Source organism: Zestomonas ipomoeae (assembly GCF_057128665.1).
Genome location: NZ_JBSKHQ010000010.1, coordinates 55778 through 167586 on the forward strand (window position 1 = coordinate 55778; position 111809 = coordinate 167586).

A 111809-nucleotide genomic window follows, 5' to 3' on the forward strand; every position below is an offset into this window, starting at 1 on the left:
GGCGTTCCGGGTGTCTCGCACAATATCCAGGTGCGTTCGATCATCGGCCGCTTCCTCGAGCACAGCCGCATCTACTACTTCCTCAATGGCGGCGACGAGAAGCTCTACCTGTCCAGCGCCGACTGGATGGAGCGCAACCTCGACAAGCGCGTCGAGACCTGCTTCCCGGTGGAAGGCAAGAAACTGGTGCTGCGGGTGAAGAAGGAGCTGGAGGCCTATCTCACCGACAACACCCAGAGCTGGGTGCTGCAGCCAGACGGTCGCTACGTGCGCATCAGCCCCACCGGCAACCAGAACTCACGCAACGTGCAGGCGACCCTGCTGGAAAAACTGGCCAGCCCGCTGCCGCGCTGACGCCCAACGGGAGGTGCGTCTACCATCCCTGGCGACAGATACGTGACTTGTTGGGCTTCGCTTCGCTCAACCACAACCTGCACGCTGGGCAGGCGACTTTCGTAGGTTGCGGTTGAGGCGCGCAGCGCCGAAGCCCAGCGGTGGGGCGATGGTCATCGCGCCGTGAGGCTGAAGCCGATGCGCTTCAGCCATTCCGCTTCCTGGGCGAAATCGGCCTGGGTCAGCGGATTGGCCTCCAGCCAGCCCTTGGGGAACTCCAGGTCCAGACTCTGCTCGCCGGCACTCAGGCGCACCTGGGGCATTTCCTGGGTGCCGCGGATATGGTGGAACAGGATGGCAAAGCGCAGCAGCACGCACAGGCGGATCAGCTTGGCGCCGTCGTCGCCGAAGTCGGCGAACTTGTCCTGGGGAATGTTGCGTCGATGGCCACGCACCAGAAGGGCGAGCATCTGCTGGTCCTGGCGCGAGAAGCCAGGCAGGTCGGAATGTTCGATCAGGTAGGCGCCGTGCTTGTGATAGTGGTAGTGGGCGATGTCCAGGCCGATCTCATGCACCCGCGCGGCCCAGCTCAGCAACTCGCGGTGCCAGTTGTCCTCCAGGTCCCAGGCGGCCGCCACCTTGTCCAGTGCCGCCAGCGCCTTGGCTTCGACACGCGCGGCCTGTTCCTGGTCGACATGGTAGCGCTCCATCAGTGCACCGAGGGTGCGTTCGCGCACGTCCTCATGGTGATGGCGGCCGAGCAGGTCATAGAGCACGCCTTCGCGCAGTGCGCCCTCGGAATGGTTCATGCGCTGGAGCTCCAGCGCGTCGAAGATCGCCTCGAGAATTGCCAGGCCGGCGGGAAAAATCGCCCGGCGGTCCGGCTTTACCCCGTCGAGGTCGAGTTTGTCCACGTCGCCCAGCTTGAGCACCTTGCGCTTGAGCCAGGCCAGGCCCTCCGCGGTGACCTCGCCATTGCCGTGGCCGCCACCCTTGATCGCCAGGCCGACCGCGCGAATGGTGCCGGAGGCGCCGACCGCTTCCTGCCAGCCGAGCCGGCGCAGGCTCTGCTCGATGCTCATCAGCTCCAGGCGGGCGGCGGTGTAGGCCTGGGCGTAGCGCGCGGCGGTGATCTTGCCGTCGCGGAAGAACCGCCGGGTGTAGCTGACGCAGCCCATCTGCAGGCTTTCCCGCAGTTGCGACTCGAAGCGCTGGCCGATGATGAATTCGGTGCTGCCGCCGCCGATATCCGCCACCAGGCGCCGGCCGGGAGTATCGGCAAGGGTATGGGAGACACCCAGGTAGATCAGCCGAGCTTCCTCGCGCCCGGAAATGACCTCCACCGGATGGCCGAGGATGGCCTCGGCACGGCGGATGAACTCGGCGCTGTTGTAGGCCTCGCGCAGTGCGTTGGTGCCGACGATGCGCACCGCTCCCTGGGGCAGGCCGCCGATCAGCTGGGCGAAGCGCCGCAGGCAGTCGAGGCCGCGCAGAATCGCGTCTTCGCTGAGCAACCGCTCGTCATTGATGCCGGCGGCGAGCTGGACCTTCTCGCCCAGGCGCTCGAGGATGCGGATCTCGCCCTGGTCGAGTTTGGCCAGGACCATATGGAAACTGTTCGAGCCGAGGTCGATGGCGGCGATCAGGGAAAAGCTCTCGGCGGCTGGTGTCGGCATGGTCCAACGTCTCGGTACTGAACCGCGCCATCCTGCCACGATAAGGCGGCATCGCCAATGTGAATGCTGGTACTAGCGTGCCAAGTGACGCCTGCAAGCTTGTGGCATAATAGAGCGCCGCAATCAGACTAGAGGATGACGATATGTCTGCTCAATTGGAGCAACCCATCTGGCGGCGCTTGGGCCTATCCATCAACGCGCCGGTGTTTTTCGGTTCGGTGATGCTGATAGGCGCGTTCGTCCTGATCACCCTGTTCAACCTGGAGGCCAGCGATGCGGCCTTCGCCACCATCAAGAACTGGATCACTCACAATTTCGGCTGGTTCTTCATTCTCAGCGTGCAAGTGTTCCTGCTGTTCGCCCTGTACCTGGCCCTGAGCCGTTTCGCCCATGTACGTCTGGGCGGTGCCGAGGCCAGGCCGGACTACAAGTTCCCCACCTGGTTCGCCATGCTGTTCGCCGCCGGCATGGGCATCGGCCTGGTGTTCTGGAGCGTTGCCGAGCCGATCTATCACTTCGCTTCGCCGCCGATGATCGAGGGACACTCGGTGCAGGCGGCGCAGCGCGCCATGGAACTCACCTTCCTGCACTGGGGCCTGCATGCCTGGGGCGTGTACGCGTTGGTGGGGCTGTCGCTGGCCTACTTCTCATTCAATCGCGGCTTGCCGCTGACCATTCGCTCGGCGTTCCAGCCGCTGCTGGGCGAGCGCATCAACGGCCCCCTCGGACATCTGATCGACATCGTCGCGGTGGTCGCCACCCTGTTCGGCATCGCCACCTCCCTGGGCCTCGGCGTCAGCCAGGTAGCCGCCGGCCTGGAGCGGGTGTTCGGCGTGGTCGGCGATACCACGCTGAAGCTCTGGCTGATCGCTGGCATCACCGGCCTGGCCACGTTGTCCGTGACGCTGGGCCTGGACAAGGGCATCAAGTGGCTCTCCGAAATCAACCTGTGGGCGGCGCTCGGCATGCTGCTGTTCATCATCCTGCTGGGGCCGACGCTGTTCATTCTCTCCGGGCTGGTGCAGCACACCGGTCAGTACCTGCAGGACCTGCTGAGCCTGAGTTCCTGGACGGCGGCCTATCGCCCGGAGTCCGGCTGGCAGTCGTCGTGGACGGTGTTCTACTGGGCCTGGTGGATTTCCTGGTCGCCGTTCGTGGGCCTGTTCATCGCGCGCATCTCCCGGGGCCGCACATTGCGCGAGTTCGTACTCGGCGTGTTGCTGGTGCCGACACTGCTGACCTTCATCTGGCTTACCAGCTTCGGTGGCGCGGCGCTGTATGAAGAGCTGTTCGGCGGCGGCGGCATCGAGGCGGCGGTGAATGCCAATGTGGCCACGGCGTTCTTCGCCCTGCTGGAGAAGTACCCGTTGGCGGACGTCACCAGCGTGCTGGCGATCCTGCTGGTGGTGGTGTTCTTCGTCACCAGTTCCGACTCCGGCTCGCTGGTGATCGACACCATCACCGCCGGCGGTCGCCTCGATGCGCCGGTCGGCCAGCGCATCTTCTGGGCGGCCAGCGAAGGCGTGGTGGCTGCCGTGCTGCTGCTCGGCGGCGGCCTGGGAGCGCTGCAGACCGCCGCCATCAGCAGCGGTCTGCCGTTCGCGCTGATCCTCTGGCTGATGATGTTCAGCCTGCACAAGGCGCTGCGCGAGGATTTGCCGGCGCCGAAGTTGAACAGCACATTGCACCGGCCGGTCTAGAGTAAGGTGATCGGTGCCGGCGGGCGTTTGGCGGCCGGCACGCGATCATTGCCTTTTTCGACGGGTAGCCATAGCCAGGCTCAATCGTCCGCGGCTTCCGGTGGCGGACAAGCCGGGCTATGATGGCGGCCACTTTTTGCTTCCGACCACGGAGACTATCCATGAGCGAGTTCATCACCAACGTCACCGACGCCAGTTTCGAGCAGGACGTGCTCCAGGCCGAGGGTGCGGTACTGGTCGACTACTGGGCCGAATGGTGCGGCCCGTGCAAGATGATCGCCCCGGTGCTCGATGAGATCGCTAAGGACTATCAGGGCAAGCTGAAGGTCTGCAAGCTGAACATCGACGAGAACCAGGACACCCCGCCGAAGTACGGCGTGCGCGGTATCCCGACCCTGATGCTGTTCAAGAACGGCAACATCGAAGCGACCAAGGTCGGCGCGCTGTCCAAGTCGCAACTGGCTGCCTTCCTCGACAGCAATATCTGATTGCTGCGATGCGCCAAAGCCCCGCAAATTGCGGGGCTTTTTTTCGGCCATCGCACTAGACGCTCCGCTACACCGGTGTTACATTCGGCCTCGCGACGATTCCTTCGTTGCCCTCTGCATGCCGTCGCCGACGCATTCCTACTCGAATAAGTACAGCGATCCAGTCGCCATTCTCTGCGGCGCGGCCTCCCAAGCTCAATGCTTGCTCCAACCCCCTCGTACTTACGTCAATCTATGAATCTGACCGAACTCAAGCAAAAGCCGATTACCGAACTGCTGGAAATGGCCGAACAGATGGGCCTGGAGAACATGGCCCGTTCGCGCAAGCAGGACGTGATTTTCTCCCTGCTCAAGAAGCACGCGAAAAGCGGCGAGGAAATCTCCGGTGACGGCGTGCTGGAGATTCTCCAGGACGGCTTCGGCTTCCTGCGCTCCGCGGACTCCTCCTACCTGGCCGGTCCGGATGACATCTACGTCTCGCCGAGCCAGATCCGCCGCTTCAACCTGCGTACCGGCGATACCATCGTCGGCAAGATCCGCCCGCCGAAGGAAGGCGAGCGCTACTTCGCGCTGCTCAAGGTCGATACCATCAATTTCGACCGTCCGGAAAACGCGAAGAACAAGATCCTGTTCGAGAACCTGACCCCGCTGTTCCCCAACAAGCGCCTGGTCATGGAAGCCGGCAACGGCTCCACCGAAGACCTCACCGGTCGGGTTATCGACCTCTGCGCGCCGATCGGCAAGGGCCAGCGCGGCCTGATCGTCGCCCCGCCGAAAGCGGGCAAGACCATCATGCTGCAGAACATCGCGGCCAACATCACCCGCAACAACCCCGAGTGCCACCTGATCGTCCTGCTGATCGATGAGCGCCCGGAAGAAGTGACCGAGATGCAGCGCACCGTGCGCGGCGAAGTGGTCGCCTCCACCTTCGACGAGCCGCCGACCCGCCACGTGCAGGTCGCCGAGATGGTGATCGAGAAGGCCAAGCGCCTGGTCGAGCACAAGAAGGACGTGGTCATCCTGCTCGATTCCATCACCCGCCTGGCGCGTGCCTACAACACCGTGATCCCTAGCTCCGGCAAGGTGCTCACCGGTGGTGTCGACGCCCATGCCCTGGAGAAGCCCAAGCGCTTCTTCGGTGCTGCCCGTAACATCGAGGAAGGCGGCTCGCTGACCATCATCGCCACCGCGCTGGTCGAGACCGGCTCGAAGATGGACGAGGTGATCTACGAGGAATTCAAGGGCACCGGCAACATGGAACTGCCGCTGGACCGCCGCATCGCCGAGAAGCGCGTATTCCCGGCCATCAACATCAACCGTGCCGGTACCCGCCGCGAAGAGTTGCTGACCGCCGAGGACGAGCTGCAGCGCATGTGGATCCTGCGCAAGTTGCTGCACCCGATGGACGAGATCGCCGCCATCGAATTCCTCATCGACAAGCTCAAGGCGACCAAGACCAACGACGAGTTCTTCCAGTCGATGCGTCGCAAGTAAACGTGCCGAGCATGCCAACCAAGGCCGGGGAAACCCGGCCTTTGTTTGTCCGGCATGTTTTGGAATAACCGAGTTCGGCGCTAAACTTTGCGCCCCGACCTGCACGCCTAGACGAGGCCCCCGCATGCAGTATCGCGATCTGCGCGACTTTATCCGTGGCTTGGAACAGCGCGGCGAGCTCAAGCGCATCGCCGCACCGGTTTCGCCGGTGCTGGAAATGACCGAGATCTGCGACCGCACCCTGCGCAAGGGCGGCCCGGCGCTGCTGTTCGAAAAACCTACCGGCTTCGATATCCCGGTCCTCGGCAATCTGTTCGGCACTCCCGGGCGGGTGGCACTGGGCATGGGCGCCGAGGACGTCGGCGAGCTGCGTGAAATCGGCAAGCTGCTGGCTTTCCTCAAGGAGCCCGAGCCGCCCAAGGGCCTGAAGGACGCTTGGTCGAAGCTGCCGATCTTCAAGAAGGTCCTGTCGATGGCGCCCAAGGTCCTCAAGGACGCGCCCTGCCAGGAAGTGATCGAGGAGGGCGACGACGTCGACCTGGGCAAGCTGCCGGTACAGACCTGCTGGCCCGGCGATGTCGGCCCGCTGATCACCTGGGGCCTGACCATCACCAAGGGCCCGAACAAGGAACGGCAGAACCTCGGCATCTACCGCCAGCAGGTGATCGGTCGCAACAAGGTGATCATGCGCTGGCTGAGCCATCGCGGCGGTGCGCTGGATTTCCGCGACTGGTGCGAGAAGTTCCCCGGCCAGCCCTATCCGGTCTGCGTGGCGCTGGGCGCCGATCCGGCGACCATTCTCGGCGCCGTGACGCCGGTGCCCGACAGCCTCTCCGAGTACGCCTTCGCCGGCCTGCTGCGCGGGAACAAGACCGAACTGGTCAAGGCCCGCGGCAGCGACCTGCAGGTGCCGGCCAGCGCCGAGATCGTGCTGGAAGGCGTGATCCATCCGGGCGAGATGGCCGATGAAGGTCCCTACGGCGACCATACCGGCTATTACAACGAGGTGGATCGCTTCCCGGTGTTCACCGTCGAGCGCATCACCCGGCGTCGCGACCCGATCTACCACAGCACCTACACCGGCCGGCCGCCGGATGAGCCGGCGATACTCGGTGTGGCGCTCAACGAAGTGTTCGTGCCGATCCTGCAGAAGCAGTTTCCCGAGATCACCGACTTCTACCTGCCGCCGGAGGGCTGTTCCTACCGCATGGCGGTGGTGACCATGAAGAAGCAGTATCCCGGCCATGCCAAGCGCGTCATGCTGGGGGTGTGGTCGTTCCTGCGACAGTTCATGTACACCAAGTTCGTTATCGTCACCGACGACGACATCGATGCGCGGGACTGGAACGACGTGATCTGGGCGATTACCACGCGCATGGACCCCAAGCGCGATACGGTGATGATCGACAACACGCCGATCGACTACCTGGATTTCGCTTCGCCGGTGTCAGGGCTGGGCTCCAAGATGGGCCTGGATGCCACCCACAAGTGGCCGGGCGAGACCACCCGCGAATGGGGCCGCGCCATCGTCCAGGACGAGGCGGTCAAGCGTCGGGTGGACGCGCTTTGGGCCGATCTGGGGATCGACTGATGAAAGTGACCCTGCAACCTTCCGGCGCGGTGCTCGAAGTCGAAAGCGGCGAGCGCATCCTCGATGCGGCGCGCCGCCTCGGCTACGAGTGCCCGCAGAGTTGCCGCAACGGCAACTGCGAGATCTGCGCCGCGTTGCTGGTCAACGGCCGGGTTCGCCAGGCCGGCGAAACCCGCGACCATGGCGAGGTCTTCGCCTGCCTGGCCGAGCCGGAGCAGGACTGCGTGCTGCACTGGGACGGCGTGCTCGCCCCCGGCGAGCTGCCGGTTCGCGAACTGAGCTGCCAGCTGATCGAGTGCCTCGATGCCGGCGGCGACGTGTTTCGCGTGCGCCTGCGTGCGCCCGCCGGCAAGGCGGCGCGCTATTACGCCGGACAGTACCTGCTGTTGCAGCGCGAGGATGGCGACTACTCGGCGTTCTCCCTGGCCAGCTCGCCCCACGCCGGGCGGGAACTGGAGCTGCACATCCTGGCCCGGGACGACTCTACCCGCGCGCTGATCGATTTCCTGCGCCGCCAAGGCGTCGTCCGGGTGCAGATGCCCTTCGGCGACACGCACTTGGGCGAACTGCCGCCCGGCCCGCTGGTGCTCATTGCCGCCGGTACCGGCATGGCGCAGATGCACAGTCTGATCGAGTACTGCCGGGCCGCCGGCTTCGCCCATCCCGTGCATCTCTACTGGGGGGTGCGCAGGCCGGAGGATTTCTATCGGCTGCCGCATTGGGAGGAATGGCGCGGGCTGGCCAACCTGTCTCTGCACCAGGTGGTCAGCGATGCCGACGACTGGCCGGGGCGTCGTGGCTTGCTGCATGAAGCGGTGCGCGAGGATTTTGCCGATCTGAAAACGCTGCATGTCTACGCCAGCGGCTCGCCGGCGATGGTCTATGCCACGCTGGATGCGCTGGTGGCGTCCGGAATGGATGCGCAGCAGATGCGCGCGGACGTGTTCGCCTACGCGCCCAGGGACTGAGGCCAGCGGCTCAGGGTGATCGCCACGACGGCGAGCAGGGCGTCCCGGGAAGCGCCATCCTGGGCCTGGATCGACAGGCCTTGCAGCAGCGTCGAATAGAAGCGCGCGAGCACCGCGCAGTCGATCGTCTCCGGCAGTTCGCCCGCCTGTTGCCCCTCGCTCAGCCGCTGCTCGATGACCGCCAGGGTTTCCAGGCGCATGTCCTTGATGGTGGCTGCCAGGTTGCAGAGTGCCGCCGGGCAGGTGAGCAGGGTGCTGGCGATCAGGCAGCCGGCCGGGTGCCTGGGGTCGGTGAACTCCACGGCGGCGTCGGTCAGCATGCGGGTGACGAAGGCATGGGCGCTGTCGGCATGGTCCAGCGCGCGCTGGAGGAAACTGCCCGGTCCCTGCAGATAGCACTCGATCGCTTCCAGGAACAGCGCTTCCTTGGAGCCGAAGGCGGCATACAGGCTGGGCGGATTGATACCCATGACGGCGACCAGGTCGGCGATGCTGGTGCCTTCGTAACCCTGCGTCCAGAACAGCTCGAGGGCATGTTGCAGGGCTGCTTGCCGGTCGAAGGTGCGAGGCCTGCCGCGGGGTTTCTTTTCCATGACTTCTTTCATAGCGATCACTATACAAAAAGCTTGACCGGAAATAGTCGACTGCTTATTTATGTATTTGCCATTACATAAATAGGGATATTTCATGTCTTCTGCAACTGTTCTGCCGATCTTCAGCCGCTGCATGCGATTGGCTGCCGATGGCAACGGCTTTCAACCGATTCTCTCACGAACGCCGGTCCCGCCTCTGGCGAAGGATGAAGTACTGGTCCGCGTCAGGGCGGTGAGCCTCAACTATCGTGACCTGCTGATCCGGCGTGGCCTGTACATGGGCATTCGAGAGGGGCTGGTGCCGCTTTCCGATGCGGCCGGAGAGGTGATGAAAGTCGGGGCGGAGGTGAGTCGCTGGGCGGAAGGCGACCGGGTCATGCCCAGCTTCTTCCAGGACTGGTTGCATGGCGCCTACCGCGGCGCCTATGCCCGCTCCGCGCTGGGCGGCGAACGGCCTGGGGTGCTGGCGGAGACGATCGTGGTGCCTTCGCGCTCCCTGGTCGCCATTCCCGAGCACCTGGCCTACGAGGAAGCGGCGACCTTGCCCTGCGCCGGTGTCACGGCATGGCAGGCCCTGTTTGGCTGCGAGCGGCGGCTGCAGGCGAACGACACCCTGTTGCTGCAGGGCACCGACGGGGTCGCCACCTTCGGTCTGCAATTCGCGCTGGCGGCCGGTGCGCGACCCATCGTGATTTCGTCGGCGGACGACAAGCTGGAACGCGCCCGCGCCCTCGGTGCCTGGCAAACCATCAACTCGCTCAAGCAGCCGGATTGGGACCAGGCGATCAAGGCGCTGACCGGAGGGCAAGGCGTGCAGCATGTGCTCGAACTGGGCGGGCCGGAAACCCTCGAGCGTTCGCTCAACAGCCTGGCGCAGGGCGGCCAGGTGGCGCAGATAGGCGTCCTTACCGGCTTCGAGACCAGGCCCGACCTGGCCCAGCTCAAGCGCCTGAACGCCTCGCTGAGGGGCATCCTGGTCGGCTCGGTCGAGCACTTCGAACAGATGTGCTCGTTCATCGCCCGGCACCAGCTGCGCCCGCTGGTAGATCGCATCTTCGATTTTTCCGCCATCGCCGAGGCCTACGACTACCTGCAGGGTGGCCGGCAATTCGGCAAGGTGGTGATGCGCGTCTAGGACGAAGGGCGGTCGCCCCTCCCGGTTCAGCGTACCTGCACGACCACCTTGCCGACGGCCTTGCGCTGGCCGAGGGCGTCGATTGCCCGGGCGGTTTCTTCCAGCGGGAAGACCTGGGAAACCAGGGGCTTGAGCTTGCCCTCGGCGTGCCAGGCGAATAGCTGCTGGAAATTGGCCAGGTTGTCCTGCGGCTGGCGCTGGGCGAACGAGCCCCAGAACACCCCGACCACCGCCGCGCCCTTGAGCAGCGCGAGGTTGACCGGCAGTTCGGGAATGCGGCCGCTGGCGAAACCGACCACCAGCAGGCGGCCGTTCCAGGCGATGGAGCGAATGGCTTCGTCGAACAGATCGCCGCCCACCGGATCGTAGATCACGTCGGCGCCCTGACCACCGGTGAGGCGCTTGACCTCTTCCTTCAGGCTGTTGCGGGAATAGTCGATCAACTCGTCGGCGCCGGCCTGCCGGGCCACTTCCAGCTTCTCGGCGCTGCTCGCCGCGGCGATCACGCGGGCGCCCATGGCCTTGCCGATCTCCACCGCGGCCAGGCCGACGCCGCCGGAAGCACCGAGCACCAGCAGGGTTTCTCCGGGCTGGAGGTTGGCGCGTTGCTTGAGCGCGTGCATCGAGGTGCCGTAGGTCATGCTGAAGGCCGCCGCGGTGACGAAATCCATGCTCGGCGGGATCGGCAGCACGTTATAGGCAGGCACCGCGACCTGCTCGGCGAAACTGCCCCAGCCGGTCAGGGCCATCACACGGTCGCCCGGTTTGACATGGCTGATCTTCTCGCCGACGGCGGCCACCACGCCAGCCGCTTCGCCGCCCGGGGAGAACGGGAAGGGCGGCTTGAACTGATACTTGCCCTCGATGATCAGGGTGTCCGGGAAGTTGACGCCAGCGGCGTGCACGTCGAGCAGGACCTCGTTCTTCTTCGCTTCGGGGCTGGCGGTTTCCTCCAGCACCAGGCTGTCGGCGGGGCCGAAGGCTTTGCAGAGCACGGCTTTCATCGGGTTTCCTCTGTGCGGTTCTGTATGCGTCCAGCAGTGTAGGCGCGGGGCGGGGTCGGTCAATCAGCATGGCCCTTCCTGATGGACGGACATAAGGCGTGCGCTTGGGCGCCGGCGGCACTCTGGCTATGCTAGTGTCCATTCCGTTCGCCAGACGCCTTGCTGCGCAGGCTGGGCATATCCACGAAGAGGTCCGTCCGTGAAATCTCGCATCGCATTGTTGCTGGTTCTGCTGCTGTCGCTCCCCGCCCTGGCCAGCGAGAAGGAAGAGGCGGCCGAGGGCGCCGTGCCGCAGGTCAGCTACATCAGTCTGTTTCCTGCATTGGTGGGCAACTATGGCAGCGGGCCGAAGCTGAAATACTTCAAGGCCGAGATTTCCCTGCGGGTCAACGACGCGGCGGCGGCCGAGCGGGTCGAGCACCATACGCCGTTGATCCGCAACCAATTGGTCATGCTGTTTTCCGAGCAGACCGACGAGACCCTGGGCAGCGTCGAGGCCAAGGAGCAGTTGCGCCAGGAGGCGCTGAAGCAGGTGCAACAGGTGCTCGAGCAGGAAGAGGGCAAGCCGCTGGTGGACGACCTGCTGTTCAACAATCTCATCATCCAATAGCCGGTACCGGCTACTCCGCGACTTCCCACGGCCCGGTGCGCTGCACGTCGAGCGGGCTCCACACGCAGGTGCGGTTGCGCCCTTCGCGCTTGGCCCGGTACAGCGCCTGGTCGCTGTGGGCGACCAGCGCATCCGAGTGGCTGTCCTGGCTGGGATCGGAGGTGGCCAGGCCGATGCTCAGGCTGAGGCGCCCGAGCGGGCTGGCCGGGTGCGGCAGGTTGAGGTCGGCGATCAGCTCGTGCACCCGCGCCGCGACATGCTCGCCACCCTGCAGCGCGGTGTTGACCAGGATGATGGCGAACTCCTCGCCGCCATAGCGGCAGGCCACGTCGCCTTCCCGCTGCAGGCAGCCCTGCAGGGTCGTGGCGACCCGGCGCAGGGCATCGTCGCCGGCCAGGTGGCCGAGGCGGTCGTTGTAGGCCTTGAAGTGGTCGATATCCAGCATTAACAGGGTCAGCGGTGCGCCGATGCGGCGAAGCCGGCGCCATTCCGCCTGCAGTTGCTGGTCGAAAAAGCGCCGGTTGTACAGCCCGGTGAGGCCGTCCAGCTGCGTCAGGCGCTGCAGGCGCGCCTCCAGTTGCAGGCGTTCGCTGTTGTCGCGGGAAACGCCGATCAGATACTCGTGGCCGTTCAGCGTCGCCAGTTGCGCGCTGATCTCCGCCGCCTGGCTGCTGCCGTCGCGGCGGCGCATCTCCCGCTGGAAGATCTTCGACAGGTTGTGCCGATGGGCCTGGCGGACCAGTTCCAGCCAGGCGTGGAAATCCGGCAGCAGGCGTTCGGGGTCGTCCTTGAGCAGCTTGGCGAATTCCTCGGCCGAATAGCCCAGGCTGCCGTAGGTGGCGGGGTTCATGTGCAGGATGTCGCGGGTCTGCGGATCGATGATGAACAAGCCGTCGCGGCTCGATCCGGTGAGGTCGAGCACCAGTTGCAGGCGTTCCCGGCTGTCGCGCAGGGTGTGTTCGATGCGCTCGCGCTGGGCCACTTCCTCGTTCAGGCGCCGGTTGCTGGCCTGCAAGGCCGTGGCGCGGCGAGCGTTCTCCAGGGCCAGGGCCAGGGCGGCGACCAGCAGCAGGCTGATGGCCAGGCTGGCGCCGAGCACGATCTCCGGCAGCGGTGTGCTCAATTGCTGCAGCAGCTTCTCGGTGGGCATCAGCTCCAGGGAGAAATTGCTGTTGTTCTGTAGCTGCAACGGCACCTGTTGCAGCAACCGCGGCAGGGCGCCCTCGTGCGGGTGGCTGTAGATCGGCCGACCGAACTCCAGCAGGCGCACGCTGAAGCTTTCCCGGTCCTCGGGAGGAAGCAGCTCGGCCATCAGGCGCTCGACGCGGAAGACCCCTTGCAGGAAGCCGTCGAACACCGGTTCGCCGTGTTCGTCGGGAATGTACAGCGGGGTATAGAGGATGAACCCGCGCCCGCCCTGGACAAGATCGAAGCTATTGGAAAACTGCTGGGTGCCGTCGGCCTTGGCGCGCATCGCCAGGTCGAAGTTGGGGTGTGCCGGACTGAGGCGAAAGGTCTGCGCGGCCTCGTTGCCCTGGAGCGGCAGCAGCCAGCGCATGTTGAGGTCGGCTCCCAGCCACTGGATCGACTGATAGCCCGCGAAGTGCTGCAGGGCGTAGCCGACGTCCAGCTCCCATTGGTCGCGTGGAATGCGTCCGCGATGCCCCCACATCTGGGCGATGCGACGCAGTTCGATCGCCTGGTCGGCCAGGCTGCCTTCCAGCCCCTGGGCGAGGCTGCGTGCCTGGTAGGCCACGCGCTCACCCACGCGCTCCTGCTGGCTGATGTCCAGTTGGCGCCAGAGCAGGGCGCTGGCCGAGCACAGCGCGAGAAACAACAGCGCAATGCTGAGCCTGGCTGGCCAGGCAGAGCGTGCACGTGGCATAGGGGCTGTCCAGGAGGTTTCATACCCTCATAGCACAGTGCCGGTGCCAGCTCAATGTGCGGCGCGCGTGCCTGCGGTTCAGCGACGCCGGCGCGCCAGCGCTTGCGCGACCTGCCATTCGGCATCGCCCACCGGCATCACCGAGAGCCGGCTGCCCTTCTGCACCAGCGGCAGCGCGGCCAGCGCCGCCTCGGCCTTCAGTGCCGCGAGGGGCAGGACCTCGGCGAAGGCCTCGACGAATTCCACGTCGCGGGCGGTCCAGGGATTCTTCGCTGCGTCGGCCTTGGCATCGTGGTAGGGGCTGGCCGGGTCCAGCGCGGTGGGGTCGGAATAGGCTTCGCCGACGATGCGCCCGACACCGGCGATCCCCGGCTCCGGACAGCTGGAGTGGTAGAAGAAAAACAGGTCGCCCTCGCCCATGGCGCGGAGAAAATTGCGTGCCTGGTAGTTGCGCACGCCGTCCCAGCGAGCGCGCCCCTTGCGCTGCAGGTCGAGGATGGAAAACTCGTCGGGTTCGGACTTCATCAGCCAATACGGCATGGATCTTGCTCCTCGGTTGCCGCCAACGACGCGGGCGCTGGCGGAGTTTCACCGATAACCGGTTGCGCAAGAAATTGCGCAAGGCTTCACGTTGTCGGAGAATGCCGGCGACTAAGCTTGGTGCCGCCGTACGACCTATAACAATAACCGCCACCGGTCATCATGCGCAGTGTGCCTGGAAGGGGGGCAACCTTTAGATGAAACGCAAGCCAGATCTATTGTGGGTATTGGTGATTCTTTTCGGCCTGGGTGTAGTTACCACCGGTTACACCCAGAGCCTGTGGGAACGCCAGGGCGAAATACCCGCCAGCCAGTCGCTGCAGCAGCCTTAAGCTGAAGCGACCGGCGTAGCGAGCACCGCAGGGAGCGCGGTCTCGCTGCGTGCCCCTGGGTAGCATGCCCTGTCCGTGACCGTCGCCTGCAACGACACGTCCCAGCTGGCCATCGCCAGCCGATCCACCTTCTGACATTCGTGGGCCAGCCCCAGCAGCATTGGCTGCAGCCAGCACTTGCGTCGTGCCCGATAGGCCAGGCTGCGGTCGTAGAAGCCGCCGCCCATGCCAAGGCGGCCGCCTTGTTCATCGAAGCCCACCAGCGGCAGCAATACCAGATCCAGTGCCCAGACCTTGCGCTGTCGCCCTGCGCGAATGCGTGGCTCGGGAATGCCGAAGCGGTTCGGCCGCAGTGGCTCGCCGGCATCGACGCGCTGAAACACCATGCGCGTGCGCGGCCAGGGATTCAGCACGGGCAGGTAGGTGGTCTTGCCCCGGCGTCGGGCCTCGGCGAGCAGCGGACGCGGGTCGATCTCGCCATCGTTGGGCAAATACAGGGCGATATGCCGGGCGCGGCGGAACAGCGGGTGTTGCGCCAGTTGGCGATACAGCCCCTGGGCGGCGCGACGCTGAGCGGCTGGGTCGAGGGCGCGACGGGTCTGGCGTAACAAACGACGCAACTGGGCGCGGCTGAGCGAGTCGGCGACGATCATGGAGGGGTGACGCTCCTGGTCATATCTTGACCAGTTTGGTGCGAATCGCTGGCATCGCCGGGCAGGACGCCGGGTGCTGCGCGAGGAAGGATGACTCCCCGAAGTGCCGCTGTCGGGTTAGCCCTTGAACCCGAAAGTTCAAGGTGGAGGTTGCAGGAAGCATTAAGGCTTTCCGTCAGGCGGACATGCACACCTGCCTCAACTTGCAACCCCCGTGGTTGTGCGTATCGGCTCAGGGACATAGCCGACTGGCGCACACACCAGGGAGTGGCGGCCAGTATACCGCAAACCGCCGCCGGGCAATCAGCTTTGCTCGGCATCCGGATCGACGGCCAGCGCATGATCGACACGACCGAGCAGATGGCGCACCTGGTCGCGGGTGGCGCTGGCTTCGCGATCCAGGCGCTGTTGCTTGTCCAGCAGGTCGTGGGTGATGTTCAGCGCGGCCATCACGGCAATGCGATCGGCACCGACCACTTTGCCGCTGCCACGAATCTCGCGCATCTTGCCGTCGAGGTAGCGGGCCGCGCTTTCCAGATTGGCGCGCTCGTCGGGCGGGCAGGCGATGCAGTATTCCTTGTCGAGGATGTGCACGGTAACGGTGGTCGCTTGGGTCATGAATCCTGCTCCAGGGCCTTCAGGCGCGAAATCATCGATTCGACCTTTTGCCGGGCCATTTCGTTCTTTTCGATCAGATGGGCACGTTCCTCGCGCCAGGCCTGTTCACTGGCGAGAAGGAGCCGATTATGGGCCTTGAGCTGCTCGACCCGCTGGATCAACAACTCCAGCTTGGTCGTAAGGTCATGCAGTTCGGCGTCTTCCATGGGCTCTCGCTTGGCAGTGGAATGAGCGGGACTATATAGAGTGCCCCGGCGAGGGGGCAAACCCGTGGCGACCGTCGATGGTTTTGGCAGGCCGCGCGGTGCTAGGATACGAGGCCATCATTCTAGTCATTGAGCCCTGCGTCGCATAGCCGCCCATGCCCAGCGAAAACTCCCCCTATAGTGCCTTTGCCGCGCTGCTTGCCAGCAGTGGCCAACCCGCCTCTCCCGCCGAACTGCACGGACTGTTGCTTGGCCGCAGCTGCGCCGGCGCCGGCTTCGAAGTCGACCCCTGGCTGACCGATGCCGCCGAGCTGCTCGGCGGCGCCGTGCAGGACAGCCTGCGCCAGGCGTTGATCGGCCTGCAGGAAATGGTCAAGGGCGAGCTGGCCGGCGAGGACATCGCCCTGGTGCTGCTGCTGCCCAGCGACGATGCCCCGCTCGCCGAGCGTGCCGTCGCCCTCGGCCAGTGGTGCCAGGGTTTCCTCTCCGGTTTCGGCATTACCGCCCGTGATCGCGCGCTGTCCGCCGAGGCCATGGAAGTGCTGCAGGATCTCGGCGCCATCGCCCAGGTGCAAGACACCCTGGAAGAATCCGAGGATGGCGAAAGCGACTACATGGAAGTCATGGAATACCTGCGCGTCGCGCCGCTGCTGCTGTTCAGCGAGTGCGCCAAGCCGCTGGCGGCCCAGCCCAAGCCTTCCCTGCATTGATGCAGCGGGCCGTGGGCTGTTGAGCATTGGCCATGCGGCGCCTGTCTAGTTGCAAAGACGCGCCGCCCGGCGGCGCTTCCTTCACCGCTCTTCCCATGGACCCGTTCTGCCTATGACCCATATCCCCAAGTCGGAATACGCCCGTCGACGCAAGGCGCTGATGGAGCAGATGGAACCCAACAGCATCGCCATCCTGCCGGCGGCGCCGGTGTATATCCGCAATCGCGATGTCGAGCATATCTATCGCCAGGACAGCGACTTTCAGTACCTCTCCGGCTTCCCTGAACCGGAGGCGGTGATCGCGCTGATCCCTGGGCGCGAGCATGGCGAATACGTGCTGTTCTGCCGTGAGCGCGATCCGGAGCGCGAAATGTGGGACGGTCTGCGCGCCGGCCAGGATGGCGCCATCGCCAACTACGGTGCGGACGACGCTTTCCCCATCGGCGATATCGACGACATCCTGCCTGGCCTGATCGAGGGTCGCGAGCGGGTCTACTACGCCATGGGCACCAATGCCGAATTCGACCGGCATCTGATGGAGTGGGTCAACGTGATTCGCTCCAAGGCGCGCCAGGGCGCCCAGCCGCCGAACGAATTCGTCGCCCTCGACCATCTGCTGCATGACATGCGCCTGTACAAGTCGGCCGCCGAAGCCAAGGCCATGCGCGCCGCCGCGGAGATTTCCTGCCGCGCCCACGTGCGAGCGATGCAGGCCTGCCGTGCCGGTCTGTCCGAATATCACCTGGAAGCCGAGCTGGACTACGAGTTCCGCAAGGGCGGGGCGAAGATGCCGGCCTACGGGTCCATCGTCGCCGCCGGCAAGAACGCCTGCATCCTGCACTACCGCGAGAACGACGCACCGCTCAAGGACGGTGACCTGGTGCTGATCGACGCCGGCTGCGAGATCGACTGCTACGCCAGCGACATCACCCGCACCTTCCCGGTCAGCGGCACCTTCTCGCCGGAGCAGCGGGCCATCTACGAGCTGGTGCTGAGATCGCAGGAAGCGGCGTTCGCCGAGATCGCCCCCGGCAAGCACTGGAACGAGGCCCACGAAGCCACCGTGCGGGTGATCACCGCCGGGCTGGTGGAGCTGGGACTGCTGGAGGGCGCGGTGGACGAACTGATCGCCAGCGAGGCCTACAAGGCGTTCTACATGCACCGCGCCGGCCACTGGCTGGGCATGGATGTTCACGACGTCGGCGACTACAAGGTCGGTGGCGAGTGGCGCGTGCTCGAACCGGGCATGGCGATGACCGTCGAGCCGGGCATCTATATCGGCGCCGACAACGAGAAGGTCGCGAAGAAATGGCGGGGCATCGGCGTGCGCATCGAGGACGACGTGCTGGTGACCAAGACCGGCTGCGAGATCCTGACCGGCGCGGCGCCGAAAACTGTCGAGGCAATCGAGGCGTTGATGGCCGCCGCTCGTAGCGAGGCCGCCTGATGGCCAAGGTCCAGCTGGCGATCATCGGCGGCGGCCTGGTCGGCGCCAGCCTGGCCCTGGCACTGCAGGCCGGCGCCAAGGCGCGCGGCTGGTCGATCGTGCTGATCGAGCCTTTCGCACCGGGGGATAGCTTCCAGCCGAGCTACGATGCGCGCTCCTCGGCGCTGTCCTTCGGCAGCCGGCAGATCTATGAGCGGCTCGGCCTCTGGCAGGACATCGCCCGCCGCGCCGAGCCGATCCTGCAGATCCACGTCTCCGACCGTGGCCGTTTCGGTGCCGCGCGCCTGCAGGCGATGGAGGAGGGCGTGCCAGCCCTCGGCTACGTGGTGGAGAACGCCTGGCTCGGCCAGTGCCTGTGGCAGGCACTGGACCCGGAGGTGGTGAGCTGGCGCTGCCCGGCGCAGGTCACTGGCATGCAGGCCCTCGATCAGGGCTATCGCCTGGCGCTCGACGACGAGACCCAACTCGACTGCGAACTGGCCGTGCTGGCCGACGGCGGCCGTTCCGGCTTGCGCGAGCAACTGGGCATCGGCATCAGCCGGCGGCCCTATCGGCAGAGCGCGCTGATCGCCAACGTCAGCCCCGCCGAGGCCCATCGCGGGCAGGCGTTCGAGCGTTTCACCGACGACGGGCCGATGGCCCTGTTGCCACTGCCGGAGAATCGCTGCGCGCTGATCTGGACCCGCCCCGGCGCGGAAGCGGAGCGCCTGGCGCAGCTGGAGGAGCGTGCCTTTCTCGACGAGCTGCAGCAGTGCTTCGGCTATCGTCTCGGTGCGTTGCGCCAGGTCGGCGCCCGTCACCTTTATCCCCTGGAACTGGTCGAGGCCCAGGAGCAGGTACGCCCCCATCTGGTGGTGCTCGGCAATGCCGCCCACAGCCTGCATCCGATCGCCGGGCAGGGCTTCAACCTGGCCCTGCGCGACACCCTGGCGCTGACCGAGGCGCTGCTGGAGAGTCGCGCCCCGATGGGCGACTTTGCCACCCTGCGCGGCTATTGCGAGCGGCAACGGCTGGACCAGGAACTGACCGTGGGTTTCTCCGACCAGGTCACCCGGCTGTTCAGCAATGGCGAGCCGCTGCTCGCCGCCGGGCGCAACCTCGGCCTGCTCGGCCTCGACCTGCTGCCACCGGCCAAGCGCTGGTTCGCCCGCCAGGCCATGGGCCTGGGCGTGCGGCCGAGCTGAACGGCGCGCAGCGAAAGATAACCGCGGAGCGCACGGCGCTCCCCCTGGAATAGCGGCGCGCGGCTGCGCCACTGGCGAGTTGAGGGAAACATGCAGGCGGATCTGATCATCGTCGGTGCCGGAATGGTCGGCAGTGCCTTGGCATTGGCCCTGCGGAGCAGCGGTCGCAAGATCCTGCTGGTGGACGGCGGCTCTCTCAGCCTGCGTCCCTTCGATGCCATGGCACCCTTCGAGCCGCGAGTCAGCGCGCTGTCCGCCGCCAGCCAGCGCATTCTCGAGCGGCTCGGCGCCTGGTCGGGTATCGCCAACCGTCGCAGCGCGCCCTACGGCGACATGGAAGTCTGGGATGGCTCCGGCACCGGCAGCATTCACTTTGCCGCCGCCAGCGTGCATGCCGATACCCTCGGCCATATCGTCGAGAACCGCGTGGTGCAGGATGCCCTGCTCGAATGCCTGTACGACAGCGATATCGACATGCTGCCCAATGCGCGCCTGGAACAGCTGCGTCGCTCCGGCGACGACTGGCTGCTGACCCTGGCCGACGGCCGCCAGTTGCGCGCGCCGCTGCTGATCGCCGCCGACGGCGCCAATTCGGCCATTCGCCGCCTGGCCGGCTGCGCCACCCGCGAATGGGATTATCTGCACCACGCCATCGTCACCAGCGTGCGCTGTGCCGAGCCGCACGCGGGTACTGCGCGCCAGCGTTTCACCGACGACGGCCCGCTGGCCTTTCTGCCGCTGCAGCGAGCGGACGCTGCCGAGCACTGGTGCTCGATCGTCTGGTCGGTGACGCCGGTCGAGGCCGAGCGGCTGATGGCGCTGGACGACGGCGGCTTCTGCCGAGAATTGGGCAAGGCCTTCGAGTGGCGCCTCGGCGAGGTGCTGGCGACCGACCCGCGGCTGCGCATCCCGCTGCGCCAGCGGCATGCCAAGCGCTATGTCGAGCCGGGGCTGGCGCTGATCGGCGATGCAGCGCATACCATTCATCCCTTGGCGGGGCAGGGGGTCAACCTCGGCTTCCTCGATGCGGCGGTACTCGCCGAGGTGCTGCTGCATGCCGATGGGCGCGGCGAGAACCTTGCCGATGTGCGCGTGCTGAGTCGCTACGAACGGCGGCGCATGCCGCACAACCTGGCGATGATGGCGGCGATGGAGGGCTTCGAGCGGCTGTTCCAGGCCGATCCGCTGCCGCTGCGCTGGCTGCGCAACTCCGGACTCAACCTGGTGGACGGCCTGCCCGAGGCCAAGGCGCTGTTCGTTCGCCAGGCCCTCGGTCTGTCCGGCGACCTGCCGGAACTGGCACGCCCGCTGGTGCCGGAGCTTTCCCTCTAGGCCATCCGCGCGGAATGGCCCCGGCGCGAAAATCCTGTGACCCATCGCCGCAGTCGCTGTGGAATCAGCGGGTTGCCGGCAGGCGCTCAGCCGTTCGGTGGCGGTTTTGGTTGAGAAGCTAAATAAGAGTGACTAGTATTTGCCTCTAAATTCCTAGCACGAGGCATATTGCCATGCAGGCAAGCAAGCGTCTTCTCGCAGTTCTGGCGCTCTCCACCCTGTCCGCTGCCGTCCAGGCGGCCGACGACGAAGTGGTGGTCTACACCTCCCGCATCGACGAGCTGATCAAGCCGGTTTTCGACCGCTACACCGCCAAGACCGGAGTCAAGGTCTCCTTCATCACCGACAAGGAAGCGCCGCTGCTGGAGCGCCTGAAGGCCGAGGGCGAGAACACGCCGGCCGACATGTTGATCACCGTGGATGCCGGCAACCTCTGGCAGGCCGAACAGGAGGGTGTGTTGCGGCCGGTGGAGTCGCCGATCATCGCCAGGAACATTCCGTCGCAATACCGCTCCAGCACCAACAGCTGGACCGGCCTGTCGCTGCGCGCGCGCACTATCGTTTACTCCACCGAGCGGGTAAAGCCGGAAGAGCTGAGCACCTACGAGGCGCTGGCCGACGATAACTGGGAAGGCCGCCTGTGCCTGCGTACCGGCAAGAAGGTCTACAACCAGTCGCTGACTGCCACCCTGATCGAGACCCATGGCGAGGCCAAGGCCGAGCAGATCGTCCAGGGCTGGGTCGACAACCTGGCCACCGACGTGTTCGCCGACGACACTGCGCTGATCCAGGCGGTGGATGCCGGGCTGTGCGACGTCGGCCTGGTCAACACCTACTATTTTGGCCGCCTGCATCGCGACAATCCGCAGCTCAAGGCCAAGCTGTTCTGGCCGAACCAGGGCGACCGTGGCGTGCACGTCAACCTGTCCGGCGCCGGCCTGACCAAGCACTCGCCGCACCCCGAACAGGCGCAGAAGCTGCTGGAGTGGATGACCAGCGACGAGGCCCAGGGGCTGTTCGCCGGCCTCAACCAGGAGTTCCCGGCCAACCCGACGGTCCCGCCGTCCGAGGAAGTGGCCGCCTGGGGCAGCTTCAAGGCCGACAGCATCCCGGTGGAGGTAGCCGGCAGGCGCCAGGCCCAGGCCATCAAGCTGATGGATCGCGTCGGCTGGAACTGATCGCATTGCTGCGGCTTGCGGCGCCAAGCGCCTAGCTGTTTTACTTCGACGCCCCGGTCCGCTCCGGGGCGTCGTCTTTTCCGCTATCGAGGAACACGTGGCTCATCCCGTCCAGCGCCGTTGGTATCCCATCGCCTTTGCCATCGCCGCCCTGGTGTTGCTGCCGCTGAGCGTGCTGGCGCTGTCCTGGCACAGCGTCGATAGCGAGATCTGGTCGCACCTGTGGGCGACCCAGATGCCCCGGCTGCTCGGTAACACGCTGGTGCTGGTCAGCGGTGTCGGCGTCGGCGTGACCCTGCTCGGCGTGAGCCTGGCGTGGCTGACCAGCCTCTGCGAATTTCCCGGCCGGCGCTGGCTGGACTGGGCGCTGATGCTGCCCTTCGCGATTCCTGCCTATGTGCTGGCGTTCGTCTTCGTCGGCCTGCTGGACTTCGCCGGGCCGGTGCAAAGCCTGCTGCGCGAGTGGTTCGGCAGTGGCTTGCGGCTGCCGCGGGTGCGTTCCACCGGCGGGGTGATCGTCGTCCTGGTGCTGGTGTTCTATCCCTACGTCTACCTGCTGGCGCGCACGGCATTCCTGGCCCAGGGCAAGGGCTTGATGGAGGCCGCGCGGGTGCTCGGCCAGTCGCCCTGGCAGGCGTTCTGGCGCGTCGCCCTGCCAATGGCGCGGCCGGCCATCGGCGCCGGCCTGGCGCTGGCGATCATGGAGACCCTGGCCGATTTCGGCGCGGTGTCGGTATTCAACTACGACACCTTCACCACCGCCATCTACAAGACCTGGTACGGCTTCTACAGCCTGTCCAGCGCCACCCAGTTGGCCAGCCTGCTACTGCTGGCGGTGATGCTGGTGCTGTATGGCGAGCGTCGCGCCCGCGGCGCGGTGCGCCCTGCCAGCGAACGGCCGCGCGGGCGCGCGCTGTACCGCTTGCGCGGGGCCAGGGCGCTGGCCGCCAGTGCCTGGTGCGGGCTGGTGTTCCTCTGTGCCTTCGTGGTGCCGGTGCTGCAGTTGCTGGTGTGGTTCTGGCAGCGCGGGCGCTTCGATCTGGATGAGCGCTACGCCGGTCTGATCCTGCACACCCTCTACCTGGGCGGGCTGGCGGCGCTGCTCACCGTGGCCACAGCCCTGCTGCTGGCCTTCGCCCGGCGCCTGGCGCCGACCCGCGCGGTCGGTGCCGCCGTTGGCCTGGCCAACCTCGGCTACGCGCTGCCGGGCTCGGTGCTGGCGGTGGCGATCATGTGGGCCTTCAGCTACCTCGACCGCGAACTGGTGATCCCGCTGTCCGCCTGGCTCGGCGGCGCCGGCAAGCCGCTGCTGCTGGGCAGTCTGGCGGCGCTGCTGCTGGCCTATCTGATCCGCTTCATCGCGGTGGCCTACGGGCCGCTGGAGAGCAGCCTGGCGCGCATTCGCCCCTCCCTGCCGGAGGCCTCGCGCAGCCTCGGCGTCGGCGGGCTCGGGCTGTTCCTGCGGGTCTACCTGCCGCTGCTGACCCCCGGTGTGCTCAGCGCCGCGCTGCTGGTGTTCGTCGACGTGCTCAAGGAAATGCCGGCGACCCTGCTGATGCGGCCGTTCGGATGGGAGACGCTGTCGGTACGGGTCTTCGAGATGACCAGCGAGGGCGAATGGGCACGCGCCGCGCTACCCGCGCTGAGCCTGGTGCTGGTCGGCCTGCTGCCGGTGGTGCTGCTGATCCGCCGTTCGGCCCGCACCTTCGGCTAGCCCGACCCTACGTCCGGCGGTCGCGCCGCCAAGGTGACCGCCTCCCGGTGAGCGGCTACAATGCGCGCCATTCGATGCGGCCGGTCACCCCGACCGGGCGCGTGGAGCCCGTCGCCAGTGCCCTGTTCCCGTGAGGCTCAGCCGGCTCCAGCGTCCGCCCGCGTCATCGCCACGCCCGGAAGGAGAAACCCATGGGTCAGCGCACGCCCCTCTATGACCAGCATCTGGCCTTCGGCGCCAAGATGGTCGATTTCGGCGGCTGGGATATGCCGCTGCACTACGGCTCGCAGGTCGAGGAGCACCATCAGGTGCGGCGCGACTGTGGCGTCTTCGATGTCTCCCACATGACCGTGGTCGACGTCAGCGGCAACCAGGCCAAGGCCTACCTGCAGCACCTGCTGGCCAACGACATCGAACGGCTGAAAACCCCGGGGAAAGCCCTCTACAGTGCCATGCTCAACGAGCACGGCGGAGTAATCGACGACCTGATCGTCTACCTCACCGACTGGGGATACCGCGTGGTGGTCAATGCCGGCACCCGCGACAAGGACCTGGCCTGGATGCGCCGGCAAGCTGCCGGTTTCGACGTGCAGATCAACGAGCGCGCCGACCTGGCGATGCTCGCCATCCAGGGGCCGCGCGCCCGCGCCCGGACCAGCGAACTGGTGAGCGCCGCCCGCGCCGCGCTGATCAGCGACCTCAAGCCGTTCCAGGGCCTGCCGGAGGGCGACTGGTTCATCGCCCGCACCGGCTACACCGGCGAGGACGGCCTGGAAATCATCCTGCCGGCCGCACAGGCCACCGCGTTCTTCAACGAATTGGTCGGTGCCGGTATCTCGCCCATCGGCCTGGGCGCCCGCGACACCCTGCGCCTGGAGGCCGGTATGAACCTCTACGGCCAGGACATGGACGAAGACGTATCGCCACTGGCTGCCAACATGGACTGGACGGTCGCCTGGGAGCCGGCGTCGCGCCAGTTCGTCGGCCGCCAGGCCCTGGAAGCCCAGCGCCTCGCCGGCGACCTGCCGAAACTGGTCGGCCTGGTCCTGGAGGAACGCGGCGTGCTGCGTGCCCACCAGGTGGTGCGGGTGGATGGCGTCGGTGCCGGCGAGATCACCAGCGGCAGCTTCTCGCCGACGCTGAACAAATCGATCGCCCTGGCCCGCGTGCCGGCGGCGACCGGCGAGCGTGCCGAGGTTGAGATCCGCGGCAAGTGGTACCCGGTGCGCGTGGTACAGGCGAATTTCGTCCGCCACGGCAAGGCCCAGATCTAACGGCCCGCCGAGGGCCTGCTAAATTTTCCTGGCAGTGACTGCCCCCTTCTTTTCGAGGAACAAGCAATGAGTGATATCCGCGCCGACCTGCGTTATGCCGCCAGCCACGAGTGGGCCCGCCTGGAGATGGACGGCACGGTGACCGTCGGCATTTCCGATCACGCCCAGGAAGCCCTCGGCGACGTGGTGTTCGTCGAGCTGCCGGCCGTCGGCCAACAACTGGCCGCCGGCCAGGAGGCGGGCGTGGTGGAGTCGGTGAAGGCCGCTTCCGACATCTATGCGCCGGTGGGCGGCGAGGTGATCGCGGTCAACGATGCGCTGACCGACACGCCCGAGAACGTCAACAGCGACCCCTATGGCAGCTGGTTCTTCAAGCTCAAGCCGGCTGACGAAGCCGAGCTGGACAAGCTGCTCGACGCCGACGCCTACAAGGCCGCCTGCGAAGCCGACGCCTGATTCCCCGCTAGCCCCGCAAAGCCTCGATTCGTCGAGGCTTTGTTTTTCCGAGAAGCCGACCATGTCCCAGACGCCCAGCCTCGCCCAACTCCAGCAACCCGACGCTTTCCTGCGTCGCCACCTCGGCCCGGACGAGGCCGAGCAGCAGGCCATGCTCGATACCCTCGGCCTGGCCAGCCGCGCCCAACTGATCGAGCAGACGGTACCGCCGGCGATCCGCCTGAACGCGGCGCTGGAGTTGCCGGCGGCGCTCGACGAACAGGGCGCGCTGGCCAAGCTGCGCGGCTACGCCGAGCAGAACCAGGTATGGACCAGCCTGATCGGCATGGGCTACCACGGTACCCTGACCCCCACGGTGATCCTGCGCAATGTGCTGGAGAACCCAGGCTGGTACACCGCCTACACCCCCTATCAGCCAGAGATCGCCCAGGGCCGCCTGGAAGCGTTGCTGAACTTCCAGCAACTGACCATCGACCTTACCGGCCTCGACCTGGCCAGCGCCTCGCTGCTCGACGAAGCCACCGCCGCCGCTGAAGCCATGGCCATGGCCAAGCGCGTGGCGAAGAGCAAGAGCAATGTCTTCTTCGTCGATGAAAATTGCCATCCGCAGACCATTTCCGTCGTGCAGACCCGTGCCGAGGCGTTCGGCTTCGAACTGGTGGTCGCCAGCGTCGACACGCTCGGCGAGCACCAGGTGTTCGGCGCCCTGTTGCAATACCCGGATACCCATGGCGAGATCCGCGATATCAAGCCGCTGATCGACCAGCTGCACGCCCAGCAGGCGCTGGCCTGCGTCGCCGCCGACCTGCTCGGTCTGCTGCTGCTGACGCCGCCCGGCGAACTCGGCGCCGACGTGGTGTTCGGTTCGGCCCAGCGCTTCGGCGTGCCGATGGGCTACGGCGGCCCGCATGCGGCGTTCTTCGCCTGCCGCGACGAATACAAGCGGGCGATGCCGGGGCGCATCATCGGCGTGTCCAAGGACGCCCGCGGCAACACCGCGCTGCGCATGGCCCTGCAGACGCGCGAGCAGCACATCCGCCGCGAAAAGGCCAACTCGAACATCTGCACCGCCCAGGTGCTGCTGGCCAACATTGCCAGCTTCTACGCCGTCTACCACGGCCCACAGGGGCTCAAGCGCATCGCCCAGCGGGTGCACCGGCTGACCGCCATTCTCGCCGCCGGCCTGGCGCAGAAGGGGCTCAAGCGCGAGAACCAGCACTTCTTCGACACCCTGACCCTGGATGTCGGCGGCAGCCAGACCGCGATCCTCGAAAGCGCCCAGGCGGCCCGCATCAACCTGCGCATCCTCGGCCGCGGCAAGTTGGGCGTCAGCCTTGACGAGACCTGCACCGCCGACACCGTCGAGCGACTGTTCGCCATCTTCCTCGGCGCCGACCACGGTCTGGACATCGCCGCGCTCGATGCCGGTGTGCTGCCCGGCGGAATTCCGGCCGGGCTTGAGCGCACCAGCGGCTACCTGGGCCACCCGGTATTCAACAGCCACCACAGCGAAACCGAGATGCTGCGCTACCTCAAGCAGCTGGAGAACAAGGACCTGGCGCTGAACCAGGCGATGATCCCGCTCGGCTCCTGCACCATGAAACTCAACGCCACCAGCGAGATGATCCCGATCACCTGGCCGGAATTCGCCAACCTGCATCCCTTCGCCCCGACGGAGCAGGCCCAGGGCTACAAGGCGATGATCGACGAGCTGGACGCCTGGCTGCGCGCCATCACCGGCTTCGATGCCATCTGCATGCAGCCCAACTCCGGCGCCCAGGGCGAATACGCCGGCCTGCTGGCGATCCGCAAGTACCACGAAAGCCGCGGCGACGCACATCGCAACATCTGCCTGATCCCGTCCTCGGCCCACGGCACCAACCCGGCCTCGGCGCAGATGGCCAGCATGCGCGTGGTCATCGTCGAGTGCGACGACCACGGCAACGTCGACCTGGACGACCTGAAGAAGAAGGCCGCCGAAGCCGGCGAGCAGCTGTCCTGCCTGATGGCCACCTACCCCTCGACCCATGGGGTCTACGAGGAGGGCATCCGCGAAATCTGCGAGGTGGTGCACCAGCACGGCGGCCAGGTGTACATGGACGGCGCCAACCTCAACGCCCAGGTCGGCCTGGCGCGGCCGGGCGACATCGGCGCCGACGTTTCCCACATGAACCTGCACAAGACCTTCTGCATTCCCCACGGCGGCGGCGGCCCCGGCATGGGGCCGATCGGCGTGAAGGCGCACCTGGCGCCCTTCGTCGCCAACCACCCGGTGGTCCCGCTGGACGGGCCGAACCCGGAGAACGGCGCAGTCAGCGCGGCGCCCTGGGGCAGTGCGAGCATCCTGCCGATCAGCTGGATGTACATTGCCATGATGGGCCCGCAATTGAAGGACGCCACCGAGGTGGCGATGCTCAATGCCAACTATCTGGCCCACCAGCTGGGCGGTGCCTTCCCGGTGCTGTACAGCGGGCGCAACGGCCGAGTGGCCCACGAGTGCATCCTCGACCTGCGCCCGCTCAAGGCGGAAACCGGCATCAGCGAGGAAGACGTGGCCAAGCGCCTGATGGACTACGGCTTCCACGCGCCGACCATGTCTTTCCCGGTGCCTGGCACCTTGATGATCGAGCCTACCGAGAGCGAGTCCAAGCATGAGCTGGACCGTTTCATCGAGGCGATGCTGAGCATTCGCGCGGAGATCGCCAAGGTCCAGGCCGGCGAGTGGCCGGCCGAAGACAACCCGCTCAAGCATGCGCCGCACACTCTGGCCGACGTGACCGGCACCTGGGAGCGGGCATATGCCGTCGCCGAGGCGGTGACGCCGACCGCCCACACCCGTGCGCACAAGTACTGGCCGACGGTGAATCGGGTGGACAACGTCTACGGCGACCGCAACCTGTTCTGCGCCTGCGTGCCGGTGGATGCTTATCGGGACTAGGCCCGAAGCAATGACAAAGCCGCCCTCGGGCGGCTTTGTCGTTTTCGCGGCTTGCGGAGCGGGCCATGCCTGCGAAGAACAATCACCGCAAGGCCACGGCGTTGCGCGAGGCGCTGGAGGGGGCGGAACTCAGCCCGGAGGAAGTCTGGCTGGTTCGACGTGGAGCCTGGGTGCGACCCGCCAAACCGACAACGACGGGTTTCGCCCGGCCAACATCTGGAGCGGGGCCAGCGCAGGCGCTTCGCGGACGGGAGCCGGCGCGCTCGGCGTCAATCGGCGGCCAGGATGGCGCTGGCCAACTCCATGTCGCTGGCGTGCAGCTCGGGTTGCTCGGCGCGCAGCCGTTGCAGCGCGGCCTCCAGGTAGGGGCCACGAATCTCGCCATCGCTGGCCACGAAGCTGCTGGCATCGTCGCGCACGGCGACCAGCAGCTTGTCATCCTTGAAGGTCATGTAGGTGGAGCCGGTGGTGATGCCCGAGGAAAGGATATCGCGCACCAGACTGTCGGCCAGGGCCGGGGTGGCTGGAATGGCGAGGGCTACGGCGAAACAGGCGGCTAGGCGGCGCATGGCAGGACTCCTGTGGGTGGGTCTGCCTATTCAGAGTCGGCGCCGGCCTGTGCGGTTCCCCGGCCGGGCTGGCGCAGCAGCAGGTACTGGTGCAGGCCATCCAACTGCAGGCGCTGGCGCAGTTCGAAGGAGAATCGCGCATAGAGCGGCAGGTTGCCGGGCTCGCCGGTTTCCAGGGCGATGCCGGCCAGGCCCGGCAGGCTGTCCAGCTCGCCAAGTGTGGCGCCGAGCAGCGCGCTGCCGATACCTTGCCCGTGAAAGCCAGGCGCGACGCCGATGAATTCGATGCGCGCGCAGTCGGCGAAAAGACCATCGAAGGCTTCCAGCAGGCGATCGAGGCGGGCCAGGCAACCCGCGCCGCAGCGCTGCTCGATGGCAGTGCCGAGCCAGGCCAGGCTGTCGTCGCTGGGGGCGCCGGTCGCCGTGAACAGGCAGACGCCCAGCAGGCGCTCATGCTGCCAGGCGCCAAGGGCAGGAAAGGCATTGCGCCGATGAAATGCCAGATACAGCGCCAGGTAGTCGCGACGTCTGGCTGCATAGTCCGGCCGCTCGGCCTGGAGATACCAGGCCAGGGTCGGGTCGCCCGTAAACGCGCGGTCCAGCAGCTCCAGGGCGGCGGCATCGGCCGCTGCGGCCAGCGGCGCGATGCGCAGCGAAGTCATCCGACGGCTTCGACTTTCAGCAGCACGCCATCCTGGCCGGTGACCCTGACCGGGCTACCGGCCGGCAGGTCCGGGCCGGTCACCAGCCAGAGCGTGTCGCCGGCCTTGATCTTGCCGCGCCCGCCGGTGATGGCTTCATGCAGGCTGAAGGTGCGTCCGATGAACTCCTGGCCGCGCTGGTTCAGCCCCGGTTGATCCGTCAGTTGCACGGAACCGCGCTGACGCCGCCACCAGAGCACGGCGGTGAGGATCGACAGGGTGCCGAACAGCAGGTACTGCCAGGCCCAGGGCAGCTCCGGGAAGATGAAGGTCAGCACGCCGACGCAGGCGGCGGCCAGGCCGATCCACAGCAGATAGCCGCCGACGCCGAACACTTCGAGGATCAGCAGCAGGGTACCGAGGGCCAGCCAGTTCCAGTAGCTGAGGTGCTGCAGCATATCCAGCATGGTGCGTCAGCCCCGCTTGCCGTCGAAGGTCGACTTGATGATCTCACCGATGCCGCCGACCGCGCCGATCACCTGGCTGGCCTCCAGCGGCATCAGCACCACCTTGCTGTTGTTGGCGGAAGCCAGCTGGCCGAGGGCGTCGATGTACTTCTGCGCGACGAAGTAGTTCACTGCCTGCACGTTACCGGCGGCGATCGCCTCGGACACCATGCGGGTGGCCTCGGCTTCCGCCTGGGCCGCGCGCTCGCGGGCCTCGGCTTCGAGGAACGCGGCGGCGCGCTCGCCCTCCGCACGCAGGATCTCGGCCTGCTTGTGGCCTTCGGCGGTGAGAATGGCCGCCGAGCGCGAACCTTCGGCTTCGAGAATCTGCGCGCGCTTCAGGCGTTCGGCCTTCATCTGGCTGGCCATGGCTTCCACCAGGTCGGTGGGCGGGGTGATGTCCTTGATCTCGATGCGGGTGATCTTGATGCCCCAGGGCGCGGTGGCTTCGTCGACGGTCTTGAGCAGGCGTTCGTTGATCGCGTCGCGCTGGCTGAGCATGGCATCCAGCTCCATAGAGCCGAGCACGGTGCGGATATTGGTCATCACCAGATTGCGGATGGCGTGTTCGAGGTTGTTCACCTCGTAGGCGGCCTGGGCGGCGTTGATCACCTGGAAGAAGCACACCGCGTCGATCTGCACGATGGCGTTGTCGGAGCTGATGACTTCCTGCGGCGGGATATCCAGCACGCTTTCCATCACGTTGAGCTTGCGGCCGATGCGGTCCATCACCGGCACGATGATGTTCAGGCCCGGACGCAGCGTGGTGGTGTAGCGACCGAAGCGCTCCACCGTCCATTGGTAGCCCTGCGGCACCACCTTGAAACCCATGAAGACGATGGCAAAGGCCAGCGCGACGAACAGCAGGATCACAACGCCGATTTCCATTACTGACTACTCCTGAGGGGGATTGCGAAGATTGATTGTAAGTCGCGCCAGCGGTTATCGCCGCTGATTTGAGCCGGCGGTGGCGGTCTGCCCGTCAGCCGCCCGGGGCGCAGGCGACCCGATTGCGCCCGGCCTCCTTGGCCGTGTATAGCCAGCGGTCGGTGTCGCAGATCAGCGCATGCAGCGAAGCCTGCTCCGTCAACTCGGTGACCCCGAGGCTGGCCGCCAGCCAGGTGGTGCGCCCATCGACCTCGATCTTGATCCCTGCGATGCGCTGGCGTATCTGCTCGGCCAGGGCCCTGGCCTGGCGGGTGCGGGTTTCCGGTAGCAACAGAATGAATTCCTCGCCGCCCCAGCGCGCCAGCAGGTCGCTGGAGCGGCGGTGGCGCTGCAGCAGCTGTGCGGTCGCCACCAGCGCCTGGTCGCCGGCATCGTGGCCAAGGTTGTCGTTGATCGCCTTGAAATGGTCGAGGTCGATGAGCACCGCCGTCAGCGGGCGTCCGTAGCGGTGGGCGTTCTGCCACAGCACTTCGCCCTGCTCCAGAAACGCGCGGCGATTGAGCAGGCCGGTGAGCGGATCGATCCGGGCGAGTTGCTCGGCCAGGAGCCGCGCCTGCTGCTGTTGTCCTACTTCGTAGGCCAGCGCGCGGGCCAGCAGCGAGGCCTCGACCAGCAGGCCGATCTCGACCGCGTGGTAGGCCCATGGCGAATAGGGCAGCCAGCCCCAGACCGTCACGGTTGAGACGGCGGTGGCGCACATGCCGATGGTGGCTGCGGCGAGAAAGTAGCGCGCATTGCTACCGCCATGGCGCACCCGCAACAATCCCAGGCCGACCATGCACAGGGTGAACAGCAGGACGAAGGCGAAGGCCAGCAAGGCCGCCTCGTGCTGGCGTCGCAGCAGGATCGCCAGCAACATCAGACCGAGGCCGGCCCGTATCACGTAGCGCACCAGGCGTGCCGCGGCGGGAGCCTGGGTGGGCAATTCGAGGAAATACAGGGCGAATCGCAACCCGCTGCAACAGTACAGAACCATCAGCGCCAGGATGACGTACTGCTGCAAGGCGGGGGCATCCGGCCACAGCCAGGCATAGCCGTGCCCGGTGTAGGCCAGGTTGAGCAGGACGAAGGTGCCGATATACAGCGCGTAGTCGAGGTGCCGGCGCAGGCGCAGCCCGGAATAGAGCATCAGGTTGTAGAGCGCCAGCGCGACCAGCAGACCATAGAGCAGCCCGTAGCCGTACTGCAGCAGACGGCGGTGTGCCTGGCCCTGCGCTGGCGTGAGCAGGCGAACCGGCAGCAGTAGTGGATCGGACGTCTCGGCGCGAACCAGAAGCTGGATGGCGCCGGGAGGAAACGGGTACTCGAAGACGAAGCCGATACCGGGAATCGGTGGCAGCCGTCCTGCCCCGAGGTCGCCCGCCGCCTGCTCGAACAACAATTGGCCGTCCTGCAGCAGATACAGGTCCAGACGGTCGATCCACGGTACCCCGGCCTGCACCCTGAGGGGGATGGGCTGGTCACCGGGGTTTTCCACGTCCAGGTAGTACCAGACGGGCGCTGTGCCCATGCCGAACCCCGGAACGGTGCGTCGGGCGTCGCTGAAGCGGCCATCGCGATGGGCGGCCAGGGCGTCGTCGACGGTCAGCGGCCGGCCATCTTCCACCAGTATCTGGGCCCAGGCGCCGAGCGGGGAATCGGGCAGGGCATCCAGGCGCAAAGCGCCGGCCTGTGCGGGCTGCAGGATGACACCGAGCAGGCCGAGAACGGCCCAGGCAGTGTGTAACAGGATGACGAGGGCGCGAATGGCAGGCATGAGGGCTGCTGACGGTTAGCATGGGCCGGGCGGATCATGGCTGATTGCCCATGCATAGTTTAGACCGTCGTGCCGGTCCGACATGTCAGTGGTCGGTTGGTGTCGAGCCGCCCTATTTCTGCTCGCTTTGCGGCGTGACCCGCAGCACTTCCTCGATGGTGGTCTGGCCGGCGGCGATCTTCTGCGCGCCGGACAGGCGCAGGCTGCGCATGCCGTCCTTGAACGCCTGGCGGCGCAGCGGCACGAGGTCGGTGTCGGCATTGATCAGCGGCCGGATGGTGTCGTTGAGCAGCATGATCTCGTAGACCCCGGCGCGGCCCCGGTAGCCGGTGTCGCGGCATTCCAGGCAGCCGACGGCGCGGTGCGCGCCGGTGGGCAGCGGGGCGCTCCAGGGCTTGGTCAGGTTCTGCCAGTCGCTCTCGTCCAGTTGCACCGGTGCCTTGCAGTGGGGGCAGAGCGTGCGCACCAGGCGCTGGGCCATGACCCCGAGCAGGGTCGCGCGCAGCAGGTAATAGGGCACGCCCAGTTCCAGCAGGCGGGTGATGGCCGAGGGCGCATCGTTGGTGTGCAGGGTGGACAGCACCAGGTGGCCGGTGAGCGCCGCCTGGATGGCCATCTCGGCGGTCTCCAGGTCGCGGATCTCGCCGATCATGATGATGTCCGGGTCCTGGCGCATCAGCGCGCGCACGCCGCTGGCGAAGGTCAGGTCGATGTTGTGCTGCACCTGCATCTGGTTGAAGGCGCCCTCGATCATCTCGATAGGGTCTTCGATGGTGCAGACGTTCACCTCTTCGGTGGCCAACTGCTTGAGCGTAGTGTAGAGCGTGGTGGTCTTGCCCGAGCCGGTCGGGCCGGTGACCAGGATGATGCCGTTGGGCTGGTTGGTCATGCTCTGCCAGCGGCGCAGGTCGTCGGCGGAGAAGCCCAGTTGGTCGAAGCCCTTGAGCAGCACCTCGGGGTCGAAGATACGCATCACCATCTTCTCGCCGAAGGCGGTGGGCAGGGTCGACAGGCGCAGCTCCACTTCGCCGCCGTCCGGGGTCTTGGTCTTGACCCGGCCGTCCTGCGGTTTGCGCTTCTCGGCCACGTTCATCCGCCCGAGGGTCTTCAGGCGACTGACGATGGCCATGGTCACCTGCGGCGGGAATTGGTAGACGTTGTGCAGCACGCCGTCGATGCGAAAACGCACGGTGCCCTGCTCGCGGCGCGGCTCGATGTGAATGTCGCTGGCGCGCTGCTGATAGGCGTACTGGAACAGCCAGTCGACGATGTTGACGATATGCGCGTCGTTGGCATCCGGCTCCTGGTCGCTGGCGCCGAGGCTGAGCAGTTGCTCGAAGTTGCCGACGCCGCTGATCTTCTGGTCGCTCGCCGAGGCGCCGGTGACCGAGCGGGCCAGGCGGTAGAACTCGTTGGTGAAGCGATGCAGGTCGGCCGGGTTGGCCACCACGCGCTTGATCGGCCGCTTCAGCACGTGGGTCAGGTTGGCTTCCCAGCTGTGCACGAAGGGCTGGGCGCTGGCGATGGTCACCGCCTCGGGGCTGACCGCCACGGCGAGAATCTTGTGGCGCTGGGCGAAGGCGTGGGACATCAGCGGGGTGACTGCGGCGACATCGATCTTCAGCGGGTCGATGCGCAGGTAGGGCTGCCCGGCCTGTTCGGCCAGCCAGACGGTCAGGGTTTCCAGGTCGAGCTTCTTGCCCGGACGCTTGAGGTCATCCACTTGCTGGGCAGCGAGAAATTCCAGCGGATGTTGCTGGTTGTTCACGGCGCTGCGCCGGATCGCCAGGCACTGCTCGGCGATTTCCTGGTCGATGCGGCGCTGGGCGATCAGTTCGCGCAGCACATCGTTCAGGTCGAGCCAGCGGTCGGCGGTGGATGAGGCAGAAGCTAAGGCGTTCATGGGGCTCCCTGATGAAAAGGCCGCTGGAGGCCGGGCGGCGTGCTGGCCGCTCCAGGCGCTGAGGTGCCGTTCAGCCTAGCGCACCGCCCTTTGCCAAGCGTTGCCGGTGTGCACAGTATGGACACGGGCCGAACCGCCGGCCAAGGCCCGTGCCCGGCGGCGCCCCGGCCGGCGGCCGTGTGCCGGGCCTATTTCGACAGGGCCTTCCAGCCCTTGAGCGTCTGCACGGTATGGGCCTGGGCCGTACGCGCAGCCAGGGTCTCGGCGTCCGCCTCGCGGTGGGCCAGGTCGCCGAGCTTGCTCAGCTCGCCATACAGGCGGTCGACCTCCGGCACCTCCAGCACGCCACGGGCCAGGCGCAGCCAGACGTGCAGGCGTTCGAGGCGCGGCAACTGGTCGACCAGGTCTTCCGGATACTGGCGATAGCGCGCCAGCGGCAGCGCCTGGACCTCGTCGGCGAGCAGGCGCGGCAGCCAGTTGCCCAGGGCGGCCTGGCCCTGGCGCTCGCCACGGTTGTTGCGCCCGGCCCGCCAGCCTTCGGCGAGCAGCCAGCGCGAGGCGGCCAGGGAGAAGCCCCCCCAGCGGGTGCCGGCCAGTTCGTCGGCGAATTGGGCCGGCGCGTTGTGACGCACGGCTTCGTCCGCCTGGCCGGCGCGCAGGCGCGGGCGCCAGTCCTGCAGCAGGGCATCGAGGGCCTCGCGCAGTTCGCGGCTGCTGGCCCGCGGCGCGGCCTGGCCGAGGCTGCCGAGCAGGGCGCGCAGCTCGATCAGTTGCTCGATCCAGTCGGCCAGCAGGCGCCAGTGGCCGTTGAAGCGATACTGCTCGGCCAGCCGCTGGCTGTTGCCGAGCAGGTGCCAGGCGATGGCGGCGAAGGCGCTGTCCAGCGATTGCAGCGGATCGAGCGCCGGTGCCGGCAGGGCCACGCTGTAGCTGCCTTCGTCGAACAGCCGGTAGCCGCGTTCGGCCTTGCTGATATCGCAGGGCATCAATGGCAGGTCGGCGGCCAGTTCGGCGGCCAGCTCCAGCAAGGCGGCGGGTTCGCCCTGGCGCAGTTCCAGTTCCAGCTCGCAGATGTCTTCCTCGCGTTCGCCGGCGATTACCTTGCCCAGGTCCAGCGCCGCTTCGATCACCACTTTGGCCTTGCCGCGGCCCCAGGCGATTTCGGCGCGCTCGCGCACGAAGTCGGTGGTGAAAATCGGTTGCAGCGTGGTCTTGTCCAGGCCGGCCAGCTCGGCCGGCCAGCAACTGTCATCCAGGCGGGCAAGATCCAGAGCCGGCTGTTCGAGGTACCAGTCCCATTCGTTGCGCTCGGACAGGCCGGCGACGCTCTGGCCGCGGCTCTTGAGGGTCTGGATGTACTGCTCGCCGTCGCGGCGCAGGCGCAGCGCGACCTTGGCCCGCGCCAGGTCGCGCGCCGGGGTGTCGTAGTACTGGTTGAGCAGCTCGCCGCGCTGCCAGCCGCTCTTGTTGCGCTTCTTCAGCAGGGGGTGTTCGCGCAGGGCGAGCAGGGTGTCGCGGCTGGCGCGCAGTTTGATTTCGGTTTCTTTGACCATGGGGACGAATTCGAGCGCCTATCATGAAAGTGTGACGATCCGGCGGCGAAACTGGCGGGCATCCGGGTCGCTCCGTATACTTGCCGCCTCTTTGCTACCAGGGGTCTTACCCTATGCCAACCAATCCCTTCGTCAGCCTGTTCGGGCGTTCGCCCATCGGCCCCATGCAGCAGCACATCGCCAAGGCCCACGAGTGCGCGGCGCATCTGCTGCCGTTCTTCGAGGCGGTGATGGCCGAGGACTGGGCCAAGGTCGAGCAGGTGCAACAGGAAATGGTGCGTCTGGAGAAGGATGCCGACAAGCTCAAGAAGAGCGTGCGCCTGCACTTGCCCAAGAGCCTGTTCCTGCCGGTGCCGCGTTCGGATCTGCTGGAACTGCTCAGTGTACAGGACAAAATTGCCAACCGCGCCAAGGACATCGCCGGCCTGATGCTGGGCCGCTGCATGACCGTGCCGGTCCCGCTGCAACCGCTGATGCTCAACTACGTGCAGCGCGCGGTGGATGCCAGCGCCCAGGCGCTGAAGGCGATGAACGAGCTGGATGAACTGCTGGAAACCGGTTTCGGTGGCCGTGAAGCGACCCTGGTGGAAACCATGATCGAAGAGCTGGATGCCATCGAGCAGGACAACGATCGGCTGCAGATCGAAGTACGCCGCCAACTGTTCAAGGTGGAAAAGGATCTTCCTCCGATCGATGTGATGTTCCTCTACCAGATCATCGATTGGATCGGCGATGTCGCCGACCGGGCCCAACGAGTGGGCAACCGACTGGAACAACTGCTGGCGCGCTGAGCGCCAGCGTCCTTTCTGGGCTTCGACGAGAATAATTCATATGTCTTTGATTACGGACTACGGTTTCGTACTCCTGCTGCTTGCCTGCCTCTTCGGCTTCTTCATGGCCTGGGGCGTGGGCGCCAATGACGTGGCCAACGCCATGGGCACTTCGGTGGGCTCGCGGGCACTGACCATCAAGCAGGCGATCCTGATCGCCATGGTCTTCGAGTTCGCCGGCGCCTACCTGGCCGGGGGCGAGGTCACCGAGACCATCAAGGGTGGCATCGTCGATGCCAGCCAGATCTCCCCGGAGCTGATGGTACTGGGCATGATGTCGGCGCTGCTGGCCGCCGGTACCTGGCTGCTGATCGCCTCGATGAAGGGCTGGCCGGTCTCCACCACCCACTCCATCGTCGGCGCGGTGATCGGCTTCGGCGCCGTGGGCGTTTCCATGGATGCGGTGAAGTGGAGCGGCGTCGGCCCGATCGTCGCCAGCTGGGTGGTATCGCCGGTGCTGTCCGGGCTGGTCGCCTTCGGCCTGTTCGTCAGCGTGCAGAAGCTGATCATCGATACCGACCACCCGTTCCAGAACGCCAAGCGCTTCGTGCCGGTGTACATGTTCCTCACCGGTTTCATGGTCGCGGTAATGACCGTCACCAAGGGTCTCAAGCACGTTGGCCTGCACATCTCCACCGGCCAGGGCCTGCTGCTGGCGCTGGCCATCGGCGTGCTGGTGATGCTGCTCGGCGTGGTGCTGCTCAGTCGCATCAAGGTCGATGAGGTAGCCGACAAGGCCTTCCACTACGCCAGCGTGGAGCGGGTGTTCGCCGTGCTGATGATCTTCACCGCCTGCTCCATGGCCTTCGCCCACGGCTCCAACGACGTGGCCAACGCCGTCGGCCCGCTGGCCGCCATCGTCGGCGTGATCCAGTCCGGCGGCGAAGCGGTGGGTCTCAAAGCAGCCCTGCCGGGCTGGGTGCTGCTGCTCGGCGCGGTCGGCATCGTGGTCGGCCTGGCCACCTACGGCTACAAGGTGATCGCCACCATCGGCAAGGAAATCACCGAGCTGACCCCCAGCCGTGGCTTCGCCGCCGAACTGGCCACCGCCACCACCGTGGTCGGTGCCTCGGCCATCGGCCTGCCGGTGTCCACCACCCACACGCTGGTCGGTGCGGTGCTCGGCATCGGCATCGCCCGCGGCATCGGCGCGCTGAACCTCGGCGTGATCGGCAAGATCTTCATGTCCTGGCTGATCACCCTGCCGGTCGGCGCCGCGCTGTCCATCGTGTTCTTCTTCATCCTCAGCGGCATCTTCGCCTGACGAGCGCAGCGGCGCGCGGCCCAGACGGCCGCGCGCCGGATTGGCGGTTTCTTCTGTCGGCAGGATGGTCCTATCATGGGGCCTGACATGGAGAACCGCCGATGCCGCTTCCTTCCTTCAAAGAACAGTTCGCCGCGCTCATCGCCGCCCCGTCGATCAGCAGCACCCAGGCACGGGTGGACCAGTCCAACCGTGAGGTGATCGAGCTGCTCGCCGACTGGCTGACGGAGCTGGGCTTCAGTTGCGATATCCAACCGGTCACGCCCGGCAAGTTCAACCTGCTGGCCAGCTACGGCAGCGGCCCCGGCGGCCTGGTACTGGCCGGCCACAGCGACACCGTGCCCTGCGATCCGGGCCTGTGGAAATCCGATCCCTTCAGCCTCAGCGAGCGCGACGACCGCTGGTACGGCCTCGGCAGTTGCGACATGAAGGGCTTCTTCCCGCTGATCATCGAGGCGGTCAAGCCGCTGCTGGACCAGCCGTTCAGGCAGCCGCTGCTGATCCTCGCCACCTGCGACGAGGAAAGCTCCATGTCCGGCGCCCGCGCCCTGGCCGATGCCGGGCGGCCGCTGGGACGCGCCGCGGTGATCGGCGAGCCGACCGGGCTGAAGCCGATCCGCATGCACAAAGGCATCATGATGGAGCGCATCGAGATCCTCGGGCAGAGCGGCCACTCCTCCGACCCCAGCCTCGGCCGCAGCGCCATGGACGCCATGCATGCGGTCATGGGCGAGCTGATCGCCCTGCGCGGCCAATGGCAGCGGGAATACCGCAATCCGCTGTTCAACGTGCCGCAGCCGACGCTGAACCTCGGCTGCATCCACGGCGGCGACAATCCCAACCGTATCTGCGGCCAGTGCGCCCTGGAATTCGACCTGCGCCCGCTGCCGGGCATGGACCCGGAGCAACTACGCGGGATCATTCGCGGCAAGCTGCAGCCGCTCGCCGAACAGCACCGGGTGCGCATCGACTTCGCCCCCCTGTTCCCCTGCGTGGCGCCCTTCGAGCAGGCCGCCGACAGTGAACTGGTGCGCACCGCCGAACGCCTGACCGGGCATGCCGCCGAGGCGGTGGCATTCGGCACCGAAGCGCCTTATCTTCAGCAGCTTGGCTGCGAGACCCTGGTGCTCGGCCCTGGCGACATCGCCTGTGCCCACCAGCCGGACGAGTACCTGGAGCTGGCGCGCATCGACCCGACCCTGCGCCTGCTGCGCGAATTGATCGAGCATTATTGCCTGCGTCCGGCCGCCTGAGCCGGCTACCCGCCCACGACCTGCAAGGAGACCAGCGTGCTGTTGCCCCAGTTTCGACGATAAAAGCGGTGCCTGCTTCACCGCCCTGCCGCACACCGGCGGGCTTGCTGCTTTTCCTTCAGAACTCAAAGGCCCACGCTAAATGCCCGACTACGTCACCTGGCTTCGCCACGCATCGCCCTATATCAATTCCCACCGGGAGCGCACCTTCGTGGTCATGCTGCCCGGCGAAGGCATCGCCCACCCGAACTTCGGCAATATCGTGCATGACCTGGTGCTGTTGCACAGCCTCGGCGTGCGCCTGGTGCTGGTGCACGGCTCGCGCCCGCAGATCGAGGCGCGCCTGGCGGCGCGCGGCATCACCCCGCACTTCCATCACAACCTGCGCATCACCGACGGCGCCACCCTGGAATGCGTGATCGACGCCGTCGGCCAGCTACGCATCGCCATTGAAGCGCGGCTGTCGATGGACATGGCCGCTTCGCCGATGCAGGGGGCGCGGTTGCGGGTGACCGGCGGCAACTTCGTCACCGCGCGGCCGATCGGCGTGGTCGAAGGGGTCGACTACCACCACACCGGCGAAGTGCGGCGCATCGACCGCAAGGGCATCGGTCGCCTGCTCGACGAGCGCGCCATCGTGCTGCTGTCGCCGCTCGGCTATTCGCCCACCGGGGAAATCTTCAACCTGGCCTGCGAAGACGTCGCCACGCGCGCCGCCATCGAACTGGGCGCCGACAAGCTGCTGCTGTTCGGCGACGAACTCGGCCTGCTCGACGAGGCCGGCAACCTGGTGCGCGAGCTGCGCCCGCAGCAGGTTCCGGCGCACCTGACGCGGCTCGCCGACAACTACCAGGGCGAGCTGCTCGATGCTGCTGCCCAGGCCTGCCGCGGCGGCGTGCGGCGCAGCCATATCGTCAGCTATACCGCCGACGGTGCGCTGCTCACCGAGCTGTTCACCCGCGACGGCGGCGGCACCATGGTGTCCCAGGAGCAGTTCGAGCAGTTGCGCGAGGCGACCATCGAGGATGTCGGCGGGTTGATCGACCTGATCAGTCCGCTGGAAGCCCAGGGCATCCTGGTGAGGCGCTCGCGGGAAGTGCTGGAGCGGGAGGTTGGCCAGTTCAGCATTGTCGAGCGCGACGGGCTGATCATCGCCTGCGCCGCGCTCTATCCGATCGCCGACTCCGAGGCCGGCGAGCTGGCCTGCCTGGCGGTGAATCCCGACTATCGCCACGGCGGTCGCGGCGACGCGTTGCTGGAGCATATCGAGAAGCGCGCCCGCGGGCTGGGGTTGAAGACGCTGTTCGTGCTCACCACGCGGACCGCCCACTGGTTCCGCGAGCGTGGCTTCGAGCCCAGCGGGGTGGAGCGGCTGCCGGCGGCGCGGGCGTCGCTGTACAACTACCAGCGCAATTCGAAAATCTTCGAGAAACAGTTGTAGGTCGAGCGAGAGCGAATCGGTCGTAGGGAGGGGCAGCGCCTCGTTGGCGGTTTGCACCCGTCCTACGGACTCAGGCGCGTTTGCTTTGCGGTTTGCGGCCGGACAGCAGCAGTTGTTCCTCGCCATCGTCCCAACCCGCCTCCCAGGCGGCAGCCAGCACGTCCACTGGATAGGGTTGCTGGTCGCGCTGCTGGCCGGTGAGGCCGGCCATGTAGCCTTGCTGATAGGCCTTGTTCAGGCTTTCCAGACTCCAGGGTTGCTCGGAATCTGTGTGCGCGTCGTGGTGCGCCATGTGCGAAAACTCGCTTTCCATGTTTTCGCCTATGCTAGCCGCCGTTTTTCCGTCGCGCTGGACCGCTGGTAGGTACTTTTTCCCCTGCTTGTCGGTTTTGTGACGCAGCGCGCGTCGAGACCAGATCGCGCGCGGGCAATCCGGTCACCGGCAGCACCGGAGGGCCCTGGCGCGGTCCAAGGCGCCCCGGGGCAGGCTTGGTGTCAGGCGGGGCTGTCCACCGGTGGAACCCCGGCGTGGTAGCTGGCGACGAAGGCATCGAAGTCGCCGACCTGGGTGCGCTCCAGCTCCGCCTGGGCGGCCAGGGACTCGGTGGCCAGCCGCTCAAAGAGGGCCAGTTGCTCGGCACTCAGGGGCTGGCTGCGGAAGTACTCGGCGTGTTCCCGGCTCTGCCGCAGGGCGAACTGGGTAAAGCTCTCCTGGTTCGCCTTCAGACTGGCCAGCACCTGGGCCGAGGGCGTCAGTGCCGGATCATCGACCTTCGCGCGCTGTGCTGCCAGGGCTTCCATGTGGGCACTGCCGCCCTGGCTGCGGTCGAGCAGCTCGGCCACCGGTCGCATGTCGTCGAACAGCTGCCGGGTCCAGTCCGGCAACTCGACGGCGTGACCGTTGCGCAGCAGCCGCAGGCCGGGCCGCCGCCCTTCCTTGACCACCTTGAGGAAGTTGTCGGTGCAGGCGCGGCATTCCTCGCCGGACAGCGGCGGGCTGTCCTGCAGGGCGCAGTAAAGCAGGAAGACGTCGAGGAAGCGCGCTTCGAGCAGGTCGATGCCCAGCGGCAGGAACGGGTTGATGTCCAGGCAGCGCACTTCGATGTATTGCACGCCGCGGGCGCGCAGGGCCTGGATCGGCCGCTCGCCGCTGTCGGTCACCCGCTTCGGGCGGATGCTCGAGTAGTACTCGTTCTCGATCTGGATGACGTTGGTGTTCAGCTGCAGCCACTGGCCATCGCGCTTGGTGCCGATCTCGGCATAGGCCGGGTAGGGCGTGGAGACCGCCTGGCACAGGCTCGCCAGGTAGCTGTCGAGGCTGTTGTAGCAGGGTGTCAGGCTCGACTGGGCATGGTTCTGGTAGCCCAGGTCGCTCATGCGCAGGCTGGTGGCGTAGGGCAGGTAGAGGGTCTGCTCGTCGAGCTGTTCGAGGCTGTGGGAGCGGCCGCGCAGGAAGCTGACGTCGAGTGCCGGCGAGGCGCCGAACAGGTACATCAGCAGCCAGCTGTAGCGGCGGAAGTTGCGGATCAGCGCGATATAGCGCGCGGAGCGGTAGTCGCGGTCGCTCTGCGGGTCGCCTTCGGCGGCCTTCAGCAGCGGCCAGAGCGCGTCCGGCAGGCTGAAGTTGTAGTGGATGCCGGCGATGCACTGCATGGTCTTGCCGTAGCGCAGCGCCAGGCCCTGGCGGTAGACGTACTTGAGCTGGCCGATGTGCGAGCTGCCGTAGCGGGCGATGGGGATGTCCTCTTCGCCCGGCAGCGGGCAGGGCATCGACGGGCTCCACAGGTATTCGCCATCGAGTTTGGCGTAGACGAAGCGATGAATCTGCTCCAGCTCGTCGAGGGTCTGCGCCGGGTCACGCTCGGCCGGGGTGATGAACTCCAGCAGCGCCTCGGAATAATCGGTGGTGATCTGCGAGTGGGTCAGTGCCGAGCCCAGCGCCGCCGGATGGGCGGTCAGCGCCAGCTGGCCGTCGGCATCGACGCGCAGGCATTCGCGCTCGATACCGTGCAGGCACTGGCTGAGCAGAGGAAGGTTGGCGCGCTCGCCGAGCAGGGCCAGGCGACGGGATAGGCGTTCGCTCAAGATGACATTCCTAAAGGCGGTATCGCGCCAATATGAGGGTGGACCGGGCACTCTACAAGGGCGGAACGATTTCCGGGTTTCTCGCCCCGCCAGATTAGAGCCTTGCCCGTCCCCGATATTACAGCTGCGCGAAGGTGCCTTGTCCCTTGGCGACGAGCTGGCCGTCCTGGCGTGCTTCCGCCTCGACCACCAGGGTGGTGCGGCCGGCGTGCAGCACCCGGGCCAGGCAGTGCACCTCGCCGCTTTCCACCGGGCGCATGTAGTTGATCTTGCACTCGAGGGTGACGCTCTGCCGGTCGAAGCCGTGGGCGCTGGAGCAGGCCAGGCCCATGGCGATATCCATCAGGCTGAACAACGCGCCGCCGTGCAGCCGGCCGCCGCGGTTGCGCAGGTGCTCGGCCATTTCCAGGGCGACCTCCGCCTCGCCGTCGCCGAGTCGCAGCGGCCGGCAGCCGAGCAGGCTGCTGAAGGCGCTGGCTTGCAGATCCGGGATATCCATGGGCAGGCTCCAGAAGGCTGGGCGCCGGCGCCCAGCCGGCACCGGCGCGAGGGCGGCGCGGTTACTTCTTCTTCAGCTGCTTGGCGTTGGCGAATAGCGAGGCCATGGCGTTGTTGGCCGGCGCCGGCTTGGTTTCCGCGCGGGGTGCGCTGCGGTCGCCGCGTCCCTGGCCGCCCCGCTGCTGGCCGCCGCCGCGCGGTCCCTCGACCTTCTCGCCGGGCGTGTCGGACATGCGCATGGACAGGCCGACGCGGTTGCGCGGGATGTCCACCTCCATCACCTTGACCTTGACGATGTCGCCGGCCTTGACCACCTCGTAGGGATCTTTCACGAACTTCTCCGACAGCGCGGAGATATGCACCAGGCCGTCCTGGTGCACGCCGATATCGATGAAGGCGCCGAAGTTGGTGACGTTGGTCACCACGCCTTCCAGCACCATGCCCAGCTTGAGGTCCTTGAGGGTTTCGACGCCTTCCTGGAACTCGGCGGTCTTGAACTCCGGGCGCGGGTCGCGGCCGGGCTTGTCCAGCTCGCTGAGAATGTCGGTGACGGTCGGCAGGCCGAAGCTCTCGTCGGTGAACTGCTTCGGATCGAGGCGCTTGAGGAAGCCCGAGTCGCCGATCAGCGAGCGAATGTCGCGGCCGGTGTCCTGGGCGATGCGCTGCACCAGCGGGTAGGTCTCCGGGTGCACGGCGGAGGCGTCCAGCGGGTTCTCGCCGTTCATCACGCGCAGGAAGCCGGCGGCCTGTTCGAAGGTCTTGTCGCCCAGGCGCGGCACCTTCTTCAGCTCGTCGCGGGACTTGAAGGCGCCGTTGGCGTCGCGGAACTGCACGATGTTCTGCGCCAGGGTCGCGTTGAGGCCGGAGATGCGTGCCAGCAGCGCGGCGGAGGCGGTGTTCACATCCACGCCGACGGCGTTCACGCAGTCTTCCACCACCGCGTCCAGCGAGCGCGCCAGCTTGAGCTGGGACACGTCGTGCTGGTATTGGCCGACGCCAATGGATTTCGGGTCGATCTTCACCAGTTCGGCCAGCGGGTCCTGCAGGCGGCGGGCGATGGACACGGCACCGCGCAGCGACACGTCGAGGTCGGGGAACTCCTTGGCCGCCAGTTCCGAGGCCGAGTACACCGAGGCGCCGGCTTCGCTGACCATGATCTTGGTCAGCTTCAGGCCCGGCACCTTCTTGATCAGATCGCCGGCCAGCTTGTCGGTCTCCCGGCTGGCGGTGCCGTTGCCGATGGCGATCAGGTCGACGCCGTGCTTGGCGCAGAGCTTGGCCAGCACGGCGAGGGTGCCGTCCCAGTCGTTGCGCGGTGCATGGGGGTAGACGGTGGCGGTGTCGAGCAGCTTGCCGGTGGCGTCGACCACCGCCACCTTGCAGCCGGTGCGCAGACCGGGGTCGAGGCCGAGGGTGGCGCGCGGGCCGGCCGGGGCGGCCAGCAGCAGGTCGTGCAGGTTGCGGGCGAACACGCCGATGGCGTCGTCCTCGGCCTTGTCGCGCAGCTCGCCGAACAGGTCGGTTTCCAGGGAGTTGTACAGCTTGACCTTCCAGGTCCAGCGCACCACCTCGCCGAGCCACTTGTCGGCCGGGCGGCCCTGGTCGCGAATGCCGAAGCGCTCGCCGATCATGCCCTCGCAGGGATGCATGGTGCCGGGCTGCTCTTCGCCGACCTTCAGCGAGGCGCTGAGAATGCCTTCGTTGCGGCCGCGGAAGATCGCCAGGGCGCGGTGCGAGGGGGCGTTCTTGAACACTTCGTCGTGCTCGAAGTAGTCGCGGAACTTGGCGCCTTCCTCTTCCTTGCCGGCCACCACGCGGGCGCTCAGGGTGGCGTTGTCCTTGAGGAAGCCGCGCAGGCGGGCGAGCAGGTCGGCGTCCTCGGCGAAGCGCTCCATGAGGATGTACTTGGCGCCTTCGAGCACCGCCTTGACATCGGCGAAGCCCTTTTCGGCGTCGACGAAGCGTGCGGCTTCGGTTTCCGGGGCCAGCGTCGGATCGTTGAACAGGCCGTCGGCCAACGGGCCGAGGCCGGCTTCCAGGGCGATCTGGCCCTTGGTGCGGCGCTTCTGCTTATAAGGCAGGTAGAGGTCTTCGAGGCGAGTCTTGGTGTCGGCCAGGTTGATCTCGCGCGCCAGTTCCGGGGTCAGCTTGCCCTGCTCCTCGATGCTGGAAAGGATGGCCGCGCGGCGGTCGTTCAGCTCGCGCAGGTAGCGCAGGCGCTCTTCCAGGTTGCGCAACTGGGTGTCGTCGAGGCTGCCGGTGACTTCCTTGCGGTAGCGCGCGATGAAGGGCACGGTGGAACCTTCGTCGAGCAGCGCCACGGCGGCGGCCACCTGTTGCGGACGGACACCGAGTTCCTCGGCGATACGGGCGTTGATATCCATAAAACACTACCTGGCACGGGAATGAAGACGGCCGCCGAAGCGAGCCGGTGCGAAAGCGCCGCATTATAAACACCGGCTCCTGCCGCGCAGGGCACCGTTCGGGGAAAAATCTGCTAACAATGGCTACCGTGTCGCGCCGGTCGACTGCGCCATAATGCCGCCCATGTCCAGCCCTGGAGTCGCTATGAACACCGTTCCCGCCGAAGGCGAAAAAATTCTGATCGTCGACGATGATGCGGGCCTGCGCCGCCTGCTCGAGCGCTTCCTCGCCGAACAGGGCTATCGGGCGCGAGCGGTGGAGAATGTCGAGCAGATGGACCGCCTGCTGGCCCGCGAACTGTTCAACCTGGTGGTGCTCGACCTCATGCTGCCCGGCGAGGACGGCCTGTCCGCCTGCCGCCGGCTGCGGGAGAACAACAACCAGGTGCCGATCATCATGCTCACCGCCAAGGGGGACGAGTCCAGCCGCATCCATGGCCTGGAGCAGGGTGCCGACGATTACCTGGCCAAGCCGTTCAACCCGCGCGAGCTGCTGGCGCGCATCAAGGCCGTGCTGCGCCGCCAGGCGCCGGTGGTGCCCGGCGCGCCGGCCAGTGCCGACGAGACGGTGAGCTTCGGCGATTACCAGCTGTCCCTGGCTACCCGCGAGCTGAAGAAGGGCGACGAGGTGCACATGCTCACCACCGGCGAGTTCGCCGTGCTCAAGGCCCTGGTGCAGCACGCCCGCGAGCCGCTGACCCGCGACAAGCTGATGAACCTCGCCCGCGGCCGCGAGTGGGATGCCCTGGAGCGCTCCATCGACGTGCAGATTTCCCGCCTGCGCCGGCTGATCGAACCGGACCCGTCCAAGCCGCGCTACATCCAGACGGTGTGGGGCGTGGGCTACGTGTTCGTGCCGGACGGCAACAAGTGACCATACCTGTAGGTTGGGTCGAGGAGCGCAGCGATGAAGCCCGACACAGCGGCGGTTCGCCTGTGCCGAGCGCGTGTCTCTCCTGGGCAATGTCTCGTTGGGCGTCGGTCCTTCGTCCCTCAACCCAACCTACCCGAGGCGTTCGATGAGGACGCCGCTGTGGTTCCCGCAAAGCTTCTTCGCCCGCACCCTGTGGCTGGTGCTGATCGTGGTGCTGTTCTCCAAGGCGCTGACCCTGGTTTATCTGATGATGAACGAGGACGTGCTGGTGGACCGCCAGTACAGCCACGGGGCGGCACTGACCCTGCGCGCCTACTGGGCGGCGGACGAGGAAGACCGCGCGGACATCGCCGCCGCCGCCGGGCTCAAGCGCGTGCTGCGCGAGGCGGTGCCGCCGGGCGAGCAGCATTGGCCGTACAGCGAAATCTTCCAGCGCCAGATGCAGACCGAGCTGGGCCCGGATACCGAAGTGCGGGTTCGCGTACAGAGCCCGCCGGCATTGTGGGTACACGCGCCGACCCTGGGTCCCGACTGGCTCAAGGTACCGCTCTACCCGCACCCGCTGCGTGGCCAGCGCATCTGGAGCGTGCTCGGCTGGTTCTTCGGCATCGGCCTGCTGTCCACCGCCGCCGCCTGGATCTTCGTGCGCCAGCTCAACGCACCGCTCAAGCGCCTGGTGTTCGCCGCCCGCCAGCTCGGCCAGGGGCGCAGCGTGCGGCTGCCGGTAAGCGACACACCGAGCGAGATGACCGAGGTCTACCGCGCCTTCAACCAGATGGCCGAGGGCGTTGAACAGGCTGCCCGCGAGCGCGAGCTGATGCTCGCCGGGGTGTCCCACGACCTGCGCACGCCGCTGACCCGCCTGCGCCTGTCCCTCGAGCTGCTCGGCGGCGACAACGAGTTCGCCGAAGACATGGTGCGCGACATCGAGGACATGGACGCGATCCTCGACCAGTTCCTCGCCTTCATCCGCGACGGCCGCGACGAGCCGCTGGAGGAAGCCGACCTTGGCGAGCTGGTGCGCGAGGTGGTGGCGCCGTTCAACCAGCCCGAGCAGCGGGTGCGTCTGTGCCTGGAACGCATTCCGCCGTTCCCGCTGCGGCGGGTATCGATGAAGCGGCTGCTGGCCAACCTGATCGAGAACGCCCTGCGCCACGGCGGCAACGGCGTGGAGGTGGCCGGCTACGTTTCCGGCGATTGCAGCGCCCCCTACGTGGTGCTCAGCGTGCTCGACCGCGGGGCCGGCATCGATCCGAACGAACTGGGCGAGATCTTCAACCCCTTCACCCGTGGCGACCGTGCCCGGGGCGGCAAGGGCACCGGCCTGGGCCTGGCCATCGTCAAGCGCATTGCCGCCCAGCACGGCGGCAGCGTCGAGCTGCGCAACCGCTCCGGCGGCGGCCTGGAGGCGCGGGTCTGCCTGCCGCTGGGGCTGTTGCTGCCGAGGGATGCGGTCTAGGCCCGGGGTGCGAGGGGGCCTGCGCTGCTCGCCAGCGGCGCCTGGGATCAAGCGCTTCCGGTTGCTTCTTCGTTGGCATGCCCGCGCCTGACTGGCGGGCTGCGGCCCCTCGTGGTGGAACCTTTCGGTATCCCATGGCCACTCAAGCACTGGCGCCCCAACCACCGAGGAGACCCCTGATGGCGACGATGCTGTTCTACAAGGACATCAAGCGCTTGAACCGCGAGCAGCATCAGGCGCTGCGGCTGCAGCGCGCGCAGAGCAGCGAGTTCGCCGCCGACGCCCACATGGTGCCGCTGGCGGGTGTCGAGTTCCTGCATGCCGCGCGCTACTACCCGATTGTCTTCATCGGCGACGAGCAGGCCATGCCCGTTGCGTTGCTCGGCCTGCAGGAAGACCACAACAGCTTCGTCGACAGCGACTTCCAGTGGCGCCTCAACACCTACATCCCGGCATTCGTGCGGCGCTATCCGTTCGTGCTGGCGCAGGAGCAGCCGGACGACTTCGCGGTCTGCTTCGATGCGGCCTATAGCGGCTGGAGCCAGCGCGAAGGGCAGCGGCTGTTCAGCGAGGATGGCCGCAACAGCGAATTCCTCGACGAGATGCTCGGCTTCCTCCAGCAGTTCGCCGTCGAGATGGCACGCACCCGGGCCTTCGTCGGCAAGCTGCGCCAATTCGATCTGTTGATGCCGCAGGCGCTGGAGCTCAGCCACAGCAGCGGCGAGCGCCTGAGCGTGGGCGGCTTCCAGATGATCGACGAGGAGAAGTTCCAGCGCCTCAGCGACGCCCAGGTGCTCGACCTGCATCACGACGGCTTTCTCGGCTGGTTCTACGCCCACCTGATGTCGCTGGGCAACCTCGACCGCCTGTTCGAGGACTTCGTGGCGCAGAAGGCGCGGTCGGCGTCCCGGCACTGACCCGATAAGGCGGAGGGAGCGGCGAACCGATTGCCGCCTGGAGCCCGACTGCTCGGCTGGGCTGTGGGCGACGTTCAGGCGCAGCTGGCGGCAGCGAGCGGAGCCTGATCGGCAGCGGGCGGCGCTTCGCGCTGTTCCAGCGGGGTCAGCGGCAGGCCGTAGAGCTTGACGTCGCAGCGCTCCTGGCCGAAGCGGGCGATCTTGGGCATGTGCCCCCACAACTCGCCGCCGAAGCCCTGGGCCATGTGTTTGCTGGCTTCGTTGCGGTCGATGATCCAGGCCACCAGGGTTTCGAAACCGTAGCGCTCGGCTAGGACCACCGAGGCCTGGCCGAGGCGGATGCCCATGCCCTGGCCGATGTAGTCGCTGCGCACGTAGATCGACACCTCGCCGGTCAACCGGCAGGCCTGGGCACCCCAGCAGAAGCGGTTGACGGTCACCCAGCCAATCACCTCCCCGCCCCGTTCCAGCACATACACGGGGTCGCCTTCCTTCACGTAGAAGTCGATGAAGAAGGTCATCTCCTTGACTGTCAGCGGGCGCAGTACCGGCGAGTTGGCGCCGGTGGCGGCGGTCTCGTTGAAGATATCGGTCATCGCTTGCAGGTCGGCCTCGGTGTAGCGACGAATGCCTCTGGGCAGGTTCTTGCGGGCGGCGATGCGGTTCATGCCGGGACCTCCTGATAGACGTTGCGCTTGAGCTGTTCGCGGGCCCGCGACAGCCGCGAGCGCACGGTGCCGATGGGCACGCCGAGCATCTCGGCGGTGTCGCGGTAGCTGCCTTCGGTCTCGATGGCCACCCGCAGGGTGTCGCGCATTTCCCGCGGCAGCAGCGACATGGCGGCGAAAGTGCGCTCGAGCAGGCGATGGCATTCGGTCTGCGCGCTGGGGTCGAGACTGCCGTCGTGCTCCTGCCACTCCTGCTCGTCGAACAGGCTGTGTTGCGGCTGCGCGTAGTAGCGGCGGAAGTGGTTGCGGATCAGGTTCAGCGCAATACCGCAGAGCCAGGTCTCGGTACGCGCGTGGCCGTTGAACTTGTCCTGGTTGCGCCAGGCTTCCAGGTAGGTCAGCTGCAGCAGGTCTTCGGCATCCTCTGCGTTCATCACACGCTTCTGGATGAAACTGCGCAGTTTGCGCTCATGGCCCAGGGAAAAGGGCGCAACGGCGATGGGCGCCGCCGAAGGGTCGCAGGGGGCGGCAAGAGGCGAGCTATTCATGGCGTGGTAGTCCTCGAAAATCGACAACGGCCGACCGAATGGCCGACGGAAAACCGTCAGCAGGACTTATGCCATTTTAAAAGGTGCTTATAACCTTTTGAATAAGCGAAGAAATAGCACTGCGCCAGCACGGCGCTGCGTGCAATTTCTTGCAAAACGCAGCGGCGAGCCGTGCAAGTTCTTGCGCCGAATGGAGCCTGTGGTCGGGCTGTGCCTGCCGGTTTGCGCTGTCGGTAGAGAGGCTACAGAGTGCGGCGGCCGGCGGATCGCCTATGGATTCGGGCGTTTCCGCTACGGTTTGGAACGGTTGTGCATGATTTGGCACAAGGGGGAAATGAGGTGCATCGCGTTGGCCAGCCCTTCCGGGGCGCTGGCGCCCTTGTTGGGCTTCGCTGCGCTACGCGGGGTACCGGCATTCCTTAGGTTGCCGGCGATGGAACCGTTCCGTTGGGGCGTGCCACTCAGGGGTGCCCAGCAACTTTTCCGCCATCGCCCCCATGAAGATCGACGCCTCCAACAATGCCCAGATGCTCCAGACCCTGAGTCAGGCCGCTAGCGCGCTCGGCGCGGGCAAGAGTGCGCCGCAGGCGGCCCAGGCCAACTCCATGGAAGAGGTGGCGATGGTGTTCAGCAAGAACGTCGAGCGCAGCAGCAAGGCGCTGGACAAGCGCCAGCTGGACCTGACCCGCGCAGACCTGAAGGTGTCCCGCGTCGAGAAGCTCGGCGAGATGCTCGAGTGGTACAACCAGCTCGGCCACCCCGGCCAGGTGGGGTTGATCGCCCTGGCCCGGCGCACCGCCGCGCAACTGCAGCAGCAGCCGACCCTGCTGCAGTTGCTGAACACCACCGGCGGCGATCCGGCGCGGGCCGACGTAGTGCTGCAATGCGTGACCGCCCAGGCCGAGGCCGAAGGTCGCAAGCAGGAGGCGGCGCTGGCGCGCGATTACCTGGAGCGCTTGCGCAAGGCCTATTCGGCGCAGATCAAGGCCGGCATGAACATCGCCGCCGCGCTGCTCGCCGCCGGTGGCGACCCCAAGCTGCGCCAGGCAGTGCGCCAGCTCTACTACGACACCGTGGTGCTCAAGCAGTCGCTGCCGGGCATGCTGCAGGCGCTGCTCGGGCTGTTCGGCGAGCAGGAATTCGAGCCTGGCCTGGACATGCTGCGCCGCGCCCTGGCCGACGACATCGCCGCCGAAACCCCGTCGCGCCCGTCGGCCAAGTTGCGCACCCTGCTGCTCGGGCTGAACGCCTCCAGCCACCTGGGCGGTGTGCTACAGAGCTGCCGCGGCCTGCTCGAACGGCTGGCGTCGAATCGTCCGGACCAGCGTCTCAGCGCCGTGACCCTGTTGCAGCGGCTGGTCGGCTACGCCCACGGCGGGCTGACTCCCAACGAGGCGCAGCGCCTCGGCCGCGAGCTGGGCGGCGAGCAGCCGCAGGCGCAGCTGATCTCGCTGAACGCGCTCTATCCGCTGGTCCAGCGCCTGCCGTTGCCGCTCTGGCGCGACGGCAAGAGCCGCCAGACCGCTCTCAAAAATCTTCTCCTGCTGATGGACGAGCGCGCCCGCAACGAGCCGCGCGCCCAGGCAGCGGTACCGGTGATCGGCCCATGATCCAGCTACTCAATCGTCTCGCCCTGGCCGCCGTGCGCCGGACCGAAGTGGTCGGCGCGTTCATCGTGCTGGCCATCGTGTTCATGATGATCATGCCGCTGCCAACTGCCCTGGTGGACGTGCTGATCGCGGTGAACATCTGCGTGTCCTGCCTGCTGATCGTGCTGGCGTTGTACCTGCCACGACCGCTGTCGTTCTCCTCGTTCCCGGCGGTGCTGCTGCTGACCACCATGTTCCGCCTGGCGCTGTCGATAGCCACCACCCGGCTGATCCTGCTGCACCAGGACGCCGGCCACATCGTCGAGGCGTTCGGCAACTTCGTGGTCGGCGGCAACCTGGCGGTCGGCCTGGTGATCTTCCTGATCCTCACGGTGGTCAACTTCCTGGTCATCACCAAGGGCTCGGAGCGGGTCGCCGAAGTGGCCGCGCGCTTCACCCTGGACGCACTGCCGGGCAAGCAGATGTCCATCGACAGCGACCTGCGCGCCGGGCTGATCGACGTCACCGAGGCCCGCCGCCGGCGCGAGCAACTGTCCAAGGAAAGCCAGCTGTTCGGCGCCATGGACGGGGCGATGAAGTTCGTCAAGGGCGACGCCATCGCCGGCCTGATCATCGTCTTCATCAACCTGATCGGCGGCTTCTCGGTGGGCATGCTGCAGCACGACATGAGCGCCGGCGACTCGATGAGCCTGTACTCGGTGCTGACCATCGGCGACGGGTTGATCGCGCAGATCCCGGCGCTGCTGATCTCGCTCACCGCCGGCATGATCATCACCCGCGTATCGCCGGAGAACCAGGCGGCCGGCAGCAACATCGGCCGCGAGATCGCAGACCAATTGATGAGCGAGCCCAAGGCCTGGGTCATCGCCTCGATCGGCATGCTCGGCTTCGCCGCGCTACCGGGCATGCCCACTGCGGTGTTCATCGTCATCGCGCTGATCACCGGCAGTACCGGCGGCTACCAGCTATGGAAGCGCGCGCGGGCCGAGGCAGCGGCGCAGCAACCGGCGACCCAGGTGGCGGCGGAGGACAACGGCCAGGAAGACCTGCGCAGCTTCGACCCCTCCCGCGCCTACCTGCTGCAACTGCCGCGCGCGCAACAGGGCAGCGCCGCCGCCGATGCCCTGCTGGTGGCCCTGCGGCAGAAGCGCAACGGCCTGGTCACCGGCTTCGGGCTGACCCTGCCGCCGTTCGAGATCGAATACAACGCCGCGCTGGCCGACGACGAATTCCGCTTCTGCGTGCACGAGGTGCCGATGCTCAAGGCCACCTTCGGCGAGCGTCTGGCCATCGCCCGCGGGCCGCTGCCGGTCGAGCCCATCGACGGCCAGGTGGGCAGCGCCGAGCGCGACGAACAGCAGTGGCTGTGGCTGCGGGCGGATGACCCGCTGCTGGCCGACGAGCGCATCGAGGCGATCAGCGCCCAGGAGCTGATCGTCGAGCGCATGGGCCGGGCGATGATGGCCACCGGGCCGCAGTTCCTCGGGCTGCAGGAGAGCAAGTCGATCCTCAGCTGGCTGGAAGCTGGCCAGCCGGAGCTGGTACAGGAACTGCAGCGCACCATGCCGCTGGCGCGCTTTGCCGCCGTGTTGCAACGCCTGGCCGGGGAGGGCGTGCCCCTGCGCGCGGTACGGCTGATCGCCGAGTCGCTGATCGAGCATGGCCAGCACGAACGCGATGTCGCCGCGCTCACCGACTACGCGCGCATCTCGCTGAAGGCGCAGATCTACCACCAGTACTGCGAGGACGACGGCCTGCACGCCTGGCTGTTCACCCCGGAAACCGAGGCGCTGTTCCGCGATGCCCTGCGCCAGACCCAGACCGAGGCCTTCTTCGCTCTGGAAAGCGAGCACACCCAGGCGCTGGTGGCGCAACTGCGCCAGGCCTTTCCGCTGCGGGCGAAGAAGGTCTCGGTGCTGCTGGTGGCCCAGGACCTGCGCAGCCCCCTGCGGGAGCTGCTGCGCGACGAATTCAACCATGTGCCGGTGCTGTCTTTCGCCGAGTTGCAAAGCAGCGCCCAGGTGCGCGTGCTGGGGCGCTTCGACCTCAGCCGGAACAGCCTGCTGCACGAGGCGGTGGCGTGACGCCGCGCAGGGCAACGAATGAGCGGGCACGCGTCCGCACGGAACGAGGGACCTGACCATGTACGAACTCCGCGTGATGAGCGGTCTGCACCGCGGCGCCGCGCTGCCCCTGGTGGGCGAGCACTGGATCGTCGGTGCCGCGGCGGACGCCGACCTGGCGTTGTACGACCCCGGCATCTGTGCTCGGCACCTCGGCTTGCGTTGCGTCGATGGCCACTGGTCGGTGGAAGCCGAGGAAGGCCCGTTGAGCGACGAGCAGGGCCAGCGCCAGGCGCTGATCGCCAATCTGCAGCCCGGCGTGCCCTTCGCCGTCGGCGCCATCTGGCTGTGCGTGGTGCCGGCCGACGCGCCCTGGCCGGAGGACGCTGCCGAGGCCGAGCCGATCGCCGCCGGCGAGCCGATCGTACCGCGCCAGGCGGCGCCACGGCCGTCGCTGCCCAAGCGCCTGGCCATCGCCGCGGCGGTGGTGACCCTGGCTGGCAGCGCCTGGGCCTTGAGCACACCCACCGCGGCGCCGGAGCGCCTGCCACGGGCGACCCAGAGCGAGCAGCGGCAGGTGCTGGAAAGCGGCTTCGAGGTACGCCAGGAACTGCTGCGCATGTTGCGCGAGCGCGAGCTGTCGTCGCTGGTGGAACTGCGTGAGCGCGACGGCCGCATCGAGCTGACCGGCGCGCTGCCGAAGGACCGCCTGCCGGTGGTGGCGCGCATGCTCGAGCGCTTCGTCGAGCGTTTCGATACACCCATCGCCATCACCGATGCCCTGCAGGAGCAGCGCAACGAGCTGCCGTTCAAGATCGTGCAGATCATCGGCGGCAAGCAGGGCCACGTGGTCACCGCCGATGGCCGGCGGCTGTTCCTCGGCGACGAATTCGAAGGCCTGCGGCTGACCGCCATCGACAACAACAAGGTGCGCTTCGAGGGCGACCAGCGCTACGAGGTGACCTGGTGAGCGACGCGGCGCTGCGTCTGGAGCGGTGGCGCGCGCGTCAGGTCGCCCACCTGGATGACTTCGCGCCGGTGGCGGTGCGCGGGCGCGTGCAGCGGGTCAACGGCATCCTCCTGCAATGCCGGCTGCCGGGCGCGCAGATCGGCGACCTGTGCCGGGTGAGCAAGGCCGGCAATGACGACCTGCTGGCCGAGATCGTCGGCTTCGACCGCCAGGACGCCTTGCTCAGTGCCCTCGGTGGGCTGGAGGGGGTGCGTGTCGGCGCCGCCGTCGAGCCGCTGGGCGTGCCGCACCGGGTGCGGGTCGGCGACGACCTGCTCGGCCAGGTGCTCGACGGCTTCGGTCGGCCGCTGGAGGGCGACGGCCCCGGCGCCTTCGCCGAACCGGCTGCCCGCGATGCCTGCCCGGTGATCGGCGAAGCGCCGCCACCCACCGCGCGGCCGCGCATCGAACGGGCACTGGCGACCGGCGTGCGTGCCATCGACGGCCCGCTGACCCTCGGCGAGGGCCAGCGCGTCGGCCTGTTCGCCGGCGCCGGTTGCGGCAAGACCACCCTGCTGGCGGAAATCGCGCGCAATGTCGATTGCGACGTGATCGTCTTCGGCCTGATCGGCGAGCGTGGCCGCGAGCTGCGCGAATTCCTCGACCATGAACTGGATGCCGAACTGCGCGCCCGCGCCGTGCTGGTCTGCGCCACCTCCGACCGCTCGAGCATGGAGCGCGCCCGCGCCGCCTTCACCGCCACTGCGCTGGCCGAGGGCTTTCGCCGCCAGGGCCGGCGCGTGCTGCTACTGATCGACTCACTGACCCGCTTCGCCCGCGCCCAGCGCGAGATCGGCCTGGCCGCCGGCGAGCCGATGGGTCGCGGCGGCCTGCCGCCCTCGGTCTACGGCCTGCTGCCGCGCCTGGTGGAGCGCGCCGGGCTGTCCAACGACGGCGCCATCACTGCGCTGTACACCGTGCTGATCGAGCAGGACTCGATGAACGACCCGGTGGCCGATGAGGTGCGCTCGCTGCTCGACGGCCACATCGTGCTGTCGCGCAAGCTCGCCGAGCGCGGCCACTACCCGGCCATCGACGTGCTCGCCAGCCTCTCGCGCACCCTCGCCAACGTCGCCGATCCGGACCACCTGCGCGCCGGCATCGGCCTGCGCCGGCTGCTCTCCGGCTACCAGCAGATCGAACTGATGCTGCGCCTGGGTGAATACCAGAGCGGCGCCGACCCGCTCACCGACCTGGCCGTCGACTCCCGCGAGGCGGTCGATGGCTTCCTGCGCCAGGACCTGCGTGAGCCGGTGCCGTTCCTCGAAACCCTCGACCACCTTGCCGAGCTGACTGCCCATGTCCCCGCGTGAAATTGCCGCTCTGCAACCGATCCGCCGTCACCGCGAAGCCCAGGCCGAGCGCATCTGGCAGGACGCCCGCCAGCGCCTGGAAACCCTGCTGCAACGGGTGGCGAACGCCGAGTCGCAGCTGGAACAGGCGCGCCGCGAGCAGCAGGCGCAGCGCCAGCGGCTGGCCGATGAGCATCAGGACCAGCTCCTCACGCCGATGGCCCTGGCCGCCTGGGGCGAGCAAGAGAAACGCCTGCTCGGCGACCTGGCCAGCGACGAATCGGCACTGTTGGAACTGCGCGAACAGCGCCTGCGCCAACAGCAGCAGGCCGACAGCGCCCGTCTGCGCCTGCGCGAGCGCCAGCGGCAACTGGAAAAGCTCCGCGAGCTGACCGCGCTGATCGAGCGGGAGGAGGGCGAGCATGAGGGCTGCTGAATCCACCGCCGCCAAGGCCCCGGCCGCCGAGCCACGCCGCCACGACGAGCGCGAGGCCGACCCCGGCGCGGCGCAGAACCTTGCCGCCCGCGGCGATAGCCGCTGGTTCGCCCAATTGCTCGGCGGCGCGGGCGGCCATGCCGGCGGCGACTCCGGGGCGGCGGCCCTGGCCGGGCTGGCCGGGCTCGACCCGAGCACCCTCGATGCCCTGGTCGACCAATTGGCGCCACGCCTGAACGAGGCCCTCGACGTGCCCTTGCAGGCGCTGCTGCACCTGCCGCAACTGGGCCGGATCAGCGTCTCGGCACGGCGCCTGCGCGGCGAAGGCTGGGACATCGACCTGCAGGCCGAGGACGACGACAGCCACGCCCGCCTGGCCGCCTGCCAGGCGCTATGCGAAGAACGCCTGGGCAGCGCGCTTGGCCAACCGGTGGCACTGCGGGTTAGCCAGGACGGGAGCCCAGTATGAGTGCGTTGCGCCTGCGCCTCTTCAACGACGCCGAAGCCCTGGCGCGCCAGCGCCTGGGGCGCGGCCTGCGGCTGCCGTTCGCGCTGGCCGGCGAGGCCGGTGAACTGCTGCTGGAACCCGGCCAGGGCCCGAGTGGCGGTACTCCGGTGGTCCTGGAATGCGCCCACGGCCTGCTCGGCCTGAGCGAGCCCAGCGCGGTGCTCAGCCTGCTCGGCGATTGCCCGGTGGTGCTGCCGGCCGAGGCAGGCGCCGATGACGAGTGGTTCTGGGCGCTGTTCCACGAATCCCTCAGTCCGGCGTTGCGTGCGCTGTTCGGCTATCTCAAGCCGAGCGCAGAGCCGCTCCCCGAGGCCATCGAATGCCGCCTGAGCGTGCAGCTTGGCGAGTCGCGAGCGCTCAGCCGCCTGAGCCTGCCGGCCGAGGTGCTGCTGGCGCTGTGTAGCCATGCCGCCTGGCAACGACTGCCGGCGAGCGTGCCGGACACCTGGCCGCTGCACCTGCCGCTGATCCTCGGTTACCTGCAACTGAGCGCCGGCCAGTTGCGCCGGCTGCGCCCCGGCGACGTGCTGCTGCCGCAGCAGCCGCTATTCGAACCCACCGGCCACGGCGAACTGCGCCTGGGCCGGCATCGCCTGGCAGTGCATCTGGATAGCCAGGCCACGCCCTCCAGCCTCAACGTATTTGCTATCGAGGAACACGACATGCAGGACGAATTCACCGACACCTGGCACGACCCGGCGCTGGCCGATTCACCGGCCGCGACCGACGCCAGCGATGGGCCCGCCAGCCACCCGGTCGGCACCTTCGACGACCTGAGCCTGCCGCTGACCCTGCGCTGTGGCCAACTGCGGCTGAGCCTCGCCGAGCTGCAGGAGCTGGCGCCCGGCGCACTGCTGCGGGTGGCCGGCGTACGTCCGGGCATGGCCAGCCTCTACTACGGCGAGCGCCCGGTGGCCGAGGGCGAGCTGGTGGAAATCGATGGCCGCCTGGGCCTGCAGGTCACCCGCGTGGACTTCAGCGGATGAGTTTCCAGGGTGTCGATCCCTTTCTGCTGGCGCTGTTCATCGGCGCGTTGTCGCTGGTGCCGCTGCTGCTGATCATCTGCAGCGCCTTCCTGAAGATCGTCATCGTGCTGATGATCACCCGCAACGCCATCGGCGTGCAGCAGGTGCCGCCGAACATGGCGCTGTACGGCATCGCCCTGGCCGCGACGCTGTTCGTCATGGCCCCGGTCGGCCATGAGATCAGCCAGGTGGTGGAGAAGACCCCGCTGGACTTCAGCAGCCCCGACGCTCTGCAGGAAACCGCCCTCGGCGCGGTCGAGCCGCTGCAGCGCTTCATGGCCAAGAACACCGACCCGGACACCCTGACCCACCTGCTCGACAACACCGCGCGCATGTGGCCGAAGGAACAGGCCGAGGCCGCCAGCCGCAACGACCTGATGCTGCTGATCCCGGCGTTCATGCTCTCCGAGCTGCAGGCGGGCTTCCAGATCGGCTTCCTGATCTACATCCCGTTCATCGTCATCGACCTGATCGTTTCCAACCTGCTGCTCGCCCTGGGCATGCAGATGGTCGCGCCGATGACCATTTCCCTGCCGCTCAAGCTGCTGCTGTTCGTCCTGGTGCAGGGTTGGTCGCGGCTGCTCGACGGCCTGTTCTACTCCTATATGTGAGGTGGCGATGGACGCCCTGGGGCTGTTCAAGCAAGGCATGCTGCTGGTGGTGATCCTCTCGGCGCCGCCGCTGATCGTGGCGGTCATCGCCGGCGTGCTCACCTCGCTGGTGCAGGCGCTGATGCAGGTGCAGGACCAGACCCTGCCGTTCGGCATCAAGCTGGTGGCGGTGGGCATCACCCTGATCCTCACCGGCCGCTGGATCGGCGGCGAGTTGATCCAGCTGATCAATATGGCCTTCGACATGATGGCCCAGACATAGGGTCTGCAAACGGTTCGCCACGGCCGCGACGCACCTTTTTTTGCGCGTAGCTGGATGTGAGGAGAAAACTCGATGATTTCCAACGAAACATTGGTGGCTGCCCGCCGCGCAAAAACAGGCACGTCCCTGCGGGTGGGGCCGCCTAGGCTGCGCGACATATCACCAGCTGTCGTTGCAGGACTTGGCAAGGGAGCGACCATTCCCTGCGTCCTGCGCCTAACCTGGCACCATTTGGCGCAGCAACGCGACTCGCGCCGAAACGTTAGCAGACCCTAGTGGAACACTCGATCTTCTCGCCGCTGTTCGAGCTGCTGCTGGCGGTGGCCCTGGGCATGGCACGCATCTACCCCTGCGCCTACCTCATTCCGGCGTTCTGCTTCGAGCACGTGCGCGGCTTGCCGCGCCACGCGGTGGTATTCGCCCTGGCATTGCTGCCGGCGCCGGGCATTCGCGCCGGGCTGGTGATGGCCGACGCCAACTGGCTGACCGTCGGCGGGCTGATGTTCAAGGAGGTCGCCCTCGGCATGCTGCTCGGCGTGCTGCTGGCGATGCCGTTCTGGCTGTTCGAATCGGTCGGCGCGCTGCTCGACAACCAGCGCGGCGCACTGATCGGCGGCCAGCTCAACCCGGCCCTCGGCCAGGACGCCACGCCCATCGGCCACCTGTTCAAGCAGATGACCATCCTCCTGCTGATCGCCACCCTCGGCCTCGGCACCCTGACCCAGGTGCTCTGGGACAGCTACCTGATCTGGCCACCGACCGCCTGGTTCCCGCAGCCGGCGGCGGAGGGCTTCCCGGTGTTCCTCGGCCTGCTGGCCGACACCCTGACCCACCTGATCCTCTACGCCGCGCCCTTCGTCGGCCTGCTGCTGCTGGTGGAGTTCGGCATGGCCCTGCTCAGCCTGTACAGCCCGCAACTGCAGGTGTTCATCCTCGCCATGCCGGCCAAGAGCCTGATCGGCCTGGCCTTCCTGCTGTTCTACCTGCCAACGCTGTGGGACCTGGCGGTGGACCGCCTGAGCCTGCTCAAGGACCTGCGCCACAGCCTCGGCCTATTGTTCCAGGTACCCGGATGAGCGAAAGCAGCGGCGAAAAGAACCAGAAGGCCACGCCGAAGAAGGTCCGCGATGCGCGCAAGAAAGGCCAGGTCGGGCAGAGCCAGGACATCACCAAGCTGCTGATCCTGGCGGCGGTGGCCGAGGTGGCGCTGCTCATGTCCGCCCGCAGCATGCAGGCGCTGGAACGCATGGTGGCGTTCCCCATCGCGCGCATGCAGCAGCCGTTCGAACGCGCCCTGGAAGAGGTACTGGCCCAGGCCGGCGGCGTGCTGATCGGCTTCGCCTTGACCACCGTCGGCCTGGCCATGGTGCTGCGCCTGGCCGGCAGCTGGATGCAGTTCGGCTTCCTGTTCGCCCCCGAGGCGCTGAAGCCCGACTTCAACCGCCTCAACCCGGCCAACCAGGCCAAGCAGATGTTCTCCGGTCAGTCGCTGATGAACCTGTTCATGGGCCTGGTCAAGGCCATCTTCATCGGCTCGGTGATCTATCTGGTGACCCTGCCGGCCCTGGGCGCGCTGATCGGCCTGGTGCATGGCGACCTGCCGGGCTACTGGCAGGGACTGGTGGCGCTGTTTCGCCGCGTGCTGCACATGAGCCTCGGCGTGCTGCTGGTGCTCGCCGCCGTCGACTTCGCCTTGCAAAAATACTTCTTCGCCAAGCGCCTGCGCATGAGCCACGAAGAAGTGCGCAAGGAATTCAAGGAACTGGAAGGCGACCCCCACGTGAAAATGCACCGCCGCAGCCTCGCCCGACAGCTACTGGAACAACCGGCAGCCAAGCCCAAACCGGTGGAAGAAGCGGACATGCTGGTGATCAACCCCACTCACTTCGCCGTCGCCCTCTACTACCGCCCCGAACAGACCCCGCTGCCGCAACTGATCGACAAAGGCGCCGACGCCGACGCCCGCGCCCTCATCGCCCGCGCCCAGGCCGCCGGCGTGCCGGTCATCCAATGCGTCTGGCTGGCCCGTACCCTCTACCGCGAAGACCTCGGCCGCTTCATCCCCCGTGACACCCTGCAGGCCGTGGCACAGATCTACCGCGTCCTGCGCGAACTGGATGACGAGGCCCGGCGCAACGTCATCGAAATGCCTGATCTCGGCCAACGCTGAACCGAAAAGCGGCGCCCAACCCCGTGTCTTGTCGGTTGTGGTTGAGCGCAGCGAAGCCCAACAAGGGCACGTAGTGCCCTCGAGGGAGCCCTGTTGGGCTTCGTCGCTTCGCTCCTCAACCGCAACCTACGGAAGATCGCAGCCCAAAACGCAGGACCCAAGTTAGGTTGAGGGGCGCTCTTCCCCGAAGCCCAACGGGGGCATCTCGCTATCTTCAAGCGCTTGCCCAGCCTCACCATCAGCGCTAGAGTCACGCCCGCCACGGTCAATCCCGTGGCCGGGCGTAGGAACCCGGATATTGTTCGAGGCGCGACAGCGCCATAGCCGCAACCGCAGCAGGCGCTTTTTTCATGCCTGTTGTTCGCTTGCGCGCATCTATGGCGGGCCGTGTGAGGCAGGCTTCGGCCTGGCCGGTTCCCTCGGACGCCGGTTCCTACCCTTGCACGGTCCGCCACCCATACCCGTAGGAAGGTCGGATGGCGGTTCCATAAACCGTTCCGAGGAGCATAAGGAAAATGCACTATCCCCCTTTTACCCACGCGATACCCCAGGCTGCCCGTTCCACCTCCCGTCAGGAGGTGCGCCATGCCTGACCTCCAACCGCTACCCCCCAGGCTGAGCCACCTCGCCTACGCCAGCCCCACCCAACTCTGCGAAGTCGCCTCCCTGCGCCTGGCCGCCGTGCAGGCATTGTTCGAAGTCCTGCTCCGAGAAAGCCGCCCGGACGGCGCACGCATATCCCGCCATACCCTGTCATCGGCGCGTGCGTTGTTGGGGGATGCCGAGGCGTTGTATGGGAGGGCGTTGGGCAAGGGCTGAGCTAATCCCAAGTGGTCCCACGCAGAGCACTGATCGTTCCCATGCTCTGCGTGGGGGACGCACCCCTGGACGCTCTGCGACCCCTTGGCCCTGCCTGTTCAGATTCGGCGCCTGCCGGCTGGGCGCATGCGAGGGACGGCCTGGGGTGTGATGATTGTCACAAAACAAACTCCGCTCAACGAGCAACGCTGCCGCAGATTGCCCCGTAGTCATTACCATTCGCCGCCCCACCTCAAAGGGATTTGAAAAATGCACGCTTCAGTTCTCGACAGATTTATGTTCTCGCTTCCTTGCTTACCCATGCCCCATGGGGTGGGTAGCTGTACCGTAGGTTACTCAGTAAATAATAAGTTCTCTTACAGAAGGAAAAGTATTTAATGCCTTCTTTCGTCTCTCGTCTCTCTGCTTGTATTAGTCAGTTCGTTGGCCATGCAAGCCATGCTTTTAATGGCTCGACTTTATGTGGGCGTTCGTTTGTTAGGCGCCAGATATTTGCCTTGGTTGCTCTAGCTATGCTTCCCTGCAAAGTTTTTTTCGGTGGAACAATACTACTGGATCATTAATCGCCCTGGGGCCGAAAGACATTCGTCTCCGGAAGCCGCTTGTTTTGCTGACCTTGATAGGCAGGAGACTGATTATGCCGCCCGGGGGCCAGGAACTATTAGGTTTATAGAGAGAGTTGGTGCTTACGCATATAACAGTTCTAGTCGAGCTTATATTTACAAGTGCGGTGGTGCTTTGATCCGGTCGTGGGTTCCCAATGTCCGTGTTTTTGCCGATGACTGGGCGGCGCTTGCTCGATATGGCGATTATTGTGAGAGCGGTATTAACCATAACCCCACCACAGGAGCATGCAGGGAAGATGAGCAGAAAGGCCCATCCAATCTATGCCCTAGCTCCACTGCCGGCAACCCCATCAACTTCGCCATCGGCAACAAGTTTCAAATCGAAACCGACTACCACGCCGGTGGCAATTCGGCACTGAACTTCACCCGCAGCTACAACAGCCTCGACGGCCTCTGGCGCCATCGCTATTCCACTTATCTGCGCTTCGCTGGCACGCAGTACGTGTCGGTGGTCATGCACCACGGCCGCGAGTCGTTCTTCACCGTCAGCGGCAGTACGGTCACGCCCACCTCCGCCGACCTGGGTGTGTTGAGCAAGACCACCAACGGCTGGCAGTTCGTTTCCACCGACAACGAGCGCTTCAGCTTCGACAGCGCCGGTAAGCTCACCCAGTGGAGCAATGCCCAGGGTGCGGTGCATCAGCTCAGCTATGCCGGCGGCCAGGTCACCGTCACCGACAACCTCGGCAATAGCCTGAGCTTCACCGAGGACGCCAACCGTCAGCCGCTAACCCTGACCGCCCCTGGCGTGCAGATCGCCTACAGCTACGACGCCAATAAGCGTCTGACTTCGGTCAGCCGCACCGTCGGCGGCCAGACCACCCAGCGCCAGTACCATTACGAGGACAGCCGCAACAACGCCCTGCTCACCGGCATCACCGACGAGCGCGGCGTGCGCTATGCCACCTGGAGCTACGACGACAAAGGCCGGGCCATCTCCAGCGAACACGCCGACGGCGCCGAGCGGGTGACTGTGGCCTATAACAGCGACGGCACTGTTTCCGTGACCAACGAACTGGGCAAGGTGACCAAGTACCGCTTCCAGTACATCAAGGGCGTGCAGCGCATCACCGCCATCGAAGGCGAACCCTCGGCCAACTGCCCGAACAGCAACTCCACCTTCGCCTACGACGCCCGCGGCCTGCTGACCCGCAAGACCGACAACAAAGGCCACATCACCACCTACACCTACAACGCCCGCGGCCTGGAAGAGTCCCGCACCGAGGCCTACGGCACCCCGCAGGCACGCACCATCACCACCGAATGGCACCCGACGCTGTTCCTGCCGCTGACGGTGACCGAGCCCGGCCGGGTGATCCGCTACCAGTACGACGACCAGGGCCGTTCGCTCGGCCAGACCACCGAATCCCTATGAAGGTGCGCAAGAATTAAATGCAAATATCCAATATTGAAGAAACAATTGTTCGTTCCCGCGCTCCGCGTATCGACGGTTTAGCCAGTCGGCCAATGATTCTGTTCAGGTGGCGCACGCTTAGTGTGTTTTCCTGCTTTTTGCTTTTTTCGCTACTCGCACTGCCAAGGCCCTCCTATGCTGTTGAGTATTATTGGCTTTCCTATACCTCCAGTATCCATACGGCAAATGCTGGAAACATTGAACTAATGTATACGCCTTATCCGGATGCCATATCCTATTGTTCTGCATATGCTGGTGCGTATGCTTACAACACTAAAGAGGTGATGTGGCGTGTCACCGGGTTTGCTGTGATCTTTAAAAGCGATATTCGTGCCGAATGTCGAGTGAGCCTTCATTCCGTTAATGCTCCCCATCCTTCCACTACCTCCGTTACTTACTTATTCGGACGCTATGGCGATTCATGTCCTACCGATAAGATTCTTAATCCAACGACAGGAGGTTGTTCGGTTGACCCGGATAAAGGTCCGCCTCCTTCGGCCTGCGATGTCAGCAACACGCCGCCCAGGATGTTCGCCCTGAACCCCGTCAACTTCGCGATTGGCAATAAGTTCCAGGCGGAAGTGGATTATCAGGCCACTGGGGCTTCCCCACTGGAGTTTGTCCGCAGCTACAACAGTCTCGACGGTCTCTGGCGACACAATCACTCCAGTCACCTGCGCTTCGCCGGTAGTCACATTGCCGTGGTTTTGCACCATGGTCGCGAGGCGTTCTTCACGTTCGACGGCAGCACGGTCAAGGCGACCTCGGCTACCGAACTGGGTCGTTTGAGCAAGCGCAGCGATGGCTGGCAGTATCTGGCTACGAACAATGAACGCTTCGTCTTCGATACCACTGGCCGCCTGAGCCGCTGGAGCGATAGCAACGGCATCACTCAGTCTCTGACCTATGCCAATGGCACGATCACCGTCACGGATCATTTGGGCAACCGCCTTTCCTTCACCGAGGATGCCCAGCGTCAACCGCTGAGCCTGAACGCCGGTGACTTGAGCATCAGCTACGCCTATAACGCCAACAAACGCCTGGCCTCGCTTACCCGCACCCGCAACAACCACAGCGAAACGCGCCAGTTCCACTACGAGGACAGTCGCAACAACGCCCTGCTCACCGGCATCACCGACGAGAGCGGTGTGCGCTATGCCACCTGGGCCTATGACGACCGGGGCCGGGCCATCTCCAGCGAACACGCCAACGGTGCCGAGCGAGGCACGGTGAGCTACAACGCCGATGGCTCCTCCAGCGTGATCAACGCCCTGGGCAAAAAGACCACCTACCGCTTCCAGACCATCGGCGGCATCAAGCGCATCACCGCCATCGAAGGCGAACCCTCGGCCAACTGCCCGAACAGCAATTCGACGTTCGCCTACGACAGCCGCGGCCTGCTGACCCGCAAGACCGACAACAAGGGCCACGTCACCACCTACGCCTACAACGCCCGCGGCCTGGAAGAGTCCCGCACCGAGGCCTACGGCACCCCGCAGGCGCGCACCATCACCACCGAATGGCACCCGACGCTGTTCCTGCCGCTGACGGTGACCGAGCCCGGCCGGGTGATCCGCTACCAGTACGACGACCAGGGCCGCTCCCTCGGCCAGACCATCGAATCCCTTTAAAACACCGACAGAAGGAACTGCGCCGATGCGCCTGACCCTTTCCCGCTCCCTGCTGGCCGTAGCGCTGGCCGGAGCCCTCTGCCTGCCGGCCCAGGCCGCGACCCGCAGCTGGAGCTACACCTACACCGCCCAGGGCCTGATCGAAACCGCCGACGGCCCGCGCACCGACGTGCAGGACGTTACCCGCTACGCCTACGACGAGCGCGGCCGACTGACCCAGGTGACCAATGCCCTCGGCCACGTCACCCGCCTGGCCGACTTCGACAGCTACGGCAACCCGCAGACCGTCACCGACGCCAATGGCGTGGTCAGCACCCTCACCTACACCCCCCAGGGCTGGCTGGCCTCGGTCACCACCGCCAGCAGCACCACCGCCTTCGAGCACGACGCGGTGGGCCAGATCGTCCAGCTCACCCGCGGCGACGGCAGCTGGCTGCGCTACAGCTACGACGGCGCCCGCCGCCTCACCGCCATCCAGAACAACCTCGGCGAAACCCTGGAATTCGACCTCGACGCCATGGGCAACCGCACCGCCCAACGCATCAAGGACGCCAGCGGCAGCCTCACCCAGCAACAGCGCTGGGTCTACGACGAACTCGGCCGCCTGCTGCGCAGCATCGGCGCCGCCGAACAGACCAGCCAGTACCGCTACGACCTCAACGACAACCCCGAGCAGACCACCAACCCGCGCCACTACAGCCACACCCAGGCGTTCGATGCGCTGGACCGGCTGGTCACCGTCACCGACCCGCTGAACGGCGTCACCCAGCTCGACTACGACGCCCAGGACCGCGTCACCCAGGTCAAGGACCCGCGCGGCGTCACCACCCGCTACGTCTACGACGGCCTCGGCGACCTCAAGCAACTGATCAGCCCGGACAGCGGCACCACCACCTACGTGCATGACGCCGCCGGCAACGTGGTCAAAAAAACCGACGCCCGCGGCGTGGTCACCGAATACCAGTACGACGCCCTCAACCGCCTCGTCGCCAAACGCTACCCGGCCAACCCGGCGCTCAACGTCCAGTACCACTACGACATGACCGCCAACGGCAACCGCGGCATCGGCCGGCTCACCGCCGTGCAGGACGCCAGCGGCGTGCTCGGCTACAGCTACGACGAGCAGGGCAACCTGACCGAACAACTGCGCTCGGTGGTCATCAACGGCAACGATCAGTACGACCGCCTCGGCTACGCCTACGATGCCGCCAACCAACTGACCCGCATCGACTACCCGGCCGGCTTCAGCGTGCACTACCGGCGCAACGCCGCAGGCCAGGTCAGCGCCGTGGAGCTCACCGTCGGCAACGGCCCGGCGATGCCAGTGGCCAGCGGCATCGCCTACCTGCCGTTCGGCCCGCTGAAAAGCCTCACCTGGGGCAACGGCGTCAGCCTCAGCCGCCAGTACGACCAGGACTACCAGCTACGCCAGCAAAGCGTCGGCCCCTGGCAGAGCCAGTACCAATACGACCCCAACAGCAACATCAGCCAACTGAACAGCACGTTGTTCGGCAACCTCAGCTATAGCTACGACGCCCTCGACCGCCTCACCGAAGAAAAACGCGCCGACCTGCAGCAGCGCTACAGCTACGATGCGGCGGGCAACCGTACCGGCAAGCAGCGCACACCAGTGGTCAACGGCCAGGCCCAGCCCGGCACCAGCACTCCCTCCCAGTATGGCGCCACCCACAACCGCCTGACCGAGCACAACGGCCAGGCCGTCAGCAGCGATGCCGCCGGCAACCTCACCCAGGACCGCGCCAACCGCCAGCTCGCCTACGACCAACAGGGCCGGCTGAGCAGCGTCACCGTCAACGGCCAAGTCGTCGCCAGCTTCCGCTACAACGCCCTCGGCCAGCGCACCCACAAACAAAGCGCCCAAGGCCTGACCACCTTCCTCTACGGCCCGGACGGCCAACTGCTGGGAGAGACCCTGTACAACGCCCAGGGCCAGAAGCAGAAGGCCCAGTTCTACCTCTGGCTGGACAGCCTGCCCCTGGGCGGCCTGACCCTGACCTACAACGCCCAGGGCGCCATCGCCAGCAGCACCCCGTTCTACCTGCACAGCGACCACCTCAACACCCCTCGCGTGGCCACCAGCCAAAACCATCAAATCATCTGGCAATGGCAATCGGATGCGTTCGGGGTGGGGCAGGCCACCGGCACCCTGGCCATGAACCTGCGCTTTCCGGGGCAGTATTTCGATCAGGAGACTGGGCTGCACTACAACTACTTCAGGGATTACGATCCGGAGACTGGGCGGTATGTGGAAAGTGATCCGATTGGGTTGAAAGGCGGCCCAAATACCTACGGGTATGTGGAGGGAAACCCAATTACACGAATAGATATTTGGGGGTTGATGGGCAGTACTGGGGTTAAGCCGAAACCACCTGCTCCCCCGGAACCAGAGCCCGAAGAGAAATGTGATTGCGAAGAGACGCTAAATACTTGCTTAATCTTAGTTGACTGGTATCCAGCAGCTTCTCGTATTGCAGGAGGGTTACTTGGCGCCGCAGGAGGGCGTGCTGCTGCTACAGGCGGAGCTATTCCCGCGGCAGGAGCGACCTCAGTGGCTGGCGCCGGGCCCCAGATAATTGAGGCGACGACTGGGATGACCCATAGTGGCCTCATACGTGGGTGCTTCGCTGGATACGAACGTTGTAAAGCGAGATGTGACTGCGAACCAGAGGGGGCGAAATGAGACTTGGTGTTTTAGCTGGGTACGTCTTTTCAGTTATAGCAGTATTTACTTGGGCGGAAATGGGTAGTTCTGAAGTTTCAGAAAAACTTTCCCGGATTTATCAAATAGTTCCAATAGTTTTTTGTGTGACATTTGCAATATTTTCTTCTTATATTTTGAGGGTGGAAAGAGAGCTTAATAAACTTAGGGGGTTGCAACAAAAACCAACCTTGTCCCAGGATGTAAATAACCAAAGCAATTAGCCTGGAATTTTGGTGGAAACCGCTTTGCGAGTTTCCACCCTGATTCAGTCATCGGTAGGGTGGACAACGCGAAGCGTGTCCACCACTGCTGAGAATGGGCGTCTGCAAGCTCCATCCTGCCCCTGCCTTTCCTCCGGAATTCCTGCAAACAAACGCGCAGGTCTGAACCCCATCGCCACATCATCGCTATGCCTGACCTCGACTCCGCCAAACGGTGGAACCGGGACGTGAACGCGCACCACTCAGGGTGCAACTTCCCGTCCGTATCGTCAGAGGAACGGCGTCCATGCGAGGCATTTCCAACCCTTCGGTTCATCAGCAGCAGGCCGTGCAGCAGGCGCAGAATTTGCCGGCGAATCAGGGGCTGCACCAAGGGCCGGCGCGCCGGACCCTGGGGCAGCGTTTCTTGGGGTTGTTTCGGCGGGGGCAGCAGGCGCAGCCGCCGCAGGTGCAGCAGGGGGCGACGCGGTCGGCGTTTCATGCACGGCTCAGCCCGCAGGTGGAGGGTGGTCGGTTGCGGCTGGCCAATTCCTTCGCAGGGGAGGCTATCGAGCGGCAGTTGAATCAGCCGCACAAGCTGTATTCCCATGCCACGGCGGACACCAGCGGGACGCGCATCCAGGTGCGCCAGGTCAATGGCCCGCAGGATCAGCGCGAGGCGGTGCATATCCAGCAGACGCCGGCGGCGGTGGCGGTGCTGAAGACCAGCCGGCCGGCGCAGCTGGCCAATGCGCAGCAGAATCCCGATGGCGAGGCGGCTTTTCCGGCCAGCCCTGGGCGTGCCCATCTCGGCCTGGTCAGCGGCATCCACAGCGATGGCGAGGGCAAGCAGTTCCGCCTGCATGACGGGCGGCTGCATCAGTTCGACCGTGCCACCCATAGCTGGCAGCCCAGCGATGACCGGCGTTCGTACAGCCGCATCATCCGTCTGGGCGATGGCCAGTTGTATTCGCTGCCGCAAGGGATGGACGACTTCACCGGCGTGCATGAGCTGCAAGCCGAGTTGCGCACGCAAAATGGCGTCTCCCGCGTGTTCATTGGCGACGGGCAGAGCGATGAGCGCCATGAGTTGCGCCTGAAGGGCGCGGATGGCCAGCAGGATTTCCAAGCCAAGAAAATTGGCTTCTCCGGGGATGGACAGACGCTCTATGCCAGCGACGAGCACGGCGCGCTGTATCGCGACGACCCCGAGCATTCGGTGATGGTCAGCCCGCAGGGCGGCCGCCTGGCCATGCGCGCGGTGCCGCAGCCGGAGCTGGAGCGTGCGCTCGGCGGGCGGGTCAGTGTCGAGGGCTTCATGCACGGCGACAACGGCGAACTCAATGCGCTGGTGCGCGACCGCCATGGCCAGGTGCACGCCTGTAGCGTCGACGATCAGGGCCGACTGACCCCGCAGTGGAACCTCAGCGATGCGTTGGTGATGTGCAAGGACGAAGGCCTGCCGGCACCGCGCGATCCGCAGGGCAGCGCCAGGCTGGACCTCGGCCCGCGGGGTAAGGTGGCCCTGCACGAAGGCCGCCTGCACGGCTGGAACGAGCAGACCCAGAGCTGGACCGCCAGTGCCCATCGCGTCGAGCGCCTGGATCGCGGCCTGGACGGCAAGGGCTATGCCTTGCAGAACGGCGAGCTGAAGTCGGTGGATGCCAGCAGCAGCGGCGAAACGCTGCGCCGCGGCGCCAGCCATGAGCTGCGCCCGACCGGCAAACGCACTCAGGTCGATCTCGGCACCAGCCTGGCCGGCAGCGCAGACCGCCCGCTGGCGGGTTTCGCCGTGGCCGACGACAAGCACTTCGCTACGCTCGATCAGGACCATGTACTGCGCGTGCATGTCGAGGGACGCGAGACCGCTCTGGCGTTCCCCGCCAACGCCGGCCGGGTGCAGTCGCTGGCGTTGGATCATCAGCAGAACCTCTATGCGCAGAGCGAGAGTGGAGCCATTCACAAACTGGCCAAGCAGGATTGGCAGAAGGTATTTCCCGAATCCCATTGGGTCGAACAGCCACGGCCCGGTGACCAGCCGGCGCAGCCGGGCTCGCTGCGCACCGGGCCGGACAAGCAGCCGGTCGCCCGCTTCGACGGCCACGATCACCGGCTGGCGGAGTCGCGCAATGGCCCGGCCACCTGGCAGCCGCTGGCGCCCGAGAGCGCTGACTCGGGTGCGACGCTGCAGCAACGACTGGAAGGGCACCATCGTCCGCGCAAGCTGGGTCGGGCCAATGTGACGGCGACCAGCCATGTGCTCGGCCAGACCACCGAAGGCGCCAAGGTCAAGGAGCGCGGCATCTTCCGCGGGCTGCGTGCGCACTTCCACCCGATCGATTCGGTGAAGCAGACCGGCCTGGACATCCAGCATCACTTCAAGGGCCGCCAGGGCTTGCGCGATGTCTACGCCGACGAGACCGCGCTGCTGCAGCGCCTGCCGCAACTGGCCGGCGGCCAGGAGCGCGCGGTGGACCTGGAGCAGCGGCTCAACGACCTTAACCTGCCGCCCGAGGCGCGGCCGTTGCAGCAGGCGATGCAGGGCCTGCGCGAGGCGGTGGAGACGAGCAGCCAGCACAATGCGGTACGCCTCGGCCAGTTGCACGGCATCGTGAATGACCAGGGGCTGGTCAAGGAGCAGTTCCGCCCGTCGCTGAAGTCACGCATCCAGAGCGGGCTGAATCGCGGAGGCCGGCACCGGGTCACCGAGCAGTTGCACGATGCCTTTCACAACGTCGCGCCGTCCGCCAGCAACCCGACCCGCACGCTGCTGCGCACCTACCGTGACAATGGCCTGCACCTGTCCCACCGCAGCCTGGACAAGGTGCGCGACAAGGGCGACCGCTCGGCGCTGGTCAAGGATCAGCTGATCTTCGATGCCCATACCCTCGGCGAGCTGCACGCACTGACCGACGCGCTGGAGCAGGCCCAGCAGAACGGGCAGGTCGATCCGGACCGCCTGCGTGAACTCGGTGAGCGCTTCGATGCGCTGAAGAGCAGCTACCAGGACAGCGATATCCGGGTGTTCAGCGATGCCAACATTACCAGCCATGGCCAGCTGGAGCGGCTCTACGACTCGCGCAAGCGCTTCGCCCATTCCCTTGGCAGCAGCAACCAGGCGCTGAATCTCAATACGCGGCGGGCGTTGAAGACCAGCGCCAACGACGTCGATGGCGCGCTGGTGGACAGCATTCGCAAGATGGACGCCGGCGAGTCCGTGGCCCTGGCGCGAAGCAAGGGCACGAACCTGACTACCCCCTATTTTTCCACCGGTGCCATTCCCCATGTCTGGTTCGCCGGCGGCTTGGCGATGGAGAAGAGCCAGGGGGTATCCATCGCCCGCACCGACAAGGGGGCCGATCTGAAGCTCAGCGGCGGCCAGAGTCGCACCGTCAATGCGTTGATAGGCGCCGGTCATTTCGAGGGCCTCAGGGGCGGGGCCGGATTGGAAGTGGGTGTATTCGCCGGTGCCGAGCTGACCGGCAGCCTCGGCCACAAGCGCGAGTTCGACTTGGCGATGTCGGTCAAGGAGGGGGATCTTGCGCGGGTGCTCGCCAACCTCACCGACAAGGACGCCTCCCTGGCGGAGCTGGTCAAGATGGGCAGCGAGCACAAGGCCACCGAAACCAGCAAGCTTACGGCCGATATCGACCTGTGGGGGGGCGCCGAGGTCCGGGCCAATGTCGGCAACCTGCCGTCGGCCACCGCCTTCATGCGTTCGTCGCTCGGCCCTGCGTTCAACCTCAATCTGTTCCATGGCGAGCGGCGCGAGGCCACCAGCCACGGCCCCGACGGCGAGCGCTCGCACAATGTGAACAAGGACCGGCAGTTCCTGCGCAAGGGCGATATCGGCGCCAACCTGCGCCCGGTACAGGGGGCGGTGACGGTCAACGTCGACAAGGACGCGGGCATGTTCAGTCGGGTGCCGATGGAGCTGTCTGCGAAGATCAACCTCGATCGTAGTCGGCAGCAGTCGTTTACCGTCGGCTTCAAGCTGGCGCAGCCGGTGACCGAACAAGCGGTCGACGACCTGCGCGCCACGCTGCGTCGCGAGTTTCCCGCCGAGCGTGGCCAGCCGGCGCTGGCCGGTGCGGCCAACGGCGCCGATGTGTCCGCGCAGTTGCAGAGCCTGCAGGACTGGCAGGCGCAGTTACCGGCGCAAACCCGCGCCAATCTCAGCGACGAGCAGCACCAGGCGCTGTACGAGCTGGGCCAGTTGCACAACCAGCAGACCGCCGCCAGCGAGAACCGCCGGCAGTTCAGCTCGGCGGAGCGCAGCATCACCTCCACCAGCCTGAGTAACCGCAAGCTGTTCGCCAAGTACCGTAAGCCCGACGAAACGCATACCTGGCTGAACGAAACCGCGCCGGCCAACCGTGCGCAGATCCGCGAACTGCTGGGCAGCGACCCGCGCTTCGCCGGGCTGGTCAGGGCGCTGGAGCAGGGCAAGGGTACCGAGGCCTCGGTGGTGCTGGAGCTGAAGGACAGCGTGCGCCAGGGCATCGAGAGCCGCTGTGCCGCCGGGCAGGACATCGACCGCGAGCTGCGCGAGGCGCTCACCAATCGCGACAACCTGCGGATCAAGTCCATCACCGTCAAAAGCACCGCCAGCCAGAGCCACAACATGGCCACACCGACGCCGATCTGGAGCGTCAGCAGCGGTGCGTCCCTCAGCCATACCCGCACCCAGGGCAAGATCGACTTCAAATATGGCCATAACGAGGATCGTCCGCTGTCCTACAGCCTGGACGGAGAGATCGCCAAGCAGGGCGTGGCCACCGACCTGATCCGCGCCATGGGTCGGGAAGAGAACATCAGCGTGCGCAGCGCGCTCGGTTGAACTGGCCTCGGAGGATATTGCCATGCAGATTCAGCAGACCTCGGCGGCCAACGCCGCCGCCATCGGCAACCATGCGGGCGGCCCCGGCGCCTTGCGCCAGCAGCCGCGCGTCCCCCAGCACCGCAGTACCCATAGCCTGATGCAACGTGGCATGCACGGGCGCCAACCCACGGGTCTGCAGCAGCTCGACGGCCCCGTACCGTCGGCAAGGCAGGCGCTGGACGACGCCGAACGCAGCAATCAGGCCGCCATGGCCATGAATGCCCAGTTCAACTCACAGAAGACCCTGGCCGACACCCTCAACGGCATGCTCAGCGGCATGGCCGACTCCGCCAGCAAGGCGATCAACGCCAGCAGCGAGGCGGCCAAGGGCATCCGGGTGTGATCACCCGACCGCGGCGCGTAGGTTGTGGGGGGCGGTAGGCTGCGGCGGGGCGCGTAGCCTGAGGAGCACAGCGACGAAGCCCAACGCTGGCGGCGTGTGGGATGCCGGCCTGCGGGGGAGCGCTGTGCGCTCCTCGTTGGGCTTCGCTCAACGCCAACCTACGGGTGTGTAGATTGCCGACGTCTTCAGGCCAGGCTGGTGCGGCGTGGGGTGGTGCCGGGTTGCGGTTTGCCCAGCAGATCGCGGGTTTCCTGTACTTGGGCGATGAAGCCCACCACCCAGTGGCAGAAGCGCTCTTCGCCGAGCCCTTCCAGCGGGCTTTGTGTGCACAGGCGCACCTCGCCACGCTCGTCCAGCGCCAGCCAGCAGCCGCGCAGGGTGTCCAGGCGGAAGTTGAGTTCCAGCAGGCGCTTGTGCGCGTCCGCGCCGTGCAGCGGCACGTCGAGGGCGCAGTGCAGCACGGCGGCGTCGCTGTGGGGCGGGATTTCGATCACGGCGGCTTCCCGGCCCTGGGCGTCGTACAGGGCACAGACGCCCTCGTCCAGGCTGAGGTCGGCGTTCAGGTGCTGGCCGAGCGCGGCCATCAGGCGTTGGGTCTGCGGTTGGTCGGTTGGCATCTAAGGGCCTCGCTTCAGTAGGTGGGCGGACGGTCGTCCAGGTGCTCCAGGCCCACCAGCGACAGCTCGCGGCTCTGGATGTCGTCGAGCAGTTCGATGGCAATCGGCTGCTCGGGCAGGGCGTGCCAGATCACCAGCGCGCGCTGCGGGTCGAGGAACAGGAAGAACTGGTCGAATTCCAGCGGGTCCTGGAAACGGCGCTCCAGCGCCAGGCTCAGCTGGTTGGGCTGCAGCGCGTGGCTGTGCACTTGCAAGGCCAAGCCCAGGCTATGGGGCTCCTGGCGCAGGCAGAATTCGATGCCGGGCGCCAGCTCCCAATGGGCGCGCAGGCCGGCGGCGACCGACTCCTGGAAGTCGCGCTTGCAACTGCTGGCGCTGGTCTGGCTGCTACGGAACATGGCCGCTCATTCCCCGAGGCGCACGCTGGAGTGGTCCACCGGCTGTTCCGCCGTGCCGAGCCCGCCGCGCATGCCGGGCGACCACCAGATCACCAGTCTGCGCGGCGTGGAATCGGCGCGCTCGCAGGCGGCGCCGTAGCAGCCGGCGTGGCTGGCGCAGCCGCCGAGCAGGCTCAGGCCGAGCAGTGCCAGGGCCAGTCGCGGGGTCTTGTTCATGGCACGGTTCTCCGGGCAGTGTCTAGCAGGGATGTGCGTGGGGGGCGCTGGCGGCTCGCCGGCGGCCGCATGGCGACGAACACTTCGGCCTGCTCGCCCGGCTCCAGCCAGGCGTGCGGCCAGACGCTGACGGCCAGTGCGCGCCGCCCGCCGCAACCGGCCTCGTCGAGGCGCAGGCGGCGCTCGCCGGTGTTGCGCACCACGGCGACGGCGATGCCGTAGTCGTCGCCGGCGAACCATTGCGAGCGCTGCGGATCGAGGCTCAGCTCCGCCGGCGTATTGCACAGCGTCTGCGGTACATAGGGCACGGCCGCTTCGCTGAAGCCCGGCGGCACCTCGCCTTCCACCAGGCTGGCGAGGGCCACGGCGATCTCCTCGCGACCGATCTGCCGCAAGCCCGAGCGGCGTGCCTCGACGCGGGCCAAGGCGCTGTCGACCCGGTGCCGGTCGGACTGCGCCAGGTAGCGCGACGGGTCGATCTGGTCGCCGATCAGCCGTGGGGTGAGGATGAACAGCCGCTCGCGGCGGTTGGTCTCGCGGCGCGTGGAGGAGAACAGCAGCTTGCCCAGGTAGGGAAGGCTGCCCAGCAGCGGCACGCGCTGTTCGCTGTCACCGGTTTCCTCGACGTGGAAGCCGCCGATCACCAGCGAGCGCTTTTCGCCCATTACCGCCTGGGTGCTGACGCTGCCGCGGCGCACGCTGGGGGTCGACTGGCCGGCCTGGGATTCCTCGATCAGCCCGTCCTCGATATCGACCACCATCTGGATCAGGCTCGATCCCTCGGCATCGATGGCGTGGGGCACCACCTGCAGGCTGGTGCCGGCGGTCACCGGGACGATGTTGGCGACCCGCTCGCCGACCGCGGTGAGGTATTCGGTGCGGCTGAAGTCGATCACCGCCGGCTGGTTCTCCAGGGTCAGGATCGACGGGTTGGCCACCACCGAGGCGACCCCCTTGCCTTCCAGCGCGCGCAACTGGGCGAAGAAGTCGCCGTAGTCCTGGATGAACAGGGTGGACGAGGCGCCCGGCGCCAGCAGCGAGGCGCCGCCGATGCGGTCGCCGCTCTCGACGTTCCAGTTCGAGGCCAGCTCGGCTAGCTGGGTGCGGTCGATGTCGACGATGATGGCGTCGATCTCCACCAGCTTGCGCGGCACGTCGAGGTCACGCATGACCCGTTGGTAGAGGTCGCGGCGCTTGGGCCCGTCATAAATCAGCACCGCGTTGTTGCGCACGTCGGCTTCGACGCGGATCTTGCCGCCACCCTTGCCAGATGTGGGCAGGCGGCTGCTGCTGTCCTGGCCGATGCGGCTGATCAGCATCTGTTCCAGCTGGTTCTCGCCCATGCTCTGCACGCCCTGAAGCGCATTCATCGGGCTCGCGCCACTGCTGTTCGGCAGCGGCATGGCGTTGTTGCTGCGGCTTTCCAGCAGGCTGCGCAGGATGCTGGCGACGCCGGGAATGGTCAGGGTCTCGCCGCGGTAGCTGATGTTGCGGTCGGCGGCGCTGGCATAGCGCAGCGGGAAGCTGATGATGTCCTGCTTCTGCTCCTCGGTCTCCCGCTGGCGGGTGAAGCGGCTGACCAGCTGCACGTAGCGCTTGGGCCCGGAAACCAGCACCACGCCTTCGTCGGGCAGCTCGCCCCAGCCGAAGCGCTTGTCCAGCAGGCCGATGTTGGTCAGCGCCTGTTGCAGGTCGGGCACCGCGTCGGCGGAGATCTCCAGGCGCGCCGAGTCCTGCTGGTCGAGCGGGCTGACGTAGAGGGTGTTGTTGTAGACGAACCACTGGAAGCGGTGCTCCAGTGCCAGCCGGTCGAGGAACGCCTGTGGGTTGTCGGCGCGCAGCTTGCCGCTGACCTCGCCATCGAGGTTGCCGTCGATGTCGAGGATCACCCCGAAGGTGCTGGCGAAGTCGCTGAGCACACCTTCCAGCGGCGTGTTTTCCTCGGCCTCGTAGGCATAGGCGGTGCTCTTCCAGCCGTCCGGTACGGCGGCCTGGGCCGTGCCCCCGAGGATCAGCAGCAGCGGCAGCAGGTATAGCGAACGACGCCAACGGGCGGACAAAAACTGCATGGACCGCATCTCAGGCATAACGGGTTCCTTTTCCGATCAGACCGGGCGGCAGGTTCAGCGGCCGCGACAGCACGGGAGTGGGCAGCGGCTCGCTGGCGAGCATCGATTGCCAGGTATCGCGCTGGTTGAGCAGGGTTTCCAGGGCATCGAGCAGGTCGGCGCTGGTGCAGCCCTCGTCGAGCCGGTGCAGCAGCCAGAGCTGGCCGTCGGCGGGGTCGCGGGCGAGGGCGCCGGGGAAGCGCGCGAGGCTCGGCTGGCCGAGGCGCAGGGCATCCTGCAGCTGGGCTTCGCCCGTCTGGCGCAGCATCAGGCGCGCGCTGAGCAGCACGCCCTGCTGCAACCGGCGCAGGTGAACCGGGCCGTCATCGGCGCTGAAGACGAAGGGCTCGTCGCCATTCTCCAGCCATTGGCTCAGCGCGCGGCCAAGCTCATGGCATTGCATCAACGATGGCCTTGGCCAGGTTGTGCTTGATCACCGTTTCCTGGTTGACCGCGTAGCTGGCGGCGGACATCTGACGCATGGCTTCGACGAAGCTGTGCATGTCGTCGAGGGAATAGCCCTCGGCGCCCATGGCGATATCGTCGAGGTTGTCCTGGGCCTGGTCGAAACGGGTATCCAGGCGGCGTTGCACGGCTTCGAACGAGGGCATGGCGAATTCCTCCGGGTGTTTTGCCCTCTGTGGCCGCTGCGCTGCAAACGGTTCCACGAAACCTGGGGAAAACGTGATGCGCCGCGCGTTCAGCGCTGCCCGTGCGCGTCCGGCAGCAGCAGGGCGCGCCGCACCGCATGCCAGTCGAGGTGGAAGTCGCCCTGCTCGCTGACCAGCCAGAGTTCGTCCACCGCCAGGCTGTCGTCGCGGCGCAGGCGCCAGGGCAGTTCGCCGGTGCGGCCGTCCAGCCACTGCTGGATCTCGTCGGCGGTCTGCGGATGGCAGCGCAGGGTGGCGGCGATCGGCTCGCTCTGGCTGCGTGCCAGTTGCCGCAGCAGTGCGTCGAGGCGGGCCGCTGGCGGGGTGTCGTCGAGCAGGCGCTCGAGCGCTCGGTTGACCAGCTCGCGGGCCTGTTCTTCCAGCAGCGCCCACATCTGCTGGCGCTGGCGCTCCCACTCCTGCAACTGGTACTCGGCCTGCTGCCAGAACTCGCGCTGGGCCTGGGCGAGCAGGGCTTCGCGCTGCGCCTCGGCCTGGGCGAGCAGCGCGCGTGCCTGTTCCTCGGCTTGCAGCAGCACGGCTTCGGCGCGGCCGCAGTCGAGCAGGGTTTCGTATTCGATCAGCGGTTGCGCCAGGCCATCGTGGCCCTTGCGCAGCTCAAGCGAACGCCGGGCGAGCATCGTCGAGTGTCTCCATGGGTGGGGCGAGGTCCTGGCCGCTGCGCCAGAGCGCGGCCTGCCAGAGCGCCTCCAGCTTGGCGGCGGGTGCGGTGGCGGGCGGCGTTTGCTCCAGGCTGACGATGCGCGCGCGTGGCAAACCCAGGCGCAGGCGTTGCCAGGCGGCGGGGCCGGCCCAGGCGCGCAGCAGCGCCAGGGAGTCCTGCCCCTCGGCCAGCCACTGGCCGGGGCGCAGCGCCTTGGCGATGCTCAGGCACCAGGCCCGCTGCGCGGCGCTCAGGGCGAAATCCTGCTGCGGCGCACAGAGCGCGGCGACCAGAGTGAAGGTGAGGTCGCGACGGCGCTGCCCGGCCAGCACCAGTTGCAGCAGGGCCGCCGAGGGGCGCGGCGCAGCGCAGGGCAGCACGCCGTACAGTCGGCCCAGCGCCATATGCCGGCTGCGCGCCAGGCTGGCCAGGCGCGCGCGGTCGAGACCGGCCAGCGCGGCCGGGGTCCAGTCGGGATGGGCGTGCAGCCAGGCGGTGGTCCACCAGCGCAGCCAGGTGTGCTCGTCGCTCATGCGGCGTCGCCGTCGCTGCGCCGTACCGTGGCGCTGGTTCTTTTCAACGCGACCGGCGGAGCGGGCGGTGCGGCGGGGGTGGGCGCCGGCTCCGGCAACGGTCGGCCGAGACCCACCGGGCGCCACTGCGGCTTCAGCCACAGGCACAGCCCGGTGACCAGCAGCACCAGCAGGGCCAGACCGCCGTACAGGCTGCGCTGCCAGAAACCGACGTCTTCGCTGGGCAGCAGGAACGGGCCGAAGTATGCCAGTCGCTGCTGCTCCTGGTAGGCCACCGCCGGCACGAACACCACCGCCAGCTTGGCCTCGTCGTTGGCTGCGCTGGCCATGCCGGGAATGCTGCTGGCGACCATGCGCCGCACCCGTGGCCGGGCGCTGTCCGGATCGAGACTGGCGTCGTGCTTGATGAACACCGAGGCCGACGCCGGCTGCACCGGCTCGCCCGGCGCCACGCGCTCGGGCAGCACCACGTGCACGCGGGCGACGATCACCCCGTCGATCTGCGACAGCGTCGACTCCAGCTCCTGGGACAGCGCGTAGATGTAGCGGGCGCGTTCTTCCAGCGGAGTGGAGATCACCCCCTCCTTGCGGAAGATGTCGCCGAGGCTGGAACGCGAGCGGCGCGGCAGGCCGGCCGCATCCAGCACCCGCACCGCGCGGGTGATGGCGCTGGCGTCGACCAGCACGGTGACGCCTTCCTTGTCCGGGCGTTTGGACGCCTGGATACGCTTGTCCGCCAGCTCGGCGATGACTTCGTTGGCGTCCTGCTCGGAGAGCCGGCTGTGCAGTTCGACGCTCTCGCTGCAGGCTGCCAGCGAGAGGATCAACAGGAGCGCGCAGAGCACTCGGCTGGGCATGGGCATGGCCTACTCGGTCTATTGCAGGTTGGTGAGCTTCTCGACCGCCTGCGAACCCTTGCTGACCATCTTCGCGGTCAGCACGCTCTCCAGGTAGAACGACGAGAGCGAGCGGTTGGCCTTGACCATGTCCATCGGGTCGGCGGTTTTCGCGGCCTTCTGCAGCGCGCGGTCGGAGCGCTCGGAGAGCTTCTGCAGCGCCTCCGAATGCTGCGACAGCTGGCCGATGATGCGGCTGGCGACGTTGTCTTCGGTGGCCGCGACAGGCGTCGGACGCTCCAGCGCGGCGTTGAAGAAGCTGACATCGGCCTGGTTCGGCGCCTGGCTGAGCGGCTCGGCGGCGGGGACGCGTTGGGCCATGTCGAGGCGTTCGATTTTCATCGCGTGCTCCATGGGGGCTGACGACGTTTCGCTGCCGTTGCAGCGAAACGTCCGGGCCCTAGACGAAAGATGACTGGCCCCAGCCGCTGGATTGGCCGAACAGCTGGGCCATGATGTTGAAGGCCGCGGTGGAGGCGCCGAGATTGAGGGAAATGTCCTTGGCGTCGAAATCCTTGAAGTCGCCGCCAAACAGTCCGCCGGTGCCGGAAGAACCGCTGCCGACCGTGGCGAAGTTGGCCATCTCCTTGCCGATGTTGCCGATCGCCTGCTCGAACTTGGCGGTCTCTTCGGCGTTCAGGTAGTTGTCCTCGCCCAGCTCGTCCACCCAGGAATTGACCTTGCCGTTGGCGTCGTGGGGCTGGCCGAAGACGTCCGGGTTCTGGTCCATGTACAGCGCTACCTGCTTGAGCATCTCCATGTCGTCGCTGGAGAAGGTCGAGCCGCCACGGCCGTCTTTCTGCAGCAGGCTGCCGAGGGCTTCGCCGCCGAGGCCGGAGAGGAACTGCATGAGCTGGCTGATGAAGTCGCTGCCGCCGGTGCCGGGCAGGCCAGTGGGCTGGCCGTGGCCAAGCAGCGATTCCAGCAGGTCGCCGCCGAACGGGCTGCCGCCCTGGCCGAAACCATGATTGCCGAAGGGGTTGCCGGAGCCGAAGGAGTTGTTGCCGTGCTGGCGGAACAGATCCAGCGGGTTGCTGGAGCCGCCGGAGAACAGTTCGTCGGCGAAGCTGCCGCCGCCGAGCTTGGCGCCGATCATGTCGGCCAGTACCTGTTGCAGCAGATCGCCATCGACCTTGTTCTGGCCGTTGCCGAGGGCGTCTTGCCAGGAACTGCCGTATTGGCCGGGGCTGCCGTATTTATCCGAATGCTCGTCCATGAACTTGCCGAGCATCTCGGCCAGCTTGCTGCCTTCCTTGACCGAGCCGTCTTCGTTGAGCATCGCCTGCACCAGCAGCTTGGCGAGCATTTCGAAGGGGCTGCCGCTACCGCTGTCGGCCTGGCCGCAGCCGCAGGTCTCGCGGATGGCGGGCAGGGTGTAGCCGGTACCGAGTGAGCTGATGTCGACCATGAAGTCTCCTCCACGCAAGGCGAAATCCCCGGCCGTGCGGCCGGGGATCGCGGCATTCTCAATACCGGATGGCTTTCCCGGATTCGGACGCGGCGTTCAGCGCCTTGTTACCCGAGTCCACGGCACCCTGCATCATGCTGTTCATGGTGTCGGTGATCATCTTCTGGGACTGGAACTGAGCGTTCATGGTGGTGGTGGCGGCAGAAGTGGCGTCCATTTGTGCCATTGCCGCGGTGGATGCAGCCAGCGAAGCTCCCATAGCCATAGTCGTATCTCCAAATCGTTTTAGGAAGGTTGGGCCCGTCCATCGGGCTCACCTCTCAGTGGCAGGGATAAACGCAACGGTTCCAAGGGGAGTGGAGTTTTTTGGGGTTTTTGTTGGGGAGGGCTGAGGCCGGACTGGCAAGTTTGTCGCTTGCTCATGTGTTTGTTGGTCAGTGCGCTAGCTGATTACCGTGTTTCGATGAGGCTTCTGGTTTCGGCTCCCCCGGCCGAGTCACTTCTTCTTTGAAGTGCGCAAAGAAGAAGTAACCAAGAAGAAAGCGCACCCCACATCCGGCCCCGGCTGCGCCAGGGTTCCCTCCCTCCATCGTTGCTCCAGGGGCCCGCCGTGCAAGGGCCATCCCTGGCCCATCACGGCTCTCGCGGCATCCTGCCGCTCGTCCCCTTACGCAACGATTCCGCTCGGCCTCCTGAGGGGACCCGAGTCCCGGCCCAACCTCCTGATCAATGAAATAGGAGCTTCTTGGCTTTGGCTTTGGCGCACAGAGTTTCAGGCGCGGACAAGTCCCCGTCAGGAGGCCGGAAGGAGGGAAGTCGAGCGCAGCGATGACGGGGACGCCTAGTTCCTGATGCCGGGAGGCGCAACCAGAAGCCTCATCGAAACACGGCAAGCAGCCAGGCCACCGAGCTGCCCTGAAACCGTATTGCCAGTCCGGTTTCAACGGTGATCCTGAAATCTTTCAGGCCAGCGAAATCTCCAGACACTTCATCCGGTGGTACAGCGTGCGCCGGGCGATACCCAGTTCGTCGATCACCGAATCGATACAGCGATGGTGCCGGCGCAGCGAGTCCTCGATCAGCAGCTTCTCGATCTGCTGCAAGCGATCCTTGAGGGTCATGCCGGGCTGGTTCGGGCTGTTCTCCAGGCCGGGAAGTGGCGGCAGGCCGAGCACGAAGCGTTTGGCCGCCGAGCGCAGTTCGCGCACGTTGCCCGGCCAGGAGTGGCAGAGCAGCTGCTGCAGCAACATCGGCGACGGCATCTTCAGCGGGCGGCCCAGCAATTGCGACTCGCGGCAGGCCAGGCTGAGGAACAGCGGCACGATCTGCTCGCGGCGTTGACGCAGGGCCGGCAGCTGGATGCTCACCACGTTGAGGCGGAAGTACAGGTCGCGGCGGAACTGGCCGCGCTCCACCAGTTGCTGCAGCGAGGTCTGCGCGGAGGCGATCACCCGCATGTCCACCGGGATGAACTGGGTCGAGCCGAGGCGCTCGATCCCGCGCGCCTCCAGCACCCGCAGCAGCTTGGCCTGCAGTGTCAGCGGCATGCTGTCCACTTCGTCCAGGTACAGCGTGCCCTTGTGGGCGGTCTCGATGAAGCCGGCGCGGGATTGGGTGGCGCCGGTGTAGGCGCCGTTGGTCACCCCGAACAGCTGGCTTTCGGCGAGGCTTTCAGGGATCGCCGCGCAGTTGATCGCGACGAAACTGCCGCGTCGTCCGGACAACCGATGGATCTTTTCCGCCAGGGTGTCCTTGCCGGTGCCGGTTTCCCCGCGCAGCAGCAAATCCACATCCAGGGAGGCAGTGCTCCGCGCGATGGTTTCGAGATCGAACGTTTCCGTGGCGGCGGTTTTCCGAGGGCTAATGGGGTCGAGCGGGTTATCCATCGTCGTGGCCTTCCGTTCAATTAGCCGTTCCGATTGTTAGCAGCATGCATGTCAGGAAAATGTGACCGCGTGCCGAATAAGCTGACGGAATACTCAAGAACTTGATGAACGGGATTATGTTTTTGTTATGTGCGGCAACTCTTGGATTCTGAACAGAATTTCGCTTTAACCGACCCTCTGCCAGGGCAAAGGTTCAGAAAAACGGGGCTACGACCAAGGTCTAATTGGCATCGGCGGCGCACTCGTGTTTGGCCCGCCGGAGTGCGATGGCAGAGCCTCCGCCCGGCCCTCGGCTGCCAGGCTGGACTATGCTGCTTGAGCGCCTTTGAGACGAGATCACATGCCGACCGCACGCCCGCGCCTGCCGACATGGACCTGGTGGCTGTCGCTGCCCGTGCTCCACCTCGGTACCTGGTTATCGATTCCCAGCCAGTTCGTCGAGGGCGCTGCGCTCTGGTACCCGCCGTTCGCCCTGGGCCTGGTGCTGTGCCTGTGGTGGGGGCCGCGGGTGTTGCTGGCGGTGTTTCTCAATGCCGCCCTGAGCATCCCGCTGTGGGGGCTGGACTGGCGCTGGGCGCCCGTCTACGCCCTGCCGGAGACCCTCGGCATCGCCCTCGGCTGGGCGCTGTGCCGGGGCGGCTTCGACGCCTCGCTGAGCCGGCTCGGCCATCTGCTGCGCTTCATGTCGCTTGGGGTGCTGCTGCCCGCGGCGCCGATGAGCATGGGCGTGCAGTTCAACCTGGTGCTGACCGGACAACTGGCGGCCTCGAACTGGATGCTCGCCAGCCTGACGCTGTGGTTGGCGGACAGCCTGACCGCGCTGGCGATCGCCATTCCGCTGTTGACCTACCTGACGCCGCCGCTGCGCCAGCGCGGCTGGGCCTTGCCACCGGTCGAGGGCCGGCCGGCGGAGCCGTTGGAGGCCTCCCTGGGCCGCTTGCCGCCTTGGCCCCTGCTGGCGGCATTGCTGGTCGGCCTGCCCCTGGCCCTGGGCATGCTGCCGCCGCTGCTGACCCTGCCGCTGGTCGGCCTGGCGATGTTTGCCCTGGCGCTGGCCTGGAGCTTTCCCGGTGCGCTCTGCGGGGCTGGGCTGACGGTGCTGATGGTGCTGGCGCTGCCGCTGCTCAGGGATGTCGACCAGGGCCGGGACTGGCTGGCCCCGCCGCTGGTGGAGCTGCACGTGCGGGTGCTGGTACTGGTGATCTCCAGCCTGCTGGTGGGCCGCAGCCTCAGCGACCTGCGCCAGGCCCTCGGCCGCAGCCACCAGGTGCAGCAGGAGCTGGCGCTGGCCAAGCTGGCCCTGGAGGCCAGCCCGCTCGGCATGACCATCGTCGACGCGCGCAGCCCGGCCTTGCCGCTGATCTACTGCAACCCCGCGTTCACCCGCATCAGTGGCTACCGCGCCGAGGAAGTCGGCGGTCGCGCCTGGGATTTCCTGTTCGCCGCGGACCTCGACCAGCGCGAGCTGCCGCGCCTGCGCGCCGCGCTGGAACGCGGCGATCCGTGCCAGGTGGTGGTGCGCAACTATCGCAAGAACGGCGTACTGTTCTGGAACGAGATCACCCTGGCGCCGATGCACGACTACCGTGGCATCAGCCACTACGTGGTGCTGCAACACGACGTCAGCGCCCGGGAGCAGTTGGCCCTCGAACTGGAGGCGCGGCGGGTCGAGATGCAGCGCCAGACCCACCTGCTGTCGCAGACCGAGGCGATTGCCGACATCGGCGGCTGGGTGCTGGAGGTGCCGAGCTTCCGCATGTTCTGGAGCGAGGGCTGCTTTCGCATCTACGAACTCGATCCCTTCTCCGGCACGCCGAGCTACGAACAGGCGCTCAGCTACTTCGACGGCGAGAGCCGCAAGCTGGCCGAGCAGACCATTCGCCACCTGCTCGAACGGGACTGGGACTTCGATCTGGAACTGCGCCTGCTCAGCGCCCGCGGCAACCTGCGCTGGGTGCGAGTCAAGGGCCTGGTGGAGCGCGACGGCGAGCAGGTGGTGCGCATCTACGGTGCCCTGCAGGACATCACCGCGCGCAAGCGCGCCGAGGAGCAATTGCGCGAGCGCGACGAATGGCTGCGGCTGTTCTTCGAGGCGCCGCTGATCGGCATGGCCATGATCGGCCCGCAGGGTCAGTGGCTGGAGGTCAACTTCAAGCTCTGCCAGATCCTCGGGCGCAGCCGCCAGGACTTGCAGGACAGCGACTGGCCGGCGATCACCCATCAGGAAGACCTGCCGCTGGAGCAACCGCTGTTCGACGCGGTGAAGGCCGGCGGCCGCGAAGACTACGAACTGGAAAAACGTTTCCTGCGTGCCGACGGCAGTGTCGTCTACACCCGACTCAGCCTGCGCGCGGTACGCGATGTCACCGGTCGCCTGGAAGCCTGCCTGGCACTGATCGAGGACATCACTGCACGCCGCGAGGCCGAGGCACGCTACCGCACCCTGGTGGAGCACGCGCCTGAGGCGATCCTGGTGTTCGGTACCGAACTGGGCATCGTCGAGGCCAACGAGAACGCCGCACGGCTGTTCGGCCTGCCGAGGCGGGAGCTGATGGGGCGTTTGCCGACCAGTTTCAGCCCGCCCTTCCAGGCCGATGGCAGGCCGTCGCGGGAAGTCGGCCAGGCCTACGGCCGCGCCGCCCTGGCCGGCGAAGCGCCGGTGTTCGAATGGCTGATCCAGGACCGGCATGGCCAGGTGCACCCCTGCGAAGTCCGCCTGGTCCGCCTGCCCGGCGGCGAAACGCCCCTGCTGCGGCTCTCCATCACCGATATTTCCGAACGCCTGCGCTACCAGCGCGAAATCGAGCGCCTGGCCTATAGCGACGAGCTGACCGGCCTGCCCAACCGGCGCCTGTTGCTCGACCGGCTGCAGCACGCCATGGCCCGCGAACAGCGCGAGGGGCGCTTCGGCGCGCTGCTGTTCATCGACCTGGACCATTTCAAGACGGTCAACGACAGCCTCGGCCACCCGGTCGGCGACGCCCTGCTGCGCGAGGTGACCGCGCGCCTGAGCCGCGGCCTGCGCGCCGAGGATACCCTGGCGCGCCTGGGGGGCGACGAGTTCGTGGTGCTGCTCGAGACCCTGGCCGACAGCCCCGAGCAGGCCGCCGAGCACGCCGCCGCGGTGGGCAAGAAACTCTTGCAGGGGCTGCTCGGCAGCTATCGCCATGGCGAGCACGAGCTGGCGATCAGCGCCAGCATCGGTATCTCGCTCCACCCGATTGCCGAACAGAGCGCCGCCGATGCCCTCAAGCAGGCCGACACCGCCATGTACCGGGCCAAGCAGGGTGGGCGCAACGCGGTGCACTTCTTCGCCCCGGAGATGCAGGCGGCCATCGACCAGCGCCTGCAGCTGCAGAGCGAACTGCGCCAGGCCATTGCCCGCGAACAACTGCACCTGGTGTTCCAGCCGCAACTCGCGCTGGCCGACGGCCGGGTGGTCGGCGCCGAAGTCCTGCTGCGCTGGACCCACCCGGAGCGCGGCAACATTCCACCCGGCCAGTTCATCCCCCTGGCCGAGGAAACCGGGCTGATCGAGGAGCTCGGCGACTGGGTGCTGGAGCAGGCCTGCACGGTCCTGGCGCGCTGGCAGCCGCGCTGGCCGGCGCTGGTGCTGGCGATCAACCTGAGCCCGCGGGAACTGCGCCAGAGTCACTGCGCGGCACGGGTCGACGCCTGCCTGGCCCGCCACGGCCTGCGGGCCGACCGGCTGGAGTTGGAAATCACCGAAGGCGTGCTGGTGGAAGATGTCGACCGCTGCATCGCCGCCATGCGTGCGCTGAAGGATCTCGGCGTGCGCTTCGCCATTGACGACTTCGGCACCGGCTATTCCTCGCTGACCTACCTCAAGCGCCTGCCGCTGGACCGCCTGAAGATCGACCGCAGCTTCATCCATGACCTGGAAACCGACGCCAGCGGGCAGATGCTGGTGGAAACCATCCTGCTGATCGCCCACAACCTCGGCCTGGAATGCGTCGCCGAAGGCATCGAGACCCACGGCCAACTGGACTGCCTGCGCCGCCACGGCTGCGCCCTGGGCCAGGGCTACCTGTTCAGCGAGCCGCTTGCCGAAGCGGCGTTCGAGCATTGGCTTGAGAGCAGCGAGGCGCAACTGGCCGAGGGTTGACGGCTCCGATCAAGCTCCCTGGCGTGCACGGCTGCGGGCACGCCCCGGTCCGGCGAGGTGGGCTGCGGCGCTCCGCTTGCCGATAGGGCGAGGCTGAGCGCCGCGACGCGTGCCGTTACGCGCTGTCCTGGTCCGGCTCCGGCAGGTAGTCGCTGCGGTTCAGCCCGTGGCGCTGCATCTTCTCGTTGAGGGTGCGGCGGGGTATCTGCAGGAGTGCCATGGTCTCGGCGATGTTGCCGCGGCAGCGTTGCAGTGCGGCATGCAGGCACTGGGCTTCGAAGGCTTCCATCTGCGCCGCCAGCGACGGGCCGCCCTGCGCCGGTTCCGCGTCGGCCTGGTACAGGCCGAGGGCGTGGCGTTCGGCGGCGTTGATCAGTTCGCGCACGTTGCCCGGCCAGTCGTGGGTCAGCAGCCGGGCCAGTTCGGCGGGCGTCAGCGGTGGTGCCTCGCGGCCGTGGCGCTCGGCGGCCTGGGCGGCAAAGTGTTCGAACAGCAGGGGGATGTCTTCGCGGCGCTCGCGCAGCGGCGGCAGGCGCAGTTCGGCGACGTTCAGGCGATAGAGCAGGTCCTCGCGAAAGCGCCCGCCGCGCACTTCGTCGCGCAGCTCCGGCTTGGTGGCGCTGATCACCCGCAAGTCGACAGCGATGCTGCGGTTGGAGCCGAGGCGCTCCAGGGTCTTTTCCTGCAACACCCGCAGCAGCTTGACCTGCTGCGCCAGCGGCAGGCTCTCCACTTCGTCGAGGAACAGCGTGCCGCCGTCGGCGTGCTCGATGCGGCCGATGCGCTTGGCCTGGGCGCCGGTGAAGGCGCCGCTCTCGTGGCCGAACAGTTCGCTCTCGAAGATGGTTTCCGGGATCGCCGCGCAGTTGAGCGCGACGAAGGGCTTGCCGGCGCGCGGGCTGAAGTCGTGCAGGCAGCGGGCGACGCGCTCCTTGCCGCTGCCGGTTTCACCGCGGATCAGCACGTTGACCGAGGTGCCGGCCAGCTCGAGGATCTGCCGGCGCAGGGTTTCCATCGGCCGCGACACGCCGAGCAATTGCGCTTCGATCAGCCCCTGGCGGCTGCTCTGCTGGCGCAGTTGGCGGTTTTCCAGCACCAGGCGGCGCTTGTCCTGGGCGCGGCGCACGCTGTCGAGCAGGCGCTCGGCGGTGAAGGGTTTCTCGATGAAGTCGTAGGCGCCCTGGCGCATGGCCTGCACGGCCATGGGCACGTCGCCGTGGCCGGTGACCATCACCACCGGCAGGTCGCGATCCAGCTCCAGCAGGCGTTCGAGCAACTCCAGGCCATCCATGCCGGGCATGCGCACGTCGCTGAGCAGCACGCCGGGAAAGTCGCGGCTCACCACGGCCAGGGCCTGGGCGGCGCTGGCGAAGGTGGTCACGGCATAGCCGGACAGCTCCAGCCACTGCTGGACCGCCTCGCGGATCGCCTGCTCGTCGTCGATAAAGATTACCTGGCCCTTGCTCATCGCCCCTCCGGTATTGCCGCTGCGGTGAACCCTACTCCTGTTGCAGGCCTTGGAAAACCTCGCGGTGCGCTGCTGAACCGGAGGATTCGATTGCCGGTCTGCTGCAGAACAGCCGTTCGCCGAGGTCGCCCATGAAGCCATCCCCCAGCCTGACCCTGCTTGCCCGTGGCGGCTATGCCGCGCGGGGCGTGGTGTACCTGATCGTCGGCGGATTCGCGGTGGCGGCCGCGCTCGGCAGCGGCCGCACGGTGGACACCCGGCAGGGCCTGGAAACCCTGCTGGCGCAGCCGCTGGGCAGCGTGCTGCTGTGGCTGGTGCTGCTCGGCCTGCTGGCCTTCGCCGGCTGGCGCCTGGTGCAGGCGATCGCCGATACCGATGGCCACGGCCGCGACGCCAAGGGCCTGACCATTCGCCTGGGCCTGCTCGGCAGTGCCTTGGCCAACGTGTTCCTCGCGCTGTTCGCGCTCGGCCTGCTGCGCAGCGACTTCCGGGCCATCAGCCAGGGTGGCGGTGGCGGCGAGGACTTCCTCTCGCGGCTGCTGGGCATCGACAACTCCAACTGGCTGATCTACGCGCTGGCGCTGGTGCCGCTGGGCGTCGGCCTGGCGCATATCGTCAAGGGCTGGCGCGCCGGCTTCGAGAAGTACTTCCAGGCCGACGCCTCGACCATGCGCGTGGTGCGCCCGGTGTCGCGCTTCGGCCTGATCGCCCGCGGGCTGGTGTTTCTGGTCATTGCCGGGCTGCTGGTGGTCGGCGGTTCGCGCTACGAGCCGACCGACCCGCCCGGGTTGAAGGAGGCGCTGCTGGCCATGCAGGGCCTGCCCTTCGGCACCTGGATATTCCTGGCGCTGGCCCTCGGCGTGGTGGCCTTCGCGGCGTACAGCTTCGCCGAGGCGATCTGGCGGCGCATCGTGCTGCCCCATGGCTGAGTGGGCAGTGCTTCAGTCGGCGCGGGACGGGGCGTCGTCGGCGGCCGGCAGGCGCAGGCTGAAGACCGCGCCCTCGCTATCGTTGCCAGCCTCCAGGCTGCCGCCCAGTTCGCGCACGATGCCGTAGGACACCGCCAGCCCCAGCCCCAGCCCTTCGCCCACCGGCTTGGTGGTGAAGAACGGCTCGAAGACGTTGCCCAGGTGTTCGCTGGCGATGCCGCCGCCGCTGTCGGCTACGGTAAGCCGCCAGTGCCGGTCCTCGCGCTCCAGGCCCAGGCGCAGGACCCGCGGCTCCTGGCCGGCCATGGCATCGAGTGCGTTGTGCAGCAGGTTGAGCAGCACCTGTTCCAGGCGAATGGCGTCGCCGCGCACCTGGGCGTTGGCCGCCAGTTGCTTGCGCACTTCCACCCGTTCGGCGCGAATGCGCGGCGCCAGCAGTTGCAGGGCCTGTTCCAGCACGTGGCCGAGGTCCAGGCGTTCGCTGAGGCCGGCCGGCGTCTTGCGGGCGAAGGTCTTGAGGTGGCCGGTGAGCGCGGCCATGCGCTGCAGCAGACCGTCGATGCGGGCGAGGCCGTCGCGCACGTCCTGTTCGCGGCCGCTGTCGAGCAGCAGGCGCAGGCTGCCGAGGTGCATCTGCATGGCTGTCAGCGGCTGGTTGAGTTCATGGGCCAGCGCTGCGGACATCTGCCCGAGGGCGGCCATCTTGGCGGCATGCACCAGCTCGTCCTGGGCGGTGCGCAACTCCTCGGTGCGCAGCGCCACCTCGCGCTCCAGCCGTTCGCGAATACCGGCCTGCAGGCGGCGGGTCTTGCGCCGCTGGGCGAGGTAGAGCAGCAGGAAGGCGAGGGTCATCCAGGCCCCGGCGGCGGCCAGGCGGTAGCTGCGCAGGGCGGACTCCGGCACCGTGGCCGGGTGCAGCAGGTGCAAGGTCCAGCCCTCGTCGGGCAGGGCCAGGCGCTGCCAGAGGTAGTCCTGGCGACGTTGCGGGCCATCGACGCGGACCCGCTCGGTATCGCGGTCGATGTGGCCGAGCAACTGGCTGGTCAGCGGGCGCAGGTCTTCCTTGGCATATTTGCGCGCCTCCAGCAGCTCGGCCTGGGCCTCGCGGCTGAGGTCGTGCAGGTAGTGGTAGCGCCAGGCGGGGCGGCTGGCAAGAAACACCACGCCGTGGCGGTCGGCCACCAGTAGCACGCCCGGCTGGCTGGCCCAGTCGTTCTGCAGGTCTTCCATTTCCAGCTTGATCACCACCACGCCGAGCACCTGGCCGTCGTCGTCACGCACCGCCTGGGACAGGAAGTAGCCGGGAATGCCGGTGGTCACGCCGACGGCGAAATAGCGGCCGCTACCCTGGGCGACGGCGTCCTGGAAGTACGGGCGGAAGGCATAGTTGTTGCCGACGAAGCTCGACCAGTCGCGCCAATTGCTGGCGGCCAGGGTCTCGCCGTCGGCGGCGAGCAGGAACAGCACGGTGGAGCCGGCGGCGGCGTTCTGCCGCTCCAGACGCTCGTTCAGCGCCTGGCGCAGGCGGCTGTCGCCGGGCGTGCGCAGCAGGGCCTTGATGTCGCTGTCCAAGGCCAGCAACGCCGGCACCGAGCGGAAGCGCTCGACCAGGGTGCGCAGCGCCTGGGCATAGAGCTCCAGCTGGCCGTGGGCTTCCTGGCCGCGCTCCTGCCAGGCGCGCCGTTCGCCATAACGCTCGGCCAGCAGCAGGCTGAGCAACAGCCCGAGCAGGATGACCAGCACGATCAGGACGACGCGGTAGCGGGCGAGGAGGGCGGGCATGGACGACTCGGGCCGGGCGGATGCCGCATGGTATGCCAAGCGGTGCTGCCCGGTCAGGCTTTCAGCCGCGGGCCAGCAATGACCACAGCCAGTAGCCCAGGGCTGCCGCGCCGAGCAGCCAGAGCACCACGATCACTGCCGCCGCGCGCAGGCTGCGGGGGCGCGCCGCCAAGGTCGCGGCTTGCTGCCGGCTGCTGGCGATCACCTCGTCGGGCAGCAGTTTGATCACCAGCAGGATGCCCAGCGGCAGCAACAGCAGATCGTCAAGGTAGCCGAGCACCGGAATGAAGTCCGGAATCAGGTCGATCGGGCTCAGCGCATAGGCCGCCACCGCCAAGGCCAGCAGGCGCACCGCCCACGGCGTGCGCGGGTCGCGGGCGGCGAAGTAGAGGGTCAGCGTCTCGCGCTTGAGGCGTCCGGCCAGCGACCGGAGCTTGGCAACGATGCTCATGGGGATGACTCGATCTGACGGGCGGCCAGCATCGCAGAACCGGGCACGGTCTTGCCAGTAACGGCGGCCCTGGCTCCGGCCGCCGTCGCCATCAGCGGTCCTTCACCAGGTAGCCGAAGGCACTGATATTCAGCGAGGTACCGCCGAATACCAGCGATACCCGTACCGGGCTGCCCGCCCGGAAGACCATTGCGCTGGTCAGGTGTACCTGGAACGAGGAGGGGTCTTCGGCGCTGGCATAGAGCGTCAGGGCCGTGCTGAACAGCGTGCCAGATGGCAGCACCTGGAGTACGAAGGCGCCGCTGCCGGGCACCAACTGAGGGGCGAAGATCAGGTCGGTGAGCATCAGTACCTGGCCCTCCGGCACGATGAAGTCGTTGCTGGTGCCGACGCGGACCAGCGTGGTCGTGGTATTCGGCACCCCGAAGGGCACGGCACCGGTCAGGGCGACCATGCGTGACGGGGGCACCAGCGGATCGACCTGCACGGCCCGGACGGTACCGCTCGGCGCGAGCAGCAGGCAGAGGTACAGCAGGCGGATGAACAGGGGGCGGCCCAATAGCGGTAAGCGGATCATGTGGCGTTCTCCTCGCGTTGATCGGCATCGAACGCGCACGCCGCCGACGCTCGCGATCGGGCGGAGGGCTGCGGTGAAATCGACGCGAAAGCGGGAAGGAGAAACGGTTGAGCCTTCGAAGGCCGCGTGGCTACCGAGAACGTGCGCGGGCGGCAGGCTGATTCCTGCCTGGAGGCAAGCTAGACCGGCCCTGGCGTCTCTGCAAGCGAGCCAGGGCGGGCCGCCCAGGGGCGGGGGCTGGTTCGCGGGTCAGGGCATCGCTCGACGCAGCAGCCCCTCGCTGATCCATTGCTTGAGCCAGGCCGCGGCTTGCAGCGCTGCCGTTTCGCCCAGCTCGGCCTGCCGGGCGCAGAGGTCGGCGAAGGTCCAGCCCTGCAGAGCCATGCCGTGCAGCGCCCGGGCCTCGTCTTGGCCAAGGCTGCGGTAGCGGCTGACCAGGCCGTCGCGCCAGATCAGGCAGGTTTCGCTGTGCGGCAGCGCCGCGCTACCGGGGAAAGCCCGCTCGGCCTTTACCGCCCGCCACAGCGCCAGGCTGTTATAGCGGCATTCCAGCCACTGCACGCTGGGTTGCAGGGCGACCTGCAGGCCGGGCCAGTCCTGCGGCGGCAGCGCGGCCATGGCCGGCAGGTCCAGCGGCGCTCCTGGCGCGGCGTCGAAGGCCAGGGTGAAGGCCCATTCCAGGCGCGCCAGCTCGGCCAGCGGCGCGCTCTGCTGCGGCACCAGGTGGCCTTCGATGAAACCGGCGAAGCGCGCGCCCAGCCAGCGCAGGCTGTAATGCGCGGACGGATGGGCGCGCAGGTAGGCATCGGCCAGGCCGTCGAACTCATCGTCGCCGAGCCAGTGGTGCACGGTCGCGTAGTCGCCGCGCAGGGTTTCCCGCAGGCGGGCACGGTAGGCGTTGTGGTAAATCGCCAAGCCCTGCTCGACGCTCAGCGCGCTGCTGCCCAACAGGCTGGCGTGCAGCGCCTCGTTCGGCTCGAGCGGATCGGCCAGCAGGTAGGCTTCCAGTTGCCGCTGCCAATCGTTCAGGCGCATGTCGCCTCCGCCCGCAGGATCGCGTTACCGAGGGTGCGGGCCTTGTCCAGCTCGGCGAGCAGCTCGGCGAACGGCGGAAAGTGATCGTCGCGCTCCAGCAGCGTGGCCACGGGGCCGAGGTGGTGCAGGACGCGCTCGTAGAGCCGCCAGACCGGGTCGCACACCGGCTGGTCGTGGGTATCGATGAGGTAGCTGCCGTAGTCGCTGTGGCCGGCCAGGTGCAACTGGCGGATACGCGACTTGGGCAGCGCGCTGATGAAGGTCCAGGGGTCGAAGTCGTGGTTGCGCGCGCTGACGTAGACGTTGTTGACGTCCAGCAGCAGTTCGCAGCCGGTCAGCTCGCTGAGCGCGGCGAGGAACTGCCATTCGCTGAACTCGGCGGCGGCGGTGCGCACGTAGCTGGAGACGTTCTCCAGCACCAGCGGTCGCTGCAGCACATCCTGCACCTGGCGCACCCGCGCGGCGACGTGCTGCAGGCTTTCCTCGGTGTAGGGCAGGGGCAGCAGGTCGTGCAACTGGTGGGCGCTGCCGCGGCTCCAGCAGAGGTGATCGGAGATCCAGGCAGGTCGCACGCGTTCGGCGAGGGCCTTGAGCCGCTGCAGGTAGTCCTGGTCCAGCGGGTGCGGACCGCCGACGGACAGTGATACGCCGTGCATCACCAGCGGATATCGCTCGGCGATGGCGTCCAGGTAGTACAGCGGCTTGCCGCCATCGACCAGGTAGTTTTCCGAGACTATCTCGAACCAGTCCACCGCCGGCGACCGTTCGAGGATCTCCACGTAGTACTGGCTGCGCAGGCCCAGGCCATAGCCGAGGCAGGACGCTTGAGCGGACATGCCGAACTCCTTCGTCGGGTGAGCGGGCGACCCTGGCGGGTCGCCCGTTGCGGTTACTCGCCGACGGTGCCGCCGGCCGCGTCGCATTCGGCCTGGGTCATCGCCTTGAAGCCGTGGCCCTTGCACTCCGCCTGGCCTTTGCAGGCGTTTTCCGCGGTCTTGCAATCGTTCTGGCCTTTGCACGAGGTCACGCCGTAGCAGTGCACCTGGGCTTCGTCGGCCAGCACCTGGGTCGGCAGGCTGGCGAACATGCCTGCAGCGGCCAGTGCGAGGGCGGCGCCGGAAAGCGTGGTCTTGATCGTCATCGTGTGGGTTCCTTGAGAAGGATGAGTGGGTGGCTCGCGTATCGAGCGAGCCGACACAGCCATAGAGTGATGCAGGGCAGTGGCGTTACAGCCGGGGAAGAATTAATTGGCTCTTGGTACGTATTGGATACGGGGCCGTCGATGCCGGACGGGCGCATTTCCTGTCGGCGAGTCATTTCACTTTGAAATGCGCCGCGCAGGAAGGCAGTACGAGAAAGCGCATCCTGTCTCCGGGCTAGGCGTGCCCGACACGCTCCAGGTTGCGGCTGCGAAGCGACGAAGCCCAGCGGGGGCGTGCCAAGGCCAGTCCCCCCGGTACCCTTGTTGGGCCTGCACCTGAGGGGCCCGAGTCCCGGCCCTTTCCCGAAAGCCCGCCATGAACCAAAAAAAGCCCGACCGGCTCTACGCAATTCCGGCCTCGGGGCTGGCTGGAGTCGACGCAGGGCAGGCCGGGCAGGCTTTGCGCGCCCGTGGGCGTCGGTCAGGCGGGCAGCGCCTCGCTCTGGCCCAGCACGAGTTCGACGCCGAGCTGTTGCGACAGGCAGGGCCAGGATCGCCAGGCCGCCTCGATCTGCGGATCGGTCAGGCGCCGGCGATAGGCCTGGACCGAGTCCTGGGCGAAGGCGTCGTCGGCGAGCAGGCCCTCGACGGCATGGTGGACGGCTTCATCGAGCTGGTTGGCGAAGGGCTCGCCGATCAGCTGGTGAGCGATCAGGTTGGCACGGGTGGTATCCAGTGGAATCAGCGGCAGGCCGAGGTGGGCGATATAGCGGTCGTTGACTTCTTCCACCAGGCGGTGCGCCAGGTAGGCCTCGTCGAGCAGGCCGTCCAGGCCCTCATGGCCCTGCATGACCGCCGGCGGTTGCAGGAAGAAGGCCTCGGCCACCTTCAGCACCGGCTTGATCTGCGACTCGATGCCGACATCGCGGGCGACCTGGTTGGCAGCGTCCAGCACGTCCGGGACCTGCTCGATGTAGGCGCGGACAAAGCCGCTGAGCACGCCGAGGGCATCGTCGTCGGGCAGGCGGATGGAGCGGTGCAGGTTGGCCAGCCAGCCTTCCAGTAGACGGACCAGATGGCCGCTGGCGGCCTCGTGTCGGTGGGCTTGCTGGATCAGCTCGCGCAGCGCGGCGGTATTCATGGGGACTCCTGTCGAAAACGAAGCGAAGCGGTGGGTCTGATGGCGGCGTCGTGGCACCGGCATGGCGGCCGGCTTTTTTGGTGCGGCCTGCCTGGCATGAGCGGAACGACTAAGACCATAGCTGGTCATTCCATACGGATAAGACCGGATTGTCATAACTTTTCGATGTTTATGCGAGCCTGCTATAACCGGCTTTTCGGCCCGCGCCCGCTCTACGGCCGGCGCGGGCTTTAGCTCAAGGCTTAGCCGGCTTTGTCCGGAATCATCTTGCATTGCCAGCCGCACGTCGCTGTCTATACTCGACTGCGAAAGACGTTTACCTGATTACACCCGACTACGCTCCGACGAGCTGAGGTCGGCGGTTAAAGTCAGTTGTCTTAACGGCCGCTCCCTTAGCCGTCGGTATAGCCGGCGGGATAACAAGAACGAGAAGGGGAACCCGCAATGACGCGACATCCACGAGTTTGGATGGGCCTCCTGTTGTGGCCGATATTCACCCAGGCGCACGCCGCCTGGACGGTGAATATGGCGCCCGGTGCCACGGAGGTCAGCCGCTCGGTCTACGACCTGCACATGATCATCTTCTGGATCTGCGTGGCCATTGGCGTGCTGGTGTTCGGCGCCATGTTCTGGTCGATGTTGATCCACCGCCGTTCCACCGGGCAGCAACCTGCCCACTTCCACGAAAACACCCGGGTCGAGGTCCTCTGGACCGTCATACCGCTGCTGATCCTGATCGGCATGGCCATCCCGGCGACGCGCACCCTGATCCACATCTACGACAGTTCCGAGCCCGAGCTGGATATCCAGGTCACCGGCTACCAATGGAAGTGGCACTACAAGTACCTGGGCCAGGACGTGGAATTCTTCAGCAACCTGGCCACTCCACGCGAGCAGATCAACAACCAGTCCGCGAAGGACGAGCACTACCTGCTGGAGGTCGATCAGCCGCTGGTGGTGCCGGTGGGCACCAAGGTGCGCTTCCTGATCACCGCCGCCGATGTCATCCATTCCTGGTGGGTGCCGGCGCTGGCGGTGAAGAAGGACGCCATCCCCGGCTTCGTCAACGAATCCTGGACGCGCATCGACGAGCCCGGCCTCTACCGTGGGCAGTGCACCGAGCTGTGCGGCAAGGAGCACGGCTTCATGCCGATCGTGGTGGAAGTGAAATCCAAGGAAGACTTCACCGCCTGGCTGGCCGAGCAGAAGGCCGAGGCTGCCAAGGTCAAGGAGCTGACCAGCAAGGACTGGAGCATGGACGAGCTGATGGCGCGGGGCGAGAAGGCCTACCAGACCAACTGCGCCGCCTGTCACCAGCCCACCGGCGAAGGCCTGCCGCCGATGTTCCCGGCGCTCAAGGGCTCGCCTGTGGCAACCGGACCGGTAGAGGGTCACATGAATATCGTGATCAACGGTAAACCGGGCACCGCCATGGCCGCGTTCGGCAAGCAGCTGTCGGAAGTCGACCTCGCCGCCATCATCACCTACGAGCGGAATGCCTGGGGCAACAAGGTCGGTGACATGGTCACCCCGCAGAACGTGTTGACCTTCAAACAGGCGCAGGAGTAAGGACATGAGTGCAGTGATCGACGACCACGGTCATGCCGGGCATGACCACCACCACGGCCCCGCCAAGGGCCTGATGCGCTGGGTGCTGACCACCAACCACAAGGACATCGGCACCATGTACCTGTGGTTCAGCTTCGCCATGTTCCTGCTGGGCGGCAGCATGGCGATGGTGATCCGTGCCGAGTTGTTCCAGCCGGGCCTGCAGATCGTGCAGCCGGAGTTCTTCAACCAGATGACCACCATGCACGGGCTGATCATGGTGTTCGGCGCGGTGATGCCGGCGTTCGTCGGCCTGGCCAACTGGATGATCCCGATGATGGTCGGGGCGCCGGACATGGCCCTGCCGCGGATGAACAACTTCAGCTTCTGGCTGCTGCCAGCGGCCTTCCTGATGCTGGTCTCCACGCTGTTCCGCGAAGGCGGCGGGCCGAACTTCGGCTGGACCTTCTACGCGCCGCTGTCGACGACCTATGCGCCGGAGTCGGTGACCTTCTTCATCTTCGCCGTGCACCTGATGGGCATCAGCTCGATCATGGGCGCGATCAACGTGATCGCCACCATCCTCAACCTGCGCGCCCCCGGCATGACCCTGATGAAGATGCCGCTGTTCGTCTGGACCTGGCTGATCACCGCCTTCCTGCTGATCGCGGTGATGCCGGTGCTGGCCTGCGTGGTAACCATGATGCTGATGGACATCCACTTCGGCACCAGCTTCTTCAATGCCGCCGGCGGCGGCGACCCGGTGCTGTTCCAGCACGTGTTCTGGTTCTTCGGCCACCCCGAGGTGTACATCATGATCCTGCCCGCCTTCGGCGCGGTCAGCTCGATCATCCCGGCCTTCGCGCGCAAGCCGCTGTTCGGCTACACCTCGATGGTCTATGCCACGGCGGCGATCGCCTTCCTGTCGTTCATCGTCTGGGCGCACCACATGTTCACCGTCGGCATCCCGCTGACCGGCGAACTGTTCTTCATGTACGCCACCATGCTGATCGCCGTGCCCACCGGGGTGAAGGTGTTCAACTGGGTGAGCACCATGTGGCAGGGCTCGATGACCTTCGAAACGCCGATGCTGTTCGCCGTGGCCTTCGTCATCCTGTTCACCATCGGCGGCTTCTCCGGGCTGATGCTGGCCATCGCCCCGGCGGACTTCCAGTATCACGATACCTACTTCGTGGTGGCGCATTTCCACTACGTGCTGGTGCCCGGGGCGATCTTCGGCATCTTCGCCTCGGCCTACTACTGGCTGCCGAAATGGACCGGCCATATGTACGACGAGACCCTCGGCAAGCTGCACTTCTGGCTGAGCTTCGTCGGCATGAACCTGGCGTTCTTCCCCATGCACTTCGTCGGCCTGGCCGGCATGCCGCGACGCATTCCCGATTACAACCTGCAGTTCGCCGACTTCAACATGATCTCGTCGATCGGCGCCTTCACCTTTGGTGCCACGCAGTTCCTGTTCCTGTTCATCGTCATCAAGTGCATCCGTGGCGGCAAGCCCGCACCGGCCAAGCCCTGGGACGGTGCCGAGGGGCTGGAGTGGACGGTGCCCTCGCCGGCGCCCTACCACACCTTCACCACCCCGCCGGAAGTGAAGTGACATGAGCACCGCCATGACCACTCGCCGCCTGGTCACGCTGCTGCTGGGGTTGGTCGTGGCGATGTTCGCCTTCGGATTTCTCTTGGTGCCGATTTACGACGTGATGTGCAAGGCCTTCGGCATCAACGGCAAACCGAGCGGCACGGCCTATCGGGAGAGCCAGGTGGTGAACGAGCAACGCCAGGTGCGCGTGCAGTTCCTGGCCAACAACTCCGCCGACATGGTCTGGGAGTTCCGCTCCAAGGCGGACGAGCTGACGGTGCACCCGGGTGCGGTCAACGAGATGCTGTTCGTGGCCTACAACCCCACGGACAAGCCGATGACCGCCCAGGCGATTCCGAGCATTTCGCCGTCCGAGGCCGCGGCGTACTTCCACAAGACCGAATGCTTCTGCTTCACCCAGCAGGTGCTGCAGCCGGGCGAGCGCATCGAAATGCCGGTGCGTTTCATCGTCGACCGGGACCTGCCGGCCGAGGTCAGGCATCTGACCCTGGCCTACACGCTGTTCGACATCACTGCCCGCCAGCCGCCCGTTGCAAAGAACGGCGGCTAAGGAGAACAAGAGAAATGGCAACCCACGAGCAGTACTACGTTCCCGCCCAGAGCAAGTGGCCGATCATCGCCACCATCGGCATGGTCACCACGGTGTTCGGCCTGGGCACCTGGTTCAACGACCTCAAGGCCGCACGCGACGACTCCTACGGCCCGATGATCTTCTTCGTCGGCGGCCTGTTCCTCGCCTACATGCTGTTCGGCTGGTTCGGCAGCGTGGTCAAGGAAGGCCGCGCCGGGCTCTACAGCCCACAGATGGACCGTTCGTTCCGCTGGGGCATGAGCTGGTTCATCTTCTCCGAGGTCATGTTCTTCGCGGCCTTCTTCGGCACGCTCTTCTACCTGCGCTACTGGGCCGGTCCCTGGCTGGCCGGCGAAGGCGACAAGGGCATCGCCCACATGCTCTGGCCGAACTTCGAATACACCTGGCCGCTTTTGAACAACCCCGATCCCAAGCTGTTCCCGGCGCCGAGCGGGGTGATCGATCCGTGGAAGCTGCCGCTGATCAACACCATCCTGCTGGTGACCTCCAGCTTCACCGTGACCTTTGCCCATCACGCGCTGAAGAAGGGCCACCGCAAGCCGCTCAAGCTCTGGCTGGCGCTGACCATCCTGCTGGGTGCGATCTTCCTGGTGCTGCAGGCCGAGGAGTACATGCATGCCTACCAGGAGCTGGGCCTGACCCTGGGCTCCGGCGTGTACGGCGCTACTTTCTTCATGCTCACCGGCTTTCACGGTGCCCACGTGACCCTGGGGGCGATCATCCTCACGGTGATGCTGGTGCGGGTGATGCGCGGGCACTTCACCGCCGATCAACACTTCGGTTTCGAGGCGGCCAGCTGGTACTGGCACTTCGTCGACGTGGTGTGGATCGGCCTGTTCACCTTCGTCTATGTGCTTTGAACGAGCGGTGCACCCGTAAGGCGGGTGCAACCCGCCATGCGTGCAGGAACCCAGCGGTTACCAGGTGACGTGGGTGGTCAACTGGCCCGAGTAGAAACCCCAGGCGATCAGCGCCAGGGTGAGTGCGGCGAGACTGACCCGCACGGTGAGCGCAGTGACGACCCGCGAGGTGCGGCCCTGGTCCTTGACCAGAAAGAACAGGCCGCTGAACAGGCTGGCCAGCGTAGCCAGCAGCAGGAGGACGATCGCTGCCTTGAGCATGCGCGACTCCGGGGAAGGGGGATTGGGGGTGGAGTATAGCCGGTCAACCAGTTGGGTTCGGGGAGGGGGCATGAGTCGCTTTCGCCCCGGCGTGCTGCCGACGCTCATGGTGATGGCACTGCTGCCGCTGCTCATTGCCCTGGGCTGCTGGCAGCTCGCCCGCGCCGAGGAGAAGCGGGCGCTGCTCGCCAGCCACGAGGCCCGCCGCAGCGCCGCCGCGGTGAGTGTCGACGAGCTGGAGCCGATGGCCGATCCGGCCTTCGTCAGGCTGCACCTCAGCGGGTTCTTCGATGAACGCCATAGCCTGTTGCTGGACAACCGCAGTCATGCCGGCCAGGTTGGCGTGGAGCTGTTGCAACCCTTCTACGATCAGGCCAGCGGCCTCTGGCTGCTGGTCAATCGCGGCTGGCTGCCCTGGCCGGACCGCCGTGTGCCGCCGCACTTCACGACCCCCGACAGCGCTTTGCGTCTGAATGCCTGGGTTTACGTGCCCAGCGGCAAGCCCTTCCAACTGCAAGCCGACAACCCTGGCGGAGACTGGCCGCGGCTGGTCACCCTGGTCGAGCCAGAGGCCTTGTGGCAGCGCCTTGGCCGTGGCGGCCTGCCGTATGAAGTGCGCCTGGAGCCTGGTCCTGCGGCCTACGTCACCGACTGGCCGGTGATCGCCATGGGCCCGGAAAAACACATCGGCTACGCCGTGCAGTGGTTCGCCCTCGCCGCCGCGCTGCTGGGCCTGTTCATCTATCTCGGATTGCATAACGCGCGGGAGAACCATCGCCATGAACCCAGCCATCCCTCTGCCTGAGGCCAAGCCCAGCCGCCCTCGCGGCCGCTGGCAGCTGATCCTGCTGCTGGCCGTCGTCATCGGCCCCATGTTGCTGGCGTCGAGCATGTACCACTGGCGCTTCTGGGTGCCGGACGGGCGCAATTATCACGGCGAGCTGCTGGGCAATGGCCAGGTGCGCGCCGACCTGGGTGTGACCGCCGAGGAAGAGCGCTGGCAGTTGCTGGTCACCGCGCCGAACGGTTGTGCCGAGGAATGTCGAACACTGGTGTACCTCGCCCGGCAGATCAACATCGGCCTCGGTCGCGAGGCGGCCCGCGCCAGCCACGCACTGGCCAGCGGCGCGGCGCTGGAGGCCGACTATGCCGAGCGACTGGCCCGCGAATATCCGCAGCTCCGGCAGTATCCGCTGGACGTGCCGGCCTATCGCGGGGTGGCCGGCGAAGGCCGCGGTGCCCAGCTGTGGATCGTCGACCCCCACGGCAACCTGGTGCTGCGTTATGACGCCAAAGCCAACGGCAAATACATCCTCAACGACCTGCGGCACCTGCTGAAACTGTCGAAGATCGGCTGAGCGAAGCCAAGGAGGCAACGATGGATAGAGCCCTGCGCAAACCCTGCTACCGCCTGGCATTGTTCGCCACGCTGCTGGCGGCGCTGGTGGTGCTGCTCGGCGCCTATACCCGGCTGACCCACGCCGGGCTGGGCTGCCCGGATTGGCCGGGCTGCTACGGCTTTCTCGCCGTGCCCAGCGCGGAGCAACAGGCGCTGGCCGAGGCGCGCTTCCCGGAGGCGCCGCTGGAGGCCGAGAAGGGCTGGAACGAAATGGTCCATCGCTACTTCGCCGGTACCCTCGGCTTGCTGATCCTGGCCCTGGCGGCGCGCTCCCTGCGTCATCGTCGCCTGCCCGGGCAGCCACTCAAGCTGCCGTTGCTGCTGCTCGCCGTGGTGATCGCCCAGGCTGCCTTCGGCATGTGGACGGTGACCCTCAAGCTCTGGCCGCAGGTGGTCACCGCCCACCTGCTCGGCGGTTTCACCACCCTGAGTCTGTTGTTCCTGCTCTGCTTGCGGCTGTCCCGCGCCTATCCGGCCGTGCCGACGCTCTCGCCGCGGCTGCGCGGGCTGGCGGCGCTGGCGCTGCTGCTGGTGATCGGCCAGATCAGCCTCGGCGGCTGGGTCAGCTCCAACTACGCCGCGGTGGCCTGTGTCGACCTGCCCACCTGCCACGGCGAGTGGTGGCCGGCGATGGACTTCGCCAACGGCTTCCACCTGACCCAGCACATCGGCCCCAACTACCTCGGCGGCCAGCTGGACAGCGACGCACGTACCGCCATTCATATGAGTCATCGCCTCGGCGCGATGGTCGTAACCCTGGTACTGCTGGTGCTCGCCTGGCGCCTCTGGCGGGCGGGGCTCGGCCGGCTCGCCGCATGGCTGCTGGCGGTGCTGGCGGCGCAGATCAGCCTCGGCATCAGCAATGTGCTGTTCCATCTGCCGCTGGCGGTGGCGGTCGCCCACAACGGCGGCGGCGCTGCCCTGTTGCTGACCCTGGTGCTGGTCAACTACCGCTTGCGGCCGGCCGGCGGCCTGGCCGCCAGCGACGACCCGCGACATCCCGACATGCAGCGCTGGGTCTCGACCCAGCCGGCGAAATAACCGAACGGATAAGGAGAGACGCCATGGCCACAGTAATGAGCGAACGCCGCAGCCATGCCGGTTGGCGCGACTACCTGGAACTGACCAAACCGCGCGTGGTGGTGCTGATGCTGATCACCTCGCTGGTCGGCATGTTCCTCGCCACCCGTGCCGGCGTGCCCTGGGCGGTGCTGGTGTTCGGCAACCTCGGCATCGGGCTGTGTGCCGGCGCGGCGGCGGCAGTGAACCACGTGGTGGACCGGCGCATCGATTCGATCATGGCGCGCACCCACAAGCGCCCGCTGGCGGAAGGCCGGGTCTCGCCGGTGGCGGCGCTGACTTTCGCGTTAATCCTGGCGCTGGGCGGCATGGGGTTGCTGCTGGCCTTCACCAATCCGCTGGCGGCCTGGCTGACCCTGGCATCGCTGCTCGGCTATGCGGTGATCTACACCGGTTTCCTCAAGCGCGCGACGCCGCAGAACATCGTCATCGGCGGCCTGGCCGGCGCCGCGCCGCCGCTGCTCGGCTGGGTGGCGGTGACCGGTCATGTGAGTGCCGAGGCGTTGCTGCTGGTATTGATCATCTTCGCCTGGACCCCGCCGCACTTCTGGGCGCTGGCCATCCATCGCAAGGCGGAATACGCCAAGGCGGCGATTCCCATGCTGCCGGTGACCCACGGCGAGCACTACACCAAGGTGCACATCCTGCTCTATACGCTGGCGCTGCTGGCGGTGAGCCTGCTGCCCTATGTCATCCACATGAGCGGGCCGCTCTACCTCGCGTCGGCGCTGCTGCTCGGCGGGCGCTTCCTGCACTGGGCCTGGGTGCTGTACCGTGACAGCAAGCCACACGCGGCGATCAACACCTTCAAGTACAGTATCTGGTACCTGTTCCTGCTGTTTATCGCCCTGCTGGTCGACCACTACCTGATGCTCAATCTCTGACCGCCCGACGAAGGCGGCTAAGCGAGTGATATGACCCGTGTTCAGAAAACCGTCTTCGTACTCGTCGCGCTGGTCGCGCTGGTACTCGGCCTGACCGTGCACAAAGTGCTCACCAGCCAGCGCCAGACCGACCCGACCCAGTTGCTCGACGCCGGCATCGTGCTGCTGCCGCAGAGTCGCGGCCTGCCGGACCTGAGCATGACCGACCAGGACGGCGCGGCGGTGCAAGTGGAGGAGTTGAAGGGACGCTGGAGCCTGCTGTTCTTCGGCTATACCTTCTGCCCGGACATCTGCCCGACCACCCTGGCGCAGCTGCGCCAGCTCAAGGGCATGCTGCCGGCGGAAACGCGCGAGCAGTTGCGCGTGGTGCTGGTCACCGTCGATCCGCAGCGCGATACGCCCAAGCAACTGAAGCAGTACCTCAGTTACTTCGACGCCGACTTCCAGGGCCTGACCGGGGAGCAGAAGGACATCCAGACCCTCGCCAATGCCGTCAGCATTCCCTTCATTCCGGCCGATACCAGCAAGGAAAACTATACCGTCGACCACAGCGGCAACTTGGTGATCGTCGGCCCGGACGGCCGTCAGCGCGGCTTCATCCGCGCGCCGTTGAATGTAGAAAAGCTGGCCGTGCAACTGCCAGCGCTGGTCAAGCCGCAGGGCTGAGGAGGGCCCACGACCGAGCTCTGGCGTGCCTGAAACTCCGCCTGGTGGGTTACGGCGCGTCCAGATCGCGAGGGTGGATAGGGTTTTCCAAGCGCGCCTAACCCACCCTACAAGAGCCCTGCGCAGGTACGGATCTCGTAGGGTGGGTTAGGCACGCGTGGGCACGAAATTCAGGGGCTTACAGAAGCCGGGGCGTGCCGTAACCCACCAGCGGGATTGCCCCTGCAGCCCGGAAAACAAAAAGCCCGCTCGATCGAGCGGGCTTCGGTCAGGCCGAGTGGTATGCGGCGATCAGAATGCCGGCACCACGGCGCCTTTGTATTTCTCTTCGATGAACTGCTTCACCTCGGCGCTGTTCAGGGCCTTGGCCAGCTTCTGCATGGCATCGCTGTCCTTGTTGTCCGGGCGGGCGACGAGGATGTTCACGTAGGGCGAGTCGCTGCCTTCGATCACCAGGGCGTCCTCGGTCGGCTTGAGGCCGGCTTCCAGGGCGTAGTTGGTGTTGATCAGCGCCAGGTCGACCTGGTTCAGCACTCGCGGCAGGGTCGCCGCCTCCAGCTCGCGCAGCTTGATGTGCTTGGGGTTCTCGGCGACGTCGCGGGCGCTGGCAGTGATGCCGGCACCGTCCTTGAGCTTGATCACCCCTGCTTTCTGCAGCAGCAGCAGGGCGCGACCGCCGTTGGTCGCGTCGTTGGGGATCACCACCTGGGCGCCTTCGGGCAGGGCGTCCAGGCTCTTGTGCTTGCTGGAGTAGGCGCCGAACGGCTCGATGTGCACGCCGGCCACGCTGACGAGGTCGGTGCCCTTGCCCTTGTTGAACTCATCCAGGTACGGCTGGTGCTGGAAGAAGTTGGCATCCAGGCGCTTCTCGGCCACCTGCACGTTCGGCTGCACGTAGTCGGTGAAGACCTTTACGTTCAGTTCCACACCGTCCTTGGCCAGGGCCGGTTTGACGAATTCGAGGATTTCCGCGTGGGGTACCGCGGTAGCGGCGACGGTGAGGGTTTCCGCCTGGGCGGAGAGCGCCGCGAAGGCGGCGACGGCAGCGAGCAGTTTTTTCATCGTTCGGCTCCTTGTGGGATGTCGGTTCGGTCGGCGGATAGCCGGTTCATTTACGGGAAAAGTGCACCACCAGCTTGTCGCCGACGGTTTGCAGGATTTGCACGAGCACCAGCAGCAGGACCACGGTGACCACCATCACGTCGGTCTGGAAGCGCTGGTAGCCGAAGCGGATGGCCAGGTCGCCGAGGCCGCCCGCGCCGACCACGCCGGCCATCGCGGTATAGGACACCAGGGTGATGGCGGTGACCGTGACGGCGGCGATGATGCCCGGCCGCGCTTCCGGCAGCAGGGCATTCCAGATGATCTGCCGGGTGCTGGCGCCCATCGCCTGGGTGGCCTCGATGATGCCCTTGTCGACTTCGCGCAGCGCGGTTTCCACCAGGCGCGCGAAGAACGGCGTGGCGCCCACCACCAGCGGCGGAATGGCGCCGGCTACGCCCAGCGAGGTGCCGGTGAGCAGCACGGTGAAGGGGATCATCACGATCAGCAGGATGATGAACGGCAGCGAGCGCAGTACATTGACCAGCAGCGACAGCAGGCCGTACAGCGGGCGGTTCTCGAAGAGCTGGCGCGGCCCGGTGAGAAACAGCAGCACGCCCAGCGGCAGGCCCAGCAGCAGGGTGAACAGCAGCGAGCCGCCAAGCATCAGCAGGGTATCGAGGGTCGCCAGCCAGATGTCGTACCAGTCGACGTTGGTGAACAGGGCATCCATCAGCGCAGTACCTCCACATGCACGTCCGCCGCGTTGAGGCGGATCAGCGCCGACTCCAGGTCGCCGCCCACCAGGGCCAGGGTCAATTGGCCGTAGGGCACGTCCTTGATGCGGTCGATGCGCCCGGCGAGGATGCTGTAGTCCACACCGGTCTCGCGGGCGACGCTGCCGAGCAGCGGCGCATAGGTGGATTCGCCCTGGAAGGTCAGGCGCAGGATGCGCCCCGGCACGTGGGCGAAGTCGTCGTTCTGCTCGCTCTCGTCGATGTGCTCGGCCTCCATCACGAAGCGGCGCGTGGTGGGATGCTGCGGATGCAGGAACACATCGGCGACCCGGCCCTGCTCGACGATGGTTCCGCCATCCATCACCGCCACGCGGTCGCAGACCCGGCGGATCACGTCCATCTCATGGGTGATCAGCACGATGGTCAGGTGCAGCTCGCGGTTGATCTCCGCCAGCAGTTGCAGGACCGACGCGGTGGTCTGTGGGTCCAGCGCGCTGGTGGCTTCGTCGCACAGCAGGATCTTCGGGCCGGTGGCCAGGGCGCGGGCGATGCCGACGCGCTGCTTCTGTCCGCCGGACAACTGCGCCGGGTATTTCTTCGCATGGTCGGCGAGGCCGACGCGGGCCAGCAGCTCGGCGACCCGCGCGTCGATCTCGCCGCGCGACAGCTTGCCGGCCAGCCTCAGCGGCATGGCCACGTTGTCGGCGACGGTCTTGGAGGCGAGCAGGTTGAAGTGCTGGAAGATCATGCCGACCTGCTGGCGAAAGCGCCGCAAGCCATCGGCGTCCAGCGCGGTGACGTCTTCGCCATCGACCAGGATGCGCCCGCCGGAGGGTTCTTCGAGGCGGTTGATCAGGCGCAGCAGGGTGCTTTTGCCCGCACCGGAGTGGCCGATCAGGCCGAACACCTGGCCGGCCTGGATAGTCAGCAGCGTGGGTTGCAGCGCCGGCACTTCCCGGCCGGCGACCCGATACGTTTTATGAACCTGGTGGAACTCGATCACGGCGCGAACCTTGTGGGTGCGTTCAGGACGATGAATGGTAGCCGGTAAGCCGGGCGCGCATTCTAGCGGTTTCGCTTATACGGGCTTAGTTTTTATCGACGAGCGTTTCTGTCCAAATGGAATAAGGAAGCAGGCAGGGACCAAAGTGCCGCCATCTGACCAACGGATGCACCTCTGCGCCGCTGGGGGGTCAAACCCATATCGTCACTAGAATGGAGGCAAGCCCATGAGTCGCTTCAATTCCCACACCGACAGCAGCGCGCGGGAAGAGATCCAGCGGGAAATTCAGCACCTGTTGAGTGCCATGGATGAACTCAAGAGCAGCGCCAGCAAGGATTCGCGGCGAGGCATCGAGCAGCTCAAGTCACGCGCCGAGCGGCTCTGGGAGCGTTCTCGCGAGCATTGGGACGAGGGGGACTTCACCCGCAAGCCTCGCCAGCTCGGGCGCTACGCCAGCGAATATGCCCACGAGCACCCCTGGACCACCCTGGCCTTCGGCCTGGGAATGGTGGCCGGCGCTTCGCTGCTCGGCTGGTTGCTCTATCGGCGCTGAGTCCCCGGAAGTGCTCGCTGGCGGAGCGTACCTTCCCGTCGCCAGCGAGTGCGCTTCCGTCCTGGGCAACCCCTGAGGGCTGGCAGGATTCGCTGAGCACCGGTCGACGGGGCCACGCTCGCGCAAGCGCGTTCTCCTGGTGGTCGAAAACTCACCAGAGCAATCCGGAGCCTGGCGCCCTGCTTTTTGCGGCTGCTCCGGCTACCGATCTGCGGCTCATCTTACGGCAGCAGCTCCGGCGCATCCTGCTGCAGGGAGCGCTGCAACATTTCCAATTGCTCCAGGGCGGCGCGGGCTTCGGCCAGCTCCGCGGCGTTGCGCTCGCCAGTGCGTGATGCCTGCTCGATGCGCTCGCGAATGGCCGGAATCTGTTGCACGCCCGCCGTGTACGCCTGGATCAGCTCGCGCGTCTGAGCGGCTTCGAATTCCGCATAGAGCGCCGGATCGGACATGGCCACAGCGTCCGCCCGCTGGCGCGGCTGGCTGGGCAGGAGGGCGGGCTGGCGCGGGTCGCCGCGCACGATCATCTGGGCCATGAGTTCGGTCGCCTCCGCCGGGCTGAGATGCGCGGGTTGGCCGGCCTCCGGAATACTGGCCGGTGGTGGCGGTAGCGAGGTGACAGTGAATTCAGCGGCCGTCGGGGTGGCTGGCGGCACTGTCGGTGACCGTTGCGCGGGGGCCGGACGGCCTGGCTGGGCCACGCTGCGAACCGGTTCGGTGGCTATGGGGGCGGAGGTCTGTAGCCACGCCAGCGTCATGCCGGCGCCGCTGACCAGCAGAGCGGCACCGAGCCAGCGCTTCATACGCCTTCCACCTTGGCCGCGGCGACCAGCGTCTTGAGCCGGGCCTCGAACTGCGCGGCGAGCTTCTGCCGGGCCACCGCCTGGTTGATCTCGAAGCGCACACTGGCATCGCTCAGCGGCAACTGGCGGTCCTCGCGGCTGCGTACCTGCACGATCTCGAACGTGCCATCGACCGCCATCGGCTGGGATACGGTGCCGGCCTTCTGGATCAGCGCGGTCTTGCGCAGGAAATCCAACTGCTGGTCGTCATGGCGAATCAGGCCGAGGTCGCCGGGCGGGTCGAGCTGCTTGTCCGTCGCGATGGAATAGCGCCGCACCGCCTCGTCGAACGCCAGGCCCTTCTGCAATTCGCCGTAGACCCGGTCGGCGCTGGCCTGGTCGGCCAGGCGCAGGTGTGCGGCCCGCACGGTGGAAACGTTGCGATACTGCGCCAGGTGGGCCTGGTAATAGGCCTCGGCTTCGGCATCGCTGACCGTTTTGGCCAGTTGCCGCAGGCTCTCGGTCTCGTGGTGGAAATCGCTGAGCAGGCCGATCTGGTGCAGGTATTTGTGCCGCACCAGCTTGTCCCGCACCAGCCGCCGTAAACCGTCGCGCTCCTCGGCGCTGAAACCGCGCTCGGCCAGCTGCCACCAGAAATAATCGCGCTGCACCCGCTGCTGTACTTGTTGCGCCAGGTATTCGAGATTGCCTTGCTGCAACTCCACCTGGCCCTGCACCGAGACACCCTGGTACAGGTCCAGCAGGTTCAGGCGCCGGGTCGGTTGGCCGGGAAGTTGCCACTCGATGATCTGTACCCTGGCTGCCGCCTGGCGCTGGGCGTCGCTCAGCTGCAGGCTGTCGAGCACCAGGCCCTGGGCGGCCGGCGCCAGCGTGTTGTGGAGCAGCGCGCTGCTCAGCGGCTGCGGGTTGCGCATGAAGGCGCCGACGTCGCGCTTGAGCTGGTTGCCGTAGGCCCGCTCGATCAGTTGCGCGGTTTCCTGCTCCACCAGGGCGTCGAGGTCGCGCCGATTGGCTTCATGGAGCTGGTCTTCCAATTCGCGTGCCAGCAGGCGGTTTTCCACCAGGCCCAGGCGCAGCTGGCGGCTGTCGGTATTGAACTTGACCTGGCTCAACGCCTGCTGCAGCAGCTCGATGCTTCTGCCCGGCAAGCGTTCGCCATCTACCCGCAAATCGTCCGCCGCATAGCTCATGGCGGACAGGCACAGCAGCGCAGCCATCGCGGTGCGCAGCATGGAACTGATCATCGTGTTTCTCCCGCTTGCGCAGCCCTGGCGGGCACTGCGCGCAAGTCATCGGCCATCGTCTGGAACGGCGCCTCACCCGCCAGGCGGGTGAGGCTGCTCGGGGCTAGATGCCGCCTTGGCCGTAGAAGTGGTTGGCACCTTTGGTCAGCACGGTCACGGTCAGCGCGATGGACTCGGGGATCAGCGTCTTCGCCAGCCGCAGGCGGGTGGCGTAGCTGGTGTCATAGAGCGGCTCGGGGTTCTGGTAGGCGACCTGCGCGGTCTGCCGCAGTAGCGTGCGGATTTCCTTCTTGGCGTCGTAGCGGCCCACCAGAGTGGCCACCGCCGCCTGGTCGTTCAGCTTTTCGCTGAAGTAGTGATCGTCGACCCAGCCCTCCCAGCCGGAGTGACCGTTACCAGAAGTGACCCAGGCATGGTGCGGCTGTGCCACGTCGCCGGTGGCGTGCAGGGCGAAGCCGAGGGTCTGCAGCGAGGGCGCGGCCTTGAACTGGTCGAACCAGTACTTGGAGAGATTGTCGATCGGCTGGAAGGCGGTGGTCTGGAAGTCGCCGTAGTGCTTCTGCCAGTCGGAATAGCCGCCTTGGCGGTAGTGCGCCTCGGTGGTGTTGAAGTCGTCTTTCTTCAGCTCGCGGTTGTACAGGTAGACCATGGCGTACCAGTCGACGTCGCTGGTCCAGCCGCCGTCCACCTTGTGGTAGCGATAGTCGTAGCCGCCGTGGGCATTGCCGTGGTCGTCGCCTTGGCGGCCCATGTTGATGAAGTGCCAGTACGAGGTGTAGTTGACGATGCCCTGGGCCGCGCCCCACAACGGCGCGTGTTCGTAGCCGACCCACCAGCCGCCCAGGCGGGTGTCCTTGAAATCGTCGACATCGTAGGCGGCCTGGCCGAGGATCTCGCCGGCCTTGGCTTCGCTGCCGGCGGCGCCGACGTAGAACTGGTACGCCCGGCGCATGTCCGCCGTGGCGCTGGCCGAGTTCATGTAGGCCAGGGCGTCCTTGACGATGTTCTTGTGGGTCGGTTGCGACCAGGCGTTGGCCTGGGTTGCGGCGATGGCCAGGCAGAAGCCGGCGGTGAGGGCGGTGAGGCTGTGCTTCATGGTTTATGCGCTCGGTTTGTTATTGGAATTGAGCATCTATAAGCCGCGCAGATGGCAATAGCATTGCAGTTGCGGGACGTTGGTACTAAAGACGTTGGTTCCCTGTCTCGCGACAAACCAAAGATGGGTCCGGCCGGATGGCCATGTGCCGCCAAAGTGTGGCGCCGTTCACTTCGGCTGCCCGCGGTAACGGTAGCGAGCGCCGACGAGCGCTAGACTGGTTGCGTCGAAACGCCATCGTGGCGTGCTGAAGGAGAGAGAAGAAGGGAATGAAAGCCATCGCCATGATCAAGTACGTGTTCACCCTGATCGGCCTGGGCCTGTTGGCCGGGGCCCTGTTCTGGTACCAGAACACCAGTGAGTTTCTCGGCCGCGCCGTCTCCGCCGAAGGCGTGGTGACCGACCTGATCCAGTCCCGCTCCAGCGATTCGACCACCTATCGGCCTGCGGTGAGCTTTGTCAGCCAGGCCGGAGAGACCATCGAATTCGTCTCCTCCTCGGGCAGCAACCCGCCCAGCTATTCCCGTGGAGAAGAGGTCGAGGTGCTGTACCTGCCGGAAAGCCCGGAGAGCGCCAA

At 66.6% G+C, this 111809-nt stretch carries 105 protein-coding genes and 1 other RNA gene (2 of these 106 running past the window's edge); 56 read left to right on the top strand and 50 right to left on the bottom strand.

The features are described 5' to 3' along the window. Positions 1-354 carry the final stretch of a polyphosphate kinase 1 gene (gene ppk1, locus ACWKV7_RS12630; RefSeq protein ID WP_483858027.1) on the top strand. The gene continues 1830 nt to the left of window position 1, outside the view, so 354 of the gene's 2184 nt are visible here — the last part of the coding sequence; its start codon lies beyond the left edge, outside the window; it ends in the stop codon at positions 352-354. Positions 355-506: 152 nt separating this feature from the next. Here ppk1 and ppx read toward each other — a convergent pair whose 3' ends face one another. After that, a complete protein-coding gene (ppx, locus tag ACWKV7_RS12635) occupies positions 507-2009 on the bottom strand; it encodes an exopolyphosphatase (RefSeq protein ID WP_483858028.1) in 1503 nt (500 codons plus the stop codon). A 143-nt stretch (positions 2010-2152) separates the two neighbouring features. Between ppx and ACWKV7_RS12640 the strand changes: the two genes are divergently transcribed. From ACWKV7_RS12640 to ACWKV7_RS12660, 5 genes are all read left to right on the top strand, one after another. After that, positions 2153-3709 (top strand): BCCT family transporter, encoded by a 1557-nt coding sequence (locus ACWKV7_RS12640; RefSeq protein ID WP_483858029.1) that lies wholly within the window; start codon positions 2153-2155, stop codon positions 3707-3709. Positions 3710-3870: 161 nt separating this feature from the next. After that, complete coding sequence (gene trxA, locus ACWKV7_RS12645) at positions 3871-4197, top strand: thioredoxin TrxA (protein ID WP_483858030.1); 327 nt, start codon at positions 3871-3873, stop codon at positions 4195-4197. Positions 4198-4431: 234 nt separating this feature from the next. Continuing rightward, positions 4432-5691: a transcription termination factor Rho gene (rho, locus tag ACWKV7_RS12650; RefSeq protein WP_483858031.1), complete on the top strand. Its 1260-nt coding sequence runs from the start codon at positions 4432-4434 to the stop codon at positions 5689-5691. A 124-nt stretch (positions 5692-5815) separates the two neighbouring features. Beyond that, positions 5816-7282 carry a 4-hydroxy-3-polyprenylbenzoate decarboxylase gene (gene ubiD, locus ACWKV7_RS12655; protein WP_483858032.1) on the top strand — a complete coding sequence of 489 codons (1467 nt, stop codon included), beginning with the start codon at positions 5816-5818 and terminating at the stop codon, positions 7280-7282. Then, positions 7282-8250 carry a CDP-6-deoxy-delta-3,4-glucoseen reductase gene (locus tag ACWKV7_RS12660; RefSeq protein WP_483858033.1) on the top strand — a complete coding sequence of 323 codons (969 nt, stop codon included), beginning with the start codon at positions 7282-7284 and terminating at the stop codon, positions 8248-8250. Before ubiD ends, ACWKV7_RS12660 begins: the two co-directional genes overlap by 1 nt. Here the strand turns inward: ACWKV7_RS12660 and ACWKV7_RS12665 are convergent. Beyond that, on the bottom strand, positions 8232-8843 hold the full coding sequence (locus ACWKV7_RS12665; RefSeq protein ID WP_483858034.1) for a TetR/AcrR family transcriptional regulator: 612 nt from the start codon (positions 8841-8843) through the stop codon (positions 8232-8234). The two genes, ACWKV7_RS12660 and ACWKV7_RS12665, sit on opposite strands and share 19 nt — an antisense overlap. Positions 8844-8937: 94 nt before the next feature. Between ACWKV7_RS12665 and ACWKV7_RS12670 the strand changes: the two genes are divergently transcribed. Then, positions 8938-9978: a zinc-dependent alcohol dehydrogenase family protein gene (locus ACWKV7_RS12670; protein WP_483858035.1), complete on the top strand. Its 1041-nt coding sequence runs from the start codon at positions 8938-8940 to the stop codon at positions 9976-9978. A gap of 26 nt (positions 9979-10004) precedes the next feature. Here ACWKV7_RS12670 and ACWKV7_RS12675 read toward each other — a convergent pair whose 3' ends face one another. Continuing rightward, on the bottom strand, positions 10005-10982 hold the full coding sequence (locus ACWKV7_RS12675; RefSeq protein ID WP_483858036.1) for an NADPH:quinone oxidoreductase family protein: 978 nt from the start codon (positions 10980-10982) through the stop codon (positions 10005-10007). Positions 10983-11181: 199 nt separating this feature from the next. Between ACWKV7_RS12675 and ACWKV7_RS12680 the strand changes: the two genes are divergently transcribed. After that, on the top strand, positions 11182-11592 hold the full coding sequence (locus ACWKV7_RS12680; RefSeq protein ID WP_483858037.1) for a flagellar basal body-associated protein FliL: 411 nt from the start codon (positions 11182-11184) through the stop codon (positions 11590-11592). A 10-nt stretch (positions 11593-11602) separates the two neighbouring features. Here the strand turns inward: ACWKV7_RS12680 and ACWKV7_RS12685 are convergent, their stop codons facing one another. Next, entirely contained in the window at positions 11603-13477 is a 1875-nt protein-coding gene (locus tag ACWKV7_RS12685) for a sensor domain-containing diguanylate cyclase (RefSeq protein ID WP_483858038.1), read from the bottom strand. Between the two features lie 78 nt (positions 13478-13555). Beyond that, complete coding sequence (locus ACWKV7_RS12690) at positions 13556-14017, bottom strand: EVE domain-containing protein (protein WP_483858039.1); 462 nt, start codon at positions 14015-14017, stop codon at positions 13556-13558. A 197-nt stretch (positions 14018-14214) separates the two neighbouring features. Between ACWKV7_RS12690 and ACWKV7_RS12695 the strand changes: the two genes are divergently transcribed. Then, positions 14215-14349, top strand: coding sequence for a hypothetical protein (locus ACWKV7_RS12695; RefSeq protein WP_483858040.1), 135 nt, complete (start codon positions 14215-14217; stop codon positions 14347-14349). Here the strand turns inward: ACWKV7_RS12695 and ACWKV7_RS12700 are convergent. The 4 genes from ACWKV7_RS12700 to ACWKV7_RS12715 all read right to left on the bottom strand — a co-directional run bounded on the left by ACWKV7_RS12700 (position 14346) and on the right by ACWKV7_RS12715 (position 15826). Continuing rightward, positions 14346-15002 carry a 5-formyltetrahydrofolate cyclo-ligase gene (locus tag ACWKV7_RS12700; protein ID WP_483858041.1) on the bottom strand — a complete coding sequence of 219 codons (657 nt, stop codon included), beginning with the start codon at positions 15000-15002 and terminating at the stop codon, positions 14346-14348. The two genes, ACWKV7_RS12695 and ACWKV7_RS12700, sit on opposite strands and share 4 nt — an antisense overlap. Positions 15003-15093: 91 nt before the next feature. Then, a non-coding RNA gene (ssrS, locus tag ACWKV7_RS12705) (6S RNA) lies at positions 15094-15272 on the bottom strand. A 33-nt stretch (positions 15273-15305) separates the two neighbouring features. After that, on the bottom strand, positions 15306-15620 hold the full coding sequence (gene zapA, locus ACWKV7_RS12710; protein ID WP_483858042.1) for a cell division protein ZapA: 315 nt from the start codon (positions 15618-15620) through the stop codon (positions 15306-15308). After that, on the bottom strand, positions 15617-15826 hold the full coding sequence (locus tag ACWKV7_RS12715; protein ID WP_483858043.1) for a TIGR02449 family protein: 210 nt from the start codon (positions 15824-15826) through the stop codon (positions 15617-15619). The genes zapA and ACWKV7_RS12715 overlap by 4 nt, the downstream gene beginning before the upstream one ends. A 155-nt stretch (positions 15827-15981) precedes the next feature. Between ACWKV7_RS12715 and ACWKV7_RS12720 the strand changes: the two genes are divergently transcribed. The 9 genes from ACWKV7_RS12720 (at position 15982) to gcvP (ending at position 28059) form a co-directional block, all read left to right on the top strand. After that, the gene (locus ACWKV7_RS12720; protein ID WP_483858044.1) at positions 15982-16536 is read left to right on the top strand and encodes a YecA/YgfB family protein; all 555 of its coding nucleotides are present in this window, start codon (positions 15982-15984) and stop codon (positions 16534-16536) included. 112 nt (positions 16537-16648) lie between these two features. Further along, a complete protein-coding gene (gene pepP / locus ACWKV7_RS12725) occupies positions 16649-17983 on the top strand; it encodes a Xaa-Pro aminopeptidase (RefSeq protein WP_483858045.1) in 1335 nt (444 codons plus the stop codon). Next, the gene (gene ubiH, locus ACWKV7_RS12730) at positions 17983-19167 is read left to right on the top strand and encodes a 2-octaprenyl-6-methoxyphenyl hydroxylase (protein WP_483858046.1); all 1185 of its coding nucleotides are present in this window, start codon (positions 17983-17985) and stop codon (positions 19165-19167) included. The genes pepP and ubiH overlap by 1 nt, the downstream gene beginning before the upstream one ends. A 90-nt stretch (positions 19168-19257) precedes the next feature. Further along, entirely contained in the window at positions 19258-20499 is a 1242-nt protein-coding gene (locus ACWKV7_RS12735; protein ID WP_483858047.1) for a 2-octaprenyl-3-methyl-6-methoxy-1,4-benzoquinol hydroxylase, read from the top strand. 173 nt (positions 20500-20672) lie between these two features. Then, positions 20673-21677, top strand: a complete 1005-nt coding sequence (locus ACWKV7_RS12740; protein ID WP_483858048.1) for an extracellular solute-binding protein — start codon at positions 20673-20675, stop codon at positions 21675-21677. Positions 21678-21774: 97 nt separating this feature from the next. Next, a complete protein-coding gene (locus tag ACWKV7_RS12745) occupies positions 21775-23391 on the top strand; it encodes an ABC transporter permease (RefSeq protein ID WP_483858049.1) in 1617 nt (538 codons plus the stop codon). Between the two features lie 191 nt (positions 23392-23582). Beyond that, positions 23583-24665: a glycine cleavage system aminomethyltransferase GcvT gene (gene gcvT / locus ACWKV7_RS12750; RefSeq protein WP_483858050.1), complete on the top strand. Its 1083-nt coding sequence runs from the start codon at positions 23583-23585 to the stop codon at positions 24663-24665. A 66-nt stretch (positions 24666-24731) separates the two neighbouring features. After that, positions 24732-25121 carry a glycine cleavage system protein GcvH gene (gcvH, locus tag ACWKV7_RS12755; RefSeq protein ID WP_483858051.1) on the top strand — a complete coding sequence of 130 codons (390 nt, stop codon included), beginning with the start codon at positions 24732-24734 and terminating at the stop codon, positions 25119-25121. Between the two features lie 61 nt (positions 25122-25182). Beyond that, positions 25183-28059, top strand: coding sequence for an aminomethyl-transferring glycine dehydrogenase (gcvP, locus tag ACWKV7_RS12760; RefSeq protein WP_483858052.1), 2877 nt, complete (start codon positions 25183-25185; stop codon positions 28057-28059). A gap of 269 nt (positions 28060-28328) precedes the next feature. Here the strand turns inward: gcvP and ACWKV7_RS12765 are convergent, their stop codons facing one another. The 7 genes from ACWKV7_RS12765 to ACWKV7_RS12795 form a co-directional block, all read right to left on the bottom strand. Next, the gene (locus tag ACWKV7_RS12765; RefSeq protein ID WP_483858053.1) at positions 28329-28628 is read right to left on the bottom strand and encodes a DUF2388 domain-containing protein; all 300 of its coding nucleotides are present in this window, start codon (positions 28626-28628) and stop codon (positions 28329-28331) included. 26 nt (positions 28629-28654) lie between these two features. Then, positions 28655-29290 carry a GNAT family N-acetyltransferase gene (locus ACWKV7_RS12770; RefSeq protein ID WP_483858054.1) on the bottom strand — a complete coding sequence of 212 codons (636 nt, stop codon included), beginning with the start codon at positions 29288-29290 and terminating at the stop codon, positions 28655-28657. Further along, positions 29287-29736 (bottom strand): NfeD family protein, encoded by a 450-nt coding sequence (locus tag ACWKV7_RS12775; RefSeq protein ID WP_483858055.1) that lies wholly within the window; start codon positions 29734-29736, stop codon positions 29287-29289. Before ACWKV7_RS12775 ends, ACWKV7_RS12770 begins: the two co-directional genes overlap by 4 nt. A 6-nt stretch (positions 29737-29742) precedes the next feature. Next, positions 29743-30663 (bottom strand): SPFH domain-containing protein, encoded by a 921-nt coding sequence (locus ACWKV7_RS12780; RefSeq protein ID WP_483858056.1) that lies wholly within the window; start codon positions 30661-30663, stop codon positions 29743-29745. 94 nt (positions 30664-30757) lie between these two features. Then, a complete protein-coding gene (locus ACWKV7_RS12785) occupies positions 30758-32479 on the bottom strand; it encodes a sensor domain-containing diguanylate cyclase (protein WP_483858057.1) in 1722 nt (573 codons plus the stop codon). A gap of 112 nt (positions 32480-32591) precedes the next feature. Further along, entirely contained in the window at positions 32592-34382 is a 1791-nt protein-coding gene (tfpB, locus tag ACWKV7_RS12790; protein ID WP_483858058.1) for a type IV pilus assembly ATPase TfpB, read from the bottom strand. A gap of 188 nt (positions 34383-34570) precedes the next feature. Next, the gene (locus ACWKV7_RS12795) at positions 34571-35935 is read right to left on the bottom strand and encodes a CYTH domain-containing protein (RefSeq protein ID WP_483858059.1); all 1365 of its coding nucleotides are present in this window, start codon (positions 35933-35935) and stop codon (positions 34571-34573) included. Positions 35936-36048: 113 nt separating this feature from the next. Here ACWKV7_RS12795 and ACWKV7_RS12800 point away from each other — a divergent pair, with 113 nt between their 5' ends. The 4 genes from ACWKV7_RS12800 (at position 36049) to argA (ending at position 40723) form a co-directional block, all read left to right on the top strand. Continuing rightward, on the top strand, positions 36049-36726 hold the full coding sequence (locus ACWKV7_RS12800) for a TIGR00153 family protein (protein WP_483858060.1): 678 nt from the start codon (positions 36049-36051) through the stop codon (positions 36724-36726). A 40-nt stretch (positions 36727-36766) separates the two neighbouring features. After that, positions 36767-38029, top strand: a complete 1263-nt coding sequence (locus tag ACWKV7_RS12805; RefSeq protein ID WP_483858061.1) for an inorganic phosphate transporter — start codon at positions 36767-36769, stop codon at positions 38027-38029. Between the two features lie 101 nt (positions 38030-38130). Further along, positions 38131-39282: an acetylornithine deacetylase gene (gene argE / locus ACWKV7_RS12810; RefSeq protein ID WP_483858062.1), complete on the top strand. Its 1152-nt coding sequence runs from the start codon at positions 38131-38133 to the stop codon at positions 39280-39282. A gap of 142 nt (positions 39283-39424) precedes the next feature. Continuing rightward, positions 39425-40723 carry an amino-acid N-acetyltransferase gene (gene argA / locus ACWKV7_RS12815; protein ID WP_483858063.1) on the top strand — a complete coding sequence of 433 codons (1299 nt, stop codon included), beginning with the start codon at positions 39425-39427 and terminating at the stop codon, positions 40721-40723. Between the two features lie 70 nt (positions 40724-40793). Here the strand turns inward: argA and rmf are convergent, their stop codons facing one another. The 4 genes from rmf to ACWKV7_RS12835 all read right to left on the bottom strand — a co-directional run bounded on the left by rmf (position 40794) and on the right by ACWKV7_RS12835 (position 45690). Next, positions 40794-41036: a ribosome modulation factor gene (rmf, locus tag ACWKV7_RS12820; RefSeq protein WP_483858064.1), complete on the bottom strand. Its 243-nt coding sequence runs from the start codon at positions 41034-41036 to the stop codon at positions 40794-40796. Positions 41037-41218: 182 nt separating this feature from the next. After that, entirely contained in the window at positions 41219-42808 is a 1590-nt protein-coding gene (gene gshA, locus ACWKV7_RS12825) for a glutamate--cysteine ligase (protein ID WP_483858065.1), read from the bottom strand. A 118-nt stretch (positions 42809-42926) separates the two neighbouring features. After that, positions 42927-43307 carry a PaaI family thioesterase gene (locus ACWKV7_RS12830; RefSeq protein WP_483858066.1) on the bottom strand — a complete coding sequence of 127 codons (381 nt, stop codon included), beginning with the start codon at positions 43305-43307 and terminating at the stop codon, positions 42927-42929. A gap of 61 nt (positions 43308-43368) precedes the next feature. Further along, complete coding sequence (locus ACWKV7_RS12835) at positions 43369-45690, bottom strand: Tex family protein (RefSeq protein WP_483858067.1); 2322 nt, start codon at positions 45688-45690, stop codon at positions 43369-43371. 184 nt (positions 45691-45874) lie between these two features. Here ACWKV7_RS12835 and ompR point away from each other — a divergent pair, with 184 nt between their 5' ends. From ompR to ACWKV7_RS12850, 3 genes are all read left to right on the top strand, one after another. After that, entirely contained in the window at positions 45875-46603 is a 729-nt protein-coding gene (gene ompR / locus ACWKV7_RS12840) for an osmolarity response regulator transcription factor OmpR (RefSeq protein WP_483858068.1), read from the top strand. Positions 46604-46748: 145 nt separating this feature from the next. After that, positions 46749-48062, top strand: coding sequence for an ATP-binding protein (locus tag ACWKV7_RS12845; RefSeq protein WP_483858069.1), 1314 nt, complete (start codon positions 46749-46751; stop codon positions 48060-48062). Between the two features lie 179 nt (positions 48063-48241). After that, on the top strand, positions 48242-48979 hold the full coding sequence (locus ACWKV7_RS12850; RefSeq protein ID WP_483858070.1) for a SapC family protein: 738 nt from the start codon (positions 48242-48244) through the stop codon (positions 48977-48979). Positions 48980-49053: 74 nt separating this feature from the next. Here the strand turns inward: ACWKV7_RS12850 and ACWKV7_RS12855 are convergent, their stop codons facing one another. Both ACWKV7_RS12855 and ACWKV7_RS12860 read right to left on the bottom strand, forming a co-directional pair. Continuing rightward, complete coding sequence (locus tag ACWKV7_RS12855; protein WP_483858071.1) at positions 49054-49647, bottom strand: N-acetyltransferase family protein; 594 nt, start codon at positions 49645-49647, stop codon at positions 49054-49056. Next, the gene (locus ACWKV7_RS12860) at positions 49644-50195 is read right to left on the bottom strand and encodes an RNA polymerase sigma factor (protein ID WP_483858072.1); all 552 of its coding nucleotides are present in this window, start codon (positions 50193-50195) and stop codon (positions 49644-49646) included. Before ACWKV7_RS12860 ends, ACWKV7_RS12855 begins: the two co-directional genes overlap by 4 nt. A 497-nt stretch (positions 50196-50692) precedes the next feature. Between ACWKV7_RS12860 and sctW the strand changes: the two genes are divergently transcribed. From sctW to ACWKV7_RS12950, 18 genes are all read left to right on the top strand, one after another. Continuing rightward, the gene (sctW, locus tag ACWKV7_RS12865) at positions 50693-51805 is read left to right on the top strand and encodes a type III secretion system gatekeeper subunit SctW (RefSeq protein WP_483858073.1); all 1113 of its coding nucleotides are present in this window, start codon (positions 50693-50695) and stop codon (positions 51803-51805) included. After that, positions 51802-53889 (top strand): type III secretion system export apparatus subunit SctV, encoded by a 2088-nt coding sequence (gene sctV / locus ACWKV7_RS12870; RefSeq protein WP_483858074.1) that lies wholly within the window; start codon positions 51802-51804, stop codon positions 53887-53889. The genes sctW and sctV overlap by 4 nt, the downstream gene beginning before the upstream one ends. 58 nt (positions 53890-53947) lie before the next feature. After that, positions 53948-54838, top strand: a complete 891-nt coding sequence (locus ACWKV7_RS12875) for an FHA domain-containing protein (protein ID WP_483858075.1) — start codon at positions 53948-53950, stop codon at positions 54836-54838. Next, complete coding sequence (locus ACWKV7_RS12880; protein WP_483858076.1) at positions 54835-56190, top strand: FliI/YscN family ATPase; 1356 nt, start codon at positions 54835-54837, stop codon at positions 56188-56190. The genes ACWKV7_RS12875 and ACWKV7_RS12880 overlap by 4 nt, the downstream gene beginning before the upstream one ends. After that, a complete protein-coding gene (gene sctO / locus ACWKV7_RS12885; protein ID WP_483858077.1) occupies positions 56177-56605 on the top strand; it encodes a type III secretion system stalk subunit SctO in 429 nt (142 codons plus the stop codon). Before ACWKV7_RS12880 ends, sctO begins: the two co-directional genes overlap by 14 nt. Beyond that, positions 56592-57074: a type III secretion system HrpP C-terminal domain-containing protein gene (locus ACWKV7_RS12890; protein ID WP_483858078.1), complete on the top strand. Its 483-nt coding sequence runs from the start codon at positions 56592-56594 to the stop codon at positions 57072-57074. The genes sctO and ACWKV7_RS12890 overlap by 14 nt, the downstream gene beginning before the upstream one ends. Further along, positions 57071-58099, top strand: coding sequence for a type III secretion system cytoplasmic ring protein SctQ (sctQ, locus tag ACWKV7_RS12895; protein ID WP_483858079.1), 1029 nt, complete (start codon positions 57071-57073; stop codon positions 58097-58099). The genes ACWKV7_RS12890 and sctQ overlap by 4 nt, the downstream gene beginning before the upstream one ends. Next, positions 58096-58749, top strand: a complete 654-nt coding sequence (gene sctR, locus ACWKV7_RS12900; RefSeq protein ID WP_483858080.1) for a type III secretion system export apparatus subunit SctR — start codon at positions 58096-58098, stop codon at positions 58747-58749. Before sctQ ends, sctR begins: the two co-directional genes overlap by 4 nt. A gap of 7 nt (positions 58750-58756) precedes the next feature. Next, positions 58757-59011 (top strand): type III secretion system export apparatus subunit SctS, encoded by a 255-nt coding sequence (gene sctS / locus ACWKV7_RS12905; RefSeq protein WP_483858081.1) that lies wholly within the window; start codon positions 58757-58759, stop codon positions 59009-59011. Positions 59012-59286: 275 nt separating this feature from the next. Next, positions 59287-60087, top strand: coding sequence for a type III secretion system export apparatus subunit SctT (gene sctT / locus ACWKV7_RS12910; protein ID WP_483858082.1), 801 nt, complete (start codon positions 59287-59289; stop codon positions 60085-60087). Then, entirely contained in the window at positions 60084-61181 is a 1098-nt protein-coding gene (sctU, locus tag ACWKV7_RS12915) for a type III secretion system export apparatus subunit SctU (protein WP_483858083.1), read from the top strand. The genes sctT and sctU overlap by 4 nt, the downstream gene beginning before the upstream one ends. 585 nt (positions 61182-61766) lie before the next feature. Further along, the gene (locus ACWKV7_RS12920; protein WP_483858084.1) at positions 61767-62000 is read left to right on the top strand and encodes a hypothetical protein; all 234 of its coding nucleotides are present in this window, start codon (positions 61767-61769) and stop codon (positions 61998-62000) included. 738 nt (positions 62001-62738) lie between these two features. After that, a complete protein-coding gene (locus ACWKV7_RS12925; RefSeq protein ID WP_483858085.1) occupies positions 62739-64001 on the top strand; it encodes a DUF6531 domain-containing protein in 1263 nt (420 codons plus the stop codon). 566 nt (positions 64002-64567) lie between these two features. After that, positions 64568-65671 (top strand): DUF6531 domain-containing protein, encoded by a 1104-nt coding sequence (locus tag ACWKV7_RS12930; protein ID WP_483858086.1) that lies wholly within the window; start codon positions 64568-64570, stop codon positions 65669-65671. Positions 65672-65696: 25 nt separating this feature from the next. Continuing rightward, entirely contained in the window at positions 65697-68372 is a 2676-nt protein-coding gene (locus ACWKV7_RS12935) for an RHS repeat-associated core domain-containing protein (RefSeq protein ID WP_483858087.1), read from the top strand. Further along, positions 68369-68614: a hypothetical protein gene (locus ACWKV7_RS12940; RefSeq protein ID WP_483858088.1), complete on the top strand. Its 246-nt coding sequence runs from the start codon at positions 68369-68371 to the stop codon at positions 68612-68614. The genes ACWKV7_RS12935 and ACWKV7_RS12940 overlap by 4 nt, the downstream gene beginning before the upstream one ends. A 286-nt stretch (positions 68615-68900) precedes the next feature. Then, complete coding sequence (locus ACWKV7_RS12945) at positions 68901-73433, top strand: AvrE-family type 3 secretion system effector (RefSeq protein WP_483858089.1); 4533 nt, start codon at positions 68901-68903, stop codon at positions 73431-73433. Between the two features lie 22 nt (positions 73434-73455). Further along, a complete protein-coding gene (locus ACWKV7_RS12950; protein WP_483858090.1) occupies positions 73456-73818 on the top strand; it encodes a type III secretion system major pilin HrpA in 363 nt (120 codons plus the stop codon). Positions 73819-74003: 185 nt separating this feature from the next. Here the strand turns inward: ACWKV7_RS12950 and ACWKV7_RS12955 are convergent, their stop codons facing one another. From ACWKV7_RS12955 to ACWKV7_RS13015, 13 genes are all read right to left on the bottom strand, one after another. After that, on the bottom strand, positions 74004-74435 hold the full coding sequence (locus tag ACWKV7_RS12955; RefSeq protein ID WP_483858091.1) for a type III secretion system chaperone: 432 nt from the start codon (positions 74433-74435) through the stop codon (positions 74004-74006). A 14-nt stretch (positions 74436-74449) separates the two neighbouring features. Further along, positions 74450-74833 (bottom strand): type III secretion protein HrpV, encoded by a 384-nt coding sequence (locus ACWKV7_RS12960; RefSeq protein ID WP_483858092.1) that lies wholly within the window; start codon positions 74831-74833, stop codon positions 74450-74452. A gap of 6 nt (positions 74834-74839) precedes the next feature. Further along, a complete protein-coding gene (gene hrpT / locus ACWKV7_RS12965) occupies positions 74840-75049 on the bottom strand; it encodes an HrpT family type III secretion system protein (RefSeq protein ID WP_483858093.1) in 210 nt (69 codons plus the stop codon). Further along, on the bottom strand, positions 75046-77136 hold the full coding sequence (gene sctC, locus ACWKV7_RS12970) for a type III secretion system outer membrane ring subunit SctC (RefSeq protein ID WP_483858094.1): 2091 nt from the start codon (positions 77134-77136) through the stop codon (positions 75046-75048). Before sctC ends, hrpT begins: the two co-directional genes overlap by 4 nt. Beyond that, complete coding sequence (locus ACWKV7_RS12975; protein WP_483858095.1) at positions 77129-77560, bottom strand: type III secretion system chaperone; 432 nt, start codon at positions 77558-77560, stop codon at positions 77129-77131. The genes sctC and ACWKV7_RS12975 overlap by 8 nt, the downstream gene beginning before the upstream one ends. After that, positions 77547-77768 carry a serine kinase gene (locus ACWKV7_RS12980; protein ID WP_483858096.1) on the bottom strand — a complete coding sequence of 74 codons (222 nt, stop codon included), beginning with the start codon at positions 77766-77768 and terminating at the stop codon, positions 77547-77549. Before ACWKV7_RS12980 ends, ACWKV7_RS12975 begins: the two co-directional genes overlap by 14 nt. Positions 77769-77857: 89 nt before the next feature. After that, positions 77858-78448, bottom strand: a complete 591-nt coding sequence (gene sctL, locus ACWKV7_RS12985; protein WP_483858097.1) for a type III secretion system stator protein SctL — start codon at positions 78446-78448, stop codon at positions 77858-77860. Further along, the gene (locus tag ACWKV7_RS12990; protein WP_483858098.1) at positions 78426-79004 is read right to left on the bottom strand and encodes a type III secretion protein; all 579 of its coding nucleotides are present in this window, start codon (positions 79002-79004) and stop codon (positions 78426-78428) included. Before ACWKV7_RS12990 ends, sctL begins: the two co-directional genes overlap by 23 nt. Beyond that, the gene (sctJ, locus tag ACWKV7_RS12995) at positions 79001-79861 is read right to left on the bottom strand and encodes a type III secretion system inner membrane ring lipoprotein SctJ (protein WP_483858135.1); all 861 of its coding nucleotides are present in this window, start codon (positions 79859-79861) and stop codon (positions 79001-79003) included. Before sctJ ends, ACWKV7_RS12990 begins: the two co-directional genes overlap by 4 nt. A gap of 18 nt (positions 79862-79879) precedes the next feature. Then, positions 79880-80242 (bottom strand): type III secretion system inner rod subunit SctI, encoded by a 363-nt coding sequence (sctI, locus tag ACWKV7_RS13000; RefSeq protein ID WP_483858099.1) that lies wholly within the window; start codon positions 80240-80242, stop codon positions 79880-79882. A 58-nt stretch (positions 80243-80300) separates the two neighbouring features. Then, a complete protein-coding gene (locus tag ACWKV7_RS13005) occupies positions 80301-81308 on the bottom strand; it encodes a hypothetical protein (protein WP_483858100.1) in 1008 nt (335 codons plus the stop codon). Positions 81309-81366: 58 nt separating this feature from the next. Continuing rightward, on the bottom strand, positions 81367-81573 hold the full coding sequence (locus tag ACWKV7_RS13010; protein WP_483858101.1) for a type III secretion system major pilin HrpA: 207 nt from the start codon (positions 81571-81573) through the stop codon (positions 81367-81369). Positions 81574-82270: 697 nt separating this feature from the next. Next, positions 82271-83194, bottom strand: coding sequence for a sigma 54-interacting transcriptional regulator (locus ACWKV7_RS13015; protein WP_483858102.1), 924 nt, complete (start codon positions 83192-83194; stop codon positions 82271-82273). Positions 83195-83534: 340 nt separating this feature from the next. On the opposite strand from ACWKV7_RS13015, the gene ACWKV7_RS13020 reads away from it, so the two are divergent. After that, positions 83535-87320 (top strand): bifunctional diguanylate cyclase/phosphodiesterase, encoded by a 3786-nt coding sequence (locus ACWKV7_RS13020; protein ID WP_483858103.1) that lies wholly within the window; start codon positions 83535-83537, stop codon positions 87318-87320. A 115-nt stretch (positions 87321-87435) separates the two neighbouring features. On the opposite strand, the gene ACWKV7_RS13025 is transcribed toward ACWKV7_RS13020, so the two are convergent. Then, positions 87436-88788: a sigma-54-dependent transcriptional regulator gene (locus tag ACWKV7_RS13025; RefSeq protein WP_483858104.1), complete on the bottom strand. Its 1353-nt coding sequence runs from the start codon at positions 88786-88788 to the stop codon at positions 87436-87438. A gap of 131 nt (positions 88789-88919) precedes the next feature. Here ACWKV7_RS13025 and ACWKV7_RS13030 point away from each other — a divergent pair, with 131 nt between their 5' ends. After that, positions 88920-89717, top strand: coding sequence for a DUF1206 domain-containing protein (locus tag ACWKV7_RS13030; protein WP_483858105.1), 798 nt, complete (start codon positions 88920-88922; stop codon positions 89715-89717). A 12-nt stretch (positions 89718-89729) separates the two neighbouring features. Here ACWKV7_RS13030 and ACWKV7_RS13035 read toward each other — a convergent pair whose 3' ends face one another. The 7 genes from ACWKV7_RS13035 to ACWKV7_RS13065 form a co-directional block, all read right to left on the bottom strand. Next, a complete protein-coding gene (locus ACWKV7_RS13035; protein WP_483858106.1) occupies positions 89730-91499 on the bottom strand; it encodes a sensor histidine kinase in 1770 nt (589 codons plus the stop codon). Positions 91500-91560: 61 nt separating this feature from the next. Then, the gene (locus tag ACWKV7_RS13040; RefSeq protein WP_483858107.1) at positions 91561-91950 is read right to left on the bottom strand and encodes a DUF1232 domain-containing protein; all 390 of its coding nucleotides are present in this window, start codon (positions 91948-91950) and stop codon (positions 91561-91563) included. Positions 91951-92041: 91 nt separating this feature from the next. Further along, entirely contained in the window at positions 92042-92527 is a 486-nt protein-coding gene (locus ACWKV7_RS13045; RefSeq protein ID WP_483858108.1) for a hypothetical protein, read from the bottom strand. A gap of 249 nt (positions 92528-92776) precedes the next feature. Next, positions 92777-93562: an HvfC/BufC family peptide modification chaperone gene (locus ACWKV7_RS13050; RefSeq protein ID WP_483858109.1), complete on the bottom strand. Its 786-nt coding sequence runs from the start codon at positions 93560-93562 to the stop codon at positions 92777-92779. Further along, complete coding sequence (gene bufB, locus ACWKV7_RS13055) at positions 93553-94398, bottom strand: MNIO family bufferin maturase (RefSeq protein ID WP_483858110.1); 846 nt, start codon at positions 94396-94398, stop codon at positions 93553-93555. The genes ACWKV7_RS13050 and bufB overlap by 10 nt, the downstream gene beginning before the upstream one ends. Positions 94399-94451: 53 nt before the next feature. After that, a complete protein-coding gene (gene bufA2, locus ACWKV7_RS13060) occupies positions 94452-94703 on the bottom strand; it encodes a BufA2 family periplasmic bufferin-type metallophore (protein ID WP_483858111.1) in 252 nt (83 codons plus the stop codon). Between the two features lie 481 nt (positions 94704-95184). Continuing rightward, positions 95185-95844, bottom strand: a complete 660-nt coding sequence (locus ACWKV7_RS13065; protein WP_483858112.1) for a hypothetical protein — start codon at positions 95842-95844, stop codon at positions 95185-95187. A 444-nt stretch (positions 95845-96288) separates the two neighbouring features. Between ACWKV7_RS13065 and coxB the strand changes: the two genes are divergently transcribed. Genes coxB through ACWKV7_RS13085 form a run of 4 tightly spaced genes read left to right on the top strand, consistent with a single transcriptional unit; the run spans position 96289 to position 100465 of the window. Continuing rightward, a complete protein-coding gene (gene coxB, locus ACWKV7_RS13070) occupies positions 96289-97413 on the top strand; it encodes a cytochrome c oxidase subunit II (protein WP_483858113.1) in 1125 nt (374 codons plus the stop codon). Positions 97414-97417: 4 nt separating this feature from the next. Next, the gene (gene ctaD, locus ACWKV7_RS13075) at positions 97418-99010 is read left to right on the top strand and encodes a cytochrome c oxidase subunit I (protein ID WP_483858114.1); all 1593 of its coding nucleotides are present in this window, start codon (positions 97418-97420) and stop codon (positions 99008-99010) included. Positions 99011-99023: 13 nt separating this feature from the next. Then, complete coding sequence (locus tag ACWKV7_RS13080; RefSeq protein WP_483858115.1) at positions 99024-99563, top strand: cytochrome c oxidase assembly protein; 540 nt, start codon at positions 99024-99026, stop codon at positions 99561-99563. Positions 99564-99577: 14 nt separating this feature from the next. After that, positions 99578-100465 carry a cytochrome c oxidase subunit 3 gene (locus tag ACWKV7_RS13085; RefSeq protein ID WP_483858116.1) on the top strand — a complete coding sequence of 296 codons (888 nt, stop codon included), beginning with the start codon at positions 99578-99580 and terminating at the stop codon, positions 100463-100465. A gap of 57 nt (positions 100466-100522) precedes the next feature. Here the strand turns inward: ACWKV7_RS13085 and ACWKV7_RS13090 are convergent, their stop codons facing one another. Then, complete coding sequence (locus ACWKV7_RS13090) at positions 100523-100726, bottom strand: twin transmembrane helix small protein (protein ID WP_483858117.1); 204 nt, start codon at positions 100724-100726, stop codon at positions 100523-100525. Between the two features lie 70 nt (positions 100727-100796). Between ACWKV7_RS13090 and ACWKV7_RS13095 the strand changes: the two genes are divergently transcribed. The 5 genes from ACWKV7_RS13095 to ACWKV7_RS13115 are packed head-to-tail and all read left to right on the top strand — an operon-like array spanning position 100797 to position 104755. Beyond that, positions 100797-101531, top strand: coding sequence for an SURF1 family protein (locus ACWKV7_RS13095; RefSeq protein WP_483858118.1), 735 nt, complete (start codon positions 100797-100799; stop codon positions 101529-101531). Further along, complete coding sequence (locus ACWKV7_RS13100) at positions 101506-102084, top strand: hypothetical protein (RefSeq protein WP_483858119.1); 579 nt, start codon at positions 101506-101508, stop codon at positions 102082-102084. The genes ACWKV7_RS13095 and ACWKV7_RS13100 overlap by 26 nt, the downstream gene beginning before the upstream one ends. 20 nt (positions 102085-102104) lie before the next feature. After that, positions 102105-103166, top strand: a complete 1062-nt coding sequence (locus ACWKV7_RS13105; protein ID WP_483858120.1) for a COX15/CtaA family protein — start codon at positions 102105-102107, stop codon at positions 103164-103166. A gap of 23 nt (positions 103167-103189) precedes the next feature. Then, on the top strand, positions 103190-104089 hold the full coding sequence (cyoE, locus tag ACWKV7_RS13110; RefSeq protein WP_483858121.1) for a heme o synthase: 900 nt from the start codon (positions 103190-103192) through the stop codon (positions 104087-104089). Between the two features lie 30 nt (positions 104090-104119). Next, positions 104120-104755, top strand: coding sequence for an SCO family protein (locus ACWKV7_RS13115; protein ID WP_483858122.1), 636 nt, complete (start codon positions 104120-104122; stop codon positions 104753-104755). Between the two features lie 291 nt (positions 104756-105046). Here the strand turns inward: ACWKV7_RS13115 and ACWKV7_RS13120 are convergent, their stop codons facing one another. From ACWKV7_RS13120 to ACWKV7_RS13130, 3 genes are read right to left on the bottom strand one after another with little or no spacing between them, the layout of a single operon-like run. Continuing rightward, a complete protein-coding gene (locus ACWKV7_RS13120; RefSeq protein ID WP_483858123.1) occupies positions 105047-105817 on the bottom strand; it encodes a MetQ/NlpA family ABC transporter substrate-binding protein in 771 nt (256 codons plus the stop codon). Between the two features lie 46 nt (positions 105818-105863). Further along, complete coding sequence (locus ACWKV7_RS13125; protein WP_483858124.1) at positions 105864-106529, bottom strand: methionine ABC transporter permease; 666 nt, start codon at positions 106527-106529, stop codon at positions 105864-105866. Further along, positions 106529-107536: a methionine ABC transporter ATP-binding protein gene (locus ACWKV7_RS13130; protein ID WP_483858125.1), complete on the bottom strand. Its 1008-nt coding sequence runs from the start codon at positions 107534-107536 to the stop codon at positions 106529-106531. Before ACWKV7_RS13130 ends, ACWKV7_RS13125 begins: the two co-directional genes overlap by 1 nt. Before the next feature lie 226 nt (positions 107537-107762). Between ACWKV7_RS13130 and ACWKV7_RS13135 the strand changes: the two genes are divergently transcribed. Continuing rightward, positions 107763-108089, top strand: coding sequence for an ElaB/YgaM/YqjD family protein (locus ACWKV7_RS13135; RefSeq protein WP_483858126.1), 327 nt, complete (start codon positions 107763-107765; stop codon positions 108087-108089). Between the two features lie 221 nt (positions 108090-108310). Here the strand turns inward: ACWKV7_RS13135 and ACWKV7_RS13140 are convergent, their stop codons facing one another. From ACWKV7_RS13140 to ACWKV7_RS13150, 3 genes are all read right to left on the bottom strand, one after another. After that, the gene (locus tag ACWKV7_RS13140; RefSeq protein WP_483858127.1) at positions 108311-108892 is read right to left on the bottom strand and encodes a hypothetical protein; all 582 of its coding nucleotides are present in this window, start codon (positions 108890-108892) and stop codon (positions 108311-108313) included. Then, the gene (locus ACWKV7_RS13145) at positions 108889-110136 is read right to left on the bottom strand and encodes a peptidyl-prolyl cis-trans isomerase (protein ID WP_483858128.1); all 1248 of its coding nucleotides are present in this window, start codon (positions 110134-110136) and stop codon (positions 108889-108891) included. Before ACWKV7_RS13145 ends, ACWKV7_RS13140 begins: the two co-directional genes overlap by 4 nt. A gap of 103 nt (positions 110137-110239) precedes the next feature. After that, positions 110240-111232, bottom strand: coding sequence for a phospholipase C/P1 nuclease family protein (locus ACWKV7_RS13150; protein ID WP_483858129.1), 993 nt, complete (start codon positions 111230-111232; stop codon positions 110240-110242). Positions 111233-111501: 269 nt separating this feature from the next. On the opposite strand from ACWKV7_RS13150, the gene ACWKV7_RS13155 reads away from it, so the two are divergent. Then, a protein-coding gene (locus tag ACWKV7_RS13155; protein ID WP_483858130.1) for a DUF3592 domain-containing protein crosses the window boundary here: on the top strand, positions 111502-111809 show its start. It continues 391 nt past the right edge of the window; only the first 308 of its 699 coding nucleotides appear in the window; it begins with the start codon at positions 111502-111504; its stop codon lies off the right edge, out of view.

Coding starts and splice junctions, on each gene's coding strand:
- sctJ (WP_483858135.1), bottom strand. CDS start 79,861: ATGCCCAGCCGAGTGCTCTGCGCGCTCCTGTTGATCCTCTCGCTGGCA.
- sctI (WP_483858099.1), bottom strand. CDS start 80,242: ATGAAAATCGAACGCCTCGACATGGCCCAACGCGTCCCCGCCGCCGAG.
- ACWKV7_RS12845 (WP_483858069.1), top strand. CDS start 46,749: ATGAGGACGCCGCTGTGGTTCCCGCAAAGCTTCTTCGCCCGCACCCTG.
- ACWKV7_RS12940 (WP_483858088.1), top strand. CDS start 68,369: ATGAGACTTGGTGTTTTAGCTGGGTACGTCTTTTCAGTTATAGCAGTA.
- ACWKV7_RS12770 (WP_483858054.1), bottom strand. CDS start 29,290: ATGACTTCGCTGCGCATCGCGCCGCTGGCCGCAGCGGCCGATGCCGCC.
- sctW (WP_483858073.1), top strand. CDS start 50,693: ATGAAGATCGACGCCTCCAACAATGCCCAGATGCTCCAGACCCTGAGT.
- coxB (WP_483858113.1), top strand. CDS start 96,289: ATGACGCGACATCCACGAGTTTGGATGGGCCTCCTGTTGTGGCCGATA.
- ACWKV7_RS12670 (WP_483858035.1), top strand. CDS start 8,938: ATGTCTTCTGCAACTGTTCTGCCGATCTTCAGCCGCTGCATGCGATTG.
- ACWKV7_RS12805 (WP_483858061.1), top strand. CDS start 36,767: ATGTCTTTGATTACGGACTACGGTTTCGTACTCCTGCTGCTTGCCTGC.
- ACWKV7_RS13065 (WP_483858112.1), bottom strand. CDS start 95,844: ATGAATACCGCCGCGCTGCGCGAGCTGATCCAGCAAGCCCACCGACAC.
- cyoE (WP_483858121.1), top strand. CDS start 103,190: ATGGCCACAGTAATGAGCGAACGCCGCAGCCATGCCGGTTGGCGCGAC.
- ompR (WP_483858068.1), top strand. CDS start 45,875: ATGAACACCGTTCCCGCCGAAGGCGAAAAAATTCTGATCGTCGACGAT.
- ACWKV7_RS13015 (WP_483858102.1), bottom strand. CDS start 83,194: ATGGATAACCCGCTCGACCCCATTAGCCCTCGGAAAACCGCCGCCACG.
- pepP (WP_483858045.1), top strand. CDS start 16,649: ATGACCCATATCCCCAAGTCGGAATACGCCCGTCGACGCAAGGCGCTG.
- ACWKV7_RS12795 (WP_483858059.1), bottom strand. CDS start 35,935: ATGGTCAAAGAAACCGAAATCAAACTGCGCGCCAGCCGCGACACCCTG.
- sctU (WP_483858083.1), top strand. CDS start 60,084: ATGAGCGAAAGCAGCGGCGAAAAGAACCAGAAGGCCACGCCGAAGAAG.
- ACWKV7_RS13115 (WP_483858122.1), top strand. CDS start 104,120: ATGACCCGTGTTCAGAAAACCGTCTTCGTACTCGTCGCGCTGGTCGCG.
- rmf (WP_483858064.1), bottom strand. CDS start 41,036: ATGGAAAGCGAGTTTTCGCACATGGCGCACCACGACGCGCACACAGAT.
- ACWKV7_RS12935 (WP_483858087.1), top strand. CDS start 65,697: ATGCGCCTGACCCTTTCCCGCTCCCTGCTGGCCGTAGCGCTGGCCGGA.
- ACWKV7_RS13090 (WP_483858117.1), bottom strand. CDS start 100,726: ATGCTCAAGGCAGCGATCGTCCTCCTGCTGCTGGCTACGCTGGCCAGC.
- ACWKV7_RS12950 (WP_483858090.1), top strand. CDS start 73,456: ATGCAGATTCAGCAGACCTCGGCGGCCAACGCCGCCGCCATCGGCAAC.
- ACWKV7_RS12990 (WP_483858098.1), bottom strand. CDS start 79,004: ATGAGCGACGAGCACACCTGGCTGCGCTGGTGGACCACCGCCTGGCTG.
- ACWKV7_RS12975 (WP_483858095.1), bottom strand. CDS start 77,560: ATGCAATGCCATGAGCTTGGCCGCGCGCTGAGCCAATGGCTGGAGAAT.
- ACWKV7_RS13135 (WP_483858126.1), top strand. CDS start 107,763: ATGAGTCGCTTCAATTCCCACACCGACAGCAGCGCGCGGGAAGAGATC.
- gcvH (WP_483858051.1), top strand. CDS start 24,732: ATGAGTGATATCCGCGCCGACCTGCGTTATGCCGCCAGCCACGAGTGG.
- ACWKV7_RS13025 (WP_483858104.1), bottom strand. CDS start 88,788: ATGAGCAAGGGCCAGGTAATCTTTATCGACGACGAGCAGGCGATCCGC.
- trxA (WP_483858030.1), top strand. CDS start 3,871: ATGAGCGAGTTCATCACCAACGTCACCGACGCCAGTTTCGAGCAGGAC.
- ACWKV7_RS13020 (WP_483858103.1), top strand. CDS start 83,535: ATGCCGACCGCACGCCCGCGCCTGCCGACATGGACCTGGTGGCTGTCG.
- ACWKV7_RS13105 (WP_483858120.1), top strand. CDS start 102,105: ATGGATAGAGCCCTGCGCAAACCCTGCTACCGCCTGGCATTGTTCGCC.
- hrpT (WP_483858093.1), bottom strand. CDS start 75,049: ATGAACAAGACCCCGCGACTGGCCCTGGCACTGCTCGGCCTGAGCCTG.
- ACWKV7_RS12835 (WP_483858067.1), bottom strand. CDS start 45,690: ATGGATATCAACGCCCGTATCGCCGAGGAACTCGGTGTCCGTCCGCAA.
- bufB (WP_483858110.1), bottom strand. CDS start 94,398: ATGTCCGCTCAAGCGTCCTGCCTCGGCTATGGCCTGGGCCTGCGCAGC.
- ACWKV7_RS13085 (WP_483858116.1), top strand. CDS start 99,578: ATGGCAACCCACGAGCAGTACTACGTTCCCGCCCAGAGCAAGTGGCCG.
- rho (WP_483858031.1), top strand. CDS start 4,432: ATGAATCTGACCGAACTCAAGCAAAAGCCGATTACCGAACTGCTGGAA.
- ACWKV7_RS12720 (WP_483858044.1), top strand. CDS start 15,982: ATGCCCAGCGAAAACTCCCCCTATAGTGCCTTTGCCGCGCTGCTTGCC.
- sctV (WP_483858074.1), top strand. CDS start 51,802: ATGATCCAGCTACTCAATCGTCTCGCCCTGGCCGCCGTGCGCCGGACC.
- ACWKV7_RS12785 (WP_483858057.1), bottom strand. CDS start 32,479: ATGCCTGCCATTCGCGCCCTCGTCATCCTGTTACACACTGCCTGGGCC.
- ACWKV7_RS13140 (WP_483858127.1), bottom strand. CDS start 108,892: ATGAAGCGCTGGCTCGGTGCCGCTCTGCTGGTCAGCGGCGCCGGCATG.
- tfpB (WP_483858058.1), bottom strand. CDS start 34,382: ATGAACGCCTTAGCTTCTGCCTCATCCACCGCCGACCGCTGGCTCGAC.
- ACWKV7_RS13095 (WP_483858118.1), top strand. CDS start 100,797: ATGAGTCGCTTTCGCCCCGGCGTGCTGCCGACGCTCATGGTGATGGCA.
- ACWKV7_RS12855 (WP_483858071.1), bottom strand. CDS start 49,647: ATGAACCGCATCGCCGCCCGCAAGAACCTGCCCAGAGGCATTCGTCGC.
- ACWKV7_RS12695 (WP_483858040.1), top strand. CDS start 14,215: ATGAAACGCAAGCCAGATCTATTGTGGGTATTGGTGATTCTTTTCGGC.
- ACWKV7_RS12685 (WP_483858038.1), bottom strand. CDS start 13,477: ATGCCACGTGCACGCTCTGCCTGGCCAGCCAGGCTCAGCATTGCGCTG.
- ACWKV7_RS13045 (WP_483858108.1), bottom strand. CDS start 92,527: ATGATCCGCTTACCGCTATTGGGCCGCCCCCTGTTCATCCGCCTGCTG.
- ACWKV7_RS13040 (WP_483858107.1), bottom strand. CDS start 91,950: ATGAGCATCGTTGCCAAGCTCCGGTCGCTGGCCGGACGCCTCAAGCGC.
- ACWKV7_RS12945 (WP_483858089.1), top strand. CDS start 68,901: ATGCGAGGCATTTCCAACCCTTCGGTTCATCAGCAGCAGGCCGTGCAG.
- argE (WP_483858062.1), top strand. CDS start 38,131: ATGCCGCTTCCTTCCTTCAAAGAACAGTTCGCCGCGCTCATCGCCGCC.
- ACWKV7_RS12715 (WP_483858043.1), bottom strand. CDS start 15,826: ATGGAAGACGCCGAACTGCATGACCTTACGACCAAGCTGGAGTTGTTG.
- sctS (WP_483858081.1), top strand. CDS start 58,757: ATGGACGCCCTGGGGCTGTTCAAGCAAGGCATGCTGCTGGTGGTGATC.
- ACWKV7_RS12740 (WP_483858048.1), top strand. CDS start 20,673: ATGCAGGCAAGCAAGCGTCTTCTCGCAGTTCTGGCGCTCTCCACCCTG.
- zapA (WP_483858042.1), bottom strand. CDS start 15,620: ATGACCCAAGCGACCACCGTTACCGTGCACATCCTCGACAAGGAATAC.
- ACWKV7_RS13035 (WP_483858106.1), bottom strand. CDS start 91,499: ATGCCCGCCCTCCTCGCCCGCTACCGCGTCGTCCTGATCGTGCTGGTC.
- ACWKV7_RS12860 (WP_483858072.1), bottom strand. CDS start 50,195: ATGAATAGCTCGCCTCTTGCCGCCCCCTGCGACCCTTCGGCGGCGCCC.
- ACWKV7_RS12830 (WP_483858066.1), bottom strand. CDS start 43,307: ATGGATATCCCGGATCTGCAAGCCAGCGCCTTCAGCAGCCTGCTCGGC.
- ACWKV7_RS12660 (WP_483858033.1), top strand. CDS start 7,282: ATGAAAGTGACCCTGCAACCTTCCGGCGCGGTGCTCGAAGTCGAAAGC.
- ppx (WP_483858028.1), bottom strand. CDS start 2,009: ATGCCGACACCAGCCGCCGAGAGCTTTTCCCTGATCGCCGCCATCGAC.
- gcvT (WP_483858050.1), top strand. CDS start 23,583: ATGGGTCAGCGCACGCCCCTCTATGACCAGCATCTGGCCTTCGGCGCC.
- sctO (WP_483858077.1), top strand. CDS start 56,177: ATGTCCCCGCGTGAAATTGCCGCTCTGCAACCGATCCGCCGTCACCGC.
- ACWKV7_RS12775 (WP_483858055.1), bottom strand. CDS start 29,736: ATGCTGGATATGCTGCAGCACCTCAGCTACTGGAACTGGCTGGCCCTC.
- ACWKV7_RS13010 (WP_483858101.1), bottom strand. CDS start 81,573: ATGGCTATGGGAGCTTCGCTGGCTGCATCCACCGCGGCAATGGCACAA.
- ACWKV7_RS12675 (WP_483858036.1), bottom strand. CDS start 10,982: ATGAAAGCCGTGCTCTGCAAAGCCTTCGGCCCCGCCGACAGCCTGGTG.
- ACWKV7_RS12980 (WP_483858096.1), bottom strand. CDS start 77,768: ATGCCCTCGTTCGAAGCCGTGCAACGCCGCCTGGATACCCGTTTCGAC.
- ACWKV7_RS12930 (WP_483858086.1), top strand. CDS start 64,568: ATGTTCGCCCTGAACCCCGTCAACTTCGCGATTGGCAATAAGTTCCAG.
- ubiD (WP_483858032.1), top strand. CDS start 5,816: ATGCAGTATCGCGATCTGCGCGACTTTATCCGTGGCTTGGAACAGCGC.
- sctR (WP_483858080.1), top strand. CDS start 58,096: ATGAGTTTCCAGGGTGTCGATCCCTTTCTGCTGGCGCTGTTCATCGGC.
- ACWKV7_RS12800 (WP_483858060.1), top strand. CDS start 36,049: ATGCCAACCAATCCCTTCGTCAGCCTGTTCGGGCGTTCGCCCATCGGC.
- ACWKV7_RS13125 (WP_483858124.1), bottom strand. CDS start 106,529: ATGGATGCCCTGTTCACCAACGTCGACTGGTACGACATCTGGCTGGCG.
- ACWKV7_RS12890 (WP_483858078.1), top strand. CDS start 56,592: ATGAGGGCTGCTGAATCCACCGCCGCCAAGGCCCCGGCCGCCGAGCCA.
- ACWKV7_RS12780 (WP_483858056.1), bottom strand. CDS start 30,663: ATGGAAATCGGCGTTGTGATCCTGCTGTTCGTCGCGCTGGCCTTTGCC.
- ACWKV7_RS12700 (WP_483858041.1), bottom strand. CDS start 15,002: ATGATCGTCGCCGACTCGCTCAGCCGCGCCCAGTTGCGTCGTTTGTTA.
- ACWKV7_RS12955 (WP_483858091.1), bottom strand. CDS start 74,435: ATGCCAACCGACCAACCGCAGACCCAACGCCTGATGGCCGCGCTCGGC.
- ACWKV7_RS13100 (WP_483858119.1), top strand. CDS start 101,506: ATGAACCCAGCCATCCCTCTGCCTGAGGCCAAGCCCAGCCGCCCTCGC.
- ACWKV7_RS12690 (WP_483858039.1), bottom strand. CDS start 14,017: ATGCCGTATTGGCTGATGAAGTCCGAACCCGACGAGTTTTCCATCCTC.
- ACWKV7_RS13050 (WP_483858109.1), bottom strand. CDS start 93,562: ATGCGCCTGAACGATTGGCAGCGGCAACTGGAAGCCTACCTGCTGGCC.
- sctL (WP_483858097.1), bottom strand. CDS start 78,448: ATGCTCGCCCGGCGTTCGCTTGAGCTGCGCAAGGGCCACGATGGCCTG.
- gcvP (WP_483858052.1), top strand. CDS start 25,183: ATGTCCCAGACGCCCAGCCTCGCCCAACTCCAGCAACCCGACGCTTTC.
- ACWKV7_RS12640 (WP_483858029.1), top strand. CDS start 2,153: ATGTCTGCTCAATTGGAGCAACCCATCTGGCGGCGCTTGGGCCTATCC.
- ACWKV7_RS12850 (WP_483858070.1), top strand. CDS start 48,242: ATGGCGACGATGCTGTTCTACAAGGACATCAAGCGCTTGAACCGCGAG.
- ACWKV7_RS13150 (WP_483858129.1), bottom strand. CDS start 111,232: ATGAAGCACAGCCTCACCGCCCTCACCGCCGGCTTCTGCCTGGCCATC.
- ctaD (WP_483858114.1), top strand. CDS start 97,418: ATGAGTGCAGTGATCGACGACCACGGTCATGCCGGGCATGACCACCAC.
- ACWKV7_RS12665 (WP_483858034.1), bottom strand. CDS start 8,843: ATGGAAAAGAAACCCCGCGGCAGGCCTCGCACCTTCGACCGGCAAGCA.
- ACWKV7_RS13005 (WP_483858100.1), bottom strand. CDS start 81,308: ATGGTCGACATCAGCTCACTCGGTACCGGCTACACCCTGCCCGCCATC.
- bufA2 (WP_483858111.1), bottom strand. CDS start 94,703: ATGACGATCAAGACCACGCTTTCCGGCGCCGCCCTCGCACTGGCCGCT.
- ubiH (WP_483858046.1), top strand. CDS start 17,983: ATGGCCAAGGTCCAGCTGGCGATCATCGGCGGCGGCCTGGTCGGCGCC.
- ACWKV7_RS12875 (WP_483858075.1), top strand. CDS start 53,948: ATGTACGAACTCCGCGTGATGAGCGGTCTGCACCGCGGCGCCGCGCTG.
- ACWKV7_RS13120 (WP_483858123.1), bottom strand. CDS start 105,817: ATGAAAAAACTGCTCGCTGCCGTCGCCGCCTTCGCGGCGCTCTCCGCC.
- ACWKV7_RS13145 (WP_483858128.1), bottom strand. CDS start 110,136: ATGATCAGTTCCATGCTGCGCACCGCGATGGCTGCGCTGCTGTGCCTG.
- ACWKV7_RS13030 (WP_483858105.1), top strand. CDS start 88,920: ATGAAGCCATCCCCCAGCCTGACCCTGCTTGCCCGTGGCGGCTATGCC.
- sctQ (WP_483858079.1), top strand. CDS start 57,071: ATGAGTGCGTTGCGCCTGCGCCTCTTCAACGACGCCGAAGCCCTGGCG.
- sctC (WP_483858094.1), bottom strand. CDS start 77,136: ATGCCTGAGATGCGGTCCATGCAGTTTTTGTCCGCCCGTTGGCGTCGT.
- ACWKV7_RS12920 (WP_483858084.1), top strand. CDS start 61,767: ATGCCTGACCTCCAACCGCTACCCCCCAGGCTGAGCCACCTCGCCTAC.
- ACWKV7_RS12765 (WP_483858053.1), bottom strand. CDS start 28,628: ATGCGCCGCCTAGCCGCCTGTTTCGCCGTAGCCCTCGCCATTCCAGCC.
- ACWKV7_RS13080 (WP_483858115.1), top strand. CDS start 99,024: ATGACCACTCGCCGCCTGGTCACGCTGCTGCTGGGGTTGGTCGTGGCG.
- ACWKV7_RS12960 (WP_483858092.1), bottom strand. CDS start 74,833: ATGTTCCGTAGCAGCCAGACCAGCGCCAGCAGTTGCAAGCGCGACTTC.
- argA (WP_483858063.1), top strand. CDS start 39,425: ATGCCCGACTACGTCACCTGGCTTCGCCACGCATCGCCCTATATCAAT.
- ACWKV7_RS12735 (WP_483858047.1), top strand. CDS start 19,258: ATGCAGGCGGATCTGATCATCGTCGGTGCCGGAATGGTCGGCAGTGCC.